The 110,483-nt window shown below is 59.7% G+C and carries 112 protein-coding genes, 2 tRNA genes and 3 pseudogenes (3 of these 117 running past the window's edge); 84 read left to right on the plus strand and 33 right to left on the minus strand.

Annotated elements, in window-relative coordinates:
• Window positions 1-48, minus strand: partial view of an SOS response-associated peptidase family protein gene (locus tag CFter6_RS26785; RefSeq protein WP_335340320.1) — the beginning only. Its footprint begins 435 nt before the window's first position; the window shows 48 of its 483 coding nt (coding positions 1-48); its start codon is at window positions 46-48; its stop codon lies beyond the left edge, outside the window.
• Window positions 1-329 carry the 5' portion of a hypothetical protein gene (locus CFter6_RS10335; protein WP_061539849.1) on the minus strand. Its footprint begins 13 nt before the window's first position, so 329 of the gene's 342 nt are visible here — the first part of the coding sequence; its start codon is at window positions 327-329; its stop codon lies beyond the left edge, outside the window. Before CFter6_RS10335 ends, CFter6_RS26785 begins: the two co-directional genes overlap by 61 nt.
• 88 nt (window positions 330-417) lie before the next feature.
• On the minus strand, window positions 418-726 hold the full coding sequence (locus CFter6_RS10340; RefSeq protein WP_150118701.1) for a DUF2471 family protein: 309 nt from the start codon (window positions 724-726) through the stop codon (window positions 418-420).
• Between the two features lie 269 nt (window positions 727-995).
• On the opposite strand from CFter6_RS10340, the gene CFter6_RS10345 reads away from it, so the two are divergent.
• The 4 genes and pseudogenes from CFter6_RS10345 to CFter6_RS25050 form a co-directional block, all read left to right on the plus strand.
• A complete protein-coding gene (locus CFter6_RS10345; protein ID WP_061539851.1) occupies window positions 996-3,623 on the plus strand; it encodes a type VI secretion system Vgr family protein in 2,628 nt (875 codons plus the stop codon).
• Complete coding sequence (locus CFter6_RS10350; protein ID WP_150118702.1) at window positions 3,620-4,399, plus strand: hypothetical protein; 780 nt, start codon at window positions 3,620-3,622, stop codon at window positions 4,397-4,399. The genes CFter6_RS10345 and CFter6_RS10350 overlap by 4 nt, the downstream gene beginning before the upstream one ends.
• Window positions 4,400-5,025: 626 nt before the next feature.
• Entirely contained in the window at window positions 5,026-7,083 is a 2,058-nt protein-coding gene (locus tag CFter6_RS10355; protein WP_150118703.1) for a hypothetical protein, read from the plus strand.
• A 70-nt stretch (window positions 7,084-7,153) separates the two neighbouring features.
• Window positions 7,154-7,354, plus strand: a pseudogene (locus CFter6_RS25050) (tyrosine-type recombinase/integrase); the annotation flags it as partial.
• A gap of 50 nt (window positions 7,355-7,404) precedes the next feature.
• Here the strand turns inward: CFter6_RS25050 and CFter6_RS10360 are convergent.
• Window positions 7,405-7,481: transfer RNA gene (locus CFter6_RS10360), tRNA-Arg, on the minus strand.
• A 291-nt stretch (window positions 7,482-7,772) separates the two neighbouring features.
• Here CFter6_RS10360 and CFter6_RS10365 point away from each other — a divergent pair.
• The 5 genes from CFter6_RS10365 to CFter6_RS10385 all read left to right on the plus strand — a co-directional run bounded on the left by CFter6_RS10365 (window position 7,773) and on the right by CFter6_RS10385 (window position 12,230).
• Window positions 7,773-8,315, plus strand: coding sequence for an iron transporter (locus tag CFter6_RS10365; RefSeq protein ID WP_061539854.1), 543 nt, complete (start codon window positions 7,773-7,775; stop codon window positions 8,313-8,315).
• Between the two features lie 47 nt (window positions 8,316-8,362).
• On the plus strand, window positions 8,363-8,698 hold the full coding sequence (locus CFter6_RS10370) for a cupredoxin domain-containing protein (RefSeq protein ID WP_041743201.1): 336 nt from the start codon (window positions 8,363-8,365) through the stop codon (window positions 8,696-8,698).
• 76 nt (window positions 8,699-8,774) lie between these two features.
• A complete protein-coding gene (locus CFter6_RS10375) occupies window positions 8,775-9,617 on the plus strand; it encodes an FTR1 family iron permease (protein ID WP_061539855.1) in 843 nt (280 codons plus the stop codon).
• Window positions 9,618-9,678: 61 nt separating this feature from the next.
• Window positions 9,679-11,031 (plus strand): 4Fe-4S binding protein, encoded by a 1,353-nt coding sequence (locus CFter6_RS10380; protein ID WP_061539856.1) that lies wholly within the window; start codon window positions 9,679-9,681, stop codon window positions 11,029-11,031.
• Between the two features lie 179 nt (window positions 11,032-11,210).
• Window positions 11,211-12,230, plus strand: coding sequence for a bile acid:sodium symporter family protein (locus CFter6_RS10385; RefSeq protein WP_061539857.1), 1,020 nt, complete (start codon window positions 11,211-11,213; stop codon window positions 12,228-12,230).
• Between the two features lie 12 nt (window positions 12,231-12,242).
• On the opposite strand, the gene CFter6_RS10390 is transcribed toward CFter6_RS10385, so the two are convergent.
• The 3 genes from CFter6_RS10390 to CFter6_RS10400 all read right to left on the minus strand — a co-directional run bounded on the left by CFter6_RS10390 (window position 12,243) and on the right by CFter6_RS10400 (window position 16,455).
• Entirely contained in the window at window positions 12,243-13,292 is a 1,050-nt protein-coding gene (locus CFter6_RS10390; RefSeq protein WP_061539858.1) for an NADP(H)-dependent aldo-keto reductase, read from the minus strand.
• A gap of 184 nt (window positions 13,293-13,476) precedes the next feature.
• Window positions 13,477-14,769 carry an MFS transporter gene (locus tag CFter6_RS10395; RefSeq protein WP_061539859.1) on the minus strand — a complete coding sequence of 431 codons (1,293 nt, stop codon included), beginning with the start codon at window positions 14,767-14,769 and terminating at the stop codon, window positions 13,477-13,479.
• A 90-nt stretch (window positions 14,770-14,859) separates the two neighbouring features.
• Window positions 14,860-16,455: an ABC transporter substrate-binding protein gene (locus tag CFter6_RS10400; RefSeq protein WP_061539860.1), complete on the minus strand. Its 1,596-nt coding sequence runs from the start codon at window positions 16,453-16,455 to the stop codon at window positions 14,860-14,862.
• 362 nt (window positions 16,456-16,817) lie between these two features.
• Between CFter6_RS10400 and CFter6_RS10405 the strand changes: the two genes are divergently transcribed.
• The 11 genes from CFter6_RS10405 (at window position 16,818) to CFter6_RS10455 (ending at window position 28,464) form a co-directional block, all read left to right on the plus strand.
• On the plus strand, window positions 16,818-17,021 hold the full coding sequence (locus CFter6_RS10405) for a cold-shock protein (protein WP_061539861.1): 204 nt from the start codon (window positions 16,818-16,820) through the stop codon (window positions 17,019-17,021).
• Between the two features lie 320 nt (window positions 17,022-17,341).
• Window positions 17,342-18,499: an ABC transporter substrate-binding protein gene (locus tag CFter6_RS10410; RefSeq protein ID WP_061539862.1), complete on the plus strand. Its 1,158-nt coding sequence runs from the start codon at window positions 17,342-17,344 to the stop codon at window positions 18,497-18,499.
• 167 nt (window positions 18,500-18,666) lie between these two features.
• The gene (locus CFter6_RS10415; protein WP_061539863.1) at window positions 18,667-19,557 is read left to right on the plus strand and encodes a branched-chain amino acid ABC transporter permease; all 891 of its coding nucleotides are present in this window, start codon (window positions 18,667-18,669) and stop codon (window positions 19,555-19,557) included.
• Window positions 19,558-19,559: 2 nt separating this feature from the next.
• Entirely contained in the window at window positions 19,560-21,542 is a 1,983-nt protein-coding gene (locus tag CFter6_RS10420) for a branched-chain amino acid ABC transporter ATP-binding protein/permease (RefSeq protein ID WP_061539864.1), read from the plus strand.
• 1 nt (window position 21,543) lies between these two features.
• Entirely contained in the window at window positions 21,544-22,269 is a 726-nt protein-coding gene (locus CFter6_RS10425; RefSeq protein ID WP_061539865.1) for an ABC transporter ATP-binding protein, read from the plus strand.
• Window positions 22,270-22,473: 204 nt separating this feature from the next.
• On the plus strand, window positions 22,474-23,265 hold the full coding sequence (locus CFter6_RS10430; protein WP_061539866.1) for an N-acyl amino acid synthase FeeM domain-containing protein: 792 nt from the start codon (window positions 22,474-22,476) through the stop codon (window positions 23,263-23,265).
• 280 nt (window positions 23,266-23,545) lie between these two features.
• The gene (locus tag CFter6_RS10435; RefSeq protein WP_236904609.1) at window positions 23,546-26,521 is read left to right on the plus strand and encodes a putative bifunctional diguanylate cyclase/phosphodiesterase; all 2,976 of its coding nucleotides are present in this window, start codon (window positions 23,546-23,548) and stop codon (window positions 26,519-26,521) included.
• Between the two features lie 54 nt (window positions 26,522-26,575).
• Window positions 26,576-27,175 (plus strand): LysE/ArgO family amino acid transporter, encoded by a 600-nt coding sequence (locus CFter6_RS10440; RefSeq protein ID WP_061539868.1) that lies wholly within the window; start codon window positions 26,576-26,578, stop codon window positions 27,173-27,175.
• An 89-nt stretch (window positions 27,176-27,264) separates the two neighbouring features.
• A complete protein-coding gene (locus tag CFter6_RS10445) occupies window positions 27,265-27,576 on the plus strand; it encodes a Dabb family protein (RefSeq protein WP_061539869.1) in 312 nt (103 codons plus the stop codon).
• A gap of 8 nt (window positions 27,577-27,584) precedes the next feature.
• Window positions 27,585-28,013 carry a PaaI family thioesterase gene (locus CFter6_RS10450; protein ID WP_014005799.1) on the plus strand — a complete coding sequence of 143 codons (429 nt, stop codon included), beginning with the start codon at window positions 27,585-27,587 and terminating at the stop codon, window positions 28,011-28,013.
• Between the two features lie 25 nt (window positions 28,014-28,038).
• Window positions 28,039-28,464 carry a GNAT family N-acetyltransferase gene (locus CFter6_RS10455; RefSeq protein ID WP_061542303.1) on the plus strand — a complete coding sequence of 142 codons (426 nt, stop codon included), beginning with the start codon at window positions 28,039-28,041 and terminating at the stop codon, window positions 28,462-28,464.
• Between the two features lie 4 nt (window positions 28,465-28,468).
• On the opposite strand, the pseudogene CFter6_RS10460 reads toward CFter6_RS10455, so the two are convergent.
• The 4 genes and pseudogenes from CFter6_RS10460 to ygfZ all read right to left on the minus strand — a co-directional run bounded on the left by CFter6_RS10460 (window position 28,469) and on the right by ygfZ (window position 31,981).
• Window positions 28,469-29,800: pseudogene (locus CFter6_RS10460) on the minus strand (CoA transferase).
• Between the two features lie 57 nt (window positions 29,801-29,857).
• Window positions 29,858-30,649: an NRDE family protein gene (locus CFter6_RS10465; RefSeq protein ID WP_061539870.1), complete on the minus strand. Its 792-nt coding sequence runs from the start codon at window positions 30,647-30,649 to the stop codon at window positions 29,858-29,860.
• Complete coding sequence (locus CFter6_RS10470) at window positions 30,640-30,969, minus strand: DUF4936 family protein (protein WP_236904611.1); 330 nt, start codon at window positions 30,967-30,969, stop codon at window positions 30,640-30,642. Before CFter6_RS10470 ends, CFter6_RS10465 begins: the two co-directional genes overlap by 10 nt.
• Window positions 30,941-31,981 carry a CAF17-like 4Fe-4S cluster assembly/insertion protein YgfZ gene (gene ygfZ / locus CFter6_RS10475; protein WP_061539872.1) on the minus strand — a complete coding sequence of 347 codons (1,041 nt, stop codon included), beginning with the start codon at window positions 31,979-31,981 and terminating at the stop codon, window positions 30,941-30,943. Before ygfZ ends, CFter6_RS10470 begins: the two co-directional genes overlap by 29 nt.
• A gap of 96 nt (window positions 31,982-32,077) precedes the next feature.
• On the opposite strand from ygfZ, the gene mltG reads away from it, so the two are divergent.
• The 10 genes and pseudogenes from mltG to CFter6_RS10520 all read left to right on the plus strand — a co-directional run bounded on the left by mltG (window position 32,078) and on the right by CFter6_RS10520 (window position 39,483).
• Entirely contained in the window at window positions 32,078-33,085 is a 1,008-nt protein-coding gene (gene mltG / locus CFter6_RS10480) for an endolytic transglycosylase MltG (RefSeq protein WP_061539873.1), read from the plus strand.
• 41 nt (window positions 33,086-33,126) lie between these two features.
• On the plus strand, window positions 33,127-33,753 hold the full coding sequence (tmk, locus tag CFter6_RS10485; RefSeq protein ID WP_061539874.1) for a dTMP kinase: 627 nt from the start codon (window positions 33,127-33,129) through the stop codon (window positions 33,751-33,753).
• A pseudogene (locus CFter6_RS10490) lies at window positions 33,750-34,798 on the plus strand (DNA polymerase III subunit delta'). Before tmk ends, CFter6_RS10490 begins: the two are co-directional and overlap by 4 nt.
• 27 nt (window positions 34,799-34,825) lie before the next feature.
• Window positions 34,826-35,218 (plus strand): PilZ domain-containing protein, encoded by a 393-nt coding sequence (locus CFter6_RS10495; RefSeq protein ID WP_061542304.1) that lies wholly within the window; start codon window positions 34,826-34,828, stop codon window positions 35,216-35,218.
• Between the two features lie 47 nt (window positions 35,219-35,265).
• Window positions 35,266-35,787: a GNAT family N-acetyltransferase gene (locus CFter6_RS10500; protein WP_061539875.1), complete on the plus strand. Its 522-nt coding sequence runs from the start codon at window positions 35,266-35,268 to the stop codon at window positions 35,785-35,787.
• A gap of 80 nt (window positions 35,788-35,867) precedes the next feature.
• A complete protein-coding gene (gene rdgB, locus CFter6_RS10505) occupies window positions 35,868-36,452 on the plus strand; it encodes an RdgB/HAM1 family non-canonical purine NTP pyrophosphatase (protein ID WP_061539876.1) in 585 nt (194 codons plus the stop codon).
• Window positions 36,449-37,717: a radical SAM family heme chaperone HemW gene (hemW, locus tag CFter6_RS10510; protein ID WP_061539877.1), complete on the plus strand. Its 1,269-nt coding sequence runs from the start codon at window positions 36,449-36,451 to the stop codon at window positions 37,715-37,717. The genes rdgB and hemW overlap by 4 nt, the downstream gene beginning before the upstream one ends.
• Before the next feature lie 92 nt (window positions 37,718-37,809).
• Window positions 37,810-37,899 (plus strand) — tRNA-Ser (locus CFter6_RS10515).
• Window positions 37,900-38,384: 485 nt separating this feature from the next.
• Window positions 38,385-38,741, plus strand: coding sequence for an energy transducer TonB (locus tag CFter6_RS25055; RefSeq protein ID WP_082814692.1), 357 nt, complete (start codon window positions 38,385-38,387; stop codon window positions 38,739-38,741).
• A 163-nt stretch (window positions 38,742-38,904) separates the two neighbouring features.
• The gene (locus CFter6_RS10520) at window positions 38,905-39,483 is read left to right on the plus strand and encodes a hypothetical protein (protein ID WP_061539878.1); all 579 of its coding nucleotides are present in this window, start codon (window positions 38,905-38,907) and stop codon (window positions 39,481-39,483) included.
• Window positions 39,484-39,531: 48 nt separating this feature from the next.
• On the opposite strand, the gene CFter6_RS10525 is transcribed toward CFter6_RS10520, so the two are convergent.
• Window positions 39,532-39,993, minus strand: coding sequence for a MarR family winged helix-turn-helix transcriptional regulator (locus tag CFter6_RS10525; RefSeq protein ID WP_061539879.1), 462 nt, complete (start codon window positions 39,991-39,993; stop codon window positions 39,532-39,534).
• A 189-nt stretch (window positions 39,994-40,182) separates the two neighbouring features.
• Between CFter6_RS10525 and CFter6_RS10530 the strand changes: the two genes are divergently transcribed.
• Genes CFter6_RS10530 through CFter6_RS10550 form a run of 5 tightly spaced genes read left to right on the plus strand, consistent with a single transcriptional unit; the run spans window position 40,183 to window position 45,353 of the window.
• Window positions 40,183-40,617 (plus strand): MarR family winged helix-turn-helix transcriptional regulator, encoded by a 435-nt coding sequence (locus tag CFter6_RS10530; RefSeq protein WP_061542305.1) that lies wholly within the window; start codon window positions 40,183-40,185, stop codon window positions 40,615-40,617.
• Window positions 40,614-42,179 (plus strand): DHA2 family efflux MFS transporter permease subunit, encoded by a 1,566-nt coding sequence (locus CFter6_RS10535; RefSeq protein WP_061539880.1) that lies wholly within the window; start codon window positions 40,614-40,616, stop codon window positions 42,177-42,179. The genes CFter6_RS10530 and CFter6_RS10535 overlap by 4 nt, the downstream gene beginning before the upstream one ends.
• A gap of 4 nt (window positions 42,180-42,183) precedes the next feature.
• Window positions 42,184-43,692: an efflux transporter outer membrane subunit gene (locus tag CFter6_RS10540; protein ID WP_082814693.1), complete on the plus strand. Its 1,509-nt coding sequence runs from the start codon at window positions 42,184-42,186 to the stop codon at window positions 43,690-43,692.
• Window positions 43,693-43,707: 15 nt separating this feature from the next.
• Window positions 43,708-44,865 carry an HlyD/EmrA/EmrK family protein gene (locus CFter6_RS10545; protein ID WP_061539881.1) on the plus strand — a complete coding sequence of 386 codons (1,158 nt, stop codon included), beginning with the start codon at window positions 43,708-43,710 and terminating at the stop codon, window positions 44,863-44,865.
• Window positions 44,866-44,909: 44 nt separating this feature from the next.
• The gene (locus tag CFter6_RS10550; RefSeq protein WP_061539882.1) at window positions 44,910-45,353 is read left to right on the plus strand and encodes a hypothetical protein; all 444 of its coding nucleotides are present in this window, start codon (window positions 44,910-44,912) and stop codon (window positions 45,351-45,353) included.
• 361 nt (window positions 45,354-45,714) lie between these two features.
• On the opposite strand, the gene CFter6_RS25580 is transcribed toward CFter6_RS10550, so the two are convergent.
• The gene (locus CFter6_RS25580; RefSeq protein WP_150118706.1) at window positions 45,715-45,909 is read right to left on the minus strand and encodes a hypothetical protein; all 195 of its coding nucleotides are present in this window, start codon (window positions 45,907-45,909) and stop codon (window positions 45,715-45,717) included.
• Window positions 45,910-46,227: 318 nt separating this feature from the next.
• Here CFter6_RS25580 and CFter6_RS10555 point away from each other — a divergent pair, with 318 nt between their 5' ends.
• Together CFter6_RS10555 and CFter6_RS10560 are read left to right on the plus strand one after the other, a co-directional pair.
• On the plus strand, window positions 46,228-46,854 hold the full coding sequence (locus tag CFter6_RS10555) for a hypothetical protein (RefSeq protein WP_150118707.1): 627 nt from the start codon (window positions 46,228-46,230) through the stop codon (window positions 46,852-46,854).
• Window positions 46,855-47,082: 228 nt separating this feature from the next.
• On the plus strand, window positions 47,083-48,585 hold the full coding sequence (locus tag CFter6_RS10560; protein ID WP_236904613.1) for an arabinofuranosidase catalytic domain-containing protein: 1,503 nt from the start codon (window positions 47,083-47,085) through the stop codon (window positions 48,583-48,585).
• Window positions 48,586-48,706: 121 nt separating this feature from the next.
• Here CFter6_RS10560 and CFter6_RS10565 read toward each other — a convergent pair whose 3' ends face one another.
• On the minus strand, window positions 48,707-49,225 hold the full coding sequence (locus CFter6_RS10565; protein WP_082814694.1) for a thermonuclease family protein: 519 nt from the start codon (window positions 49,223-49,225) through the stop codon (window positions 48,707-48,709).
• 65 nt (window positions 49,226-49,290) lie between these two features.
• Here CFter6_RS10565 and CFter6_RS10570 point away from each other — a divergent pair, with 65 nt between their 5' ends.
• Window positions 49,291-49,980: a haloacid dehalogenase type II gene (locus CFter6_RS10570; protein WP_061539886.1), complete on the plus strand. Its 690-nt coding sequence runs from the start codon at window positions 49,291-49,293 to the stop codon at window positions 49,978-49,980.
• A 6-nt stretch (window positions 49,981-49,986) separates the two neighbouring features.
• On the opposite strand, the gene CFter6_RS10575 is transcribed toward CFter6_RS10570, so the two are convergent.
• A complete protein-coding gene (locus tag CFter6_RS10575) occupies window positions 49,987-51,741 on the minus strand; it encodes a chloride channel protein (protein WP_061539887.1) in 1,755 nt (584 codons plus the stop codon).
• 9 nt (window positions 51,742-51,750) lie between these two features.
• Entirely contained in the window at window positions 51,751-52,158 is a 408-nt protein-coding gene (locus CFter6_RS10580) for a MarR family winged helix-turn-helix transcriptional regulator (RefSeq protein WP_061539888.1), read from the minus strand.
• Window positions 52,159-52,301: 143 nt separating this feature from the next.
• On the opposite strand from CFter6_RS10580, the gene CFter6_RS10585 reads away from it, so the two are divergent.
• Window positions 52,302-52,895 carry a YdeI/OmpD-associated family protein gene (locus CFter6_RS10585; RefSeq protein WP_061539889.1) on the plus strand — a complete coding sequence of 198 codons (594 nt, stop codon included), beginning with the start codon at window positions 52,302-52,304 and terminating at the stop codon, window positions 52,893-52,895.
• 24 nt (window positions 52,896-52,919) lie between these two features.
• On the opposite strand, the gene CFter6_RS10590 is transcribed toward CFter6_RS10585, so the two are convergent.
• Both CFter6_RS10590 and CFter6_RS10595 read right to left on the minus strand, forming a co-directional pair.
• Window positions 52,920-53,285 (minus strand): cupredoxin domain-containing protein, encoded by a 366-nt coding sequence (locus CFter6_RS10590; protein ID WP_236904615.1) that lies wholly within the window; start codon window positions 53,283-53,285, stop codon window positions 52,920-52,922.
• Between the two features lie 2 nt (window positions 53,286-53,287).
• Complete coding sequence (locus tag CFter6_RS10595) at window positions 53,288-54,190, minus strand: metallophosphoesterase family protein (protein ID WP_061539891.1); 903 nt, start codon at window positions 54,188-54,190, stop codon at window positions 53,288-53,290.
• Window positions 54,191-54,347: 157 nt separating this feature from the next.
• Here CFter6_RS10595 and CFter6_RS10600 point away from each other — a divergent pair, with 157 nt between their 5' ends.
• The 4 genes from CFter6_RS10600 to CFter6_RS10615 all read left to right on the plus strand — a co-directional run bounded on the left by CFter6_RS10600 (window position 54,348) and on the right by CFter6_RS10615 (window position 56,992).
• Entirely contained in the window at window positions 54,348-54,896 is a 549-nt protein-coding gene (locus tag CFter6_RS10600) for a sigma-70 family RNA polymerase sigma factor (protein ID WP_061539892.1), read from the plus strand.
• Window positions 54,893-55,648 carry an anti-sigma factor family protein gene (locus CFter6_RS10605; protein WP_082814696.1) on the plus strand — a complete coding sequence of 252 codons (756 nt, stop codon included), beginning with the start codon at window positions 54,893-54,895 and terminating at the stop codon, window positions 55,646-55,648. The genes CFter6_RS10600 and CFter6_RS10605 overlap by 4 nt, the downstream gene beginning before the upstream one ends.
• A 415-nt stretch (window positions 55,649-56,063) precedes the next feature.
• Window positions 56,064-56,249, plus strand: a complete 186-nt coding sequence (locus CFter6_RS10610) for a hypothetical protein (RefSeq protein WP_014005830.1) — start codon at window positions 56,064-56,066, stop codon at window positions 56,247-56,249.
• A 131-nt stretch (window positions 56,250-56,380) separates the two neighbouring features.
• On the plus strand, window positions 56,381-56,992 hold the full coding sequence (locus tag CFter6_RS10615; protein ID WP_061539894.1) for a glutathione S-transferase: 612 nt from the start codon (window positions 56,381-56,383) through the stop codon (window positions 56,990-56,992).
• A 39-nt stretch (window positions 56,993-57,031) separates the two neighbouring features.
• Here the strand turns inward: CFter6_RS10615 and CFter6_RS25990 are convergent, their stop codons facing one another.
• The 3 genes from CFter6_RS25990 to CFter6_RS10625 form a co-directional block, all read right to left on the minus strand.
• Entirely contained in the window at window positions 57,032-57,175 is a 144-nt protein-coding gene (locus CFter6_RS25990) for a hypothetical protein (RefSeq protein WP_167351375.1), read from the minus strand.
• 22 nt (window positions 57,176-57,197) lie between these two features.
• Window positions 57,198-57,557 carry a hypothetical protein gene (locus CFter6_RS10620; RefSeq protein WP_061539895.1) on the minus strand — a complete coding sequence of 120 codons (360 nt, stop codon included), beginning with the start codon at window positions 57,555-57,557 and terminating at the stop codon, window positions 57,198-57,200.
• 163 nt (window positions 57,558-57,720) lie between these two features.
• The gene (locus tag CFter6_RS10625) at window positions 57,721-59,112 is read right to left on the minus strand and encodes an MFS transporter (RefSeq protein ID WP_061539896.1); all 1,392 of its coding nucleotides are present in this window, start codon (window positions 59,110-59,112) and stop codon (window positions 57,721-57,723) included.
• 146 nt (window positions 59,113-59,258) lie between these two features.
• Between CFter6_RS10625 and CFter6_RS10630 the strand changes: the two genes are divergently transcribed.
• Window positions 59,259-60,125, plus strand: a complete 867-nt coding sequence (locus CFter6_RS10630; RefSeq protein WP_061539897.1) for a LysR family transcriptional regulator — start codon at window positions 59,259-59,261, stop codon at window positions 60,123-60,125.
• A 22-nt stretch (window positions 60,126-60,147) separates the two neighbouring features.
• Here the strand turns inward: CFter6_RS10630 and CFter6_RS10635 are convergent, their stop codons facing one another.
• Genes CFter6_RS10635 through CFter6_RS10645 form a run of 3 tightly spaced genes read right to left on the minus strand, consistent with a single transcriptional unit; the run spans window position 60,148 to window position 64,516 of the window.
• Window positions 60,148-61,230 carry a lipocalin-like domain-containing protein gene (locus tag CFter6_RS10635; protein WP_061539898.1) on the minus strand — a complete coding sequence of 361 codons (1,083 nt, stop codon included), beginning with the start codon at window positions 61,228-61,230 and terminating at the stop codon, window positions 60,148-60,150.
• The gene (locus CFter6_RS10640) at window positions 61,230-63,809 is read right to left on the minus strand and encodes an ABC transporter permease (RefSeq protein WP_061539899.1); all 2,580 of its coding nucleotides are present in this window, start codon (window positions 63,807-63,809) and stop codon (window positions 61,230-61,232) included. The genes CFter6_RS10635 and CFter6_RS10640 overlap by 1 nt, the downstream gene beginning before the upstream one ends.
• Window positions 63,806-64,516 (minus strand): ABC transporter ATP-binding protein, encoded by a 711-nt coding sequence (locus tag CFter6_RS10645; protein ID WP_061542307.1) that lies wholly within the window; start codon window positions 64,514-64,516, stop codon window positions 63,806-63,808. The genes CFter6_RS10640 and CFter6_RS10645 overlap by 4 nt, the downstream gene beginning before the upstream one ends.
• Before the next feature lie 170 nt (window positions 64,517-64,686).
• Between CFter6_RS10645 and CFter6_RS10650 the strand changes: the two genes are divergently transcribed.
• The 4 genes from CFter6_RS10650 (at window position 64,687) to CFter6_RS10665 (ending at window position 68,166) form a co-directional block, all read left to right on the plus strand.
• On the plus strand, window positions 64,687-64,899 hold the full coding sequence (locus CFter6_RS10650; protein WP_061539900.1) for a DUF3820 family protein: 213 nt from the start codon (window positions 64,687-64,689) through the stop codon (window positions 64,897-64,899).
• Window positions 64,900-64,961: 62 nt separating this feature from the next.
• A complete protein-coding gene (locus CFter6_RS10655) occupies window positions 64,962-66,320 on the plus strand; it encodes a TAXI family TRAP transporter solute-binding subunit (protein WP_061539901.1) in 1,359 nt (452 codons plus the stop codon).
• Window positions 66,321-66,474: 154 nt separating this feature from the next.
• On the plus strand, window positions 66,475-66,939 hold the full coding sequence (locus CFter6_RS10660; protein ID WP_082814697.1) for a DUF2844 domain-containing protein: 465 nt from the start codon (window positions 66,475-66,477) through the stop codon (window positions 66,937-66,939).
• Window positions 66,940-66,951: 12 nt separating this feature from the next.
• The gene (locus CFter6_RS10665; protein WP_061539903.1) at window positions 66,952-68,166 is read left to right on the plus strand and encodes a DUF3443 domain-containing protein; all 1,215 of its coding nucleotides are present in this window, start codon (window positions 66,952-66,954) and stop codon (window positions 68,164-68,166) included.
• Window positions 68,167-68,219: 53 nt separating this feature from the next.
• Here CFter6_RS10665 and CFter6_RS10670 read toward each other — a convergent pair whose 3' ends face one another.
• A complete protein-coding gene (locus tag CFter6_RS10670) occupies window positions 68,220-68,960 on the minus strand; it encodes a peptidoglycan DD-metalloendopeptidase family protein (RefSeq protein ID WP_236904617.1) in 741 nt (246 codons plus the stop codon).
• A 480-nt stretch (window positions 68,961-69,440) separates the two neighbouring features.
• Here CFter6_RS10670 and CFter6_RS10675 point away from each other — a divergent pair, with 480 nt between their 5' ends.
• Together CFter6_RS10675 and CFter6_RS10680 are read left to right on the plus strand one after the other, a co-directional pair.
• Window positions 69,441-71,096: a collagen-like triple helix repeat-containing protein gene (locus tag CFter6_RS10675; protein ID WP_082814699.1), complete on the plus strand. Its 1,656-nt coding sequence runs from the start codon at window positions 69,441-69,443 to the stop codon at window positions 71,094-71,096.
• Window positions 71,097-71,188: 92 nt separating this feature from the next.
• Window positions 71,189-71,383 (plus strand): hypothetical protein, encoded by a 195-nt coding sequence (locus CFter6_RS10680; RefSeq protein ID WP_014005844.1) that lies wholly within the window; start codon window positions 71,189-71,191, stop codon window positions 71,381-71,383.
• Window position 71,384: 1 nt separating this feature from the next.
• Here the strand turns inward: CFter6_RS10680 and CFter6_RS10685 are convergent, their stop codons facing one another.
• From CFter6_RS10685 to CFter6_RS10710, 6 genes are all read right to left on the minus strand, one after another.
• Window positions 71,385-72,950 (minus strand): sensor domain-containing diguanylate cyclase, encoded by a 1,566-nt coding sequence (locus CFter6_RS10685; RefSeq protein ID WP_082814700.1) that lies wholly within the window; start codon window positions 72,948-72,950, stop codon window positions 71,385-71,387.
• Between the two features lie 34 nt (window positions 72,951-72,984).
• On the minus strand, window positions 72,985-73,221 hold the full coding sequence (locus CFter6_RS26420; RefSeq protein WP_061539904.1) for a helix-turn-helix domain-containing protein: 237 nt from the start codon (window positions 73,219-73,221) through the stop codon (window positions 72,985-72,987).
• Complete coding sequence (locus tag CFter6_RS10695) at window positions 73,218-74,006, minus strand: AraC family transcriptional regulator (RefSeq protein ID WP_236904626.1); 789 nt, start codon at window positions 74,004-74,006, stop codon at window positions 73,218-73,220. Before CFter6_RS10695 ends, CFter6_RS26420 begins: the two co-directional genes overlap by 4 nt.
• 296 nt (window positions 74,007-74,302) lie before the next feature.
• On the minus strand, window positions 74,303-74,596 hold the full coding sequence (locus CFter6_RS10700) for a transposase (protein ID WP_061539906.1): 294 nt from the start codon (window positions 74,594-74,596) through the stop codon (window positions 74,303-74,305).
• A 22-nt stretch (window positions 74,597-74,618) separates the two neighbouring features.
• Entirely contained in the window at window positions 74,619-75,482 is an 864-nt protein-coding gene (locus tag CFter6_RS10705) for a hypothetical protein (protein ID WP_061539907.1), read from the minus strand.
• A 97-nt stretch (window positions 75,483-75,579) separates the two neighbouring features.
• Entirely contained in the window at window positions 75,580-75,924 is a 345-nt protein-coding gene (locus CFter6_RS10710; protein WP_050808535.1) for a hypothetical protein, read from the minus strand.
• A gap of 425 nt (window positions 75,925-76,349) precedes the next feature.
• Here CFter6_RS10710 and CFter6_RS25585 point away from each other — a divergent pair, with 425 nt between their 5' ends.
• The 20 genes from CFter6_RS25585 (at window position 76,350) to CFter6_RS10795 (ending at window position 96,379) form a co-directional block, all read left to right on the plus strand.
• Complete coding sequence (locus CFter6_RS25585) at window positions 76,350-76,559, plus strand: hypothetical protein (RefSeq protein ID WP_150118709.1); 210 nt, start codon at window positions 76,350-76,352, stop codon at window positions 76,557-76,559.
• Between the two features lie 90 nt (window positions 76,560-76,649).
• The gene (locus tag CFter6_RS10715; protein WP_061539908.1) at window positions 76,650-77,534 is read left to right on the plus strand and encodes a DMT family transporter; all 885 of its coding nucleotides are present in this window, start codon (window positions 76,650-76,652) and stop codon (window positions 77,532-77,534) included.
• 201 nt (window positions 77,535-77,735) lie between these two features.
• Window positions 77,736-79,136, plus strand: coding sequence for a 3-isopropylmalate dehydratase large subunit (leuC, locus tag CFter6_RS10720; protein ID WP_061539909.1), 1,401 nt, complete (start codon window positions 77,736-77,738; stop codon window positions 79,134-79,136).
• A 20-nt stretch (window positions 79,137-79,156) separates the two neighbouring features.
• Window positions 79,157-79,279: an entericidin A/B family lipoprotein gene (locus CFter6_RS10725; RefSeq protein ID WP_061539910.1), complete on the plus strand. Its 123-nt coding sequence runs from the start codon at window positions 79,157-79,159 to the stop codon at window positions 79,277-79,279.
• Between the two features lie 62 nt (window positions 79,280-79,341).
• Window positions 79,342-79,989, plus strand: a complete 648-nt coding sequence (leuD, locus tag CFter6_RS10730; protein WP_061539911.1) for a 3-isopropylmalate dehydratase small subunit — start codon at window positions 79,342-79,344, stop codon at window positions 79,987-79,989.
• 104 nt (window positions 79,990-80,093) lie between these two features.
• Entirely contained in the window at window positions 80,094-81,164 is a 1,071-nt protein-coding gene (gene leuB / locus CFter6_RS10735) for a 3-isopropylmalate dehydrogenase (RefSeq protein ID WP_061539912.1), read from the plus strand.
• Window positions 81,165-81,235: 71 nt separating this feature from the next.
• Window positions 81,236-82,369, plus strand: coding sequence for an aspartate-semialdehyde dehydrogenase (asd, locus tag CFter6_RS10740; RefSeq protein WP_061542311.1), 1,134 nt, complete (start codon window positions 81,236-81,238; stop codon window positions 82,367-82,369).
• A 261-nt stretch (window positions 82,370-82,630) separates the two neighbouring features.
• Window positions 82,631-85,603: a motility hub landmark protein FimV gene (locus CFter6_RS10745; protein WP_061539913.1), complete on the plus strand. Its 2,973-nt coding sequence runs from the start codon at window positions 82,631-82,633 to the stop codon at window positions 85,601-85,603.
• Window positions 85,604-85,695: 92 nt separating this feature from the next.
• On the plus strand, window positions 85,696-86,511 hold the full coding sequence (gene truA, locus CFter6_RS10750; protein ID WP_236904627.1) for a tRNA pseudouridine(38-40) synthase TruA: 816 nt from the start codon (window positions 85,696-85,698) through the stop codon (window positions 86,509-86,511).
• Between the two features lie 120 nt (window positions 86,512-86,631).
• Window positions 86,632-87,306 (plus strand): phosphoribosylanthranilate isomerase, encoded by a 675-nt coding sequence (locus tag CFter6_RS10755; RefSeq protein ID WP_061539915.1) that lies wholly within the window; start codon window positions 86,632-86,634, stop codon window positions 87,304-87,306.
• Between the two features lie 71 nt (window positions 87,307-87,377).
• Window positions 87,378-88,640, plus strand: coding sequence for a tryptophan synthase subunit beta (gene trpB / locus CFter6_RS10760; RefSeq protein ID WP_061539916.1), 1,263 nt, complete (start codon window positions 87,378-87,380; stop codon window positions 88,638-88,640).
• Window positions 88,641-88,704: 64 nt separating this feature from the next.
• Entirely contained in the window at window positions 88,705-89,502 is a 798-nt protein-coding gene (gene trpA, locus CFter6_RS10765) for a tryptophan synthase subunit alpha (RefSeq protein WP_061539917.1), read from the plus strand.
• A gap of 113 nt (window positions 89,503-89,615) precedes the next feature.
• Window positions 89,616-90,488, plus strand: coding sequence for an acetyl-CoA carboxylase, carboxyltransferase subunit beta (gene accD, locus CFter6_RS10770; protein WP_061539918.1), 873 nt, complete (start codon window positions 89,616-89,618; stop codon window positions 90,486-90,488).
• A 67-nt stretch (window positions 90,489-90,555) separates the two neighbouring features.
• Window positions 90,556-91,866 (plus strand): bifunctional tetrahydrofolate synthase/dihydrofolate synthase, encoded by a 1,311-nt coding sequence (folC, locus tag CFter6_RS10775; protein ID WP_061539919.1) that lies wholly within the window; start codon window positions 90,556-90,558, stop codon window positions 91,864-91,866.
• Between the two features lie 55 nt (window positions 91,867-91,921).
• Window positions 91,922-92,146, plus strand: coding sequence for a hypothetical protein (locus CFter6_RS26790; protein WP_335340321.1), 225 nt, complete (start codon window positions 91,922-91,924; stop codon window positions 92,144-92,146).
• Window positions 92,134-92,715 (plus strand): hypothetical protein, encoded by a 582-nt coding sequence (locus tag CFter6_RS26795; RefSeq protein ID WP_335340322.1) that lies wholly within the window; start codon window positions 92,134-92,136, stop codon window positions 92,713-92,715. The genes CFter6_RS26790 and CFter6_RS26795 overlap by 13 nt, the downstream gene beginning before the upstream one ends.
• The gene (locus tag CFter6_RS26800) at window positions 92,655-92,873 is read left to right on the plus strand and encodes an SPOR domain-containing protein (protein ID WP_335340323.1); all 219 of its coding nucleotides are present in this window, start codon (window positions 92,655-92,657) and stop codon (window positions 92,871-92,873) included. The genes CFter6_RS26795 and CFter6_RS26800 overlap by 61 nt, the downstream gene beginning before the upstream one ends.
• A 79-nt stretch (window positions 92,874-92,952) precedes the next feature.
• Window positions 92,953-93,441 carry a CvpA family protein gene (locus CFter6_RS10785; RefSeq protein WP_061539920.1) on the plus strand — a complete coding sequence of 163 codons (489 nt, stop codon included), beginning with the start codon at window positions 92,953-92,955 and terminating at the stop codon, window positions 93,439-93,441.
• A gap of 85 nt (window positions 93,442-93,526) precedes the next feature.
• Window positions 93,527-95,044: an amidophosphoribosyltransferase gene (purF, locus tag CFter6_RS10790; protein ID WP_061539921.1), complete on the plus strand. Its 1,518-nt coding sequence runs from the start codon at window positions 93,527-93,529 to the stop codon at window positions 95,042-95,044.
• Between the two features lie 99 nt (window positions 95,045-95,143).
• On the plus strand, window positions 95,144-96,379 hold the full coding sequence (locus CFter6_RS10795) for a cystathionine gamma-synthase family protein (RefSeq protein ID WP_061539922.1): 1,236 nt from the start codon (window positions 95,144-95,146) through the stop codon (window positions 96,377-96,379).
• 55 nt (window positions 96,380-96,434) lie between these two features.
• Here CFter6_RS10795 and CFter6_RS10800 read toward each other — a convergent pair whose 3' ends face one another.
• Both CFter6_RS10800 and CFter6_RS10805 read right to left on the minus strand, forming a co-directional pair.
• Window positions 96,435-97,016, minus strand: coding sequence for an LOG family protein (locus CFter6_RS10800; RefSeq protein WP_061542312.1), 582 nt, complete (start codon window positions 97,014-97,016; stop codon window positions 96,435-96,437).
• 64 nt (window positions 97,017-97,080) lie between these two features.
• Window positions 97,081-97,746: a TetR/AcrR family transcriptional regulator gene (locus tag CFter6_RS10805; RefSeq protein ID WP_041741656.1), complete on the minus strand. Its 666-nt coding sequence runs from the start codon at window positions 97,744-97,746 to the stop codon at window positions 97,081-97,083.
• A gap of 259 nt (window positions 97,747-98,005) precedes the next feature.
• On the opposite strand from CFter6_RS10805, the gene CFter6_RS10810 reads away from it, so the two are divergent.
• From CFter6_RS10810 to CFter6_RS10875, 14 genes are all read left to right on the plus strand, one after another.
• Window positions 98,006-98,197 (plus strand): DUF1289 domain-containing protein, encoded by a 192-nt coding sequence (locus CFter6_RS10810; protein ID WP_061539923.1) that lies wholly within the window; start codon window positions 98,006-98,008, stop codon window positions 98,195-98,197.
• 550 nt (window positions 98,198-98,747) lie between these two features.
• Window positions 98,748-99,386, plus strand: a complete 639-nt coding sequence (locus CFter6_RS10815) for a beta-ketoacyl synthase chain length factor (protein ID WP_236904639.1) — start codon at window positions 98,748-98,750, stop codon at window positions 99,384-99,386.
• On the plus strand, window positions 99,352-100,158 hold the full coding sequence (locus CFter6_RS10820) for a lysophospholipid acyltransferase family protein (RefSeq protein ID WP_061539924.1): 807 nt from the start codon (window positions 99,352-99,354) through the stop codon (window positions 100,156-100,158). Before CFter6_RS10815 ends, CFter6_RS10820 begins: the two co-directional genes overlap by 35 nt.
• Window positions 100,145-100,405: a phosphopantetheine-binding protein gene (locus tag CFter6_RS10825; protein ID WP_038489570.1), complete on the plus strand. Its 261-nt coding sequence runs from the start codon at window positions 100,145-100,147 to the stop codon at window positions 100,403-100,405. Before CFter6_RS10820 ends, CFter6_RS10825 begins: the two co-directional genes overlap by 14 nt.
• Window positions 100,406-100,414: 9 nt before the next feature.
• Entirely contained in the window at window positions 100,415-100,699 is a 285-nt protein-coding gene (locus tag CFter6_RS10830; RefSeq protein ID WP_236904641.1) for an acyl carrier protein, read from the plus strand.
• A 16-nt stretch (window positions 100,700-100,715) separates the two neighbouring features.
• Entirely contained in the window at window positions 100,716-101,345 is a 630-nt protein-coding gene (locus CFter6_RS10835; RefSeq protein ID WP_061539925.1) for a COG4648 family protein, read from the plus strand.
• Window positions 101,338-103,101 carry an ApeI family dehydratase gene (locus tag CFter6_RS10840; protein WP_061542316.1) on the plus strand — a complete coding sequence of 588 codons (1,764 nt, stop codon included), beginning with the start codon at window positions 101,338-101,340 and terminating at the stop codon, window positions 103,099-103,101. The genes CFter6_RS10835 and CFter6_RS10840 overlap by 8 nt, the downstream gene beginning before the upstream one ends.
• Entirely contained in the window at window positions 103,088-103,870 is a 783-nt protein-coding gene (locus CFter6_RS10845; RefSeq protein ID WP_061539926.1) for a glycosyltransferase family 2 protein, read from the plus strand. The genes CFter6_RS10840 and CFter6_RS10845 overlap by 14 nt, the downstream gene beginning before the upstream one ends.
• Window positions 103,867-104,829 carry an LpxL/LpxP family acyltransferase gene (locus CFter6_RS10850; protein WP_061539927.1) on the plus strand — a complete coding sequence of 321 codons (963 nt, stop codon included), beginning with the start codon at window positions 103,867-103,869 and terminating at the stop codon, window positions 104,827-104,829. The genes CFter6_RS10845 and CFter6_RS10850 overlap by 4 nt, the downstream gene beginning before the upstream one ends.
• Complete coding sequence (locus CFter6_RS10855) at window positions 104,816-106,399, plus strand: HAL/PAL/TAL family ammonia-lyase (protein WP_082814702.1); 1,584 nt, start codon at window positions 104,816-104,818, stop codon at window positions 106,397-106,399. The genes CFter6_RS10850 and CFter6_RS10855 overlap by 14 nt, the downstream gene beginning before the upstream one ends.
• 3 nt (window positions 106,400-106,402) lie before the next feature.
• Window positions 106,403-106,834: an acyl-CoA thioesterase gene (locus CFter6_RS10860; RefSeq protein WP_061539928.1), complete on the plus strand. Its 432-nt coding sequence runs from the start codon at window positions 106,403-106,405 to the stop codon at window positions 106,832-106,834.
• Window positions 106,831-107,448 carry a LolA family protein gene (locus CFter6_RS10865; RefSeq protein WP_061539929.1) on the plus strand — a complete coding sequence of 206 codons (618 nt, stop codon included), beginning with the start codon at window positions 106,831-106,833 and terminating at the stop codon, window positions 107,446-107,448. Before CFter6_RS10860 ends, CFter6_RS10865 begins: the two co-directional genes overlap by 4 nt.
• Complete coding sequence (locus CFter6_RS10870; protein ID WP_061539930.1) at window positions 107,441-109,876, plus strand: MMPL family transporter; 2,436 nt, start codon at window positions 107,441-107,443, stop codon at window positions 109,874-109,876. Before CFter6_RS10865 ends, CFter6_RS10870 begins: the two co-directional genes overlap by 8 nt.
• Window positions 109,860-110,483: the 5' portion of an NAD(P)/FAD-dependent oxidoreductase gene (locus CFter6_RS10875; RefSeq protein WP_061539931.1), read on the plus strand. It continues 621 nt past the right edge of the window; the window shows 624 of its 1,245 coding nt (coding positions 1-624); its start codon is at window positions 109,860-109,862; its stop codon lies beyond the right edge, outside the window. The genes CFter6_RS10870 and CFter6_RS10875 overlap by 17 nt, the downstream gene beginning before the upstream one ends.

The raw sequence follows: 110,483 nt of genomic DNA on the forward strand, positions 1-110,483 counted from the left end.
GCGGCGACCTTTTGTTGCGTTGTCAGCTCCAATATCTCCACTCGCCAACTTTGCACGAACGTCTGCTGCAGCACTTCATCTTTCTGAAGGCCGACTATCAACATGTGGTCCTTGGCAATTCCGACGACCACGGCATCCTGAAGCGGTGGCATTGAATCAAATCCCCCATTTACGAGCCGTGCTACCTGGCTTGTACGCTCTGCCAGGTAGTCGCTCTGTTGACGTTGCAGGCGCAACTCTCCGCACAGGCAATTCATTTTGCGCTTAGCAAGAACTTTAGTGTCAATCGGGCGCCCCTCATCCCAAAGACATTCCACTCTGACAAACATCTTTGCCTCCAATATTTGATGTATAGAAATATGGAAAAATTGACCTTGCCGCAGTCAACTGCGCAGATTCGACAATGCGTCGAGCGAATCAGTGGACCCTGTGGAATGCATCGTAGATCATCGAGAACGCACAAGCGATTGCACTGGATTTACCAAAATCCACCTGGTCGTCGTTCACCGGATAATTGAAAACGCCAGAGTGCTTAATCAGGTTGATATAGGCTGGCTGCAGATCTTTCGAACGATTCAGTTCGGTCAAAACTTCACTTTCAATTGAATGAATTAGTCGCCACGTGAGAGGCCGCCCCTCCGTGCGGTGGCGTGCGACTACTGTCTGGATAATTGGCTTGGCTCGGGCAATGACTGCATCAAATTCGTTCATGTCGGTAAGGCGCATGGTGATCTCCAAAGTGCAAATATACTGTATGTACGTACAGTATAAACGCTTATCGTTTTTTTGCTGCCCGGGTTGGGGCGTCTGGCTGTCGCAGAATGCCAACAAGAGTGTGAACTCTTGCAAAATTCTCTATCCCTTAGTATTTCCACTTGGTAACTAAAGGCATTGGCAGTTATGATTTAGTGAAATATTTATCAAGTAAAATACCAATAGCATGCATTGCCAAAAAAACATCCTAAAGTTATCGGTTCAATCTTGAGGAACCCCGCATGAGCAGTGTGTTCAAGTCATTGATAATGGGCCGCCAGCATGGCCGCATATTGCGGCTCTCTTTCCCGCACGACGATGGCCCGCAAGCCCAACTCCTGGTTAATAAACTCGATGCAGTAGAAAGCCTGTCCCGCGATTTCGAATTCAATGTCGAATTGCTGTCAGATGATCCGGCACTGGCGCTCAAGGACCTGCAAGGCAAGTTGTTCAGCGTAGAGCTGGTGAGGGCCGATGGCAGCCTTCGATATTTCAGCGGTTTTTGTTTCGAGTTCCGTTTGACCAGGACCGACGGCGCCATCACGTTCTACCAGGCCAAGCTGGGTCCGTGGCTGCAGTATCTGCGGCTGCGCAAAGACAATTACATTTTTCACGGCAAGACGCTGCGCGAGCAGACGGAAAACATTTTCAGCGACTACGGCACCCATCCCGACTGGGATTTTCAAGTGCGTGGCGAAGATGCTGTAATGACTGACGCTTGCCAGTTCGACGAGAGCGACCACAATTATTTGCATCGTCGCTGGGAGGCCGCCGGCTGGTCGTACTGGTACGAACATACCGAAAAGGGTCACAAGCTGATCCTGACCGACGATACCACACGGGCCGCGGCTATCGACAATGGTCCCGATATCCGTTTCCAGCGCCACGGCGGCGCAACTGAAGAAGACGGCATAGGCGACTGGTCGCCGGTGCGGCAGATCGTGCCAGGCAATGTCACGCTGGCGGGATTCAATTTCAAAAGGCCCGTTCCGGTTAGCGCGGGCGTGCCGACACTGAACAAGCAAGGCAATGTCCTCGACATCGAATCTTATGAATATACCGGTGCCTACGGCGTCAAGGATGCCGGGGATGCGGATACATTGGCCCGGCTGCGCATGGAAGAAATCGAAGCGGCCGGCAAGCACTTCGAGGCAGCAGGCAATAACCGTTCGGTCCTTCCCGGGCGTTATTTTCGTCTGACGAATCACTTTGCCTTCAATCCCTTTGGCGGCAATGAAGAGGCTGGCAAGAGCGAGTTCCTGATCTTGTCGGTCCATCACGTTGCCATCAATAATTACCTGCAACAGGCCGACGAAAAAGCAAACTACGACAACCGCCTGACCTGCATCCGCAAAGCGATTCCATGGCGGCCTGGTCGCGGTTTCAATAGTGCCGCGACAAAAATCCTGGGGCCGCAAACCGCCACGGTAGTCGGCCCATCAAGGCCGGACAGCATCCACACCGATGAATACGGCAGGATCCGTGTGCAGTTCCATTGGGACCGTATCGGCAACAACGACGAAAAGAGTTCGGCCTGGGTGCGTGTCGCCAGTTCGTGGGCCGGCAGCCAGCTCGGCGCGAAAGCGATTCCCCGGGTTGGAGCCGAAGTGATCGTGATGTGGCTGGACGGTAATCCGGACCGCCCGCTGGTGACTGGCGCTGTCTATAACCAGCGCAATATGCCGCCATGGAAACTGGCGACGCAACAGGCGCTGATGGGATTGCGCAGCCGGGAGCTGACGCCCAACGGTGGCAACGTTGCCGGCGGCCGCAGCAATCACTTAATCCTGGATGACACGAACGCCAAGATCCAGGCGCAGCTCAAGAGCGACCATCAGCACAGCCAGCTGAGCCTGGGACATATCACGCGCATCGAGGACAACGCCGGCCGCAAGGATGCGCGGGGCGAGGGCTGGGAGCTGCGCACCGACGGCCATGGCGTGGTACGTTCAGCGAAGGGCATGCTGATCACCACCGAAGGCCGGGGCAACGCAGCGTCGCACATGAAAGACATGGGCGAGACGGTGCAAAGGCTGACCTCGGCGCGCGACCAGCATGAAACACTGGCCGATATGGCGCAGCAGGCCGGAGCACAGGAAAAACAAGGGCAGCAAACCGATATTACCAAGATCCTGAAAGCGCAAAATGATGCGATCAAGGGTAGTGGCGCCAGTAGCGACGGCAGTTTTCCGGAACTGGCGGAACCTCACCTGGTATTGGCTAGTCCAGCTGGAATTGAAACCACGACAGCGCAATCGACTCACATAGCAAGTGGCGAACACACCGCGGTCACAACCGGCAAGAGCCTCTCCATAGCTAGCGGTGACAGTCTGTTTGCCAGCATCCGCCAGACATTCCGATTGTTTGTTCAAAAAGCGGGCATAAAGATGGTCGCTGCAGCTGGCGAGGTTGAAGTACAGGCATTGACCGACAGCATCAACCTCCTGGCAAAACTCAACATCACCCAAACAGCCAACCGCATCACGATCACTGCCAAGGAAGAGGTGATGATCAACGGCGGCGGCAGCTATGTTAAGTACAATGCCGCCGGGATCGAACACGGGACAAATGGCAACTATGTTGCGCATGGCGCGACGCATAGTTTGCCAGGGGCGAAAAATTTGCCAATAGAGCCAACGCATTTCCCTCAGATAAATGCATTATCCGCTCCAAAATATGATGAGCAATTTTTGTTGAAAGATGAAGAGGGAAACATACTGACAGAGATGCCTTATACCGTGAAGTTACTTTCCGGAGAGCTTAAACACGGGGTGACGGACCAGGAAGGTAGAACGGAGCGATTCTATGCTGACGAGGCCGGGAAAATAGAGTTTTATCTAGGTCATATCGAAGAACAAGGACAAGCATGAATCAGCCACTTGCAACCGCACAGTACAACACGACCCCAGGCAGCCATCATGAGGCCATTGCAACAACACGTTATACCAAAGCTATAGACACGACGGGATGGCTGCGAGTCAAATTAGAACCATCCGGTGCAAATGCGTATCTTTGCGAATTCGTTAAAGTCATAATTACCAAGGAAGATGCAAGAACTCACTTCATGATTATGGAGGGGCCGGATAAAGGCAAGATGGCCAGTTTGGCTAAGGAAAATGCCGCTAAATGTTTAGTATCTGTAACCCGGGGTACTGGTGCAAAAATTGTCGCCAAAATCATTGGCCGGAAAGGGATGATCTCGGTTCCCAGAGGTGATAACAAAGTACTTAATCAGTTGCAGGCAACGCTGACATTTAATGGCCAGACAGCTACGATTACTTTGGATTCAGATGTTCAGTATCAGGAGAGCAATCCGGTAAGCCCACAGTTCCGGCAGGTACTTCATTCTAAGCCTCTGCCAAAGGGTACATATAAAATTCTGGCACCTGAAAATCCTAAAGACAAAAATATGACGGCGTTTTATGCAACCAATCCCGGCGGCTATCCCGATTTAAAGTACGATACCGTTTGGTTCCCAATCGAAAATCCCGCCACCCATAACAGCAATTTTGTCCACGTAGGAAATTTATCTGAAGGTTGCGTTACGATGTACGAGCTTAAGATGTGGAATCCCCTCTATCTTTATTTGATCTCTAACCGAATGGACAAGGATGGGAAATATGTCGGTACAGTCACGATTGAATAACAGTGTCAAATTGTTGTTCCTCTCGATCTCGTTTTTTTCGGCCTCTTGTATCTCCCAAACCGTCTATCAGGGCATTGATGACGACCGCACTACTGTTACCAAGCATGGCCTATATGAAATTCGAGAAGAGGCGAGAAAGTTCGTCGAACATGAAAATGTGAGAAATCACACTAAGTGGGAAATACTTGATCCAAACTTAAAAATTGTGGTCTCTAGATGTGTGGTTCCCCTCAAAACAAAATGGGTGCCAAAAGATCGCGGATTATCTAGTAAAAGTGTTTGGGTAATTTGCGAAAAAACGATAAACAAGAATGAAAAAAAATGGGAAGTGTCTGTTCCTGTTGCTTTGCCTCGTCTTACAAATAAGGTGCAGTAGTTACGACACAATTTTACGTACATTATTTCCACTATATAGCTACTTGAGAATGCCGTCATAAGGTATTTTTTGCAGAAAATATTTTCTGAAAACAATAACCATATTTTCGGATCAAGCGGACGATAGGATTCTCTTTCGTGAATGAATTCTCCGTCAATGGAGGTTGTCTGCCAATTTAAAATTAAAAAGGCGAATTCACGCGAGTTATTTCGAAGCGGTTCTTTTGCGCCATACGTACCAAGAATTTAATTTGAACGAAGGACTTCAATTGGGGAAATTTACTAAATCCGTTCAGGATGGGGAAATACCTGGGCCGCTTCGTACTGAATTCAAGGTCAAACAGTGGCGCGCCAAATATGCCCTCCTTGACGAGGGGGATGACGATGATCGCAGCTTGTTCGATGCTGGTTTGATGATTCACGATAAGGCTGATCACATTCGATCGAATCTAAAGGTAACTTTCTCAGAGAATTTTCGCGCGACAACAAAAATTCGGGCATTTGCTGCCCTTGCAAACTACAACTACTGTAGGCTTATCGAACTCACACACGAAGCATTCTCCAACGCGGCGGCTAAGCAGCGGGAGCTAGATCCCGACGCACCTATAATGATGCACGAACTTGTCGCACTCAAGCTAAAGCTCGCGGTTGGAGCCGAATTCGGGCCGGATGAAATCGTCCAGGCTATGGTGGACGGTATGGAGGTCCCTCTCAAACGGATTCTCGAGAAAAATCCCAATTTGTCCGGTAATCCAGAGTTTGCAAAGCTGGACTGGGACGATATGTCGCTTGATTTTAACTTGGGCAATCTGTGGGCTCATATCGAAGGACTGTGGGACGATTGTCTATGGAATAAATATATTCCAACGCAAAAAGGTCGGGCAACAAAATTTGCCCCGAAGGAGGATATTTGGCAGCTTCGCTATGTTGTAAGTAGAGTCCGGTTCAATAGCTTAGCTCGTGAGTTTGCTATGTATTCTCTTAAATTTCAAAAGAATCTGATTTACAGGGGCGTACTAAAGTTGCTCGCGCCAATGAATGTTAAAGCGCTTTCGAAAGATGGGCGGCGCCAGGTGATTCAAATGTCTGCCTTTGATCCTGGATCAAGCGATATAGACTGGTTGCTGACGATGCGAGCGTACGCAAGTGAACCTTATTACAAAGAGCTTTTGCAGGAACCTCAAGCGAAACTTTTCGGCGCAACTCTCGATCATGTGTTGGTGGCTTGGGGCGTTGTGAGTCGAGCATCTTCTGTTCTTCGAAAAGGTCTGGCCCTACGCAAGGTGGAAATTGGGGAAGAAGCAGAGACTTGGTTACCTACCTATGCTTCGGTACTACAAGTTCCAGCATTAGTTCGAGCTGTCTCTATCGCTTGTGGTATTGACCTTTCTCGAAGTAAAGCGCTCATCGATTTCTTCATGTTTCACGGAAAATCCGATCAAGAGCTTTGGGCACAACCTTTACTTCCCGTCAGCAAGGATGCCGTGATCCCCATATTCGCCACGACTTCTTCACCCAACTTGCGACGCCTCGTCGATGTCTGGATGAAACAGCTTGGTGTGGATCTAAGCCTGCGTGGACCTGCATTCGAAGAACACATTAGAGCAACTATCCGCACAAACATTGCGCAATCACCAATGTTAAGTGCATCTAAATGCCTAGAGCGTGGTGTCAAGTTTACTGCACCGAATGAGCGTGAAGAGGAGATCGACTTCGTCGCAATGATAGGGAATATAGTAATTGTTGGGGAGGTTAAGTGTTTTCTGGATCCTGCAGAGGCCAAGCAAACGGCCATGCATCGAATGAAAGTCATTGATGCGGTAACGCAGGTTCGCAGAAAGGCCGATACTGTTCGCGAGCATAAGGAAGCTTTTCGTGTACGTGCTTTTCAACTTGGACTGGAGCTCCCAGTCCAATTCGACGTTTTGCCAATTGTTGTGCTGAACTCAGCAATCCATTGTGGTTTTGCGGTTGACGGTGTTCCAATTGTGGATGAGCACATTCTCGGGGTTTTTTTTCGAGGGGAATTGGTTGAGATGGCCATCAGTGGATCTGACGGCGAATTGACAACTGTCAAGAAACGCGTGCTTTACAGTTCAATTACGGAAGCAGCAGAGTCTGCTGCTAACTATTTTTCCTTCCCACCTCAAATGGAGATGCTTCTGGCCGGGGTCGGAAAACGTTGGGTGCCCATACCAGCAGTCGGCGAAGCCGATTGGGACGCACAATTTTTGGCGTTAGAATGCGTTCCAAAGCTGCCGCCATCATACAGAGAAGAGGCTACGCTTGCTGGTCTGAATGTCAACTAAGTGTTCGACGCATGCATTGCGACGGGTCTTCAGATAGAAGACCGTGTTGGGCTCGCCACCCGTATCGCTAAACTTTCGTTGGCATGATTTGCGACACACTTGGGCAAGTTGGCACGTTCAGCGTGGGACGCCGCTGCATGTATTAAAAGAACTAGGGGGATGGGAAACGATGGAAATGGTACAGCGATACGCGCATCTGTCAGCTGATCATCTGGCGCAATGGGTGCAGTCTGTTAGCAATGATGGCTGTAATTTGGCTGTAGTAGGGTGATGTAAACCAGAAAGGGGTTGCAAGATTTCTCTTGCAACCCCTTGAATTACTGGTGCGGCTGGCAGGAATCGAACCCACGACCCCTTGGTTCGTAGCCAAGTACTCTATCCAGCTGAGCTACAGCCGCGAAAAACAAAATTATATATTAGCTTTGTTAATTTTGGAAGAGGAAAATATCGTAAAACCTGATATTTCTTCTCGCTCACAGAGGTAAAACACTTTTTCTGCTTGCTCTCAACCAAGTCCGCTACTATGCCATAGGTATTGCATATTGGGAAGCTTTATTTGTGTTCTGATTGTGTTTAAGCTCAGACTATTTTGCTCTCCCTTATCCCGATGTCATAGGGAGCAGCGCATTTCATCGGATGATATAATCAAACAATAATCATTATCATTTATAGTTCGAAAGGTTGATTGCATGAATGTGAAATTGCTTACGGCTGCCGTGCTTGTTTCTTTTGGGGTTGCCGGCGCCGCAATGGCCGCCGAATATCCGATCGGCAAGCAGCAGATCATGAACGGCCTCGAAGTCGCAGCGGTTTACCTGCAGCCGATCAAGATGGAGCCGGAAGGCATGATGCGCAAGGCAGAGCTGTCGGACATCCACGTCGAAGCCGATATCCATGCCGTGAAAGACAATCCTAACGGTTTCGCCGAGGGCGACTGGATGCCGAACCTGGTCATCTCTTACGAATTCAGCAAAGCCGGTTCGACCCAGGTCATCAAGGGCGACATGATGCCGATGGTGGCCAGCGACGGTCCGCACTACGGTGACAACGTCAAGCTGGCAGGGCCGGGAAAATACACGCTGAAGATGATCATTTCGCCGCCGTCGGCTAATGTCGGCGCGCATTTTGGCCGCCATGTCGACAAGGAAACCGGTGTCGGCGCCTGGTTCAAGCCGTTCACGGTGGTCAATGAGTTCACCTTTGCCGGAGTCGGTAAAAAAGGCGGATATTGATGCAGCAGAAACGCACGCCCATGAAATTCTCATCGCAGACCATGGCCATGGCAGCCGGCAAAGTGCGCGGCATATTTGCTGCCGGCGCGATGCTGGCGGCGACGGTTTCGATGGCCGCCGATTTGCCGACCTTCAAGCTGGAAATGAAGGACGGCGTACTCAATCCGGCGCGGATCATGGTTCCTGCCGGCCAGAAAATAAAAATCGAGGTCCACAACACCGGGCAATCGGCGGTTGAATTTGAAAGCGTCCAGCTGCGCAAGGAAAAAGTGTTGGCGCCGGGCGCGCAGTCGTTTGTGGTGATCGCGCCGCTGCAGCCGGGCGAATACAAGTTTTTCGATGATTTTCATGCGCAGGCGCAGGGTGTGATTGTCGCTAAATAAGAGGCTGCCGCCGGCTGTTGCAATTGCTATTGTTATTGCCGGCGGCCCTTGTCATGGTTTGATGGAGTAACAAAAGATGGGTCAGGTTTTGTTCATAGTCTGGCGCGAGAGCGTCGAGGCGTTGCTGGTAGTCGGCATTTTGCACGCGTGGCTGAGGAACGGCGGCGAAGCTGCGCGGCGCGGCTTGCCTTATCTGTGGAGCGGTGTTGGCGTCGGCATCCTGGGCGCGATCGGCCTCGGTGCGGCGCTGCTGGGTTTCAGCGAGCTGCTGTCGGGCGATGCCCAGGATTATTTCCAGATCGTGATGGTGATACTGGCTGCAATATTGATCGTGCAGATGGTGTTCTGGATGCGCAAGCACGGCCGCACGCTCAAGCGCGAAATGGAAACCTCGCTCAGCGCCAACCTGCAAAGCGCCAACTGGTGGGGCGTATTTGCGCTGGCGGCATTGGCGATCGCACGCGAAGGCAGCGAAACCGTGATCTTTCTTTACGGGCTGGGCCTGGCGGACAAGGGCGACTCGGCCGGCGCGATGGTGCTGGCAGCGGCGCTCGGTTTTGCGCTGGCGTTCCTGACTTTCTATCTGCTGCAGCTCGGCGGCAAGATTTTTTCCTGGCGCCGCTTTTTCCAGGTCACCGAAATCATCTTGCTGTTCCTCGCCGCGGGATTGCTGCTGACCGGTATCGAACGCCTGATGTCGCTGGATCTCATCCCGACGCTGGTCGATCCGGTCTGGGACAGTTCACGCCTGCTCGACGACACGACTTCATTCGGCAACCTGGTTTCCACCCTGACCGGCTATCGTGCGCAACCTGCACTGATGAGCTTGCTGGTGTATGTGGCATATTGGGTAAGTGTATTGTTATTCCTCAAACGAGCCAGGCCGCAGCCGCAGTCAGTCACAGCCCCAGCCAAATAAACCAATGAATACTTGTGCAATTCCTCAAAAGCAAACGCGACTTTCCCGCACGGCTGACTGGATGCGGGACCATGCGAAGCTGATCCGCTGGGTGCAGTGGGGGATTGTGCTGGTGTACGGCTTCCTGATCCTGGTGCCGATCTTCCTGCCGCTGCCGGACGAGACTACGCACATCTGGTCGAACCTGACCCTGATCGCGCAATTCGCTTTCTGGGGGATCTGGTGGCCGTTCGTGCTGATCAGCATGGTGCTGATGGGGCGGGTCTGGTGCGGCGTGCTGTGCCCGGAGGGCGCGCTGACCGAGTTCGCCAGCCGCCACGGGCTCGGCAAAGCCATTCCGCACTGGATGCGCTGGGGCGGCTGGCCGTTCGTGGCGTTTGCGCTGACCACCATCTACGGCCAGATGGTCAGCGTCTATCAATACCCTAAAGCGGTGCTGCTGGTGCTGGGCGGTTCTACCGCCGGCGCCATCGTGGTCGGTTACCTGTATGGCCGCGACAAGCGTGTCTGGTGCAAATACCTGTGCCCGGTGAATGGCGTGTTCGGCTTGCTGGCCAAGCTGGCGCCGTTCCACTATAAAGTCAATGAAACTGCCTGGCGCGCTTCCTATGGCACCCACAGCCATACGCAAGGGCGTACCGTGATTCCCGTCAATTGCGCGCCGCTGGTGCCGCTGCGGGCCATGAAGGGTGCCGCCGATTGCCATATGTGCGGACGCTGCAGCGGCCATCGCGACGCCATCGAACTGAGCTGGCGCGCGCCGACCGAGGAAATCGTCCAGCATGGCGAGCAGCACAACAACCTGTGGGAAAGCGCGCTGGCCTTGTACGGCCTGATGGGGATCGCCATCGGCGCCTTCCACTGGTCGGCCAGCCCCTGGTTCGTGCAGGTCAAGCAAGCGATCGCGACCTGGCTGATCGACCGCGACATCATGTGGCCCTTCGATACGCATGCGCCGTGGTGGGTGTTCACCAATTATCCGGCGCAGAACGATGTCTTCAGCTGGCTCGACGGCAGCCTGGTGATCGCCTACATCCTGATCACCGGGCTGGTGCTCGGCACCGCGCTGACGTTGCTGTTCGCATTGAGCAGCCGCATGCTCGGAGGCTGGGACCGCAAGCGTTTCAACCACCTGGTGCAATCCACCATCCCGCTAGCCGGCTGCGGCGTGTTTGTCGGCTTGTCGGCCACCACCATCAGCCTGCTGCGCGGCGAACATCTGCCGGTATTCTGGGCCAACGACTTGCGCGCCATCCTGCTGATTGCGACCACCTTGTGGAGCGTGTGGCTGGCCTGGCGTGTCACCGGCCGTTATACCAGCTCGCCGGCGCGCCGCCTGCTGAGCATGGCGCCGGTGATTGCCGGCCTGGCGCTGGTCAACTTTGCCTGGCTGCTGATGTTCTGGTTGTGGTGAATTTCCATCATTTGCCGGAATTTTGTCGCAGTTCTGTCAACTTCTGGTCGATACCCCGGGCGTTAGTGCGTAAAATGAGGGTTGTTATCCCGTCTATATTTGTCTTGTCGCCTTCTGTCGAAATGGGGCGGTGACGGCGGCGGGGAAGCCTTCTCCAACTCTAGCCTACGTTTCCTATCATGGTCCGCCCACGCTTTTTGCCCGACAACTTCACGTTGTTGCTGGTCACCACGGTTCTGGTCGCCAGCCTGTTCCCGGCCAAAGGCCAGGTCGCGGTCTCTTTCAACCTGATCACCACGCTGGCCATCGGCCTGCTGTTTTTCCTGCATGGCGCCAAGCTGTCGCGCGAGGCGGTGGTGCAGGGCGCGCTGCACTGGCGCCTGCACCTGACGGTGCTGCTGGCCACGTTCGCCCTGTTCCCGCTGCTGGGCCTGGTATTCAAGCCGCTGCTGCTGCCGCTGGTGACGCCTGACCTGTACCTCGGCATCCTGTTCCTGTGCACCTTGCCGTCCACCGTGCAATCCTCGATCGCGTTTACTTCGGTGGCGCGCGGCAACGTGCCTGCCGCGGTGTGCAGTGCATCGGCGTCCAACTTGCTTGGCATCTTCCTGACGCCGGTGCTGGTCGGGCTGGTGGTGGTGACGCATGCCCAGGGCAAGGGTTCTTTCGATTCCATCCTGAATATCGTGATGCAGCTGCTGCTGCCTTTTGTCGCCGGCCAGATCGCCCGCCGCTGGATCTGCAAGTGGCTGGACAAGCACAAGATCATCCTGAAGATGGTGGACCAGGGCTCGATCCTGCTGGTGGTCTACACCGCATTCAGCGAAGCCGTGGTGCAGGGCTTGTGGCAGGAACTGCCGCCGTTGTCGCTGGTCGGCCTGATTGTGGTGGTGGCGCTGCTGCTGTTCGCGATGCTGAGCATCGCCACCTGGGTCAGCCGCCGCCTGGGCTTCAGCAAGGAAGATGAAATCACGATTGTGTTTTGCGGCTCGAAGAAGAGCCTGGCGAGCGGCGTGCCGATGGCGAAAGTCTTGTTTGCCGGGCACACCGTCGGCATGATCGTTTTGCCCCTGATGCTGTTCCACCAGATCCAGCTGATGGTTTGCGCAGTGCTGGCAAAACGTTATGCCGCGCGTCCGGTCGAGATCGTCGCCGGCGGTCCGGCGCCGGTCTGGTCTGACGTCAGCCCAGAGGACTGAGGCTGCGTCTGTTCAGGGAGCCGGATTGGGCTGGCGCAGGTGGATCGCTTCGATCTCGCTCAAGATATCGTCGTTCAGCGTGAGGTTGACGCTGTCGAGATTGCTTTGCAATTGTCCTAGCGTGGTGGCGCCGATGATATTGCTGGTCAGGAAACCGCGGCTGTTGACGAAAGCCAGCGCCATCTGCGCCGGATCCAGCCCGTGTTTTTTTGCCAGCGCCACGTAATCGCCAATTACCCGGTTGACCTGCGGATTGGTATAGCGGCTGAAACGTTCAAACAAGGTCAGGCGGCCGCCTGCCGGCCGCGCGCCATCCAGGTATTTCCCCGAAAGCACGCCGAAAGCCAGCGGCGAATATGCCAGCAGCCCGACCTGTTCGCGGAATGCAAATTCCGAGTGGCCGATTTCAAAAGTGCGGTTGAGCAGGCTGTACGGATTCTGGATGCTGACCACGCGCGGCAAATCGAATTTCTCCGAAGCACGCAAGAATTCCGAGATGCCCCATGGCGTTTCGTTGGAAATCCCGATGTGGCGCACCTTGCCGGCCTTGATGAAGTCCGCCAGGATGGACAGTGTCTCTTCGATCGGCACCGTGTCTTCATCAGGGATATGGCTGTAGTTCAGCGTGCCGAAACAATTGACGCTGCGGTCCGGCCAATGCAGCTGGTAGAGGTCGACGTAATCCGTCTGCAGGCGTTCCAGGCTGCCGTGCAAGGCTTCGGTCAGGCCTTTGCGGTCGAAATTGTTGATGCCGCCGCGCACGTGGCGCGGATTGTGAGGCTTGCGCGCCGGGCCGGTGGCCTTGGTGGCGATCATGACTTCGCCGCGCTTGCCGGATTTTTTCAGCCAGCTGCCGATGTAGCGTTCGGTCGAGCCCTGGGTCTCGGCGCGCGGCGGCACCGGATACATTTCAGCGGTGTCGATCAGGTTGACGCCATGGGCCAGCGCCAGGTCGATCTGCGCATGCGCTTCTGCTTCCGTATTCTGTTCGCCCCAGGTCATGGTGCCGAGCGTAATCAGGCTGACCTTGAGCTTGCTGTGTCCGAGTTCACGATATTGCATTGTCGCTTCCTTTGCGGCGGGCGCTAAAAAATGGTGGTGACGATTTGACGACCTGAGCGCCGTGCGCGGCAGCAGGCAACTGCTCCCGGAATGCAGGACGATTGCCGGCGGCTGCCGAGGGCTAAGAGTATAGCCGGATCGCTGTTTTGCTGCAGGGCCGAGGCCACTCGCCGGGCGCTTGCATTCAGGTGGCTGTTGGGGTTGCCGGCGACGGCGGCTGGGCTGGCGGATTTGGCGCGGCCGCCGGATTGACCAGTTTGTCGAGGCCGAACAGGGTAGGGAACAGGCGTATCCACAGCAGCACCACGACCACCGTGCCGACCCCGCCCAGCAGCACTGCCGGCACCGGCCCCAGCCAGGCAGCGGTGACGCCGGATTCAAATTCCCCTAGCTGGTTGGAGGTGCCAATGAACACTGAGTTGACGGCGCTGACGCGGCCGCGCATGTGGTCCGGCGTTTCCAGTTGCACGAAGGAAGAGCGCACCACCACGCTGATCATGTCGGAGGCGCCAAGCACCACCAGTGTCGCCAGCGACAACACAAACGAACGAGACAAGGCGAACACGATAGTGGCCACGCCAAACACCGCAACCGCAATGAACATGCTGCGGCCGACGCGCCGGCTCAATGGTCGCCGCGCCAGGAAAATCGCCGTCGACAAGGCGCCCACCGCCGGCGCCGAGCGCAGCAGGCCGAGGCCGAGCGGGCCGGTGGCAAGGATGTCGTGCGCGTAGATCGGCAGCAGCGCCGTGGCGCCGCCCAGCAGCACCGCGAACAAGTCGAGCGATATGGCGCCGAGGATCGCCGGCCGGCTCTTGATGAAGGCAATCCCCGCCAGCAGGGAGCTGAGGGTAGCCGGCTCGCGCCGCGGCAGCACGCTTTCGATGCGGATCAGCGACACCAGCAGGCTGGCGCCGACGAACAGCACGCTGCTGCTGGTATATACCGCGCTTGGCCCCAGCACGTAAATGAAACCGCCCAATGCAGGGCCGATGATCACCGCGGTCTGCGTGGCCGATGCCGACCAGGCCACGGCGCGCGGCAGCAGGCGCGCCGGCACCAGGCCGGGCACCAGCGCCTGCAGTGTCGGCGATTCGAAGGCGTGGGTGGCGCCGATCACAAACACGATGGCGAAGATGGCTTGCTTGTCGAGCCAGCCGTAAATGCTGCCGATGGCCAGAGCCGCGGCTGCCAGGCCCTTGATGAACAGGCAGATGCGGGCGATCTTGCGGCGGTCGTAGCGGTCGGCCACATGGCCGACCAGCAGGGCCAGGAATAGGGCCGGCAGGAATTGCACCAGGCCCACCATGCCGAGGTCGAAAGCGCTATGCGTGAGTTGATAAACTTGCCAGCCAACGGCGACGATCTGCATCTGGTTGGCGATGGTGGAAGCTACCCGTGCGCCCCAGAACAAGGTGAACGGACGATGGCTCAGGACGGATTCGGATTCGGGACTGGCAGAGGCGGGGGTGGTCATGTGGCACAGGAAAATCGGGGCAAGGCCATAGAATATGCTTTTCCCATGAAAAAAGCCGCTAACTTCAGCGGCTTTTTGTATCGATGTGGCTTATTCGGGATGGAACTGGTGGGCGAAAGTAAATTCGTCGGTGCGCGGCGTGTACTTCAGGCCTTTGCGCAGCGCCCAGGTCGCGTACTGATGATACAGCGGGATCAGCGCGTAATCGTTGAGCGCCACCACGGCGCCTTGGCGGGCGAAATCCTCACGCTGTTTCTGGTCGACCGAACCAAGCGACGACTGCACCAGCTGGTCCAGTTTCGGATTGGTGTATTTGCCCCAGTTCCACGAACCCCAGCCGGTATCCGGGTTGGTGGTGCCGAGCAGGGTGCGCAAACCGAAATCGCCGGCCAGCGTGCCCCAGCCCAGCAGCGCTGCGCTATATTCGCCGGCGCGCGCCTTGCCGAAATAAACCGCCAGCGGCAGCGTCTCGACCTTGGCCTGGATCCCGACCCGGTTCAAGAACTGGGCGACGGTCTGCACCACGCGTTCATCATTGATGTAGCGGTTGTTCGGGCCATGCAGCGTAATGCCGAAGCCGTTGGGATAACCAGCCGCCGCCAGCAGTTTCTTGGCGCCTTCCGGATCGTATTTCTCTACTTTCAGCGTATCGGCATAACCCAGTATGCCAGGAGCGATGATGTTCGACGCCGGCACCGCCAGCCCTTCCAGGGTGCGGTCAACCAGCGCCTGGCGGTTGATGGCCTTGGAAATCGCCTGGCGCACGCGCACGTCTTTCAAGGGATTCTTGTCTAGCGGCTTGCCGGCCTTGTCGGTAATGTCCGGCGACTTGTCGCGCGACTGGTCCAGGGTCCAGAAGATGGTGCGCCAGGAAATTTTCTGCGCCAGCTTGAATTGCGGATTTGTCTTCAGCTTGGCGAGGTCGGCCGGCGGCACGTTTTCGATGGCGTCGACTTCGCCGGCCAGCAAGGCTGCCAGGCGGGCGCCGTCGGAAGTCAGGATGCGGAAGGTGACTTTGTCCCAGGCCGCTTTCTCGCCCCAGTAAGCATCGTTGCGCACCAGTTCGATACGGTCGCCGCGCTTGAAGCTGGCGAACTTGAAGGGGCCGGTGCCGACCAGCGCCTTGCCGCTGTTGAAGTCCTCGGTAGTGGCGTTTTGCGCTGCTTTCTTGGAAACGATGAAGATGGTGCTGACATCCAGCGCCAGCGGTCCATATGGCGTGGCGGTTTTCAGGCGCACGGTATACGGATCGACCACCTGCTTGCTGACGATCTGCTTGGTGTAGCTGGTGAACGGGCCCGGGCTGTTGGTCAGCGTGGCGGGGCGATCCAGCGAAAATACAACATCTTCCGCGGTCAGTTCGGAGCCGTCGCTGAATTTCACGCCGTGCCGCAGCTTGAATTCCCAGGTGAGCGGATCAATTGCCGTCCAGGAAGTAGCCAGGCCCGGAATCAGGCGGCCGTTCGGATCGACATTGACCAGTGCGTCGAACAGGTGCGAGGACAGCGAAATGTTCGGCGCAATATTATTGAAATGAGGATCCAGCGTGGAGACATCGGCAAACAGGCCGATTTTCAGGTCCGCGGCATGGCTGGGGCCGGGCAAGGCGCTCAGCGTCACCGTCGCCAAGGCGCTCAGGCCGGCAAAAGCCAGGCTCAGTATTTTCTTTCTGGAAAGCTGGAACATGCAATCTCCCAATCGTGATGAACAAGGTAAAGGCCAATTCTATGGGTGCTCATATAATTATCAAAACACAATAATTTCTTTTTGTTATGTGTTTTAGTTATATAGGCTAAGGTAGGGTAAGAGTAGGGTAAAATGCGTGCCTGGAACAGCAAGCGGCAGAACGGCAGATTGCGCAGTCAAAAACGCAACTCTTTCTCTCGGCGCAACTTTATTTTCGCACCCGGTGTTTTAAATAAAATTATCGGTTATAATGCGACATCGTTTAAGATTCGAGCTAGTAGTGCAGTATTAGTCTGTCATTTCTTTCTTGCTTCAAACGATCTAACGGGCGACAGCCCAACTTAACTGAAATAGGAAATGTAATGGCAACTGGTATCGTAAAGTGGTTCAATGATTCGAAGGGTTTTGGTTTTATTACTCCTGACGAAGGTGGTGAAGATCTGTTCGCGCACTTCTCCGCAATCAACTCGACAGGCTTCAAATCCCTGGCTGAGAACCAACGTGTTTCTTTCGAAGTTACTGCTGGCCCAAAGGGTAAGCAAGCTTCGAACATTCAGCCTATCTAATTAGATAGCTGATCCGGTTGAAATAAACCGGACACCGCAAAAATCCCTGGCTTGCCGGGGATTTTTTTCGTCTGTAGCAAACGCAGCCGCCACGCGCAGCTGTCAAGTTCAATTGTCAAGCTCAGTTACCAAGCTCGGTTGCCAAGATATAAGAGCGGAAAGATGGAGTTGTCAGGAAGCTGTAAGGGTGGCCTGAAATGCTGGGGTCGTCTGCATGCCAGATGGCGGATATTGCAGTATGCTGGATCACGTTTTACGCTAAGACAGCGCATTGGCATCCATGCCGGTGCCCATCAATATAAAAACACGGAGGAGACGACATGAACACAATAATCAAAACATGCGTGGCAACGGCGTTGGTCGGCTGGTCGCTGGCGGCAGGGGCGGCAGAGCCGATCAAGATCGGCGTCACGGGGCCATTTACCGGCGGTTCCGCGCCGATGGGCGTGTCGATGCGCGACGGCGTCAAGCTGGCGGTGGCGGACATCAACGCCAAGGGTGGCGTGCTGGGTCGCCAGCTGCAGCTGGTCGAACGCGACGACGAAGCCAAGAATGAACGCGGGGTCCAGGTTGCGCAGGAACTGATCAACAAGGAAAAAGTGGTCGGCACGGTCGGCTTCATCAACACCGGCGTCGCCCTGGCTTCGCAGCGCTTCTACCAGGAAGCCAAGATCCCGGTCATGAACAACGTCGCCACCGGCAGCATCGTCACCAAGCAGTTCGTCGGACCGGAAAACAAGGACAACTACGTGTTCCGCAATGCGGCCAACGACACCATCCAGTCGGCCATGATCGTCGACGAAGCGGTGGTGCGGCAGAAGCATACCAAGGTCGCGATCCTGGCCGATTCGACCAACTATGGCCAGCTCGGCCGCGAAGACCTGGAGCGCACCTTGGCTGCCAGGGGCATCAAGCCGGTCGCGGTTGAAAAATACAACCTGAAAGACGTCGACATGACGGCGCAGCTGCTGAAAGCCAAGCAGGGCGGCGCCGAAGTGGTGCTGACCTACGGCATCGGCCCGGAACTGGCGCAGATCGCCAACGGCATGGAAAAACTCAACTGGAAAGTGCCTATCATCGGCAGCTGGACTTTGTCGATGGGGAATTTCATCGATAACGCCGGCAAGAACGGCGACGGCGCGCGCATGCCGCAAACCTTCATCCAGGACGCCACTACAGCCAAGCGCAAGGCCTTCATAGAAGCCTACCAGAAAGCTTACAAGATCGACCGCATGCCATCCGCCGTTTCAGCGGCCCAGGGTTATGACTCGGTCTACCTGCTGGCGGCGGCAATCAAGCAGGCTGGCAGCACCGACGGCGTGAAAGTGCGCGAAGCGCTGGAAAACCTGAACGGCACCGTGGAAGGAGTAGTCACCACCTACACCAAGCCGTACAGCCACGACGACCACGAAGCGATCAAGCCGAACATGGTGGTGATCGGCGAAGTCAAGAATGGCCGTGTGGTATTAGCCAAGTGATAGGTGGCTGGTGCGCGGTAATACTGCGCGCCGGCCAAACATCCGTTTGAGCGACATCGGTCCAGCCTGCGCAGGTATACAGGCTGGATTTGTTTCGTCAGACGGCCGTGTTGTTTTGCCAAACCGTGGCTATCGCAGTCTCTTGCTCAGTTGCTTGGATATATATCATGGAAATTCTGCTGCAACTCGTCTTCAGCGGCATCGCGCTAGGCATGATCTACGCGGTGATCGCTTTCGGTTATCAACTCACGTTCGCCACTTCCGGCACCCTCAATTTCGGCCAGGGCGAGGCATTGATGCTGGGTGCGCTGGTGGGCCTCAGCCTGGTCGGCAATATCCATGGCGGTCCTTACCTGAACTACTGGCTGATGATTCCGCTGGTGATCGTGTTCGGTGCGCTGCAAGGCGCCGTGGTGGAATGGATAGGGGTGCGCCCGGCGCTCAAGATCAAGTCGGAATTCGGCTGGATCATGTCGACCATCGCGCTGGCGATCATCTTCAAGAACGTCGCGGAAAACATCTGGGGCAAGGATGACCTGACTTTCCCTTCGCCCTTGCCGTCGACCCCGTTCCAGGTATTCGGCGCCAATGTCCAGCCGATGCAGGTGGTGGTGGTGCTGGGCGCACTGGCGATGATGCTGGCAGTCGAATTTTTCAACCGCAAATCGATTTACGGCAAGGCAGTGGTGGCGACCTCGAACGATCGCGACGCCGCCGGCCTGATGGGCATCAACACCAGCATGGTGATCACTTTCTCTTACGCCTTGTCGTCCGCCACCGCGGCGTTTGCCGGAGTCCTGGTGGCGCCGCTGACCCTGACCGGCGCCACCATGGGCGCGGCGCTGGGCCTGAAAGCCTTCGCGGTGGCGATTATCGGCGGCCTGACTTCGGGCATGGGAGCGGTGGTCGGCGGCCTGATCCTGGGTATCGCCGAGACTCTGACCGGATTTTACATCTCCACCGGTTACAAGGAAGTGCCCGGCCTGGTGCTGCTGCTGCTGGTGCTGGCCATCAAGCCGGCGGGCCTGTTCGGCAAGACAGCCATCAAGAAGGTGTGAACATGAATAAAAAACTGTTTGCGCTGGCGGTGGCCGGCATCCTGGTGCTGCTGGCGTTTCCGCAGGTTTTCCCGAATCCGTATTACATCCACCTGGCCGAAACCATCCTGATCTACGCCATCCTGCTGTTCGGCCTCGACATCGTGGTCGGCTACACCGGCCAGGTCTCGCTGGGCCACGCCGGCTTGTTCGGCATCGGCTCCTACACCACCGGCGTGCTGGTATTCAAGCTCGGCTGGCCGTTCCTGATTGCGGCCCCGGCCAGCCTGGCGGTGACCGCCATCTTCGGCGCTATCCTGGCGCTGCCTGCGCTGCGGGTGACCGGGCCTTACCTGGCCATGGTCACGCTGGCGTTCGGCACCATCATCCAGATCCTGATCAATGAAATGAGCTTCCTGACCGAAGGACCGATGGGCATCAAGCTGAACAAGCCGAGTTTCTTCGGCCATCGCCTCGACGAGGTGGAGTATTTCTACCTGGTTGCGGCGCTGATGGTGTTGTCGCTGATCGTCGTCCACCGGATCGTCAAGTCGCACCTGGGGCGCGCTTTCCAGGCGCTGCGCGATAGCCCCATCGCTTCCGATTGCATGGGCGTCTCGGTGTATCGCTACAAAGTGTATGCGTTTGTGATCAGCGCTGCGCTGGCGGGCCTGGCGGGGAGCTTGTATGCGTATTCGGAAGAATACATTTCGCCGAATACCTATAATTTCGAGCTGACCATCCTGTTCCTGCTGGCGGTCATCATGGGCGGCCGCAAGAGCCGCACCGGCTCGCTGATCGGCGCCTTGATCGTAGTCATGCTGCCGAGCCTGCTGGCAGACATTGAACTGTTCCGCCAGATCGCCACGGTTGCTGCCGTGATCGCGGTGCTGGCGACCGCCTTCCTGTTGTGGAAAAAACGCAAGACCCTGCGCGAAGTGGCGGTGCCGGTGGTGGCGACGGTCGGCATGGCGGTGTTTTCCTACAAGCTGGAAAATATCACCGACTGGCGTCTGACGGTATTCGGATTGATGACGCTGTTCGTGGTGTATTACCTGCAGGACGGCATCGTCGGATTCGCCCGCAGCCTGCTGGGCCAGAGAATGCCTGCCCGCAGCGAACCTGCAAGCGTCGCCGCCAGCCCTGAACATGCATGGGCTGCGGCTGGCGGCAGCGTTGCAGCCGGCGCCACCTTGTTGAGCGGGCAGAAGATATTGATGCAGTTTGGCGGCCTCAAGGCGCTCAACGAAGTCAACCTGGATATCGTCAAAGGCAGCGTGCATGGCCTGATCGGCCCGAACGGGTCCGGCAAGAGCACCATGATGAACGTGCTTACCGGCATCTACAAGCCGACCGGGGGCAAGGTCGAGTTCAACGGCAAGACCATTTCCGGTTCGACGCCGGCGGCGATTGCCCTGGGCGGCGTGGCCCGCACTTTCCAGAACGTGCAGTTGTTTGGCGAAATGACCGCCACTGAAAACGTGCTGGTCGGCCTGCATCACACCTTCCGCAGCAATGTGCTGGACGTGATCTTCCATACCCCGCGCTACCGGCGCGAGGAATTGGCGGCACGGGCGCGCGCTGCCAGCATCCTGCAGTTTGTCGGGCTGAGCGGACTGGCGGCTGAAGAGGCGCGCAACCTGCCTTACGGCAAGCAGCGCCTGCTGGAAATCGGCCGTGCGCTCGGGCTGAATCCGGAACTGCTGCTGCTGGACGAGCCGGCGGCGGGCCTGACTGCGCCCGACATCAAGGAACTGATCGCGATCATCCACAAGATCCGGCAGCACGGCATCACGATCATCCTGATCGAACATCACATGGATGTCGTCATGTCGATTTCCGATACCGTGACGGTGCTGGATTTCGGCCAGAAAATCGCCGAAGGCAAACCGGCCGCGGTGCAAAGCGATCCCAAGGTGATCGAGGCCTATCTCGGCGGCACTGCCGGCGAGGCCGTCGACAATAGCGACGGTGCGCCGTCCACTTCCAACGCAGCGGGGTCATAAGATGCTCTCGATTTCCAATTTGCATGCAGCGTATGGCAAGGTTGAAGTACTGCACGGTATTTCGCTGGAGGTGCCGAAGGGCAAAGTGGTGACGCTGATCGGCTCCAACGGCGCCGGCAAGACCACCACCATGCGCGCCATCTCCGGCATGATCAAGGCCAAGTCGGGCAGCGTCACCCTGGCCGGGGTCGACGTCACCGGCCAGGCTTCGCACAAGATCGCGCGCGCCGGGTTGGCGCATTCGCCGGAAGGACGGCGCGTGTTCGCCACCATGAGCGTGGTCGACAACCTGCTGCTGGGCGCATTTCCACGGTTTACCCGTTCGCGTCCGCGCGGCGACGTCAAGTACGACCTGGAGCAGGCGCTGGAACTGTTTCCGCGCCTGAAGGAACGCCGCAGCCAGCTGGCCGGCACGCTGTCCGGCGGCGAGCAGCAGATGCTGGCGATGGCGCGCGCGGTCATGCTCAATCCTGAAGTGATCCTGCTGGACGAGCCGTCGATGGGGCTGGCGCCGATCCTGGTGGAGGAAGTATTCCGCATCATTTCCCGGCTCAAGGAACAGGGCGTGACGATGCTGCTGGTCGAGCAGTTCGCCGCTGCGGCGCTGAATGTCGCTGATTACGGTTATGTGCTGGAGAACGGGCGGATCTCGGTGCACGGGCCGGCGCAGAAGCTGAAAAACGACCCGGCGGTCAAGGCGGCGTATCTGGGTGGCGGACAGCACTGATTTGTGCTTGTTTGTTGATTTTTGGAAATTATTTGTTGCAATAAATCGCTTAACTACAATTAATAATCATCAAATTGGCGCAAAAAATGGGGTTGGCGTCAGGGTTTAGTTTTCTACTGTGTTCCGAACGTGAGAATCTGGCAATACCGTGATGCAGAGCATGCATAAAGCGGTCAACCATGTTTTCCACTTCGGAGCACTCAAATGAAACAAGACCACACAATCAGCACTTCCAGCCGGGCCGCCGGAGGGAAATTCCTTCTCTCGTCGCTGCCGGCAACCATGCCGGCGGTTGCGCTGCCTGAACAGCGCCTGCCATTCACCGTCAGGATAGTCAGCGACGAACAGGCTTTGCAGAAGGCGGTGGGAATCCGCCATGCAGCATACAGCCGGCACCTGCCTGAACTCGCGCAAAACCTGCTTCGGTTCGAGCAGGCCGATCTGGCGCAAGATACCATCGTGCTGCTGGCGGAGTCGAAGCTGGACGGTTCGTCGCTGGGCACCATGCGTATCCAGACCAATCGTTTCCAGCCCTTGGGGCTGGAGCAGTCGGTGACATTGCCGGACTGGCTGCAGGGTTGCAGCCTGGCGGAGGCGACGCGGCTGGGCGTCACTTCCAGCCAGATCGGCAAGATCGTCAAGACTTTGCTGTTCAAGGCTTATTTTTTATATTGCGTCGAGAATGGCATCGACTGGATGGTGATTACGGCACGCTCGCCATTGGACCGGCAATATGACGCCTTGCTGTTCCAGGATGTCTTTGCGGGACCGGAGTTCATCCCGATGCTGCATGTCGGCAATTTGCCGCATCGTGTCATGGCGTTTGAAGTTGCAACCGCCCGCGAACGTTGGGCCGCCGCCGGCCATCCTCTGTTCGGGCTGATGTTCGAGATGCAGCATCCTGACCTGATTCTCGAGCAGCCGCCCAATGTGCTGGCGGATCAATTCGAACCCCGCGACAGCCAGGCAGGAGAGCGAAAGGTCCCGCTGAAATAGGCGTTTAATCCGGTGTTGCCGAAACTAGTGGACTGTAACAGCCGAATCGAGAATGAAGGGCGCTACCCGGCGTGCGGGGCAAGGCGCGCAGCGGAGCAATAGCGAGACTATTGCGAGCATGTGCAACGCCGCCATGCGCGTCGGGTACGCGACAGGCGCTCTTGATTTGGCTGTTACAGTCCACTAGATAATGAGAGGGTGTTATTGTTTGTTGTTAAAAGGAATATTGTGTCTTTTTTACAGTACAGTAGAACCCTCTCACTCTACGGATGCGATGTCTATGTGGCTATTTCATGCCGATACGTCGAAAAGCTTTAATCACAACCTGAAGCCTCAAGACTGGGCGGTGTTTTATTTTTCGGTCGTATTGGTGCCAGTGCTGGTGATCGTGTTTACGATCGTCGCTTTCGCTACGCTCAACAGCCGCTTCGGCCATAGCGATCCGAGCCCGTCGCCGTTCCAGGTATTGAGCGATCCCGAGCAGCGCTTGCTGCCGGCGCAGGCGTTCCAGGCGCTGGCGGCAACGCCTCTGCTTACCTATAGCAGCACGCAATTGCAGGAAACCCCGTTCTGGTTTTCTTTTTTGGTGCCGGCAGCTGCGGATCCGGGATTGACGGAGGTTGAGCTGCCTTCGCGCCACGCGCAGCAGGTCAGCTGCTGGGCGGGCGCCGGCGAGCGCCTGCTTGGCACGGCCAGCCGCGATGGGGTCGAAGGCCAGATGAAAGCTGAAAAAACCGGTTTCATCTTGTCGCTGCCGGCTGCCGCCTTGCCGCAGAGCGTGCTATGCAAGGGCGTTTTTTCCGGTCCGGCGCGCATCTCGGTACGGCAATGGACGCGTCCCGATTTTGTGCAGTCGCAAAAGGAATTTTATCGCGGCATAGGCTTGATGGAAGGCGGGCTGCTGACGCTGACCTTGTTCGTGCTGGTGGCGGCTTTGATCAACCGCGAATGGATGTACGTATTGTTTGCAGTGTGGCTGCTGGGGAATTTGCGCCTTGGCGCCAATGCCATGGGCTGGGATGTGCACTGGCTGATATGGACCATTCCGAATCAATGGCTGCCCTGGGTGCGCAAGCTCACCTTCGCCACCTACTACATCGTTACCTTCACCTTGTTCGGCCGCCTGTTCCAGAATGAACTGAAGCAGATCGGTTTCGTTTTCCTGCAAAACGTATTGCGCTGGATGGGGCTGGTCCTGCTGGTCGCCGCCATGCTGCTGTCGTACCAGCACTTTCTTCCGGTCCTGTGGTGCTGGACCGTGGTCGGCATTGTTATCCTGGTGTTCCTGCTGGCGCGCATCGTCTGGAAAGCGCGCACCCGTGCGGTGCTGTGGTATTGCGCGTCGATGTTCGTGGTGCTGTTTACGCGGATCGATGAGGTCGTCGCCGCTGCGTTCGGCATCAAGACCCTGGATGAAGTGCCGAATAACGTCATCGTGGCTTTGCTGTCGAGCCTGATGGCGTCGTTTGCCTTTGCTGAACAGATGCGTGCCGGCAAGCGCGAACTGGCGATGGTCCAGGCCGAATTGCGGACTACCTACGAAGTCACGCCGGTGGGCCTGTTTACCCTGGCCGCCGACGGCAGTTTCGTGCGCACCAATCCCGCTTTGGAAAAAATCCTGGGGCATGATCCGAGCGCCGAGTCGGTGAAGAAATTTGACGATTATTTCGAAACCGGCGCGCGCGAAAAACTGCTGCGCATCGGTTCCGGAAGCAGCGGCAACGAAGCGGAACTGCGCGGCGTGGTCGACGCCAGCGGCCGCAGCAATTTTTACCTGGTGACGGCGACTTTCGCCAACGGCCGCATCGAAGGCTCTTTGCAAGACATTACCGACCGTTCCCAGGCGATCGAGCGTCTACGGTTTTTTGCCGAGCACGATCCGCTGACCGGGGTCCTCAACCGGCGCGGCATCGAAATCATGCTGGAGCAGGCGATCGAGCGCCAGGCTGGCGACAGGCCGCTGGCACTGGCCTATCTCGACCTCGACCGCTTCAAGCTGATCAATGACCTGTTCGGCCACCAGTCCGGCGACGAAGTGCTGAAGCAGCTGTGTTTCCGGGTGCAGCAGTCGCTCGGCCGCGATTGCCATATCGGCCGCATCGGCGGCGACGAATTCATCCTGCTGTTCCAGGATGTCGAGATTGGCGCGGCGACGGCCATCTGCAGCAACATCATCCAGAAAATCAGCTATCAGTCGTACAACATCGGCGCCCGCGCATTCCAGGTGAAAGGCTCGATAGGGCTGATTGAAGTCGATGCCGGCATGCGCGTGCAGGATGCCATCTCTGCCGCCGACCGCGCTTGCCGGGAAGCCAAGAGAGCGCACAATGAACATATCGTGGTGTATCAGAAGAATGCGCCGGTATTCCGCGAGCGGCTGGAAGAGCTGAGCCTGATCGAGAGGTTGGGCGGCGAGTTCCTGCCGACCGGCCTGTTTGTCGAAATGCAGCCGATCATGTCGCTGCGCGAACCGGAAGCTTCGCTCAATTTTGAAGTGCTGCTGCGGCTGCGCGACGCCGACAACAAGGTGGTGCCGGCAACCAAGGTAATCGCGGCGGCGGAAGAAAACGGCAACATCGCCGTGATCGACCGCTGGGTCATGAGTACAGTGCTGGAATGGCTGGCGCAGCACCAGGCGCAACTGCCGCTGACAAAATTCGTCTGCGTGAATTTGAGCGGAGCTTCGCTCAACGATGAAAAATTCATCCAGGATATTTTCGTGATCCTGGGCCGCCATCCGCAAGTGGTGCCGATGTTATGCATTGAAATCACCGAAAGCGTGGCGTTGCACGACCTCGAACATACCAGCCGCATCATCCAGCGCTTGCAGGCCCTGGGAGCCAAGATCGCGCTGGACGACTTCGGCGCCGGTTATACCTCGTTTACCTACCTGAAGAGCTTGTCGGCAGACGCCTTGAAAATAGACGGAGCGTTCATTCAAAGCATGAACAAGCATCCTGCCAACGAGGCGATCGTCGAAGCCATCGTCGAACTGGCGCGCAACCTGGGCATGAAGAGCATCGCCGAATGGGTGGAGGATTGCGCCATGATCGAAGCGCTGGCGAAACTGGGAGTCGACTACGTGCAGGGTTATATCGTGGCTAAGCCGCAGTCGCCGCAGGCGATACTGGAGGCCAGTTCCGCCGCCAGCTTCATCACCGATCCGGCCCTGGCGCGTTTTGTGGCGAGCCGGCGCGTCGATGGCCGCGCTTGGGTCGGAGCAGGTGACGACTTGCCGCCGGCAGGATTGCATTAAGGCCCCGTTTGCTCTGTGGAAGCGATGGTATGATTTCGATTTCATGACGCATTTATGAACGCTGCAATTTCCGGTTTTTCCCTCGGTCTTTCGCTTATCCTCGCAATCGGCGCACAAAATGCCTTTGTCCTTAAACAGGGACTCAAGCGCGAACACGTTTTCCTGGTCTGCCTGACTTGCGCCGCTTCCGACGCCATCCTGATCTTGCTGGGCGTAATGGGACTGGGTGTCATCATCGAGCAGGCGCCATGGCTGATGCCCGTCATGCGCTACGGCGGCGCGGCTTTCCTGCTGGTGTATGGGGCCAGGAGCTTCATCACCGCCTGGCGTTCATCCGACGTGCTGCTGCAGGCCGAACATGTCAAAGGCGCTTTGCTGCCAACCCTGCTGACCTGCGCCGCGCTGACCTGGCTTAATCCGCACGTCTACCTGGATACGGTGCTGCTGATCGGCTCGATTTCGACCCAGTTTCCCGGCCAGGAGGGTTGGTTCGCCACCGGTGCGATGCTGTCTTCGTTTGTCTTCTTTTTCTCGCTGGGTTATGCCGCTGCCTGGCTCAGGCCGATCTTTGCCAAGCCGGTCTCGTGGCGCGTGCTGGAAGTGGTGGTCGGCATCACGATGTGGGCAATCGCCTATAAGCTGCTGAGTGAATAAGGCGTACAGCCGGCTTGCTCGGCCGGGAGGGTAAAATAGCGGCTGGCGCCGAGATTGCGCCGTTTATTCATTAGCGGACCGAGAATATCATGAGCGCGACACTGAAACACATCGTATTCTGGAAACTGAAAGAACATGCCGAAGGCGCCGACAAGGCCAGCAACGCGCTGCAGCTGAAAGCCTTGCTGGACAGCTGCGCCGGTATCGTGCCAGGCATGCTCAGGTTCGAAACCGCGATTGCCCAGCCGGGGCTGGAGGCGACTTACGACGTCGTGCTGAATTCGGAATTCGCCTCGGCGGCGGCACTGGAGGCTTACCAGAACCACCCGGCGCACGTGGCGATCAAGCCGTTTTTCGGCGCGGTGCGGGAGTCGCGCCAATGCATGGATTACCTTAGCTGACGGCGGCCATGTTTCCTTCGCATATTTTCCCTATCGATAACCCCTTCCTGACCTACCTCGGCGTCGAGTTCGTCGAGATGGGCGAGGGCGCGGCCGAGCTGGCTTTGACTTTGCAGCCGCATCATATGAACAGCTGGCAAGTCACCCATGGCGGAGTATCGATGACGATGCTGGACGTAGTCATGGCGCTGGCCGGCCGTTCGCTCTATCCGCAGGCCGAAGCGGCGGTTACGGTGGAAATGAAAACCAGTTTCCTGCAGCCGGCCGGGCAAACCGGCGCACGCATCGTCGCCAAAGGCCGCGCCTTCCATCGTTCCACCACCATGTGTTTCTGCGACGCCGAACTGTGGCACGGCGATCATCTGGTGGCCAAGGCAATGGGCACATTCAAATATCTCAGGCATCATCGGGCCGCGCTGAAAATCAAGCCGGGCTGAAGCAGCAGACATGGACCAGAAAAACATGAAATTTCACCTGACGGTAGACAACTGGGCGGCGCAGAAAACCGACGCCCGCGCAGTGCGTTTCGACGTATTCGTGATCGAGCAGAAAATCCCGGTCGAGCTGGAGTGGGACGATATGGATGAACACTGCCTGCACGCCGTTGCCTATAACGAAGCCGGTTATGCGATAGGCACCGGCCGCCTGCTGCCGGATGGTCATATCGGCCGCATGGCGGTGCGTGCCGCCGGGCGCGGCCAGGGCGTGGGCGCAGCCATCCTGCAGGCCTTGATGGCGCAGGCGCGGCAACGCGGCGATGGCGAGGTGGTGCTGAACGCACAGGCCCAGGCCGAGGCGTTTTACGGACGCTACGGTTTCAGCCGCGACGGCGAAGAATATTACGAAGCCGGGATTGCGCACATCTGCATGCGCCACGTATTTGCCTAGGCAGTCACCAGCTCGGAGCGTCGTTACCTAAGGGTACGGATGGCCGGCTCCAGCGCGCCGGCGTCAGCGACAATTTTCCTGCATGACTCACTGCGGTCAGCCGGCCGAAACCGGATTCGCTGTGTTCAAGCAGATCCTGGATCTGTTCGAATTCAACCTCAGCCGCCGCCAGGCCATTCTCGACCCTTCCGAGCTGGCGCCGTCATGGCGCCGGCCGCCATCAGGTAGCCGGCGGCATGGTCCAGCACCTGCATCGGCAGCGGTTTCGGCTTGTCGCTGTGTGCAGCCTGCGCTTCGGCATGGTTGAAGCCGCTGGCGGTCTGCACCAGCGAATCGAAGCCGCGGCGCTCGGCCCACGGCCCGACATGGCCGTACGCCGATAACGACACGTACACGATGCCAGGATGTTTTTTTGCCGCCGCTTCCGGACCGAATCCGAGTGCATCGAGGCCGCCCGGGCGGTAGCCTTGTACGAAGATGTCCGTGTCATGCAGCAAGCGGCTCAGCGTCCGATGGTCGTCGGCTTGCCGCAAGTCGAGCTGGCATGAGCGTTTGCCGCGCCCGGTGTCGATCACCAGCGGCCCGATCGCCGGCAGTTGCGGCGCCGTCACCAGCAAGACGTCGCGCCGTGCGCCGCCAGCGTGCGGCCGCAGACCGGCCCGGCGATGATGCGGGTCAGGTCGAGCACCCGTACCCCATCCAGCGGCCGCTGTTCTATCGCAGCGGGCAAGGCGCGCGGCGCGGCATCGCCGATTTTTTCTATGGTCAGCAGCGGCAGCGCTTGCACTGCCTGACCCTGTGGATGACGGTCCCATTCCTCGAATGAACGCATGGCGGTGACTACCAGGCGGGTAGCGGCGGCGGCTTCCTCGAAATCCTCGGCAGTCCAGCTTTGCAGGGCCTGCTGCACGCTCTCAACCGTATGTTCGCATTGCAGCAAGCGCAGCACGCCGTCTCGATGGTGCGGAAAATTGGTGTGCAGGCGCAGCCATTTGCCGTCGCCGCAACGGTAAGTGCCGGCGATCTTGTCCCAGATTTCGTCGCTGCGGGCGCCGTCGACCCGGAAGTAGCGCTCGCTGCGGAACTCGGCCGCAGCGTGGCGCATGTCGACGCTTACCTGTTGCTGTTGCTGGCTGCGCAACTGCCACAGCTGCGCAGCCGACAGGGCCGCCGCCGCAATGCTGGACTGGGCCGCGGCGCCAACCGCGAACGAGGACGGCAAGACCGGGTCGCCGCCGCTCAGCGACAGCTGCGCCAGCGCGCCATCCGGCTGACCGAGGGTACGCCACAACTGCTGCATGATATTGGATGGAGACAACGCGGACGGCAGCAACATGTTCTGCTCCTTGAATATAGGGCGGCGAGCGGCGCCGCCGTTGTCACGGCATAGGCATCAGCGCGAACAGCGCGATTCGGATGGCGATGCCGGATGGGTGTGTATCGGCGAAGAAGGGCAAAACGGCGGCGCCACCCGTTCATGCAGCATGGCGCTGCCGTTGGCTTTGATCCGAACCAGGGTAGAGGCGCGCGTGCCGTAGTCGGGCGACTGGATGAATACCGCCGACAGCACACGCTCCAGTTCGACGCCGACGCCGGTCGACGGCAGCCTGCAATCGCCGGCGCGGGTAGTGTCGCTCAGCATGTCGAAGAAGCAGGCGTCGGGCGCGCCCTGGCACAGCAGGCTGGCGAACTGCGCCTTGGTGCGCACCACCTTGGGCCAGCAGCCGTCCAGCGAGGCGTTCGACAGGCCATAGATGCCGGCAGGCAGCGGCTGGCCGTTGCGAGCGTCATCCAGGTGCTTGTTCGAATACCAGATCAGGTCCTTGCCGTCGCCGACCAGCAGGTTGAAGCCGTTATATTTCGCGGCGTCGCCGGAAATTTCCGCAACGTATTCGGCCGCCGTCTTTTGGCTGCCGAGGAAATCCGACACCAGTGTGCCGCGGGTGGGCGCATCGGTGCGCCGTTCCGCCGGCGCTCGCACGTTGGTGATGGCGGCAAAGCGCCCGCCGCGGGTGATGCCGATCCAGGTGCCGCCATCCTGCAGGTCGCGCCCGGCGTAGATGCCGGGACGGTCTTCCCACCAGCCGGCCGGCGCGGTTGGGCGCGCATAGAATTCATCGCGGTTGGCGGCGGCTATCAAAGGGGAGCCAGGAATCACTTGCCACGCAAAAACGATCAAGCACATGATGAAATATTCACAAAAAATTCAGTACGACGGGGACCATCGATCAAGGCCGCGAGGCCGTGTTCGGCAACCGCCTGATCGATTATTTTCGTAAAATCCGGCGGCACCGAAGAATACACCTCCATCCAGGTGTGATGTTCATCCTTGATTTCGGGACTGCGTTTGAGGGCGGTGGCGATCTGGTATTGCAGCGACAGCCCGGCTAGCATTTTTGCCGCCGCCTGGTCGAACTGCTGGGCGTTGCCGGCAGCCACACGGTAATAGATGTAGAGATCGGAGCTCATCTTGCGCTTACGCCGACAATTCGGCGTCGGTGACATCGACGATGGAATAGGGCAGTGCCTGGAACTGCAGTTGCGGACCGGCGGTCGAACCCAGGTGCACCGTGCCGCTCTCCAGGGCGGCCAGCTTGATTTCCAGCAGGCAGCGGCTGCTGCCTGCGCTGTCGGCTTCGGCATTGACGATCATGCCGCAGGGCTGGTCCGGATCGGCGCTGGAAAAGACTTCGGCGCCGGCAGCGATACCGGTGGCGGCAACGCTGGCCAGCACCGCACGGCGCTTGAGCTTGCCCAGGTACTGGCTGCGCGCGACGATTTCCTGCCCCGGATAACAGCCTTTCTTGAAATTGACGCCGCCGATCACTTCAAAATTGATCATTTGCGGCACAAACTGTTCTTGCGTCGGCAAGGTGATTTGCGGCACGCCGGCCAGGATGTCGTCCAGGCGCCAGGCGGACGCCGCGACCGGCTGCAGGCTCTTGCTCAGTTGCGGCCAGGCGGCGATGGCAATCTCGGGGCTGGCGATCCATTGATAACGCGGTGCAGAACCTGCATTGGCGACGCGGATCAGGGTGCCATGTTCGTTATCGACCTTGGCATAGGGTTCAGCCGGCAAGGCCGGGAACCAGGGCGCCAGCGTAGCGCCGGCGGCATTGCCCGCCAAGCCGAGGATGACTTGTGCATCGGAGACGTCGGCCGGCTTGGCTTTGGCGCGCATGACAAACATTTGCAGGCGCTTCTGGATCGCCGCCTGCAAGCTGCGCGGCAATTGGAGCAGGATGCTGTCGCCGCTCTTCCATATCAGGAAGGTCGCCAGCAAGCGTCCTTTCGGCGAGCAGTAGCCGGCCAGCCGGGCTTGTCCGGCAGCCAGGTTCTGGACATCGTTGGTAAGCTGGGTATGCAGGAAACTGGCGGCATCTTCGCCGGTGAACGCGATCAGGCCGAGATCGGTCAGCGGCGCAACAAAAGACGCGCCAGCAGCGGCCGTCGCGGGCAGCGCGTCGAACGATTGCTGTTGTGCAAAATCCAGCCAGGTACTTGTCATTTCATTCATAAATTGTAGGCATTCCCGAAACAGCGATTATCATATTGGGTTGATTATAGAGATGTCGCAAAAAAAGCGTTGGAGTCGGCCGTTTTTGCGGGATGCATGGAAACCAATCGGAGCGGACCGGTCTTGTTTAAAAAACTATTGTTGAGCGTGATCTTGTTGGGCGGTGCGGCCGCCGGCGGCGTGGCTTACTGGGCGCAGCAGCCGATTTTCGAGTCCGGTCCGGTGCGGCCGTTTACGATCAAGCCAGGCAGCACTTTGGCCAGTTCGGCGCAGCAGATTGAGGAAGCCGGGGTCGGCGTCAATCCCCAGTTGCTGGAATTGCTGGCGCGGGTGACCGACAAGGGCAGCAAGCTGAAAGCCGGCAGCTATGAACTGAAGCCGGGCGCCACGCCGCTGCGTTTGCTGACGCAACTGGTGCGCGGCGAGTTTGCGCAGGAATCGCTGACCGTGATTGAAGGCTGGACTTTCCGCCAGATGCGCCAGGCGGTGGCGGCGCAGCCGGCGCTGAAACACGATACTGCGGCGCTGTCTGACGTCGAACTGCTGGCAAAAATCACGCCCGATTACACCATGCCGGAAGGTTTGTTCTTCCCGGATACCTATCTGTTTGCCAAAGGATCGAGCGACCTGCAGGTATACAAGCAGGCGCACAGCCTGCTGATCAAGCGCCTCACCCAGGGTTGGGAGGGGCGCGACACCTCGTTGCCGTACAAGACGCCGTATGAAGCCCTGATCATGGCCTCGATCGTGGAAAAAGAGACCGGCAAGCGCGCCGACCGCAGCACGATTGCCGGCGTGTTCATCAACCGCCTCAAGATCGGCATGCTGCTGCAGACCGACCCGACCGTGATCTACGGCATGGGCGATCAATACCAAGGCACTATCCGCAAACGCGACCTGACCACCGACACACCTTACAACACCTATACCCGTGCCGGCCTGCCGCCGACGCCGATCGCCTTGCCGGGCGCGGAATCGATCAGCGCCGCCATGCATCCGGCGCAGACCGACGCCCTGTATTTTGTCGCGCGCGGCGACGGCAGCAGCCATTTCTCCAATAACCTGGGTGAACATAACCAGGCGGTCAATCAATATCAGCGATAATTGGCATATTCGGGACATTCGGCAACCCAACAGATAAGGCAATGGCAAAATTCATCACATTTGAAGGCATAGACGGCGCCGGCAAGTCGACCCACATCGCTTTTGTCGCCGACTTGCTGCGTGCACAGGGCCAGCAGGTCGTCACCACCCGCGAACCGGGCGGCACGACGCTGGGCGAAGCGCTGCGCGAAGTATTGCTGCACCAGAAAATGCACCTGGAAACCGAGGCGATGCTGATGTTCGCCGCCCGCCGCGAACACCTGGCGCAGGTGATAGAACCGGCGCTGGCGCGCGGCGACTGGGTCATCTCGGACCGCTTCACCGACGCCACCTTCGCCTACCAGGGCGGCGGCCGGCAACTGCCGCTGGCCAAGCTGGAAGCTTTGGAGCAATGGGTGCACCCGCATTTGCAGCCGGACCTGACCCTGTTGTTCGACGTGCCGCTGGAAGTGGCGCGCACGCGCCTGGATGCGACTCGCACGCTGGACAAGTTCGAACAGGAAAAGGCGGATTTTTTCGCCGCCACGCGCGCCGAATACTTGCGCCGTGCTGCGCAGTTTCCTGAACGTTTCCGCGTCATCGATGCGACCCGGACGATCGCCGAAGTCCAACAAGAGCTGACGCAAATCATTTCAAGCCTGCCAAGCCAGTCCGGCGGCAAGCAATGAGCAACTCCTTGTTCCCGTGGCAGGACGGCGTCTGGCAGCAGCTGCAGCAGATGCGCGCGCGCCTGCCGCACGCGATTCTGTTCCATGGCGCCGAAGGCATAGGCAAGACCGTGTTCGCCGAGCAGTTTGCGCAATCGCTGCTGTGCGAACAGCCGCAGGCGGACGGCCATGCCTGCGGTGTGTGCGGTTCCTGCGGCTGGTTCATGCAATACAACCATCCGGACTACCGGCGTGTACGGCCTGAGATTCTGGACGGCGAGGATGCTGCCGAGGGCGATGGCGCGGAGGATGGCGACAGCAAGGGGAGTACAAAGTCAGCTGCCAAGTCGGCCAAGGCGCCGTCCAAGGAAATCAAGATCGATCAGATCCGCGCCTTGTCCGGCTTCATGAATATCTCGACCCACAGGCAAGGACAGCGGGTGGTCCTGCTGTATCCGGCCGAAGCGCTGAATACCGCTGCCGCCAACGCCTTGCTCAAGACACTCGAAGAACCGCCGCCGAACACGGTGTTCCTGCTCAGTTCAAACAGCCTGGACCGGCTGCTGCCGACTATCTTGTCGCGCTGTCGCAAATTTGCCATGCCGTTGCCGTCGCAGGAGCAGGCCATGGCCTGGCTGCGCCAGCAAGAGGTCAAGGATGCCGATCTCTGGCTGGCCGAACAGGGCGGGGCGCCGCTGACTGCTTATGCGCAGTCGCAAAGCGAAGGACGCGAGCTGATCGACGAGTTTTTGCAGCATCTGGCCAAGCCCGGCATAGACGGCGCCCTGAAATGCGCCGAACATTTGCAGAAAACCCGGTCGCCGAGCTGGTGGGCTGGCAGCAGCGCTGGCTGTACGATCTGTTTTCCTTTAAATTAAGCGGCACAATCCGGTATTATCCTCGTTATGAAAAAGTGTTTGCAGGATTGGCTGCCAAAGTTGAAACCGGCGCCTTGCTGCGGGCCCTGAAAAGCAGCAACGAGCGCCGTGCAGTCGCAGAACACCCCTTGTCGGCGCGACTCTTCATCGAAGAGATGCTGCTCGATTACGCCGCAATGTTTGCTTGAGTTCTGAGCTTGAGTTTGAGGATGAAGATGGCAGAAAACACTACAATTAGCACCACAATCCCGGCTGAACCGGTCAAACTGTCCCGGCCTTCGGTCTTGTCGCTGGTGATCAAGGAAAAATCGGCCCTGTACGCTGCGTACATGCCGTTCCTGACCAATGGCGGCATCTTTGTGCCGACCAACAAGAGCTATCATCTGGGCGATGAAATCTACCTGATCCTGAGCTTGATGGACGACGGTACCAAATATCCGATCGCCGCCAAGGTGGCGTGGATTACGCCGAAGAACGCCAATAACAACAAGGCGCAGGGAGTCGGCGTGCATTTCCCGGACGACGACAGCGGCCAGCGCCTGCGCAAGCGGATCGAAGAAGTGCTCGGCTCAGCTTTGGGTTCGGCGCGTCCCACTCATACTTATTAAATTATTAAAGCTGGTTAATTAATGCTGGTTGAGCCAGCAACATCTCGATGAATCAAACCAACTACAGTTTCAGGATCGCCGGCCAGCAGGATTTGCCGGCTATCGTCGCTATCTATAACAGCACCGTTGCCTCGCGCGAGGTGACCGCCGATACCGAACCGGTCTCGGTGGCGTCGCGCCAGGCCTGGTTTGATCATCACAACGCCGAACGCCGGCCGCTGTGGGTGGTGGAACAGCAGGGCGCGGACGGCCAGCCGGCCATCCTGGGCTGGCTGTCGTATTCCGATTTTTATGGCCGCCCGGCCTATGCCGGCACCGCCGAACTGTCGATCTACATCCATGAAGACGCGCGCGGCAAGGGCATGGGCCGTTATTTGCTGGGAGTGGCGATCGAGCGTGCTCCGAGCTTCGGCGTGCATACCTTGCTGGGTTTCGTGTTCGGCCATAACCAGCCGAGCCTGAAATTGTTCGACGCCTTCGGTTTCGAGCGCTGGGCCAACATGCCGCGCGTCGCCACGCTGGACGGCATCGAGCGCGATCTGGTGATCCTGGGCAAGCGCGTAGCTTAATTCGTTTTAGCAGCTGGTCCGACGTCAATTTCTACCGGTGCTAAAGTACCGGCTTTCTCCTATTTTGTTTCGAGTTGCTCATGTCACGCACCCTGGTCCTGGCCTCCAATAACGCCGGTAAGTTAAAAGAATTCAGCTCTTTGCTGGCGCAGATCGACTTTGAGGTCCGCCCGCAAGGCGAATTCAATGTTCCGGAAGCGGAAGAGCCGTACCTGACGTTTGTCGAAAACGCCCTTGCCAAGGCGCGCCACGCTGCGCGCCTGACCGGCTTGCCGGCGCTGGCCGACGATTCCGGCGTTTGCGTCAACGCCCTGAGCGGCGCGCCCGGCGTACTGTCGGCGCGTTACGCCGGCGAACCGAAATCCGATGCGGAAAACAACCGCAAGCTGGTCGCCGACCTGGCGCCGCACGCCGACAAATCGGCCTATTATTATTGTGTGCTGGTATTCGTGCGCCATGCCGACGATCCGCAGCCGGTGATCGCCGACGGCCGCTGGAACGGCGTCATCATCGATGAGCCGCGCGGCGCCGGCGGTTTCGGCTACGACCCGTATTTCCTGCTGCCGGAGCAGGGCAAGACCGCGGCTGAATTCAGCGCCGCCGAAAAGAACGCCATTTCGCACCGTGGCCAGGCGCTGCGTGCCTTGGTTGAAAAACTGCGATGATCCCGATCAAACCGATAGGCATGCCGGGGCAAGCTAAAAGCCAGGCTGCCGGTTCTGCCAACAAAGCACCGTCCGCCGCCGCCCAGGCCGCGCTGGCGTATCTGCAACCGGGCGCGCTCAACCTGAGCGCCTTGCCGCCGCTGTCGCTGTATATCCATTTCCCGTGGTGCGTGAAAAAATGCCCATACTGCGATTTCAATTCGCATGAAGCCAAGGGCGGTTTTCCGGAAGAAGAGTACCTGGCGGCTTTGCGCCTCGACCTGGAAGCGTCGCTGCCGCTGATCTGGGGCCGCAAGATCTATACGATCTTTATCGGCGGCGGCACGCCCAGCCTGATGTCGGCGGCCGGGCTGGATCGCCTGATGTCGGATGTGCGTTCCCTGCTGCCGCTGGACGGCGCCGCCGAAATCACGATGGAAGCCAATCCCGGCACTTTCGAGGTTGAGAAATTCAAGTCCTACCGCAACAGCGGCATCAATCGCCTGTCGATCGGCATCCAGAGCTTCAACGGCCGCCACCTGCAGGCGCTGGGCCGCATCCACGACGACGGCGAAGCGCGCCGCGCGGTCGAGATCGCCCATGCGACTTTCGACAATTTCAACCTCGACCTGATGTATGCCTTGCCGTCGCAAACGCTGGAAGAGGCGCGGCAGGACGTGGCCACCGCCATCGGCTTTGCGCCGCCGCACCTGTCGCTATACCACCTGACGCTGGAGCCGAACACCTATTTCGCCAAGTATCCGCCGGTAGTACCGGACGACGACGCCAGCGCTGAAATGCAGGACATGATCAGCGCCCAGACCAGCGCCGCCGGCTACGGTCATTACGAAGTGTCGGCCTACGCCCAGGCCGGTCGCCAGGCGCGCCACAACCTGAACTACTGGCAGTTCGGCGACTACCTCGGCATCGGCGCCGGCGCCCATTCCAAGCTGTCGTTCCCGCACCGCGTGATCCGCCAGATGCGCTACAAGCAGCCCAAGGCTTACCTGGAGCACAGCCGCCTGGGTAATGTAGTGCAGGAAGAAACCGAAATCGGCCGCGACGACCTGGGTTTTGAATTCATGCTCAATGCGCTGCGCCTGAACAACGGCTTTGAAGTGAACCTGTTCAGCGAACGCACCGGACTGACCCTCAATACGATAGAAAAATCCTTGAACCAGGCTGAAGCCAAAGGCTTGCTGTACCGCGATCACAAGATCATCCGGCCGACCGAACTGGGCCGGCGCTTCCTGAACGACCTGCAGCAGGTGTTTCTGCTGGATTGAGCTGTTTTCCTGCTCAATCTAGGTGAATTCGAGGAAAAAGCGCGTCAGGTATCGTTAATTTTCTGCAAAATTGGTATAATTGCGGCCTCCTAGGAAGTGTGGCCGAGTGGTTGAAGGCACTAGTCTTGAAAACTAGCGACGGTTTATCCCGTTCGTGAGTTCGAATCTCACCGCTTCCGCCAGAATTCATTGGTAAGTCATTGGTTTATAAGAGGTGTTTTTGTGACTTCAATGACTTACCCATTTTTTTACCCGTCAATGAATTGTTGGTCTTCAATCCATCAAGTCTGTAGCAAATCCATTTAGCTCTTTAAGCTCCATCTTGTGTATCTTTCTCCTGACCTCATTGGCTTGGGAAACTCCGACCTGCTCTTTAGCCAAAGCCAGCAAGTCGAAACGCCAATCCCTGGAATATCTGATACTTGCTATACGCGAAGCAGTAAGTATTTTACTAGCTCAAATGCACTGTATTTATAGACAGTATATTTGATTTGCAAAATCTGCCTTGGGCAATAAAAATACATCAGAGTCAGTTTCGCAAGGTTGATCTGTGGCAAGCTTACTCAGTTATTTCTACGGATCAATTGGCATCAAATAAGCCTATGGTGAGCAATTGTGCAATCGAAAATTATACAAAACCTGATGTTTGCCTTTGCCTGAAAATTTTATGCGTCTGAAAACAATCACGATTTCCATCGCTGTAAGTTTGCTCACTGCGGCTTGTATTACGCCATTGAACAACGTAGTAATAACAAAAGCCAAGACCAAGCCATCTACCTGTGGACGCCCCCGCTATCCGCGAGCCTCTTTGGTTGCCAATGAAACCGGAGTTGTAGACGTGAGCCTGCATGTCTCCAAAGAAGGGCGGGTTATAGAAACAAAAATCGTGAGTTCTAGTGGATATAAAAGGTTGGATTCAACAGCTGCTGACGCAATGAGAGCGTGCGAATTTGTATCTGCCACAGAGAATGGGGTGGCGGTTGATTCGTGGGTGACGATGAGATGGATATGGAACACTAAATAAAAACGGTGAATGCCGATACTGTCTACTTGATTGACGTGGATTGCAGACATCATCAGTCAACTAGGTCCTCCCGGCCAGCTTATTGACCTGAACGCTGGCGTGAAATATCCCTGTCACATCTTTCGGCTATCGTCGACGTTTAATCCACTCTGGATAACTTCGTATGACAGCGTCGCGAGCTCATTTATTGTCCGCAGTTTTTACCAAGACTGCAAAAGGCCGTGAGGAAATTGCGCAGCGCACATTTGGTTTATCGGCCCGCCAGCGTAGCATTCTCATCGTGATGGATGGAACGAAGAATCTGGATGCGCTGAAGGGAGTAATGCCGCAGAATGAATTGGACGATATCGTTTCTGTCCTGTCAACACATCTTTTTATCACTTTGTCAGGGGCAGAGCTCAAAGAGGTGCAAGAGATTTCTGTTGGAAAATCTTTCGGATATGCTCCGTTTTCCGCGCAAGAATCAATCGGCGTTACGCCGCGACGAGCAGAAAATACGCTGACTCAAGATGATGCCAAAATCAGAGAAATCAAAGATTTCATGACCACGACGGCGCACACGTATCTCGGTTTACTTGCGGCTGATCTCATACAACAGATTGAACGCGCTAAAACATCTACCTCATTGAGGACAGTCGTTGGGCAATGGCACATGGCCTTACGCGGCTCCAAGCACGGGAATCGGTTTGCTGGTCCGTATCTTGACCAAGTCTCCGCAGCTCTGGCTGCGAATGAAGAGTAACTTCGTCTGGATTGCTTACTCAATAAGACGAATCAAGTCGTACGAAAATCAAGGTTTGGCATCGGAAGCGACGGCTTCCGCAACCGCTTGCAAATGTTCCAGCAACTTGATGGCCGCCGACAGCTGCTGCTTGTCTACATCGGCCAGCAGCTCTTTGCGGAAAGCATCCGCTTCCGCTTTCACCTTGCCGTATAACTGCTGGCCAGCCTTGGTCAGCACCACCAGCTTGACGCGCCGGTCGTGCGGCGACGGCTCGCGCACCACCAATTCCAGCTTCACCAGGCGGTCAATCGTCGCTACCATCGAAGCCGCTTCGATGCCGACCCGGTTCGCCAGCTCGATCTGCGACAGCGGTTCGCCGGCCTTGGCCGCGACCGCGACGGCAGTCCAGCTGGCCTGGCTCAATCCCAGGTATTTAAGGCGCCGGTCGACAGCCAGCTTCCAGGCGCGCGCCGTGTTATGCAGGGCGCTGGAGAAGTGTTCTTCTAGCGTATTCGAATTCGAAGCCATCTAATTTCTGGTTGCCTGTTTAATTGCACAGTCTAGCAGAATGCGCCGGCGCGCCGCCCCCTGATCATGTCCGGCGGCCTTGCCTCGATTCACGAAAAGAAATCTTAAAAGGCTTGTTTTCCATAAAAAAGCACACTACAATTTTAGTTAGATAACTAATGATTAGTTGTATTATTATTAGGATTGAAATTGTTGACCTTGGAAGAACGTTTCACGGCAGCGCTGCATAATGCGGCCCGCTGCTGGCGCCAGGCACTGGATCGTCACCTCAAATCCCTGGGTGTAGGGCAGGCCGGCTGGATGGCGATTGCCATGATTGCCAAGGCCGGGCAGCCGCAGTCGCAAACCGAGTTGGCGAACAAGCTCGGGGTTGAAGATCCGACCATGATGTCGATGATAGACCGGCTGGTGAAAGCAGGATTGGTGGTGCGCCAGCCGTCGGCAACCGACCGCCGCGTCAAGCTGGCGGTGCTGACCGCGGACGGCCTCGCGCTTTACCGCAGGGTGAAAACCGAGGCGGACGCGTTCCGCATCAAGTTCCTGGCGGAGGTCGACAAGGAAACATTGCGCAGCGCCACCGAAATGCTGGAAGCGCTGGATGCGGCGGCGGAGGAAAAGCCATGAGCGGCACGGCGGCCGTAGCCGGGCCTGAAGCCTCCGGAGATCCAATCAATCGCCGCATGATTACGATTTTCATCATGCTGGCGACCATCATCCAGGCGCTGGACGGCACCATCGCCAACGTCGCCTTGCCGCACATGCAAGGCAGCTTGTCGGCATCGCAGGACCAGATTACCTGGGTGCTGACTTCCTACATCGTGGCAGCGGCGATTACCACGCCGCTCACCGGCTGGCTGTGCGACCGTTTCGGCCAGAAGAATATTTTCCTGGTTTCCATTGCCGGCTTTACCGTCGCTTCGATGGCGTGCGGCGTCTCGATGTCGCTGGCGCAGATTGTCGCCGCGCGTTTGCTGCAGGGCGTGTTCGGCGCGGCGCTGGTGCCGCTGTCGCAGGCGGTGCTGCTGGATATCAATCCGCGTGAAAAACATGGTTCAGCGATGGCGGTATGGGGCATGGGCGTGATGATAGGCCCTATCCTCGGTCCGACCCTGGGCGGCTGGCTGACCGACAGCTACAACTGGCGCTGGGTGTTTTTCATCAACGTGCCGATCGGCTCGCTGGCCTTTTACGGCATCTTGAAATACATACGCGCTACCACTGCGGCGCGCCGCATGAGTTTCGACATGTTCGGTTTCGCTACGCTTAGCATCGCCATCGGCGCTTTGCAGATGCTGCTTGACCGCGGCGAGCAGAACGACTGGTTCGCCGCCCGCGAGACCTGGATCGAAGCGATTGTGCTGACGATGAGTTTTTGTTATTTCCTGGCGCATACCGCACTGCGGCCTGCCGGCAAGTCCTTTTTTGATTACCGGTTGCTGAAGAACTCCAATTACGTGACCGGCTTGCTGTTCATCTTCATCGTCGGCCTGGTGCTGTTCGCCACCCGTGCGCTGACGCCGGCTATGCTGCAGGCCCTGATGGGCTATCCGGCGAAAGTCGCCGGCCTGGTGACCGCGCCGAGCGGCTTCGGCACCATGCTGGCGATGCTGGTGGTGGGGCGGCTGGTGGGCAAGGTGGATTTCCGGGTGCTGCTGGCGATCGGCTTTTCCGTCACGGCGTTCTCGCTGTGGCAGATGTCGCGTTACACGCTGGTGCTGTCGCCCAGCGACATCGTCTGGCCGGGCGTGATCCAGGGAATCGGCCTGGGCCTGGTGTTCGTGCCGCTGAGCGCGGCGACGTTTGCCACGCTGACGCCGGAAATGCGCGCCGAAGGCACTGCTATCTACAGCCTGATCCGCAATATCGGCAGCAGTATCGGGATCGCGCTGGTGCAGACTTTGTTGGTGCGCAATACCCAAGTCGCGCACTCGTCGCTGGTGGAGAAAATATCCGGCGCCAGTCCTGCCTACCAGGATGCGATGGTGGCCTCGACCTACAACCTGGCGACGCCAAGCGGCCTGGCGGTGATCAACGACGAGGTCACCCGGCAAGCGTCGATGATCGCCTATGTCAACGATTTCTGGCTGATGCTGATCATGACTTTGCTGGTGATCCCGTTGCTGCTGCTGATCCGTCCGCCAAAAACCAGCATGCCGGTGGCAATGGACCACGCGGCGATGGAGTAAGCGCATGCGCCCACCGTTAACCAAAACCATTCTTCAATTCGGAGAAAAACTCGCTGTGCATATATCGACATTAAAACCGCTTGTCCTGTCGTTGGCGATTGCGCTGGCGGTTGCTGCCTGCGCTACCGTCCCGCCTGACCGCAATACCTATCCGCAGCAGGACCTGGCCAAAGTGCAGCTGGCGTCGGACATCAAGCTGGCCAGCGAAGGCTGGCCGGATAAACAATGGTGGACCCGCTACGGCGATCCGCAGCTCAATCGCCTGGTGACGCAAGCGCTGGCTGCCAGCCCGACGCTGGAAATCGCCGCCGCCCGCATCGACTCGGCGCGCACCACACTGGCGTTCAACCGCGCCGACAAGGGCGCTAACGTCAATCTGAATGTAGAAGGAACTCGCCAGCGCTATTCCAGCAACGGCCTGTTTCCGGCGCCGATAGGCGGCGCTTATTACACTGAAGCGATAGTGCAGGTGCAAGCCAGTTATGACTTCGACTGGTGGGGCAAACACCGGGCACAGATCGCCGCCGCGCTGGGCGAGGTGAATGCGCAGCGGGCCGACTATGCGCAGGCGGAACAGTTGCTGGCCGCCGCTACTGCGCAAAGCTACTTCAGCCTGCAAGGCGGCTGGGCCCGGCTGGCAAACCTGCGTCAGACAATCGTCACCCAAACCGACATCGTTGCCGATACTGCCAGGCGCGTTGCGCACGGGTTGGTGGCGATAGACCAGCAGCGCATGGCGGAGAGCGAACTCGGCACCCTGAACAAGCAGGCCGCGCAACTCGAGGCGCAGACAGCTGCCGAGCGTGAAGCGCTGCGCGCACTGGTGGCCGGCGACAGTAATGCACTGGCCGACCTCAAGCCGCAGCAGCTGACCGGAATCCGACACGCGCTGCCGGCCCGGCTGGGCATGGAACTGCTGGCGCGCCGGCCGGACTTGCAGGCAGCACACTGGCGGGTGGAAGCATCGCTGAGCCGGATCGAAGCAACCCAGGCGGCGTTTTACCCCGACATCAACCTGAGCGCTTCGGCCGGGCTGGATTCGATTTCCATGGGTAATTTGCTGAGTGCGGCCAGCCGCACCCTGTTCCTGGGTCCGACCTTGTCGCTGCCGCTGTTTGACAGCAAGCGCCTGGATGCGCGCATCGAGTCTTCCCGTTCCGAGCGCAACGGACTGATCGCTGACTATAACCAGAGCGTGCTGAACGCGGTGCGCGACGTGGCGCAGCAGGCCATCAGCGTGCGCGGCCTGGAGAGCCAGATCGGCCGCCAGGACGAGGTGATGCGGGCCAGCCGCGACCTGCTGCAAACCGCGCAGGCAAAGTTCAGGCAGGGGCTGGCCGATCGCAACGCGGTGCTGAACGCCGGTTTGTCCTTGTCGCGGCAAGAAGATGAAAACCTGCAGCTGCACAGCCAGCAGTTGCTGGCGGAGGTGTCGCTGATCAAGGCCCTGGGCGGCGGTTACCGCATCGACAGCGCTGCCCATGACGCGGCACTTACTCGGATCTCAAAATAAAACGGAACATTCGCAATGACCACAGTTACTCAAGACTTACCCAATTCCCGCAAACGCAAGCTCGTATTGCTGGGCATGACCCTGGTGTTCATCCTGATCGGGATCGCTTACGCCATCTATTACGTGCTGGTGTTGTCGAAAGAGATGGATACCGACAACGCTTACGTCGGCGGCAACCTGGTCAACCTGACTTCGCAGGTGTCGGGCAACGTGCAGGAAATCCGCGCCGATGAAACCCAGATGGTGCAAGCCGGTGCGGAACTGATCAAGCTTGATCCTATCGATGCCGACGTCGCGTTGAGCCAGGCCGATGCGCGCCTCGGCACGACAGTGCGGCAGTTGCGCGAACGCTACTCGAATGTGGCGCAGTACGATGCCACCATAGAGCAGCGCAAGCTGGTCCTGCAGGATGCCGGCGACGACCTGGCGCGCCGCCTGCCGCTGGCGGCAGATCACACCGTGTCCGGCGAAGACGTCGCCCATGCGCGGCAAGCCGTAGCCAACGCCAAGGCCTCGCTTGAGGTGGCGATCAAGCAGGCGGATGCGAATCGCGCCGGGATAGCCGGCGTCAGCCTCGAACAGCATCCCGGCATATTGGCGGCCAAGGCCGATTTTGTGCAGGCCTGGCTTGCCGTGCGGCGCAACGCGATATTGGCGCCGGTGGCGGGTTATGTGGCAAAACGCAGTGTGCAGGTCGGCAACCGGGTCACGCCAGGCACTGCCATGATGTCGATCGTGCCGCTGGACCAGTTATGGGTGGATGCCAATTTCAAGGAATCCGAACTCAGGGACATCCGCGTCGGCCAGAGCGCCAGCATAGAAGCCGATGTGTATGGCGGCAAAGTGGTTTACCACGGCAAGGTGCTGGGCTTGTCGGCCGGCACCGGCAGCGCCTTCTCGCTGCTGCCGGCGCAGAATGCGACCGGCAACTGGATCAAGGTGGTGCAACGGGTGCCGGTGCGGATTTCGCTGGATGCCGGTGAGCTGGAAAAACACCCGTTACGGGTGGGGCTGTCGACTGTCGTCACGGTCGACGTCAGTCGTACGGATGGCCCGATGCTGGGAATGGCCATGCCAGCAGCGCCTGTGTATTCCACAAAGACGCTGAGCCAACCGGTGCCGGAGGCGGAAGCCGCGGCGGATGCAATCGTCAAGAAAAACCTGGCCAGGTAAGGCCGGCCGCAGCGGCGCCGATGGCCCAATTAATTCAAGGAGGAATGAAAATGAATCCTCAACATCAATCCAAGCTGGCAGGCGATCTGCCGCAAATCGCCGATGAAGCGCTTCTGTATCCGGAAGAAAAGATCGGCGTCAGCAAAATCGAGGTGAAGCAGGCAAGCATGCAGTTGACGGCCATTCTCGGCGGTTTTGTCGAGGTAGATCGGCTACTGCTGGCCTGGGGCGCAAAAACCGACGAGCCGATTGCCTGCGCATTCGAGGTGACCTTCCTGGATGGCTATAAATTGGAAGGAGTCTATGAATACTGCTGTAAAACCGCCAAACGGCTGTCTCTCAGCAATTTCATCCGCTCTTGCCTGTTGAAGCCGCAACTTGAAAACGCAGCTGATCGCAAACAAAAATTCAAACGTGTGGTGGACCGCGCCGGAGAGATAGCCGGCGTATCTGTGCTCGATCATTATGAAATCGAGCGTACCGGGTGACGACGATGCAATGCTACGGACTGCTCAGGGCTGCTACCTGTAATTAATTCGCTGATCCCGTTTGGCGAGTTTCAGCAACCGTACGCCTTGCGTCCGTTAAGCCACCGATAACGTCCGCCGCGCGGCCCGGTATGGCAAGTTGCGTCTTGGGAGGTGCGGCGCCGGAACTGCCAGGGTGCCACTGGATGCGGGGCGGACCATAATCCTCTCCTGCTGTCGCGCGCCATTGAACTGCGTAAGCATGGTGTTTTGTTTTCCCATCCAGTGTACGGTCCGTCTGGCTACGGCGTGACTTGGAATCGTTCAATGAGCGTCTTTCGGCGCGGTCCTCCACTTGCCTGGTCAGCGTCGGCCGCAACTATTATTCGTTGCCGTGCGGTCGGTGCGCCACCAGTTGCCATCGGCCCTTGCCCGCTGCAGTAACTGACCCTGCGGGCATCGCCTGGCAGCCCCACTCCGGACGAACCTGGAAAATAAAGTTGTAGACAATCGAGTTTGAAGACCCGCTGCCCAAGCCTTTGTGCAACGCGGTGATGTTACCGGCGATCAGATTCATGCGATACCGGTGCAGGCTAAACCTTAAGTCTAACAAGCGCTTTGTTCTTTGATGAGTACATCTCGCTCTGGTTTACCGATCCGTTTAAGGATCATAGAAGACACTACCGATAAGAAAATGGATATCAATCCGATGCAACATGTGATTGGCTTCCTGAAAAGATGATTGCTAATATTGCCCAAGAGCAATCGACTGGAGCGATGGCGATAGTCGGGCTTTTGTGGAGGTTGATTCTGGCACCCGAACTGAATGCGTCTCCAGCGGTAATTGTTCGGTGTAAATGGTCACTGGAAGCTCAGCAAAGAAAGAAAACAAGAAATGTCTGTTGCTCAAAAAGTATTCTCGGGATTTTGCATGATTGCCGCGGCGTGCCTGTGCTTTTACCTGCTGACAGCCGCTGATCAACCAGACAGCGCCGAACTCACGCTGACAAGCGCCCGGCAATCGGACGGCGCCATGCCATTGCCGCAGTCCGATGCCAAGTTCCAGTCAACGGCGGATTCTTCAGATGAAGGCAACCTGCGTTGCGCCGACATGGCGCTGAGCAACCCATACGGGCGGGGCGCCTCGAACTGTTTGAATGATCCCGAACCGTCGGTCCCTGCCGCGGATGGAGACGCGAAGATCTTGCGCGCCAAACTGGATCTGGTATGGCCATGCCAGGGAATCCAGCAACCGAGCGCGGCATCGTCTGAATGCACCAAGATCAACGCCGACGCGGCAAGTCTGGTCAGGCAGCTCGAAACGCTGGCAGAGCGGGGCGACAGCCAAGCTCGCACCGATCTGTCGAATCTGGTGCAGAGCCGGAAAAAAAGCGCTACCGGTGAATATTTAGATGCGCTTGCCCATGCAGAAGCCCGGATCTCGCACGGGTCGATCAGTGGCGGAATCGAAGCGGAGAAACAGATTTCTCGGCCGCCCCCGGCTTCCGCCGACGGTGCATGACTCGTGGACGACACAAGGGTATTTCGCTTACCTGAGACCAAGCTGACGCGGTCCGCTCAAACCGAGGTATGGCGGGTTTGCCGGCATCGGCTCACTTCATCGACGTTCACATTATTAGGCACTCAACACAATACGTTTTTGCTGCAATGGATTTTACGGGGAAGTAATGGCCTGTGGAATGGAGTGTCGAGAGACATGGTATCGAAGTAAATAACTATGGAGACTGAAATGAGAAATCATTGCGTGCAGTTGGGGTTGAATGGGCACCGTTCGTTGAGTAGGCATGCCGTAGGTACAATAAATCGCTTTTTAGTGCTTTTGGCGGTCATGGTATTTTTCAGCGTGGGTATGTTGCCAAAGGCTTCGGCCGCCACAAGTACTTGTGATATTTACGCTACGGGAGGTACGCCGTGCTCTGCGGCCCACAGCACAGTGCGCGCCTTGTTTGGGGCGTATAACGGCAAGCTGTATCAGGTCAAGCGCGCATCTGATGGGGCCACCATGGATATTGGCACATTAACGGCCGGCGGTATTGCCAATGCTGCCGCACAGGATACTTTCTGTGCTGGTTCTGTATGCACCATCGCAACGATCTATGACCAGACCGCAAATGGAAACCACTTGACCGTTGCGCCGGCCGGGGGAAACGGTAGCGCAGACATCACGGGCAGTGCCACCGCATTGAAGGTGACGATTGGCGGAAAGTCTGCTTATGCGGTCTATATCTCCGCGGGCGTCGGGTATCGGCGTAACAACACCACAGGCATTGCAACCGGCAGCGCATCAGAAGGCGCATATATGGTTACGAGTGCTACCCATGTGAATAATGGATGCTGCTTTGATTATGGTAATGCCGAAACAAATAACAATGATACTGGCAATGGGCACATGAATGCGGTCTACTTTGGCACTCTGTGCTGGTTCGCATGTACCGGATCTGGTCCCTGGGTCATGGCAGACCTTGAGAATGGTCTATTCCTGGGCGGCAACGGAAGCAATACGAATAATACTGGCCGCAATACCACTTTTGTCACGGCCATGATTAAACAAGACGCCACGACATATTCCATCAGGGATGGCGATGCCCAAACTGGCGCGTTAAAAACCGATTATGCGGGGCCGCTGCCTACTACGTCAGGGTATGTGCCTTTCCACAAAGAAGGTGCCATTATTTTGGGTATCGGCGGCGACAACAGCAAGGGGGCAGTCGGCAATTTCTATGAAGGCGCAATGACAGCAGGCAAGCCTTCTGATGCAACCGAAAATGCCGTGCAGGCCAATATCGTTGCAGCGGGTTACAGCGGCAATGCCCTGAGTTCTTATAAAAAACTCGTCAACCAAAATAGCAGCAAGTGCGTGGACGTTCAGCAACCCAACACCAGTGCGGGTAGCAATGTCGACCTCTACGGGTGCAATGGATTTGCCTGGCAGAATTGGCAAATGGTGGACTTGGGCAACGGATACTCCAGTATTTATAGCGAGAACAGTGGCATGTGCCTGGATGTCAGCGGATCTTCCACAGCCAATGGCGGCAACGTGATCCAAAATACCTGCGGCAGCAGCACCAGTCAGCAATGGCAGGTAACAACGACCGCCGCTCCCTGGTTCCGCCTGACCTCGCGCAATAGCGGAAAGGTGTTGGATGTTGCCAACTGTGGCACGGCCGACACGACCAATATCCAGCAATGGGACTGGCTCAATAATGCTTGCCAACAATGGAAGTTGCAATAACTATTCTTTTATGAAGAATGGATTCGACTAATATCCGGTTGAACTAAACCAAGACGCGGTGGCTGGTCCTCATGGGCCGCCACCGCTTTTTATTAACCCTCCGATCCCGTTTCGGCAGGTTTCAGCAACCGTACGCCTTGCGTCCGTTAAGCCACTGATAGCGTCCGCCGCGCGGCCCGGTATGGCAAGTTGCGTCTTGGGAGGTCCGGCGCCGGAATTGCCAGGGCGCCACCGGATGCTGGGCGGACCATAAGCCGCGCCTGCTGTTGCGTGCCATTGTTTCGAGCGCCTTCAATGTACCGTCGTTGCGTGCGGAAACCCAGGCCATGCCGCGCTCCACCTGCGTCCGTCCGGCATCGATGCCGTTGCAGCGCACCGTGGCGACTGTGCGGCCGAAGCGGTCGATGGCGATGGCGTCGTATTGCGCATCCTGGCCGGAGCATAGCTGGCGCAGCGATCGCCTGGCCTGGCGGCCGAACGCCTGTTTTATTTCCGGGGCATCGATGCCAGCCAGGCGAAGCTTGAGCCGGTTGCGTCCGACCTGCACAGTCATGCTGTCGCCATCGGCCACGCTGATGACCTTGTGCGCGTGTGCCGCCAGCGGCGCGATCAGCAGAAAAGCGGCAAGCAATATTCTCATTTACACTGAAGCATGGGAAGCAGGAATGACACACGACTGATCCGACAGCTTACAGAGGAACGGCAATGAAGAATATAAGAGGTATCGTATTCGATCTCTACGGCACGCTATACGACGTGCATTCGGTGGCGGCCGCCTGCGACGCCTGTCATCCGGGCCGGGGGCGCGAAATCAGCGCGGTCTGGCGGCAGAAGCAGCTTGAATACACCTGGCTGCGCAGCCTGATGGGCGACTATGTCGATTTCGAGCAGCTTACCCGCGACGCCCTGGTGTTTACCTCCGGGCAGCTGCGGCTGCCGCTGGACGATGCGGCGCTTGCGGCGCTCTGCGCGGAATACCTCAGGATTGCGCCATACCCCGAAGTGCCGGCCGCGCTGGCAAGGCTGCAGGCAATGGGATTGCCGCTGGCGATCCTGTCCAACGGCTCGACCAATTCGATTCACAGCGTGGTAACGGCATCCGGACTGGAGCAGCGCTTCGCGCATCTGATCAGCGCCGACACTGTGCGTATCTTCAAGCCGCATGACAAGGTGTACCTGCTGGCCGAACAGCAGATGCACTGCGATCGTTCGGAACTGCTATTCGTCTCCTCAAATGCATGGGATGCGTCCGGTGCGCTGCATTTCGGTTATCCCGTTTGCTGGATCAACCGGATCGGCAACACGTTTGACGAGCTGGGGCAATCGCCCGACCATATCGTGCAAGGACTGGACCAGCTGGCGGACTGGCTGCAAACACGGCAGCCTGCCGCTTGACCGTATTTAGCTCAACAGCCTTTCACGTTTCTGCTCTTCGTCGAAAAACAGTCGCGACGGCTTGATCAGGTCGCTGCGGCTGATGATGCCGACCAGGCGCCGGCTTTGCAGGTCGCTGACCACCGGCAGCCGTTCCAGGTGGTGGGTCGCCATGCGCGCAGCCGCGATGCGGCAGGTCTCCGACGGCAGCGCAACCAGGGCGGCGGACTGTTCCAGGTAGGCCGGATTGAACAGAGTCGTCAGAGGATTGCTGCCGTCGGCTTGCGGGCTGAAGCTGCTGCGTTCGACCATGCCCATCAAACCTTGGTTGATGTCGACCACCGGGTAACAGCGGTGCATCTGCTGTGCGCTGAAATGGCGCTCCAGCGTTTCAGCGATAGTGAGGCTGGCAGGAATCGCCGTTACCGCATGCGTCATCACTTCATCCACATGCTGCCGTTCCAGCGGATCGACGCCGTATTCGCGATAGATGTGGTAACCGCGCCGGGCGATCTTTTCAGTCATGATCGAGCGTCGCATGGTCAGCACGGTGAAACCGTAGGCGACGCCGGTGGTGAGCAGCAGCGGCAGCAGGGCATTGGTGTCGTGGGTCAGGCCGAAGGCGAACACAGCGGCGGTGAGCGGCGCGCCCAGCACGCCGGCCAGCACCGCGGCCATGCACACCAGCGGCCACAGGTGCGCATCGCCGCCTGGCAGCCACGGCGCCAGCACCGTGCCCAGGCCGGCGCCGATAATCAGCAGCGGCGCCAGCACGCCGCCGGAAGTGCCGGAGCCGAGCGCAATCACCCAGATCACGGCTTTCACCAGCAGCAGGCTGAGCGCCAGCTGCAAGGCCAGGTTGCCGTTGAGCAGGTCGCCGATCACATCGTAGCCGACGCCCAGCGCCCGCGGCTCGAAATAACCGCCTATGCCGACCGCGATGCCGCCCAGCGCCGGCCACCACATCCAGTGCAGCGGCAGTTTGCCGAACAGGTCTTCGACCCGGTACAAGGCAGTCGACATCAGCGCCGACAGGGCGCCGCCCAGGATGCCGGCGACGACGCAGGAGAACAGGGCGCTGAGACCGATTTCGTGCGTCTGCAAGGGGAACAGCGGGCCGGCGTCGAGCAGCAGCGGCCGCGTGAATCCGGCTACCGCGCAGGCGACGATCACCGGCAGCAAGCTGCGCGGGCGCAATTCGAACAGCAGCAGTTCCACCGCCAGCAGCACCGCTGCCACCGGCGTGCCGAACACCGCGGTCATGCCGGCAGTTGCGCCGGCCACCAGCAAGGTCTTGCGCTCGGCCGCGGTCAGGTGGAAATGCTGGGCGATCAGCGAGCCGATGGCGCCGCCGGTCATGATGATCGGGCCTTCGGCGCCAAACGGGCCGCCGCTGCCGATTACGATACCGGACGACAGCGGCTTGAGGATGGCCACCTTTGCCGACATCTTGCTTTTACCGAACAGGATCGCTTCGATCGCTTCCGGGATCCCGTGGCCGCGGATTTTTTCCGAACCGAAGCGCGCAATCAGGCCGACGATCAGGCCGCCGACGACAGGCAGCACGATCACCCAGGCGCCAAGATGATGGTCGGCGGGCGAGCGGTTGGCGAAAGACAGCGTCTGGTAGAAGAACAGATTGGTGAACAGCCGGATCAGATTCAGCAGGGCATAAGCCGCCAGGGTGCCGAAGCCGCCGATGAGCACCGCGATCAGGGAAATCCTGAGCAGTCGCGTGTCGGATGCGAAATCGCGTTTGTGGGAATGCTGTTTCGAGGACATGGTGGATTCTCAGGTGTTGATGGTCGGGACGCGGAAGATGTCGGCCAGGGTGTTCAGCTCGGCATGGTGCAGTTCGGCCAGCTTGGCGAGGCAGCGTTCGCCGGCCGGCAGCAGGTGGATGTTCACCTGGCGGCGGTCGACCTCGCTGTTGCGGCGCTGCACCAGCTTGAGTTTTTCGCAGCGCGACACCAACGCCACTACGCTGTGATGCTGCGACTGCAGGCGTTCGGCCAGTTCGCCGACGCTGGCCCAGTCGCGGCCGGGAGTACCTTTCACATGCAGCAGCAGCAGGTATTGCTGGGGAGTGACGCCTTCGCCTTGGGCGGCTTCTTCGCTGAAGCGCAGGAATTTGCGCAGCTGGTAGCGGAATGTCGACAAGGCTTCAAAGTCTTGCTTGGATAGTGCGTGGGATGGCATCTTGCGACCGCTTCTTCGGGTGACTGGATTCTTGAGACCGCAAATATATCACAATACGATATATATTTACCCGCTGCCCGCATCGGCCTTTGGAATAGGAAAATAGTAATAAAATGCAACTTCCATCAACGCAGGAAGAGCAGATGAATCCGGATCGCAGCAAGGTTGCAGAGTTGCCGACAGAACTTTTCGGTCAGCAAAAGGACTGGACCGCATGGCTGAAAAAGAACCACGGCAAGTCACCCGGAATCTGGTTGCGGCTGGCGAAGAAAAATGCGGAACAGGCCTCGGTGTCCTACCAGGAGGCGCTGGAATCGGCGCTGTGCTACGGCTGGATCGATGGCCTGAAAAGGGCTGAGGATGCAGATTACTGGCTGCAGAAATTCACGCCGCGTTCAGCCAGAAGCATCTGGTCCAAGATCAATCGCGACAAAGCCTTGCTGCTGATCGAGAGTGGCCGGATGGCGCCGGCCGGACTCAAGGAAGTCGAACGCGCCAAAAGCGATGGCCGCTGGGATGCTGCCTACGACTCGGCCAGCAAGGCGACCGTGCCGGCTGACTTCCAGGCGGCGCTGGACGCCAGCCCGCAGGCGCGGGCTTTTTTTACTACCCTCGACAGCGGTAATCGATACGCGCTCCTGTTCAGGATCCAGACCGCCAAGAAAGCAGAGACTCGTGCCAAGCGGATTCAGGATTTCACCCTGATGCTCGAAAGACACGAGAAATTCCATTCTTGAATCCTTGCTTCCTGCTGCCCCGGTTCAGGTAACGATAACGGTGCCGGTCATGCTTTCATGGCCGGAGCCGCAAAAAATATCGCAGTGAAAAGGGAATTGCCCGGCCTTGTCCGGCGTGAAGCGGATCCTTGCGGTAGTTCCTGGCAAGATGTCGGTACGCACGCCAAAGTCGGGCAGGGCGAATCCCATCACCACATCCAGCGTGGTGAATTCAAGGGTCACCGGCTGGTTCTTTTTCAGGCGGATTTCACCGGGCGTGAAATCGAATTTCTTTGCCACCACCTTGATGACGCGCTCCTGGTTCTGGGCGGTCACCGCCGCGGCGGATAACGCCAGGCCGCCTGCGCCGACCCCAGCCAGCAGCAGGCGACGCTTATGGTTGATAGTCATGGTCATCCTTTCTGCACCGGCAATTCAACGATCTTGAAATCCGTCTTTGGCGCCGCTTCCGCTTCGATTTCGCGATAACCGAGGCCGCGATAGGGATAAGCATCGTCCCAGGCCAGCGGCGTGCGCTTCGGTTGCGAACCGGGCGCCGGCAGCGGGAAGATCAGAGACTTGGCGGCGTGATGCGCGATATGCCCCGTCATGTGGTGATGTGCCTGGTGGATATGGCCGTAGAACACGGTCACGTTGGCATGCGGCATCAGCAGTTCCACCGCCTTGGCGCCGTCGCGGGTGGCCCAGTCCCATTGCGGATACAGGTCGAACAAGGGGCGGTGCGTGAACACCACGATGTTGGCGTCTGCCGGCAACGGCTGCAGTTCGGCGGCGAGCCATGCCAATTGCTGCTCGCCTATGCTGCCGGCCGGGTCGGAGACATTGTCGAGCACGATGAAAAACACGCCTTTGTGCTCGAAACTGTAGTGGGTTTTGCCGAAAAACTCCTGGTAGGCGGCGCCATTGTCGAGTGAAGCATCGTGCTCGCCTGGCATGAAGCGGACATCCTTGACCTTGAGCTCTGCGACGATTTCCTTGAATTCGCGCAGCCTCTTGCGGCGTTCCAGCGGATCGTCCGTGGTGTGTGTCAGGTCGCCGGTGAAGACGATGAAATCCGGCTGCTGCTCAAGGCTGTTGACGGCCTGGACCGCTTTTTTCAGCGTGCCGCGGGCATCCGGATTGGGCGCTCCTTCGAAACCCCAGTGGGTATCGGACAGCTGGACGAAAAAAAAGTCCTGGTAGGCATTGCCGGCTTTGGCGGCGGCGCTGGCCCAGCCGCTCAGGCCGGAAACGTAGATAGCGCCGCCCAGTCCGGCCAGCTTGAGGAAACTGCGCCGTTTGATGGCTTGGTCCATGATATCTCCCGTGGTTACCGTGGTTATTGCGATCACTTGATCGACAAAACCCTATACCGGTGTACCCTGTGATTTATTCCCGCATAAATCATTTTTTTTCGGGAATAAATTCTTCACATCAGCGGTCTTGTGTCTCATGAACCCTGGAAACGCGTGAATGCTAGTCCCGACCAAAAAACAGCGATTCCAAGCAAACGTGCTGCCGCACTTGAACTCCGCGTTCAACCTGGCGTGCTGGCTCACGCGCAGCCGCCAGGATGCGGAGGACGTGGTGCAGGAGGCCTACCTGCGTGCCTTCAAGTTCTTCGACGGTTTTCACGGCGACGACAGCCGCGCCTGGCTGCTGACGATCGTGCGCAATACTTTCTACACCTGGTACCAGGAGCAGCAGAAGCAGCGGCAGGAGACGGCATTCGACGAGGAGATGCATGATTTCGGCGCCGTCGACGTGGCAGGCATGGCATTCGCCGACAACAATCCGGAGACGCTGCTGATGCAGAAGGACAGCGAGCGCCAGCTGCAGCAGGCGCTGCAGGCCTTGCCCCTGGAATTTCGCGAAGTGATGGTGATGCGCGAGCTGGAAGAACTGTCCTACAAGCAGATTGCCGCCATCGTCGGCATTCCCATCGGTACCGTAATGTCGCGCCTGGGGCGCGGCCGTAAATTGCTGGCGGCAATCCTTGCGCCGGCCAGGCAGGAGGCATGATGGATCATCAGGAAACACTGGAGCTGTTGCCGGCTTTTGCGGACCAGGAGCTCGGCATAGTCGAAACGCAAGAGGTGCAGCGCCATCTTGACAGCTGCCCCGATTGCCAGCGCGAGTATGCGGCGCAGCGTATCGTCAGCGCCCGCTTCAAGAAGGATGCAATATATTTCAATGCGCCGCCGCATCTGGCGCAGCGCATCGGCAATGCCTTGCCGCCGGAACCGGCACGCGCCGGCTCCCGGCGTTTCAGCTGGATCAGCCTGGGCGGCGCCTTGGCCGCCGGGCTGGCCCTGGTCTTGGGCCTGGGTTTGTATCTCAACCTGCCATCGGACCAGGAACGGCTGACTGACGAGGTGGTCGCCAGCCACGTGCGTTCGCTGCAGGTCGATCACCTGTCGGATGTGGTTTCAAGCGACCAGCATACGGTAAAGCCCTGGTTCAACGGCAAGCTGGATTTTTCTCCGCCGGTGGTCGACCTGGCGCCGCAAGGCTTCCCGCTGGTCGGCGGCCGCCTCGACTATCTGGCCGGGCGGCCGGTGGCCGCGCTGGTTTATCGGCGCGCCAAGCATCCGATCAATTTATACATCTGGCCGAGCAACGAGCGCGACGCCGCGCCGCAGTTGCAAAATCATCAAGGTTATCACCTGGTGCGCTGGACCTGGGACGGCATGAACTACTGGACAATATCCGACCTGGCCGCAAATGAACTGCAAAATTTCGTAGGGCTGGTGCGTTCCACGGTGCGCCAATAGCGGGGCATTCAGGTTCGATAAAAATATTGATTTCGCAACATGTTGCCCTGTCATCGCCTTTCTTTTACGCTGGCCGACAAAGTCATAACATTTTCTTGTTTGACAGATGCCTGTCCGTGGATAACAGTGAATAGGTCTCGAATCGCAATCACGCCTGCCTGATGAGGGCGTCGCCGCGAATTTTGCAGGAATATGCAATTAACTGCCACTATTGACAGTTCAAGAAGGATCACCAAAAGCGTACTATCAAGGGGATGGAGCGGGCTTTATGCCCGGTGCGCCGCTATTGCGGCGGAGCCGGGTATTCGCTATTTTTCCTGCACGATCGGCAATACCCTTTCCGCCGCAACGGGAAGCCGTGATTTTGCCAGGCAGGATGTTCTTTGTCTTTCGACATTAGGCTAAGGAGATTGCAATGGTTAGGCTGAATGAAGCTACCGTCATTTTTAAAGGGCTGGCTTACGAATTCGACAGCACCGCGGAGGCGGCGGAATTCAAGAAGCGCCTGGAAGCCGGCGGCGATCCGAAACGTTATGCAGATGCATTCAAATGTATTGACATCTATTCAAGCCCGGCAAAGCGCGAGGTGGAAGAAGCCTGAAGTAAACGGCCTTTGCCGGCGCCGGCAAGCGGCGATTGCATCGGCTTGATGTGTGCTAGGATTTCCCTCCGATAAATTCAACGCGCCGGCTGTCTGCCTGCCGCAGCGCTGAACCATCAACAGGAGAACCTATGCAGCTCATCGGCATGCTCGACTCGCCCTACGTCCGTCGCGCCTCGATTTCCCTGCAATTGCTTGGCATCCCATTCGAACACCAGTCGGTCTCGGTGTTCAGCACCTTCGAACAATTCCGCCAAATCAATCCGGTCGTCAAAGCGCCGTCGCTGGTGTGCGACGACGGCCAGGTGCTGATGGATTCCAGCCTGATCCTGGATTATGCAGAAGCACTGGCCGCGCCGCGCAGCCTGATGCCGGCCGCCATCGGCGAGCGCCAGCATGCGTTGCGGGTGATCGGGCTGGCATTGGCGGCTTGCGAAAAAACCATACAGATTGTCTACGAGCGCAATTTGCGGCCGCCGGAAAAACAGCACGAACCGTGGGTGGCCCGAGTCCAGGGCCAGCTGTTTGCGGCTTACCAGGCGCTGGAGATCGAACTGCGCAACAAGCCGCTGGCAGTGAGCAGCAAGACCATCAACCAGGCCGGGGTGAGCACGGCCGTTGCCTGGTCGTTCACGCAGATGATGCTGCCTGAAATTGTCGTCGCGGCCGATTATCCTGCGCTGCAGGCATATTCCGAACAGGCCGAAAACCTGGCCGAGTTCATCGCCGCGCCGCCGCTATAAAATCCAGGGCGCCGCAACTGGTCCCGAGCCCGGCGTCTTCTATTGCTGATGTTTAGCGTTGTGAGCAGCGCCCGTGTCGTCGCACCAGGACGGGCGGGCGTCGGGATCGTCGCATTTCAGGTTCGGATAGGCACAGCCGGCCAGCAGTGAAATCAAGACAAGTATTCCTAGTGCTGTTTTCATGAGAACCGCCCGTGGCCTGGATTTAATTCATCATGCGGCACTGCCGCTGTTCACATTTGTAGAGCTGCTGCTGGCCGTCCTGGCAGCTGACCTGGTAGGTCTCGATGGCGCCGGTCTTGGCGATCAGCGTTGCACCGGGCTGGGCTGGAAGACAAGCGCTCTTGCGCGCCATGCGCTCCACTGTGTCAGATAATTCGCCGCCTTTCCGGCCGGACGACTGTTGCGGCACGTCGATCACTTGCTCGGACGGGCTCAGCGATTCCGACAGCGATACCGGCGCCGGCGCGCTGCTGCGCGGCGGCGTGTAGCTGCGCACGTTGGGTTGCAATGCGCTGCAGCCGGCAAGGAGGATAGCGGCGAGAAATAGAAATGGATTTTTCATGCGTCTCCCAATAAAAATGCATCAAATTGGTGCTGGAACCACCTGTGTCAAATGTATCATCTTTTGGGTATGCATAGCTTGGTTTTAAGTGTATCCCGGGATGACGGAAAAAGGAAACCGCAAGCCGATGCCTGCGGTCCCGGGCAGTTAAACTGTCCGCTTGTCAGTCTGTGCCAGGGCTCTTGATGAAACGCCAGACCAGCAGCGCCGCGCCGCCGTAGGCCATGGCGATCGCGCCGAAAGCCAAGGGGATGCGCAAATCCCAGGCTGGCGCAGCGTGCAGGATACTGCCGATAATGGCGACCCCGACCAGGGCGCCGACCTGGCGGTTGGCGTTCAAGGCTGCGGCGGCGCTGTTCGCATGGCTGCGTCCGGCGACCTGCATGACGGTAGTGGTCATGGCCGGCACCGCAATGCCGACTCCCCAATTGGCGATGGCGACTGCCGTTGCGAACAGCAGATAGGAAGTATGCGGCCGCATGGTTGTCAGCAGCAAGGCCAGCAAAGCTGCCAGCAGCAAGCCGCCCAGCATGGGTAGACGAGCGCCCCAGCGCGCCGTGATGCGGCCCGACAGCAGGTTCCCGACGGAAAATACCGCCATCACCGGCAGCAGCTGCAGGCCGGTGTGCAAGGCGTCGGCGCCGCGCGCCTGCTGCAAGAACAGGCTGAGCAGGAACAACTGGCCGAAGGCGCCGAAATTGATCAGGAAGCCGATCGCATTGGCGGCGGCAAAGCGTGGCGTGGTGAACAATGCGCGCGGCAGCAGCGGTTCCGCACCACGCCGCTCGCGCCGCACCAGCAGCGCCAGGGTAATCACCACCAGCGCCGCGGTCGCCAGGATAGGCGCGGAAGTCCAGCCGTATACCGGCCCCTCGATCAGGGTAAAACACAGGCTGGCCAGTCCCGTGATGCCAAGCGCATGGCTGGCGGCGGGCAGCGGCCGCCAGTGCCTGGGCGCCGCCGGAATCACGGTCTGCGCCAGCACCAGGCCCAGCAGGCCGACCGGGACATTGATCAGGAATACGCTGCGCCAGCCGAAACTGTGGACCAGCACGCCGCCGACCAGCGGACCCATGGCCGCCGCCACTGCCACGATCGCCGACCAGGTGCCCAGCATGCGGGCGCGGACGCGGTCGTCTTCGTAAGCATGGGTCAGCAAGCTGAGCGAGCTAGGCATGAACAGAGCCGAGCCGACACCTTGCAGCATGCGTGCGGCGATCAGGGTATTGCCATCGGGCGCGGCGCCGCACAGCAGCGAGCCGAGCATGAACACCACCAGCCCGCTCAGGTAGATAGCCTTGGCGCCGTAACGGTCGGCCAGCGCGCCACCCACCAGCAGCAAGGCGGCAAAGGTCAGCGTGTAGCCGTCCACTACCCACACCAGGCCGCTCAGCGGCACCGACAGATTGTGCGAGATATCGGACAAGGCGACGTTGACGGCGGTGACGTCCAGCATCGCCATCACAAAGCCGATGGCCAGCGTCAGCAGCGGCAGCAAACCGCTGGGCGCCGTGCGGGCGGCGTTGGCGATGGGGGTGGGACATTGGGCTGACATGGTCGGTTTCTCCTTTTGTGCCGCTGCATCTGCGGGCAAGGCTCTATGGTAGTCCGCTCTGGTGATGTAATAAATCAGTATAATTTCATCAGTCTGATGCAAAAATGCATCATCTAGATTTATCGGATGTCTGGATTGGAGGATTTATGGACTGGGACAGCGCCCGGATTTTCCTCGGCATATACCGCGCCGGCACGCTGCGCGGCGCCGCTGCATTGCTGCAGGTGGATCAGGCCACTGCCGGCCGCCGCCTGAACGGCATGGAGCAGGCGCTGGGCGCGCGTTTGTTCTTGCGCACTCCCACCGGCTACGTACCGACGCCTGCGGGTGAGCTGGCGTTTGCCGCGGCGGAACGGATGGAGCATGCGGCCGACCAGCTGCAACGGCAGATGCAGGGCATCGACGATCGTTTGTGCGGCGTGGTGCGGCTGGCCGCGACCGACACCATGGGCAAGCATTTCCTGATGGTGGCCATGCAGCGCCTGCATGCGGTGCATCCGGATATCCGGGTAGTGCTGAGCACTTCCACCCAGGTCTCGAACCTGACCCGGCGCGAAGCGGACCTGGCGGTGCGCACCATACGTCCCAGTAGCCCGGACCTGATTTCGCGCCACCTGACGCGTCGCGAAGTCGGCCTGTATGCGGCAAAAAACTACCTGAAACTGCGCGGCGAGCCGCAACCCGATACGGCACTGGCCGGCCATGACCTTGTAATCTACCAGCGCAGCATTTCACCCTCCCAAGGCGTGGCCTTGTGCGGCGAAGCCGTCGGCAATGCCCGGGTGGCGATGGAAGTCAACTCCGGGCTGATGATGATCGAAGCGGTGCGCGCCGGTCTCGGCATCGGCGAGCTGCCGACCCACATGGCTGACAGCGATCCGCTGCTGGCGCGGATCTGGCCGCAGCGCGCCGAAGCCTACGATGTCTGGCTGGTGCTGCACGGCGACTTGAACCGCACGGCGCGGGTGCGTGCGGTGGCGGATGCGATTGTCGAAGTGTGCAGCGAAATGTGATGGCGCCCGAAAAAACAGGCTCCTAGAATTTCAATGCGTTGAGATAGCCAGTCAGCTCCAGGTAGCCGCGCCCGACGCGCTGGCCGTTGCGATTGACGGTCACTGCGCCTTCCCAATACACCGATCCGGTCGACAGCCGCGAGTCGAGTTCCTGGTCGTCCTGCAACGGCGCCAGCGACCATTCGACAGCGCCGGCATGCAGCAGCTGCTGCACCGGATAACTGGCGTCGGTACGCGGCGAACGCCAGCTGCGCTGCGGCTGGAAGCTGACCTGCTCGGGCGCGAACTGGGTGACTTTGCCGCCGGCGTCGCGCAAGGCAGCGTGCGCCCACAGCTTGCTGCCGTCGCGGCTGCGGATCTGGAACGCCATCAAGGCTGAACCGTCGTCCAGGTTGGCGCCCAGCCAGTCCCAGCCGACGGCGTCGGCGTCCAGCACGCTGGTCGACCATTCGTGATCGAGCCAGGCGCTGCCGCTGACATCTTGCGCGCGGCCGGCGCGCACCAGCTTGCCGCTGACCTGCAGCTGCGGTTCGCTATAGTAATAGCTGGCTTGCGCCGCTTGCGGCCCCTTGCGCGAATAGCCATGCTGGCCTTGCAACATGGGCGGCTGGCTCGGTTTGAGTTTCAACTGCAAGGTGAATCCGTCGGCGGCGACGCTGGCCTGGTAGCTGCCGTCGGCATTGCGCAGCAAACGCCAGTCGTCCAGCGCGACATCGGTATTGCCCTCCTTGGCGTAGGCCAGCCCGAAGCCGGCGCGCGCGCTTTTTTGCGCATGCAGGAGTTTGCCCAGGCTGGGATCGGACAGCGCGGCATGGGCGATGATCAGCTGGTCGGGCGCGAAGGCGCTCGGATTGGCGCGGTCGTGTTCGGTGGCGGAACGGAAGAAGGTGACCTGGAAACCGATAGGCTTGCCGTCGGGCGTCGCCAGCCAGCCGGTGGCGTACCACCATTCGGTACGGAAATCTGGATGGGCGCCGCTGTCTTGCGGCAATGTCAGCGGCCGCTCCGGCGTTACCTGCGCGAAGCGCGGCGGTGCGGCAAATTGCGGCGGCGCCGCCAGCAGCAAGGCGCTCAGCAGCCAAAACCGGCAGCAGCGGAAAAACATCACCAATCCTCCCGTACCGAATGCAGCACATCGACAGACACCGCACGCAATCCCGCCAGCAAGGCCGTGGCGCCGGCCGACAGCAGCAGCAACAGCGCCACCGCCGCCAGTTCCTGCCACGGCATGTGCAATTCCATGGTCCAGTGAAACGATTGCGGATTGACGATGAACACCAGAATCAGGCTGATGGCCCAGCCCAGCAGGAAACCGACCAGCATGCCGAGCGCGGTCAGCAGGCCGCCTTCCAGCGCCAGCATGGACAGGATCTGGCGGCGCGTGACGCCGACATGGCGCAGCATGCCGAACTCGCGTGCGCGCGCCAGGGTCTGGGCGGAAAAGGTGGCGGCTACGCCAAACAGGCCGATTACGATGGCGACGATTTCCAGCAGGTAGGTGACGGCAAAGCTGCGGTCGAAAATCTTCAGCGTCTGCGCGCGGATTTCCCCTGGCTGGGAGATTTCCAGCGCTGCGCCGAACGGCAGTTTGCGCAAGGCCGTTATTACCGCGCCGGGGTCGGCGTCGCGCTGTAGCCTGAGCGCGGCGTCGGTGACTTCAGTATCGCCGCTCAAGCGCTGGTAGTCTGCCAGCCGCAGCTGGATGGCGCCCGATTGCCGCGCATAATCGCGCCAGATGCCGGCTACCGTGAAGCGATAGGGATGGCTCGCCAGCGGCAGCGTGACTTGCTGCCCGAGGTGGTAGCCGTAGAGGTCGACCATGGCTTCCGAGACCCAGATCGGCAAGCTGCCGGCGGCAATCGCGCTGGCCGGCAGCAGCGGGCCGACCAGCGGCAGCGTACGTGCCGGATCGGCGGCGTCGATGCCGCGTGCAATCAGTATCACCGGCGGCCGCGCCGGGTCCAGCGTGAGCGTCGAGGTGCGCAGGAAATCGGCGCGCGCCACGCCGGGAACCGCCGCCAGCAAGCGCTGCTCGGCAGGCTGCATGGCGCCGGTTTCGCCGCTGCTGGCGGAGCGCGCATACAGGTCCGCCGACAGCAGCTGCTGCATCCAGTCGTCCACCGATATGCGGAAACTGGCGACCATGATTGCCATCGCCACGATCAAGCTGAAGCTGGACAGCACGCCGCCCAGCGCAATCGAAGCTTGCCCCGGTACGTTGGCCAGGCGCGCCAGCACCAGGGTCGCGATGAGGCCGCGGCGGCCTTCCGGGCAGAACCCCAGGCTGAATCTTTGCAGTGCAGAGAATACCAGCGCCGCCGCCCGCGGCATCAGCGTGATGCCGCCGACCAGCAGCAGCGCCACCGCGATATAACCGAAGATGGGCAGGCCGAACAGCGGCGGCAGTTGCGTCAGCAGCGCGCCCAGCAGCAGGCAGGCCAGCGCCGGCCAGGGTGTCGCCAGCCGTGCCAGCGGGGTTTCTTCGCTGCCGGACTTGAGTGCGGCAGCCGGCTGCGCGCGCGCTGCTTCCAATGCCGGCGCCAGGCTGCCGAGCAGGGCGATGCCGCTGCCGAGCGCGAAAAAAACCAGCGCCGCTGGCAGGTCGAACTGTACGCTGGCCTGCACGCCGCCAAAATAGCCGCCGCCCAGGTCGCCGCCAAAAAAATGCAAGGCGGCGGCTGCCAATGCATATCCCAGCGCCAGTCCAAGCAGCGCTCCCAGGCATCCCAGCAGGGCGCCTTCCAGCAATACCTGGCGCAGCAACTGGCTGCGCCGCCATCCGAGTACGCGCAGCAGGGCAAACTGCGAGCGGCGCCGGATCACCGACAGCGCCTGGGTCGAGAACACCAGGAACGCGCCGGTAAACAACGCCACCAGCGCCAACACATTCAGGTTGATGCGATAGGCGCGCGACATGTTGTCGTTGCTGCTTTCCTGGTCCTGGCTGGCGGTGACCTGCAAGCGTTGCGGCCACTCGCCTTGCAGCGTGCGCCTGAAGGCTTCCCGGTTGACGCCCGGCTGCAGCTTGAGGTCGATGCGCGACAGCTTGCCGATGCGGTCGAAGCGCCATTGGGCGGCGCCGATATCCATCACGGCAATGCGCTGCCCGGCCCGGGCCCGCAGCAGGCCGCCCGCCACCCGCAGCTTGACGATGGCGGTGCCGTTGCGCAGCGCCAGCGTTTGCCCGGGCCGGACTTGCAGCCATTGCTGAGCCGCCGGCGACAGGAAGATGGCGTCGTCGGCCAGGGTGTCGAACGGGCGGGCGGGATCGGCTACGCCGGTCAGGTCGGGCGTGATGTGGACGGCGCGGAAGGTGTCGACGCCCAGCACTTTCAGCGCGCTGGCCTGGCCCGGCACGGTGACGTTGAGTTCCAGCACCGGGCTGGCGACCGCCACGCCCTGGCGTTTTGCCAGCTGCGGATAGATGGCCTCGTCGAACAGGCTCTGCATGCCGCGCAGCTGCAGATCGGACTGGCCCGACAAGCTCCTGGTGGCGGCCGAGAATTCGTTGAACGCGGCGCCGTTGATCAGGTCTACCGCATAACCGAGGGCGACGCCGAGCGCGATGGCGGCAATCGCCACCAGCGCCCGCACCGGATGCGCGCGCCATTCGCCCAGCAGCAGCCAGCGCGCCAGCGCCGGAGACCGCTGCAGAGGATTGCCGGTAGCGGCAGGCGAAGTCATTGCGGCTGCAGGCCGTCGGCGCTCATGACCAGGATGCGGTCGGCGCTGGCGGCCGCGGCGGCGGAATGGGTGACCACGATGGCCGAGGCGCCGTTGGCCTTGATTTCCTGGCGCAGCAAAGCCAGCACTTCATGCGCGGTATCGGGATCCAGGTTGCCGGTCGGTTCGTCGGCCAGGATCAGCTTGGGGCGGTGCACCAGCGCGCGCGCAATCGCCACCCTTTGCATTTCGCCGCCCGACAGCTGGCGCGGGAAATCGTTGCCGCGGCCGGCCAGGCCGACCGCCGCCAGCAGTTCCAGCGCGCGTTCCTGTGGCGCGCCGTTGAGCAGCAGGGGCAGGGCGACGTTCTGCTGCAAGGTCAGGTGCGGCAGTACATGGAAGGCCTGGAAAATGAAACCGAGTTTCTGCCGGCGCAGCAGGGTAGCGGCATCGTCGTCCAGGCTCGACATGTTGACGCCGTCGATCAGTATCGAGCCGCTGTTGGCGCTGTCGAGGCCGGCGATCAGGTTGAGCAAGGTCGATTTGCCGACCCCGGAATCGCCCATGATGGCGACATATTCTCCGGCCGCCAGCGAGAAGTCGAGATGCGCCAGCACCACCCGGCCGTGGGCATAGGACTTGCGCAAGCCGCAGCATTCCAGCGCGGGCACGCCGACGGAGACTATGCCGGGGATTACATTGGTTGTCGTTTCGGTTGAGGTGCACATGCAGGCTGGTCGCTTGAACAAGATGGTGGCCAACAGTGTAGAGGAATTGTGCAATGACCGTGTTTTACGTCCATCCGTTGAATTTATAATAGGCACGGTTCGTGCGAAAACCGCATGGCCGCATTATTTTTGGCACAATACGCGCCTCTATCGATTCTTTGCGTGCCTCCATGAACCCGGAACACCTGCAGTTGCTGGTCACCCGCCAGATGCCTTACGGGAAATACAAGGGGCGCCTGATCGCCGACCTGCCGGGCGATTACCTGGCCTGGTTTGCGCGCGAAGGATTTCCCGCGGGCGAACTGGGCGGACTGATCGCCTTGATGTATGAACTGGATCATAACGCGCTGGCACATCTGCTTGAGCCTTTGCGCCGGCGCTGAAGCAACGAACTGAAGAAATAAAGTTAGCTGGTCCCTTTCCTTTCAGCGATAGAATCCGTCTCATGGCTACTCCACTCAATCCTTCCGAACTGAAACAATCCGCCAGGAATATCAAGGCGCGTTTCGTCTCCATTTCCTGGCGCGACCTGGCGATCAGCTTCGGCCCGATCGCCTTGCTGGTGGTGGTCGCCATCTGGCTGGCGATCTGGTTCATCCATCCGGCGCCGCCGAACACCATCACCATGATTACCGGCCCGGAACACAGCAATTTCTGGAACACGGCGCAGAAGTACCAGAAGATTTTGGCGCGCAACGGCATCAAGCTGAAGATCGTGACTTCGGAGGGCTCGCTGGATAACCTGAAGAAGCTGAACGATCCGAATTCCGGCATCGATGTCGGTTTTGTCCAGGGCGGCGTGGCGGGCGACCTGCCGATCGACCAGCTGGTGTCGCTGGGCAGCGTCTCTTATGTGCCGGTATCGGTGTTTTACCGCGGCAAGGAAAGGCTCAACCGCCTGTCGGAACTGGAGGGCAAGCGGGTCGCCATCGGCATGCAGGGCAGCGGTTCGCGGGTGCTGGCCTTGACGCTGCTGAAAGCGAACGGCATCGAAGTCGGCGGCAAGACCGAGCTGCTCGACATGGGCGGCGACGAAGCCGCGCAGGCGCTGACCGACAGCAAGATCGACGCCGCTTTCCTGATGGGCGATTCGGCTTCGCCGCCGACCATGGGCAGGCTGCTGCATACGCCCGGCATCCGTCTCCTTGATTTTGCCCAGGCCGGTGCTTACGCGCGCCGCTTCAGCTACCTGAACGAATTGAATATTCCGAAGGGGGTGTTCGACCTGGGCCAGAACATTCCCAGCCGCGACATTCGCCTGATTGCGCCGACCGCCGAACTGATCGCCCGCGAAGACTTGCATCCGGCGCTTTCCGACCTGCTGATCGACGCCGCCAAGGAAGTGCACAGCGGCCCCAATGTGCTGCAGCGCGCGGGCGAGTTCCCGGCGCCGCTGGCGCATGAGTTCCGCATCAGCGACGACGCTACGCGCTACTATAAATCGGGCAAAGGATTTTTCTACCGCACCTTGCCGTTCTGGCTGGCCAGCCTGGTGGATCGTACCTTGGTGGTGCTGCTGCCGATCATCCTGCTGCTGATCCCGGGTTTCAAGCTGGTGCCGCTGCTGTACGGCTGGCGCATCAAGTCGCGCATCTATCGCTGGTACGGCATCTTGATCGCGCTGGAACGCGCCGCCGTGGTCGATACCGATACGCCGGAGCAGCAGGCGCAGTTGCTGAAGAAACTGGACCATATCGAAGATTCGGTCAACCGGATGAAAATGCCGCTGGCTTTTGCCGATCAGTTTTATGTGCTGCGCGAGCATATCGGTTTCGTGCGCAGCCGCCTGCTCAATCGCAGCTGAGTTGCTCAGTTGCATTGATTCGTTGCAGGCGGCCGGTTTATCTAGCACATTAAGAATGGCAATAACAGGTGTGAACGTTAAAACATCTTTTCAAATTGCCACGCAGCATCGGTTATGATTTCGCAGATATTTGTCAATCGAGCAGAGGTGAGCCATGAGATTCCCCGTTTCTGTTATGTGCGCGTTGCTGTTTGCGCAATCCACGCCGGTGTTTGCGGCGCTCGGTGCGGCTGCCGGTCCGGCCGCCGGCACGCCCCAGGCCCAGACTGACGCCGCGCGCGCCAAGGCCAGCGCCCGCGTGACCAGCTACAGCGGTTATACGGTCAGTGAAGTGGTGGAGCCTTCGGGCACCACGGTGCGGGAATATATCGGCACGGACAACGTCGTGTTTGCCGTCAGCTGGCAGGGGCCGAGCATGCCGAACCTGCAGCAATTGCTGGGCAGTTATGCCGATCAATACGTGGCAGCCGCCAGTGAGCCGCATCCAGGCCGGCGTGCTGTTGCGATCCAGTCGGACCAGCTGGTGCTACGTTCCGGCGGCCACATGCGTTCCTTTGCCGGCAACGCCTATGTGCCTGCCTTGCTGCCGCAAGGCGTGACCCCTGACAACATTCGCTGACCGGAGACCACCATGCGCTTTCTGACGTATCTGCTTTGCCTGTTCAGCACACTGTTCCTGTTCGCCTGCGGCGGCGGTGGCGGCGGTTCCGACAGCGGCCCGACGCCGCCGACGCCGCAGCCGGTCCAGAATGTCCAGGCCCTGGTGATCGATAACGGTCCCGCGGCTGCTTCCGGCTCGGTCAACGCGCCCTATGTCTCGCTGACCATCTGCCAGCCTGGCAGCACCACGCAATGCCAGACCATCGACCATATCCTGGTCGACACCGGTTCGAGCGGCCTGCGCATCATGTCTTCGGTCCTGGCCTCCAATCTGGCGCTGCCGTCGGTAGCCAGCGCCAACGGCAGTCCGTTGGCCGAATGCGCACGTTTTGCCGACGGTTACAGCTGGGGTTCGGTGAAGCAGGCTGACTTGCGCATCGCCGGCGAGGTCGCCAGCGGCATTTCGGTGCACATCATCGGCGATAGCGCATTCCCTTCGGTGCCGAGCGGCTGCTCCGGCAGCCTGGTGGCGGAAAACACGGTGGCGGCGTTCCATGCCAACGGCGTACTCGGCATCAGCACCTTTATCCAGGATTGCGGATCGGCCTGCGCCAGCCAGGCGCTGGAAGGCTGGTACTACTCCTGCCCGAGCAGCAATAACTGCACGGCAACCACGCTGGCGGTGAACCGGCAAGTGGGCAATCCGGTAGCGGTTTTCCCGCAGGATAACAACGGTACGGTGATACAGCTGCCATCGGTCGGCGCCAACGGCGCCTCCGGCGTCACCGGTTCACTGATTTTCGGCATCGGCACGCAAGCCAATAATGCGCTGGGCAGCGCCAGCATCTATACCTTGAACAGTTCCGGCAACCTGAGCGCCTTGTACCAGGGGCAGGTGATGCAGGCGTTTTTCGACAGCGGTTCGAACGGGCTGTTTTTCGCCGATTCGAGCATCCCTAACTGCACCAATAGCAAGGGGTTTTACTGTCCGTCGTCGACGCTTAGCCGGAGTGTAGTGAACACCGGCCTGAACGGCCGCAACAGCACCGTCAATTTCAACATTGTGAATGCCGATGCGCTGTTCCAGGCCAATCCGAACAACACGGCCTTCAACAACATTGGCGGCGGCGCGGCCTTCGCGTCGTTTTTCGACTGGGGACTGCCGTTCTACTTCGGACGTTCGGTCTACACCGCGCTTGAAGGAGTCTCGGCCGGCGGCACGACCGGGCCTTACATAGCCTATTGATCGATCCGGTCCGGGAACCTTAAAAAGGGGCGCTTGATGCGCCCCTTTTTTACCTAGCGGCTAGGCAGATAGCGCGACGGGTCCACCGGTTTTCCCTGGCGGCGGATCTCGAAATACAGCTTGACCGCGCTGCTGTCGGATTTGCCCATCTCGGCGATCTTCTGACCTTTGCTGACCATTTGACCTTCCTTGACGACGATCGTCTTGTTGTGGGCATAGACCGACAGCAGGCTGCTGTTGTGCTTGATGATGACCAGGTTGCCGTAGCCGCGGATGCCGCTGCCGGAATACATGACCTTGCCGGCGGCCGCGGCCATCACCGGCTGGCCCAGCTGGCCGAAAATGTCTATCCCCTTTTTGCCTTGGCCGAGGCCGCTGCTGGACTGGCCGCTGGCCGGCCAGGCCCAGTCCACCGAATCCTTGTCGTCGCTGGCAGCGGATGCTGCGTCGTCGCTCTCAGTACTGCGCGGTTTGACTGTGCTGCCCGAGGCTGCTGCGGCGCCTTGCGGCAAGACTCGCAATACCTGGTCCACCTTGATGTCGTTAGGATCCGACAGCCGGTTCCAGGCGATGATGTCGCTATTGCTGCGCCGGAATTTGCGCGCGATGCTGGACAAGGTGTCGCCTTTTTGCACGGTGTAGTAGCCGGGGCCGCTCGGTTGCGCCGGGCCGGAGCCGGACGGCGTGCCACAGGCGGCGAGGGTGGCCAGCAGGACCAGCGCAAGGCTGGCGTTCCTGATTCTGTTGCGTTTTTTCGGGCTGGATGCTTCGGTATTCTGGACCAACAATGACATTCCTCTGATCAATCGATCTCACTTTAGTTAGGTTGTGGCCGGCACCGTCGGGCCAGCGCCGCATCTTCTGACCTTGTCCTGCTTAACTAGTTGCGTGTTTCGCATTCATGGGCCGGTGTTGCCGTTTTTTCCAGAGGCTTGAGGATATCCCAATTGTGCCGGCGGGGTAAAGGCAGCAATCCGGCTCTTGAGAAGCCCCTGTTTTAGTATCAATAAGGTAATTGATTGTACCCGTTTCGTGTCCGCTGTTACGTTACATGTAACGTATCAATTGGGGTCTGGCGGCGCCAGCCAGGGATGAGCGCGGTTTTGCTGAAAATTCTCTTAGCCTTTGATTTATAAGGATTTATTTCTTGTAATAATAGAAAACATCGATGTGAATTTTTCATTTATCCAAAGCTTTTCCGGTTGGCATGTTCTTTGCGGAATAGACAAGCAGGAACAACCGGTTCGGACTTTCAATAAAAGGGGAAACACATCATGAAAACATCAAAGGGTGGTTTGATTGTCGCGTCGCTGTTATTGACCAGTTTGCTGGCCGGTTGCGCCAGCGGAGGCACCATCGGCAAATCGTTGGGATCGGGCAGCGGCACTGGCCAGGGAGCTGGCGGCGGTGCGGGCGGCGGCACGGGTGACGGTGGCGGAGCAGGTGGCGGCGGTACGGGTGATGGTGGCGGCACAGGCGGCGGCACAGGTGGCGGCGGAACAGGTGGTGGCGGCACAGGTGGCGGCGGCACAGGTGGCGGCGGAACAGGCGGCGGCGGAACAGGCGGTGGCGGAACAGGCGGCGGCGGAACAGGCGGCGGCGGAACAGGCGGCGGCGGAACAGGCGGCGGCGGAACAGGCGGCGGCGGAACAGGCGGTGGCGGCACAGGCGGTGGCGGTACAGGTGGCGGCGGTACAGGTGCTTCGGCCAACTTCCTCTCCAACGTCGGCACTACCGTATCCGGCACCGGCGCTGCACTGGGTGCGATAGGCAATACCGTGATCAATAACGTGCCGCTGCTGTCGACCGAGGCCAAAGGCGGCCTGGCCGGCGTGGTTAACAACGGCACCGGCATCGTCTCTACTTTGGGCGCCGGCATTACCAACGGCCTGGGCCAGCTTGGCACCAATCCGAACGCGCTTGGCACCACCATCGGCAGCACCGGTGGCGTCGTTACGCAAGTGGGGAATACAGTACAGAGCGCCGGGCAGCTGGTGAGCGGCCTGGGCAGCGGACCGCTGGCGCCGCTGGCCGTGGTGACCACGCCGCTGGGCGGCCTGGTGACCCAGGTCGGCGCCGCAGTCTCCGGACTGGGAGCACCGTTGACTGCCGCCTTGACTACCGGTCCGGTGCAGCAGATCACCCAGACTGTGACCCAGGCAATCGTACCGCTGACCAGCACAGTGACGACCTTGACGCAGACAGTCGGCAATGCAACCGGGCTCAACCAGCCTGTGAACACCTTGCTGGTGACGGCCGGCGGCGGCGTTTCCAGCCTGGGCGGTGCACTGACTGCGGCTAACGTGCCTGTAGTCAGCAGCCTGGGCGGCGTAGTGAGCAATGTCGGCGCCACGGTGGCAGGCCTTGGCACCAACGCTTTGGTCGGCACCGGCCAGCCTCTGCTGGGCAACAAGACCGGCGGTTTGCTGCAGCCTTTGAATAATGTGCTGACCGGCGTGGTAGGCGGAATCGGCGGCGTAGGCGGCGGTAGCGGCGGTCCATTGGCGCCGGTTACCGGTTTGCTGAGCGGTTTGACCGGTGCTGTCGGCGGTGCAACCGGCTCAGCCGGCGGCCCGCTGGCTCCTGTTACTGGTTTGTTGAGCGGCTTGACTGGCGCGTTGGGCGGCGCCACGGGTTCAGCTGGCGGGCCATTAGCTCCTGTCACCGGCTTGTTGGGCGGCCTGACCGGCGCAGTTGGCGGAACCGGCGCAGGCACCAATCCCCTGGCTCCAGTGACCAACCTGGTGGCCGGCTTGACTGGCGCGCTCGGCGGCGCAACAGGATCGACTGCCGCCAGTCCTTTGGCTCCAGTCACCAACTTGGTGGCGGGCCTGACCGGCGGCAAGCCAGCGACGGGCACCACCAACGATCCGCTGGCCCCGGTGACAGGCTTGCTTAACGGCCTGCTGGGAGGAGCTGCTAAGAAATAACAGCCGGTAGGGCAGTAGTCCAGGGAAGCGCTGGCGGCGCCAGGCTTCCTTGCCCCTAGGCTGGATGCTTAGCAACTTTCTGAGGTGGGATCATGAGAGCCGAACAAATAGTCGATCTGATCGCTTGCGCCAGCCCACAAGCGCAGGTACCGGGCAACGATCTGCTGATCGGAATGCTGGCTCGCGAGATTGCGGCGCTGTCGTACAAGCTGACCGAGCAGGAGCTTTATCGTCTGATAGCCGTAGGCTCGCTGGTATATGAACGCGGGCGGCGCGGCAGGGTGTGATTTAATGCGGATCGGCGCTGGAGCAGACACGGTTGCGGCCGGCTGACTTTGCTGCATACAGCGCCCTATCTGCTGCCTGGATCAACTCAAATGGAATATTGCCGTCCCGGACCGGGACGAAGGCGTCGACGCCAGCGCTGATAGTGACCAGGCCGACATTACTGCATGGATGTTCAATGTGCAGATTGCAGATGGCAACGCGAATTTTTTCCGCCACCGCAACCGCTCCCGCCAGGTTGGTATCGGGCAGCAGCACCACCAGCTCTTCGCCGCCGTAACGGGCAGCCAGGTCGCCCGGGCGGTTCTTGCTGGCCTTCACGATTTCACTGATCTGCCGCAGGCATTCGTCGCCGGCCAAATGTCCGTAGATGTCGTTGTATTGCTTGAAATAGTCGACATCGATCATCACCAGCGCCAGCGAATTCTCGGTGCGCATGGCGCGGCTGAATTCATCGCGCAGCGCGTGATCGAACTGGCGGCGATTGGCGAGGCCGGTCAAGCTGTCTTGCAGGGCCAGCTGCTCCAGGTGCCGGTTGAGCGTCCGCAGCGATTCCTGGACGCACAGCAGGTCGCTTTCCGCCAGCAGGCGCAACCTGATCTGATGGATCAGGCGCCAGCCGAGCAGGCCCAGGGCCAGCGTCAGCAGCATGGCCCCGAACAGGTGCAGATAGGAATCGGCACGCCACTCGGCCAGCACTTCATCCTTGGAACGGGCGACCGTGACGAACAGCGGGTATTGCTCCAGGTGGCGATAAGCGATCAGCCGCTCGACGCCATCCTGGCCCGATTTCATGATGGCGGTGCCGACCGCGCTCCTCGATGCGTAATCGCGGTAGATAGGATAGTTGGACAGGTTCTTGCCGATGGTGTCGTCCATCATCGGCCGCCTTACCAGCATGGTGCCGTCATTCAGGCTGAGGAAAATCGAGCCGGCGCGGCCGATATCGAAACTGTCGTAATACTTCTTGAAGTAATCGATGTTGATGGTGCCCAGGACCAGGCCGGCGAAGCTGCCGTCGGCATGGTTGAAGCGGCGCGAGACGGTCACTATCCAGGCGCCGGTGGAGCGGCTGCGCACCGGCGGTCCGATATACGGTCCGCGCCCGGGATGGCTGCGGTGATAGCGGAAGTACTGGCGGTCGGCGTTGTTGACCACCTGGATCGGTCCGTTGCGGGCATTGGCCAGCCATAAGCCGGTTTCGTCGTAGATCGACAGGTCGTTCAGCTGCGACAATTCGGCGATGTGCTGGATCAGCAGTTTATGCAGCCGTTCCAGCGAGGCGCTGCCGGCGCCGTCCACTTCCAGCCGTTCAACCAGGCCCACCAGCACGGTGTCGGCTTCCTTGATCGTGTCGTCGGCATGCTGCGACAAGGCGCGCGCCAGGTTGGAGGTGGCGATTTCGGTTTCATGCAGCTCGATGTTGCGGGCATTCCAGCTGCGCCACACTTCGGCGGACATCAGCGAGACGCACACCAGCACCACGAAGACGGTCGCGAGATAAGTGATCGGCAGTGACTTGAGGGCAGGGCGCGCTGGCCGGGGCGCTATAGCGATGGGGATGGTCATCGTTTGTCCAGTAGCGCAGGCCCTGGCCTCAGTTTCAGGTTGGTCGTATTCCCTTGCGATATTCGGTGGGTGAAGTCCACATGTGCTTGCGGAACAGCTTGGCGACGTGCTCGCCGCTGAACAGGCCGCAGCGCCGTGCTATCTTGTCCACCGGCAGGTCGGTCTCGGTCAGTTGCTGGCGCACCGCTTCCAGGCGCAGGTTGAGCAAGAAGTCATGCGGCGTCTGGCCGGTTTCGCGCTTGAACTGCCGCACAAAATTGCGCTCGCTCATGGAGACAAAATTGGCGGCGTCGACCACGCTGATGGAATCTGCCAGATGCTCGACAAACCATAACGAGGCGCGGTGGATCTTGCTGGTCTTGACCGGATCGCTTGCCGTCGAAGCCTGGTTGGCGGGCGGGTGTCGCGGCGGCGCTGGCAGACCACCAGGCTTTGCGCCACGCGCCGTGCAACTGCTGGACCGAGATCGCTTTCCAGCAGGCGCAGCGCCAGGTCGGTGGCCATGCCGACATCGCAAGACGTGAAGATTCCATCGTCTTCGCTGATCTGCGCTTCACGGTCGATTTTGATTAAGGGGAATTCGCGCGCCAGTTTGTCCAGCAGCGCCCAGTGCGTGGTAGCGCGCCGGTTGTTCAGGAAGCCGGCGGCGCCGATCACGAATACGCCGGTGCAGATGGCTGCGATGCGGCGCACGCTGCTGCGCATCTGCTGCAGCCAGGCGATCAGGTCGGGATCCCGGTAGGCGTCGAAGTTTCCGGTGCCGCTGGCTATGAGCAGGGTATCGAACTGGTGCCTGCCGAACGACGCCAGCGATGAAGTCATGATCTGCACCGAGGCCGAGGACATGATCATGCCGCCGGAGATCGAGAGAACCGAGACGGCGTAACGCGTGGTGCCAGGGAATACCGTGGAAATCAGTTTGTCGCCGATGCCGAAAACATCTGCTGCGCCGACTACGTCAGCCAGCACGACTCCTTCAAAAACGATGATCCCTATATGCCTGGTTGAGCTGCTATTGTCTATCACCTCAAGTGTCTTTGCGCACTCGATATCCATGTGATTCTCCCCGCTAGCGATTTACCTTTGTGCATTGCCGGAACGCAATTTTTTATTGGTAAATTACTATTCCCCATTCTGCTACAAAATTAGATTTTGTCCAGAAAATGATTGTTAAATATAGTCATTTATGTGGCGCGTTTACACTAGTTTTTTGCGGCAACAAAAAATCTTCATTCTGGAACCGGGCATGTCCGTCAATGTTAATTTCTGTCGGGCATTTAATTAAAATTCTGCGAATGTTTTATACGATTTATCTGGCGCTTCCGCCGTTTCTTTTGCGCGTGATGCCGTGTTCAATTGGATGAACTGTAGTGCTCATGCTTGCTTTTCTTGTCGTCCAGCGCATCTTGCAAACGCGAATTTTCCAGCGTCAGTTCAGCCACGATCTGCTTCAGCTTGGCGTTCTCTTCCTGCAGGCATTTCAAGTCGTGCGGATACGCTTGCAGGCCGCCGTACTGTTTCTTCCAGTTGAGGAAGGTGCGTTCGGTAATCCCGGCTTGCCGGATTACATCGACCAGCGGCATGCCGAGCTCCTCCTGCTTGAGAGCGGCGGCAATCTGGTCGCTTGAGAACGGAATACGCTTCATGGCATCCCCCTCGCGTCTCTTTTTAATGGTCTTTTAATGCCGACAGTTCAGGCAGTTTGTCCAGGCCGAGCCGCGCGCGTATTACCGGATCCTTGTACTGGTCGCCGATGTTGTTGATGCTGTTCTGGCCGATGATGCCGGTTGAAGCTGCGGTAGGAGGCACCGGTGCGGCAGGCACGCCGGCTCTTTCCATGCCGGGGCAGGAGCGTCCGGTAGATTCGACTGCCTTGCGGTTGGCTTCGCTTTGGCACAGCAAGGCAAGCGCAACATCGTTCAGGCCCATGGCGCGGAATTCCCTGGAATCGAGGCGGCGTACGCAAGCCTGATCAACCATAGTGGTGCCGCCGGTGGCGCCGAAGCCGGTGAAGGACAGGCCGAACGAGGCCGAGCCCATGCAGGTGTCCGACAAGGTGGTGGTCAGCGAAGGCGCGACGATGTTCGGCACTGTCTTGACGGTGTAAGTGCCGCCGTATTCGACCGTGGCCTTGGTATTGTTGGGGCTGCTGCCAGGTTCGCCGGCCGCTGCGCTGCTGGCGGTGGCTCCGCTGCCGGTGGCCGATGCCGATTCGGTCGGCAAGGTCACCGATACGTTGACGTTGGAATTGCCGCCCGCCGATGTCGAGCGCGAATTGCCGCCGGTCGAGGTCGAGCGCGATGAGCCGCCGCCGATCGCCGTCGAGTTCGAGCCGCTGGTGGAGCCGCTCGATGAATTGCTGTTGGTGCCGATGTTGTTGTTGCTTGAGCCGGCGCCCTGTGAAGTCGAGGTTGAAGTCGAGCCCGATGTCGAACCAGAGTCCGATGTGGAACCCGAGATGATATCCGCTTGCGCCAGATTCGCCGCCGAGAGAGCGATCAAGAGCGCCGTTGCTTTAATTGCGCATTTCATTTTTTTCTCCTAGCGGGGCTACTCGGAACTTGCGTTCCTTTCGCCCCTTACGAACGGTTGGCCTGGAGCTAAGACTGGATAGTCGTCAGCACTGGTCTCAAGGGAAAAAGTGGAAATTCCACATGCTGCTTTGTGTGCCGGCACCAGCTGTTGCGCCGGTAGTCGATCCCGAAGTGCCGCCAGCACCCGATGCACCGTTGCCAAAGCCGCCTGCAGCGCTGGTGTTGGTGGATGTCGAGCCGGTATTCGAAGCTGTGGCGACGCCTGATGGGCCGAACACGGCAGCAGAGTTGGCTCCGCCGACGCTGGTGTTGGTAGTTGTTGCTGCATGGTAGCCGTTGCCGATGCTGACTGCACCGGAAACGCCGCCGGAAGTCGAGCCGGACGAAGATGTAGCGCCGGCGCTGCCCGACGTTTGACTGCCACCTACGGCACCGGCCATTGCAGCATAACCACAGAGAACGGAAGCCAAAACTACAAGGGTTGTCTTGCGTAACATTTTGATTCTCCTTAAGGTAGGGGCGTCATTCACCGTGTTGTCTCGTCTATATACGCCCCGATCAATAGACAAGAATTGCGAAAACTTTTCCTGCTCGACGCCAACCGGCGCTGTCTCTTTTCGACAAGCCTGCGTGTGATCAAAAAAGTGCGTGCATCGCTTTGATCAACGCGCCGGTGAGAGGTGATGCTGGTTTGCGTTGATCTGATAATAGGAGTGCAAGTCGAAGTCGTTATGACAAAACCTTGTCAGCTTCGGACAGCGAAGATGGCCGATATGGCTATTGTTTTTCCATGCTGCATCATGTGAGCGCTAACAAAAAATGCTAAAAAAATCAGCCCATTCACAGGCACAGCAAAGGCCTCGCGTTGATTAATGACGTACGGAAAATAAAGTGCCGGCACCTGATGTCCGTTTTTGACAAGACTGAAAATATCTTGTTGTTGCGCGGCGCATCGGCCGGCGATGGCGAGTCCCTGGTTGCCGGCGGAAGTTTCGGGCAGGCAGGATTGCGCATCGATTTCATGCTCGTTTTTTTTGAAATTTTCCGGCCGGCGCAGCGAGAAGTTTTTACGTGAGCGCCGTTAATCGGATATATTGCCGCATGTTAATTTGTGTGCGGGAACCTGCGTTGTCCTTGCCGCCTAATCCAATGCGAAGAATCCATCATGAACATCGCTGAATTGTTTTTGCTCGCCGCCATCTGGGGCGCGTCGTTTCTTTTCATGCGCGTCGGCACGCCGGAATTCGGTCCGGTGCCGCTGATTTTCCTGCGGGTGGGCATCGCCGCGCTGGTGCTGCTGCCGGTGCTGCGTTCGGCCGCGGCGCGCAGCCACTTGCGCAGCAAGGCCTGGCCGATGCTGGTGGTCGGCGTCTTCAATTCAGCCATACCGTTTTCACTGTTTGCGTATTCCACCTTGTATGTCAATGCCGGTTTCGACGCCGTGCTGAACGCCACCGTGCCGCTCTGGACCGGCCTGATTGCTTTCGTATGGCTGAAAGCGCCGATGAGCCGGGCGCAGGTGATCGGCATGCTGGTGGGCATGGCGGGAGTGGTGGTCCTGGTGTGGGACAAGATAGGCGAAGGCCAGGCCGGCGTCTGGCTGGCGACGGCGGCGGTCCTGCTGGCCACCTTGTGCTACGGTTTCGCCATCAATTATTCGAAAACCCGCCTGGCCGGCGTGCCGCCTTTCGTGGTTGCAGGCGGCAGCCAGCTGGCGGCGACCCTGGTGCTGCTGCCGCTGGCGTTCTGGTATTGGCCCGCCGCAACGGTTTCCGCCACCGCCTGGTACGCGGTGCTGGCGCTGGGAGTGGTCTGCACCGGCCTCGCTTATGCGATTTTCTATCGCCTGCTGGATCGCGTGGGTTCTGCCTACGCCGCTTCGGTGACCTTCCTGATTCCGATATTCGGCGTGATCTGGGGCGCCATTTTCCTCAAGGAAGAGGTGACGCCCGGCATGGTGCTAGGCTGCCTGATCATCCTGTTGGGCACGGCCCTGGCGACCGGCAAGCTCAATTTGTCGGCGTATTTGCGCGATAAAGCAGCTAAATGAGCAGCTAAATGAGTAGTTAAACAATCAGCTAAATGATTTTGGCTTTGCGGCGGCGGGAACGGGCGTTGCCAGTGAATATATGCAACACCACAGGCCGAGTATGTGGTTTTCGGGGCGTACAAGCGTATTAGTGGCCTGCTTCTATGGCATAATCAAGAGCTAAATTCACTGTTTAGCGCAGCCTCGAAGCTGCCCCGGATCATGCTTAAAACGCTCTACGATAAACTTTGGGAATCCCACGTCGTCCATACCGAACAGGACGGCACGGCGATTCTGTATATTGATCGACATCTTTTGCATGAGGTCACCAGTCCTCAGGCTTTCGAAGGGCTGAAGCTGGCCGGCCGCAAGCCATGGCGGCAGGCCGCCAACCTGATGGTGGCCGACCACAACGTGCCGACCACCGGCCGCGCCAACGGCATCGCCGATCCGATTTCGCGCCTGCAGGTGGAAACCCTGGACGCCAACGCCAAGAGCTACGACCTGACCTATTTCGGCATGAACGACCACCGCCAGGGCATCGTCCACGTGATCGGCCCTGAGCAGGGCGCGACCCTGCCTGGCATGACCGTGGTCTGCGGCGATTCGCACACCTCGACCCACGGCGCTTTCGGCTGCCTGGCGCACGGCATCGGCACCTCCGAAGTGGAGCATGTGCTGGCTACGCAAACCTTGCTGACCAAAAAATCGAAATCGATGCTGGTGCAGGTCGACGGCGCGATACCTGCCGGCGTCACCGCCAAGGACATCGTGCTGGCCGTGATCGGCCGCATCGGCACCGCCGGCGGCACCGGTTATGCGATCGAATTCGCCGGCTCGGCGATCCGCGCCTTGTCGATGGAAGGCCGCATGACAGTCTGCAACATGGCGATCGAAGCGGGCGCGCGCGCCGGCATGATCGCCGTCGACGACACCACGCTCAACTACGTCAAGGGCCGGCCGTTCTCGCCGGCCGGGCCGCATTGGGAACGCGCCGTGACCTACTGGCGCACCCTGCATTCCGACCAGGGCGCCAAATTCGACATGGTGGTGACCCTGAGCGCGGCCGAGATCAAGCCGCAAGTTACCTGGGGTACTTCTCCCGAGATGGTGGTAGCCGTGGATGGTCGCGTGCCCGATCCGGACAAGGAAAAAGACGCCACCAAGCGCGACGGCATGGAAAAGGCGCTGGCTTACATGGCGCTGAAACCGAACACCGCGATTGAAGACATCCGTATCGACAAGGTATTCATCGGCTCCTGCACCAATTCGCGGATCGAAGATCTGCGCGCGGCGGCGGCAGTGGTGCGCGGCAAGTTCCGCGCTTCCAACGTCAAGCTGGCGATGGTGGTGCCGGGTTCCGGGCTGGTCAAGGAACAAGCCGAGCGCGAAGGCCTGGACAAGATTTTCAAGGACGCCGGTTTCGAATGGCGTGAACCGGGCTGCTCGATGTGCCTGGCGATGAACGCCGACCGGCTGGAGCCGGGCGAACGCTGCGCGTCCACTTCGAACCGCAATTTCGAAGGCCGGCAGGGCGCGGGCGGACGCACGCACCTGGTCAGCCCGGCGATGGCCGCCGCCGCAGGTATCGCGGGCCATTTCGTGGATATTCGTTCCTTATAAATTGATACCGAAGGATAAAGATGAAAAAAATAGTCACCCTGTGCGTCTTGCTGGTTAGCGCTTATACGCTCAGCGCCTGCAATACTTTCCACGGCTTTGGCAAGGACGTGGAACACGTCGGCGAAAAAATCCAAGGCAAGTGACCGGCTCGCCGAGGCGAGCAGTAGATTGAAATAATGCGTGAAATAATGCGTGGAATAATGTGATGAATAAATTTACTGTAGTGGATGGCTTGGTGGCGCCGCTGGACCGCGCCAATGTGGATACCGATGCGATTATCCCGAAGCAGTTCCTGAAGTCTATCCAGCGGACCGGTTTCGGCCCGAACCTGTTTGACGAATGGCGTTACCTGGACCATGGCGAGCCTGGCATGGACAATTCGCGGCGTCCGCTGAACCCGGATTTCGTGCTGAACCAGCAGCGTTACCAGGGTGCTTCGATTCTATTGACCCGCAAGAATTTCGGCTGCGGCTCGTCGCGCGAGCACGCGCCATGGGCGCTGGACCAGTACGGTTTCCGTGCGGTCATCGCCCCCAGCTTTGCCGATATCTTCTTCAACAACTGCTTCAAGAACGGCTTGCTGCCGCTGGTGCTGCCTGAAGCGCAGATCGACCGCCTGTTCGATGAAGTCAAGGCTTTCCCGGGTTACCGCCTGCAGATCGACCTCGACAAGCAACTGGTCAGCACCGCCAACGGCAATCTCGCGTTCCCGTTCGAAGTGGGCGAGTTCCGCAAATACTGCCTGCTGAACGGCCTTGACGACATTGGCCTGACTTTGCGGCAGTCGGACAAGATCCGCGATTTTGAAGAACGCCATCTGTTTGCCCAGCCTTGGTTGAGCAATACAATTTGACTTATTGCGGGACAGAGCTGCACGGGAAGTGTTTAAGAGCCGCCGGAGCGCGGCGAATTACCCGGCCAGGGCGGCTCTGTCCTCAACTGACTAGACAGGAAAAAATGAAAATAGCAATTCTGCCAGGTGATGGCATCGGTCCGGAAATCGTTGAGCAAGCGGTCAATGTGCTGCAGGCGCTGGGCGAAAAATTTGAACTGGAAACGGCGCCTGTAGGCGGCGCCGGTTACGCAGCGCACGGTCATCCGCTGCCGGACGGCACCCTGAAGCTGGCCAAGGAAGCTGACGCCGTGCTGTTCGGCGCGGTCGGCGACTACCAGTACGACAGCCTGGAGCGTTCGCTGCGCCCGGAGCAGGCGATCCTCGGCCTGCGCAAAAACCTCGGCCTGTTCGCCAACCTGCGTCCGGCGATCCTGTATCCGGAACTGGCCGGCGCTTCGACCCTGAAGCCGGAAGTGGTGTCCGGACTGGATATCCTGATCATCCGCGAACTCACCGGCGACATCTATTTCGGCCAGCCGCGCGGCGTGCGCATCGCGCCGGACGGCGCTTTCAAGGGCGAACGCGAAGGTTTCGACACCATGCGCTACGCCGAGTCGGAAATCCGCCGCATCGCCCACGTGGCGTTCCAGGCCGCGCAAAAGCGCGACAAGCGCCTGACCAGCGTCGACAAGGCCAATGTGCTGGAGACTTTCCAGTTCTGGAAAGATATCGTGACCGAGGTGCACAAGGATTATCCGGATGTCGCGCTGGAGCACATGTATGTCGACAACGCCGCGATGCAGCTGGTGCGCGCGCCGAAAAAATTCGACGTGATCGTCACCGGCAACATGTTCGGCGACATCCTGTCCGACGCCGCCGCCATGCTGACCGGTTCGATCGGCATGCTGCCGTCGGCTTCGCTGGACGCCAACAACAAAGGCCTGTACGAACCGTCGCACGGTTCGGCGCCGGACATCGCCGGCAAGGGCATCGCCAATCCGCTGGCGACCATCCTGTCGGCCGCCATGATGCTGCGCTTCTCGCTGGACAAGGCGGAGCAGGCGGAGCGTATCGAAAATGCGGTCAAGAAGGTGCTGGCGCAAGGTTTGCGCACCGCCGATATCTACGAAGCGGGCACCACCAAGGTCGGCACCAAGGAAATGGGCGCGGCGGTGGTGAAGGCATTGGGCTAAAAGAATTAGGCAGATGGGTCTGCCGTAATATGGAGTGCGGGGCTTTTCCCGTTCATTGTTAGGGAATCATGATGAAACTGGTTGGTTTGGTCGGTTGGCGTGGCATGGTGGGTTCGGTCTTGTTGCAGCGTATGCAGGAAGAGGGCGATTTCGCCCATATCGAACCGGTATTCTTTTCAACTTCAAATGCCGGCGGCAAAGCCCCGGCGCTGGCGAAAAACGAAACAACGTTAAAAGACGCCACCGATATTGAAGCCTTGAAAAAATGCGACATCATTATTACCTGCCAGGGCGGCGACTACACCAGCGAGATTTTCCCGCAGCTGCGCGCCGCCGGCTGGAACGGCTACTGGATCGACGCCGCTTCGACCCTGCGCATGAAGGATGACGCCATCATCGTGCTGGATCCGGTCAACCTGGATGTCATCAAGGACGGTTTGCAGCGCGGCGTCAAGAACTACATCGGCGGCAACTGCACGGTCTCCTGCATGATGATGGGCCTGGGCGGCCTGTTCGAGCAAGACCTGATCGAGTGGATGACCTCCATGACTTACCAGGCAGCCTCGGGCGGCGGCGCGCAGCACATGCGCGAACTGCTGACACAGTTCGGCTCCATCAACGCCGAAGTCAAGGCGCTGCTGGACGATCCGAAAGCGGCGATCCTGGAAATCGACCGCAAGGTGCTGGGCAAGCAGCATTCCATGTCGGCCGATGAAACCAGGCAGTTCGGCGTGCCGCTGGGCGGCAACCTGATTCCCTGGATCGACAAGGACCTGGGCGAAGGCTTGTCAAAAGAAGAATGGAAAGCCGGCGCCGAGACCAACAAGATCCTCGGCCGCGGCGAAGGTTTCAGCAATGGCGGCAAGGTCATCCCGGTGGACGGCCTTTGCATCCGCATCGGCGCCATGCGCTGCCATTCGCAGGCATTGACCATCAAATTGAAAAAAGATGTGCCGCTGGATGAAATCAATGACATCATCGCCGGTAATAACCAGTGGGTGAAAGTAGTGCCTAATGACAAAGAGTCATCAATGCGCGACCTGACCCCGGCGGCAGTGACCGGCAGCCTGACAATTCCTGTCGGTCGTTTGCGCAAACTGCAGATGGGTGGCGATTATTTGTCAGCCTTTACCGTAGGTGACCAATTATTGTGGGGTGCGGCAGAACCGTTGCGCCGCATGCTGCGGATTGTGCTGGATACCTGACTTGTTGCGGTAGTTGTGATATTGTTGCCGACTTGCAATATAGCCCGCTAAGTATTTTCTTGAAGAAAGTCTTAGCGGGCTTGGCGTATCTGTTTGTATTTATAGAATGTTGTTACGCTAGCCAGCAAGTGCTTCATAAATGGGATCGCATTTGCGAAGCGCCAGACTAATGTCAATCTGGATATTGATTTTTAAAAAAACTGGGTACAGTATTTGCTTTCAGCAAGATTTGTTTCCTTATACGTCAACGGACAGTCCTTCATGCCACACAACATGCACCTGAATTCTTCGAATAAATTTATTTCCACCGGTTTAAAGACCCTTACTGCAGCCGTGGTTTCCACTCTGCTGATGGTGTCTAATGTCGACGCTGCCGGACTGGGTAAATTAACCGTGCTGTCCTCGCTGGGACAACCGTTACGTGCAGAAATTGAGCTTACTTCGGTAAGCGCGGACGAAGCCGGCGCGCTGGTGGCGAAACTGGCCAGTCCGGAAACTTATCAGCAAGCCAACATCGATTTCAACCCGGCCCTGATGTCTTTGCAATTTGCCATCGACCAGCGCAACGGCCGCCGTTTTGTGCGAGTGACTTCGACCCAGCCCATCAATGAACCGTTTGTCGACATGCTGATGGAACTGGGCGGCACCAAGGCGCGCCTGGTGCGCGAATACACCTTGCTGCTCGATCCTGCCGGCCAGCGCCAGGCGCAGCCGGCCCAGATCGCCGCCGCGCCTGCAGCGCCGCGCGCCACGACAGGAGCGCTTGCCGTTCCGCGTTCGGCCCCGGCCCAGACCGGTCAAGTACAGTCGCAAGGCGGCGTCGCCTCGACCATTACCGATGCTACCCGTGCCGCAGCCGCCAGGGCAGTCGCCGGCGGTGCGACGGCTCCGGCCAGCACCGCAAGCAAGTCGGTAGCTTCGACCTCGGCTGCCGGCGGCAGCCCGGCCAAGTCTTCCGCTGCAGCTGCACCTGCCAGCGGCGATTACCAAGTCAAGAAGGGCGATACGCTGGCCCGCATCGCCAGCGAAAACCTGCCAGCCGGCATTTCGCTGGACCAGATGCTGGTGGCGCTGTACCGCAGCAACGAAGGCGCGTTTGTCGGCAAGAACATGAATCGCCTGCGCTCGGGCCAGATCCTGTCGATTCCGGATGCCGACAGCGCGCGCAGCGTCAGCAAGTCGGAAGCCCGCAACGTGGTGCTGGCGCAATCGAATGATTTCAAGAGCTATCGCAACAAGCTGGCCGGCATGGTTGAATCGGCCGCGCCAAATGCGGCGGCTGAATCCAGGCAAAGCAGCGGCGGCAAGATTACCGCCAAGGTGGAAGAACAGGCCACTCCGGCCAGCGAATCCAAGGACAAGCTGAAACTGTCGCGCGGCACGGCTGCGTCCGGCGCTGCCGACGCCAAGGCCGCTGCAGCGGCTACCGCGGCTACGGAAGAGAAGATCGCCCGGGAAAAAGCGGCTGCCGAAGCGGCGGCACGCGTCAAGGAACTGGAAAAAAATGTCAGCGATCTGCAAAAGACGCTGGAATTGAAGAACAAGAACCTGGCTGACCTGCAGAACCAGGCTGCCAATGTGAAACCTGCGGCCCCGGCAACCCCTGTGGCGGCAGCGCCGGCCGCTGCGGTACCGGTCACGCCGCCGGCAGCAGCGCCTGCGGCAGCAGTTCCTATAGTGGCGCCCGCGCCGGCGGCTGCCGCACCTGCAGCGGCTGAACCGGCCGCTGCCAGCTCGGCTCCTGCCGCTATTGTCGATACAGGCGTCGCCAGCGCTGCGCCGATCGCGGCAGCACCGGTTGCAGCCGCGCCAGCTCCTGCGCCGGCCAAGCCAAAGGCAGTTGCGCCGCCGCCAGAACCGAGCTTCATCGAAAGCATTACCGAAAATCCATTGCTGCTGCCGGTTGGCGGCGTCCTGGTGGCGTTGCTGGCCGGGCTTGGCCTGTTCCGCTATCGCCGCAATCGTGCGCGCCAGCAGGCTTTCCTGGACAGCAGCGGAGCGCCGATGACAAATACGGGCCTGAAGGGTAATTCCCTGTTCGGCTCGACTGGCGGACAAAGCGTCGACACCAAGAACAGCATCTTCAATTCGAATTTCGTGCCGTCGGTCAGCCACCTGGACACCAATGTCGACCCGGTCGCGGAAGCCGATGTATATATCGCTTACGGACGCGATGCGCAAGCCGAGGAAATCCTGAAAGAAGCCCTGCGCAACCAGCCAAGCCGCAACGCGATCCGCGTCAAGCTGCTGGAAATCTACGCCAACCGCAAGGATCCGCGTTCGTTTGAAATCCTGGCCAGCGAGCTTTACAGCCTTACCCGCGGCGAAGGCGAAGATTGGCAACAGGCCGCCGCGCTGGGCCTGAATGTCGATCCGGCCAATCCTTTGTACGGCGGCGGCAAGTTGCAAGACCAGGTGATCGCCAAGGCGGATGCGATTACCGCGCCGACCCAGCCGATGGACGGCCTCGATTTCAATTCCCTGACAGCGCCGACCGAACCGCACGCTGTGGCGCCGATTCCTGAGCTGGTGCACCCGGCCGCGCCGACCCAGCTGCTGGCGCCATTGACCGCAACGGAACTGGGCAAGCACAGCAGCGCAGCAGCCGCGACGCCAGCGGCTGACATGGATTTCGACCTGGAAGAACTCGGCAGCGAAACTTCTGCCAACCAGAACACCGTGTTGCTGTCGGCTTCCCATGACGCCGGCAAATCGATGCTCGACGCTCTCGATTTCGAATTGGATCACAAGCCTGCTGCCGCGCCTGCTGCAGCCGCGCCGAAAGCCGTGGAAAAGAGCTCGGTGGCAGCAGCGGCAATGGCGTTCAGCTCGCTGGAACTGCCGGCAGGCGGCCAGCCTTCGAACTACGAACCGGCCCATGCCCATATCGATATTCCGACAGAAACCAAGCCAGCCAGAGCGCCGGCGGCGCCTTCGTATGCCCAGCATGCGGAACCCATGGTGGCGCCGCTGGAGTTCAACCTGGCCGGCATGAACCTGGACCTGGACAGTGCGATCCATGCACATGCGCCAGCCGCCAGCGCAGCTCCGGCAGCGGTTGAGACCGCCATATCCTCGACGGCTAATCCTGAAATGGCGACCAAGCTGGACCTGGCCGTCGCATACAAGGAAATCGGCGACAAGGAAGGCGCACGCGAACTGCTGGAAGAAGTCTTGAAGGGCGGCAGCGCGGAGCAGGTCGATGCGGCCAAGTCCTTGCTGACCAAGCTGTGATGTAACTAGTACAATAGCTTCAGCATTTTTGCTTTTGACGGGCGCGGCGTTATGCTGGCGCCCGTTTGTTTTTTTCAAGATTGGAACCGGATTTGAATCCGAATTTGAACCGTATTGTTCTCGGCGTGCAGTACGACGGCACGCCTTGGCAAGGATGGCAGACCCAGCCCAGCGGCAAGACCGTGCAGGACAGGCTGGAAGCCGCCTTGCAGAAATTCACGCAGGGCGCAATCGACACCACTTGCGCCGGCCGTACCGATTCCGGCGTGCATGCGCTGGAACAGGTGGTGCATTTCGATACTGCGTTGTCGCGCGAAACATTTTCCTGGGTGCGCGGCCTGAATGCTTTCCTGCCGCCGTCGATCGCGGTGCGCTGGGCGCATGAAGTGCCTGCTCCTGCCGAAGGCGAAGATCAATTCCATGCACGTTTCAGCGCCACCGCCAGGACCTATCACTACCTTTTGTACAACAACCCGGTCCGTTCGCCGTTGTTGGAAGGCAAGGCCGGCTGGGTGTTCCGGCCGCTGGAGCTCGAGCTGATGCGCCAGGCCGCGGCGCACTTGGTCGGCACCCATGATTTTTCCGCCTTCCGCGCAGTGGAGTGCCAGGCCAAGTCGCCGGTACGCACCATGGAAGAGATCCGCATCGAGCGGCGCGGCGACCTGATCGTGTTCAGCTTGCGCGCCAATGCCTTCCTGCATCATATGGTGCGCAATATCGTCGGCTCGCTGGTCTACGCCGGCAACGCCAGCAAGCCGCCGGAATGGCTGGCCGAGTTGCTGGCCCAGCGTGACCGCGGCCGCGCGGCGCCGACTTTCATGCCGGACGGCCTGTACCTGGCGCAAGTGGCTTATGATCCTAAGTGGCGTTTGCCGCAGCAGCCGGCAGGGATTTTGCCTTGGCTGTAGGCTGGGTGCTCCGTACCCACGCGTGACCTGAATAGGCGTCGCAGGATTTTGCTGTCAATTCGACATGCTTCAAGATGATATATTGCGCTTCCTGATGTTTTTCTGACCAGATTGAATTCCATGAGCCACCGCACCCGAATCAAGATCTGCGGCCTGACCCGCGAGCAGGATGTGCAAGCCGCCGTTGCGGCGGGCGCCGACGCCCTGGGTTTTGTGTTCTATCCGAAAAGCCCGCGCTACGTCACGCCGCAGCAGGCCGCCGGCCTGATCGCCAAGGCGCCGCCGTTCGTCACCACGGTTGGCCTGTTTGTCAACATCGAGCCGGCGCAGTTGCAGGAAATCGTGGCGCAGGCGCCAGTATCGCTGCTGCAGTTCCATGGCGACGAGAGCGTCGAGCAGTGCACGGCGCTGGCGCAGGCGGTAAACCGGCCGTTTATCCGGGCCATGCGCATCGGCAGTGCTACAACCGCCGCCGATTTGCTAGAATACGCTCAGGCATATCGCAGCAGCAGCCATTTGTTTGCCGGATTGCTGCTGGATACCCTGGTTGAAGCTTATGGCGGTAGTGGAAAGGTATTTGATTGGTCTCTCATCCCAAAAGAACTCGCGCCTCAGGTCGTTTTAAGTGGTGGCTTGAGCGTGCACAATGCGACTGACGCGGTAAAGCGCGTACGTCCCTTTGCGGTCGACATCAGCAGTGGCGTCGAGCAAGACAAGGGCATCAAGGACGCCGCCAAGATTCGCGCATTCATTGCCGCGGTACGGCAGGCGGACGCCGATCCAGCCGGACTTTAGTTTAGCAACAGTTCCCAGGTCCGGCCGGCAGGCTCAGCAACGAATACAGAGAGATACCGGAAAGATACGCCATGAAAGAATTCACACCCCTCGAGCAGTACGCCGAGCGTCAGCCGCTCGCCAATACCACCTTGCGCCAGAGCGCTCAATACAACCTGCCTGACGCCAAGGGTCACTTCGGCATGTACGGCGGCAGCTTCGTGTCGGAAACCTTGACCCTGGCGCTGAGCGAACTGCAGCAGGCTTACGCCAAATATCAAAACGAACCGCAGTTCCTGGCCGAATTCCACAGCGAACTGAAACACTACGTCGGCCGTCCCAGTCCGATCTACCACGCCAAGCGCTGGTCGGAGCAGATGGGCGGCGCGCAGATCTATTTCAAACGCGAGGATTTGAACCACACCGGCGCCCACAAGATCAACAACGTCATCGGCCAGGCCCTGCTGGCCAAGCGCATGGGCAAGCCGCGCGTGATCGCCGAAACCGGCGCCGGCCAGCACGGCGTGGCGACCGCTACCATCTGCGCCCGCTTCGGCCTTGAATGCGTGGTGTACATGGGCAGCGAAGACGTCAAGCGCCAGATGCAGAACGTGTACCGCATGAACCTGCTGGGGGCCAAGGTGGTGCCGGTCGAATCCGGCTCCAAGACCTTGAAGGATGCGCTTAACGAAGCCATGCGCGATTGGGTCACCAACGTCGAGGACACTTTCTACATCATCGGCACGGTCGCCGGCCCGCATCCGTATCCGATGATGGTGCGCGATTTCCAGTCGGTGATCGGCAATGAGTGCCTGGTGCAGATGCCGGAGATGACCGGGCGCCAGCCGGATCACGTGATCGCCTGCATCGGCGGCGGCTCGAATGCGATGGGGATTTTTTATCCCTATATCGATCATCACGACGTCGCCCTGGTCGGGGTCGAAGCTGCGGGCGAGGGCCTTGCCAGCGGCAAGCACGCGGCATCGCTGACACTCGGCTCGCCCGGCGTGCTGCATGGCAACCGCACCTACCTGCTGCAAGACGCCAACGGCCAGATCATCGAGACCCATTCGATTTCCGCCGGCCTCGATTATCCGGGCGTGGGTCCGGAACACGCTTGGCTCAAGGATTGCGGCCGCGCTACTTACGAAACCGTGACCGACGACGAGGCGCTGGCGGCGTTCCATACCTGTTGCCGCATCGAGGGCATCATCCCGGCGCTGGAATCGAGCCACGCGCTGGCGTATGCGGCCAAACTGGCGGCAACCTTGCCCAAGGATAAGATTGTCCTGGCCAATCTGTCGGGCCGCGGCGACAAGGACATGCATACCGTTGCCGAGCGCCTGAAGCTCTAAAGCAAGCCAAGAGCAGGGCGGCGATCCCGCCCTGCAGTCCTGATCACCTCATCCAATAGATACCATGTCCCGAATCCAGACTACCTTGGCAGCGCTCGCTGCAAACAATAAAAAGGGCTTGATCCCTTTTATCACCGCCGGCGATCCGGCGCCGGAACTGACCGTGCCGCTGATGCATGCGCTGGTCAGGGGTGGCGCCGATATCATAGAGCTGGGCGTGCCGTTTTCCGACCCGATGGCGGAAGGCCCGGTGATCCAGCGCGCTTGCGAACGGGCGCTGAAATTCGGCGTCAGCCTGCATGACGTGCTGGGTTATGTGCGCGAATTTCGGCAGAGCAACAACAGCACGCCGGTGGTGCTGATGGGTTATGCCAATCCGCTGGAGCGGATGGGCGTTGATGTTTTTATTGCCGCTGCGAAAGAGGCCGGGGTCGACGGCAGCATCGTGGTCGACTATCCGCCAGAAGAATGCGAAGAGTTTGCCGAGAAGATGCAGGCCAACGGCATGGATCCGATTTTCCTGCTGGCGCCGACCTCGACCGAACAGCGGATCATGCAGGTGGCCAAGGTCGGCAGCGGATTCACGTATTATGTGTCCTTGAAGGGCGTGACCGGCGCCGCCAACATCGATACCGGCGAAGTCGCCGCCCGGGTGGAGGCGATCCGCAAACATGTCAAATTGCCAATCGGCGTCGGTTTCGGCATCCGCGATGCGGCCACTGCCAAGGCCGTGGCGCAGGTGTCGGATGCGGTGGTAATCGGCAGCCGGATCATCCAGGAACTGGAGAATACGCCGCGCGAACAGGCGGTAGCTGCTGTGGAAAGCTTCTTGTCGGGGATCAGGAAGGCGCTGGACGAGTGATTTTGTATCAAAATGACAAATATTTCCTGGGCCGGCCGGCTTGAATAGCTATTTCGCCGATTTGGGGATGAAGGTACAATTCGGCAGGAAAAAAATCTGAAGGAGGTCGCTCTATGAGTTGGCTAGAAAAATTATTACCCCCACGTATTCAGCGCAGCGACTCGGCAACCCGTAAATCGATCCCCGAGGGATTGTGGGTCAAATGCCCGTCATGCGAAGCGGTTTTGTATCGCACCGACCTGGAGTCGAACATCCATGTTTGCCCGAAGTGCGACCATCACATGCGGATACGCGCACGCGAACGCCTGGACGCCTTGCTGGACGCCGGCGGCCGCTACGAGATCGGCCAGGAAACCCTGCCGATCGATACCCTCAAATTCAAAGACAGCAAAAAATACCCCGACCGCCTGAAAGCCGCGATGGACGCCACCGGCGAAACCGATGCGCTGATCGTGCTGGGCGGTTCCATCATGACGCTGCCGGTAGTGGTGGCGGCATTCGAGTTTGAATTCATGGGCGGTTCCATGGGTTCGGTGGTGGGCGAGCGTTTTGTGCGCGGCGCCCAGGTGGCGCTGGAGCAGAAGGTGCCGTTCATCTGCATCACCGCCACTGGCGGTGCACGCATGCAGGAAGGCTTGCTGTCGCTGATGCAGATGGCCAAGACCACCTCGATGCTGACCAAGCTGTCGGAGAAGAAGCTGCCGTTCATCAGCGTCCTGACCGACCCGACCATGGGCGGCGTTTCCGCTTCGTTCGCCTTCATGGGCGACGTCGTGATCGCCGAACCGAAAGCGCTGATCGGTTTTGCCGGCCCGCGCGTGATCGAGAACACTGTGCGTGAGAAGCTGCCGGAAGGTTTCCAGCGCGCTGAATTCCTGGTCACCAAGGGAGCCGTCGACATGATTGTCGACCGGCGCAAGATGCGTGAAGAAATCGCACGTTTGTTGGCGTTGCTGCAAGACCAGCCAGTCGAATCCATCGCTTGATGTGAATTTCGCCCCCAGGGCCTGAACTGTTGCGGTTCAGGCCTTTTGTTTTTAGTTGGATGTCAAAATGTCAAATATCCCCGCCAAGCCCGTGACGCTGGCCGACTGGCTCTCTCTGCTGGAATCGCGCCATTTCAAAACCATAGACATGGGCCTGGACCGGGTGGTGCAGGTGAAGGAACGGCTGCAGCTGCAATTCGATTGTCCGGTGATCATGGTGGCGGGCACCAACGGCAAGGGCTCGACCTGCGCCATGCTGGAATCCATCCTGCTGCGCGCCGGCTACAAGGTCGGCCTGTATATCAAGCCGCATTTCCTCGATTTCAACGAACGCGCCCGCATCGGCGGCGAATCGGCCTCGGATGCGGCCCTGATCGCCAGTTTCGAAGCGGTCGAAGCGCAGCGCGGCGACATTTCCCTGACTTATTTCGAATTCACCACGCTGGCCATCATGCACTTGCTGGCAGAGGCCAAGCTCGACGTGGTAATCCTTGAAGTCGGCCTGGGCGGGCGCCTGGATGCGGTCAATATCGTCGATGCCGACGTTGCCATCGTCACCAGCGTCGATATCGACCACGTCGAATACCTGGGCGACACCCGCGAGAAAATCGGCTTTGAAAAGGCCGGCATCTTCCGCGCCGGCAAAACCGCGGTGTGCAGCGATCCGGTGCCGCCGCAATCCCTGATCGACCACGCCAACGCCATCGGCGCCGACCTCTGGCTGCTGGGCCGCGATTTCAACTATACCGGCGACAAGCAGCAGTGGAATTACGGCGGCCGCGGCCAGCGCCGCAATGCGCTCGGCTACCCCAGCCTGCGCGGCGCCAACCAGCTGCTGAATGCGTCGGCGGCGCTGGCGGCGCTGGAAGCCTTGCGCGACCGCCTGCCGGTCAGTGCGCAGGAAGTGCGCAGCGGTTTCGTCATGATGGATTTGCCGGGCCGCTTCCAGGTCTTGCCGGGACAGCCGCTGGTGATCCTGGACGTCGCCCACAACCCGCATGCGGCCGCCACCCTGGCGCAGAACCTCGACAACATGGGTTTCCACCCCTACACCTATGCCGTGTTCGGCGCCATGCTGGACAAGGATATCGAAGGCATCGTCGCGCAGCTGAAGACACGCATCGACCACTGGTGCCTGACCGCCTTGCCGCTGCCGCGCGCGGCCAGCGGCGAACAGTTGAAAGAACGTTTGCTGGAAGCGGGTGTCCATGCAGAGCAGGGGCCGGATGCGCAAAGCAGCATCCTTTCCTTCGATTCTCCCGAGCTGGCCTATGCAAATGCATTAAGCAGGGCAGGCGAGAATGATAGAATTGTGGTTTTCGGATCGTTCCTGACCGTGGCTGGCGTGATGGCAGCCAGGAAGTCTGGATTTCACTGACGATTGATCAGCCTGCGCCGATGGCGCCGGCTCACTAGCTAGCTAAAAATATCGCATGGGTTTGTTCTCTTTTCTTCGCAAAAACAAGCAGCAAACCGACCCTGACCAGGGTGTTTATCGTTCCAAGGCCGATACCTTCGGTCCCGGCGCCGAGCAGGCCGAACTGCCGCTGCGCAGCCGCAAGGCCAAGGCGGGCAAGGGCGGCAACCAGTCGAATGAAGCAGTGGATCCGGTCCTGCCGGAAAAAAAGCGCGCCGGCGCCGCCTGGTGGGCGCGGTAGCCCTGGTGCTGGCAGTCGTCATCATATTGCCGATGATCCTCGATTCAGAGCCGAAACCGCTGGCTGACGATATTGCGATCCAGATTCCTTCGCGCGATAAACCTGGTACCGGCGCCAGCGCCTCGGCCAGCGCGGCGGCACCGGTCAGCAATAGCAGCGGCCTCGACCAGCAGGAAGAAATAGTCGATCCGGCCAGCACCCCGGCCATGCCAGCTACGCCGGCCGCGCCGCCGGCAGCCGTCGCCAGCAAACCGGCCGTCACCCCCGCGCCGCCGCCTAAGGTGGCGGCAATTGTACCGCCTGAAGCTGCGCCGAAGCCGGAAACTAAGCCGGAACCCAAGCCTGAGCCAAAACCGAAGCCGGAAGCCAAGCCGGCAGCCGCGCCAAAACCGGAGTCAAAGCCGGCCCGGTCGCGGAAAAGCATGACGATGCAGCGCGCGCGCAAGCGATCCTGGAAGGGCGCGCCGACGCCGCGCCGGCCGCCGCCGACAAGAAACCGGCGAAATTCGTGCTGCAGGTCGCCGCGCTGGCGTCGCAGGACAAGGTCGATGAACTGCAGGGCAAGCTGAAAGAAGCCGGCATCCGCTCCTACACGCAAAAAGTCCCGACTCAGGCGGGTGAGCGCATCCGTATCCGCGTCGGCCCGTTCAGCAGCAAGGAAGAGGCTGAAAAGACCCGCGCCAAGCTGGGCAAGCTGGGGCTGAACGGCAGCCTGATCCCGGGTTGACCGTGGGCGACTTGATTCGGCGGCCTTTGGCGCCATATAGACCACTGACCAAAGGTGGGCAAACTGCGATGCAGGCAGCGTGACAATTTTCGACTATCTGGTGTTTTTCGTACTGATCTGCTCGGTCGTGATCAGTACCCTGCGCGGCCTGGTAAAGGAAATCCTGTCATTGGCGAGTTGGGTCATAGCCTTGGTGGTGGCCAACGCGTATGGTGAAAATCTGGCAAAATTGCTCCCCGACGCGATTCCCGGGAATGTAACGCGCTTAATCGTGGCTTTCCTAGCCCTGTTTATTGGCGTAAGGTTATTAATGATGTTGTTGAGTTCGGCGCTCGATGCCGTGGTCAAGGCCAGCGGCCTGGGGGCGGTGGACCATGGGCTGGGCGTGCTGTTCGGGCTGGCGCGTGGCCTGGTGCTGGTGCTGGCGGCGGTCCTGGTGTGTGGCGCTACGGCGATTCCGCAACAGCCTTTCTGGCGCGATGCGATGCTGAGCCCGCTGGCGGAAGCTGCCGCGCAAACTGTGATTCCCTATTTGCCGGGACAGTTCGCCAGCCACCTGAAGTTTTGAATTTGTTTGACCGGACCTGCGCAAAGCTCGTAGCAAAATCGCAAGTCCCTCGAGTACCGGATTGTTTATCGTTTAGGAGTCCACCATGTGTGGCATAGTCGGCATCGCTTCCCATAACCCCGCCAATCAGCTCATCTATGACGCCTTGTTGCTTTTGCAGCATCGCGGCCAGGATGCAGCGGGGATCGCAACCAACCACGGCAACGGATTTTTCATGCACAAGGCCAACGGCCTGGTGCGCGACGTTTTCCGTACCCGCAACATGCGTTCACTGCCAGGCAACTACGGCATCGGCCAGGTGCGTTATCCAACCGCAGGCACTGCCAGCGCGGAAGAGGCGCAACCGTTTTACGTCAATGCGCCGTTCGGCATCATCCTGGCGCACAACGGCAACCTGACCAACGCCGAGCAGCTGAAGATCGAGATGTTCAAGAACGATCGCCGCCATATCAACACCGATTCCGATACCGAAGTGCTGCTCAACGTACTGGCGCACGAGATCCAGCAAGAGACGCGCGGTTATTCGCTCGATCCGGGCGTGCTGTTCAAGGCCGTGGCCAATGTCCACAAGCGGGTGCGCGGCTCTTACGCCGTGGTGGCGCAGATTGCTGGCCACGGTTTGCTGGCTTTCCGCGATCCGTACGGCATCCGGCCGCTGTGCATCGGCCTCAACGAAACCGACAAGGGCACCGAATACGTCATCGCCAGCGAATCGGTCGCGCTGGAAGGCCTGGGCTTCCGCTTCCTGCGCGATGTGACGCCGGGCGAAGCGATTTTCATCGACATCGACGGCCAGATGTACAACCAGCAATGCGCCGACAATCCGACCCTGAATCCTTGCGCCTTTGAATTCGTCTACCTGGCCCGTCCCGATTCGATCATCGACGGCGCCTCGGTGTACGCCACGCGCCTGAAAATGGGCGAGTACCTGGCCGACAAGATCAAGCGCGAATTCTCCAGCGGCGACATCGACGTCGTCATGCCGATTCCCGATTCGTCGCGTCCGGCCGCGATCCAGCTGGCGCTCAAGCTGAATATCGAATACCGCGAAGGTTTCATCAAGAACCGTTACATCGGCCGCACCTTCCTGATGCCGGGACAGGCGATCCGCAAGAAATCGGTGCGCCAGAAACTCAATGCGATCGGTTCCGAATTCAAGGGCAAGACCGTGCTGCTGGTCGACGATTCGATCGTGCGCGGCACCACCAGCCGCGAGATCGTGCAGATGGCGCGCGATTCCGGCGCCAAGCGCGTGATTTTCGCTTCGGCCGCGCCGCCGGTGAAATTCCCTAACGTCTACGGCATCGACATGCCGACCCGCGGCGAGCTGATCGCCTACGGCCGCAGCGATGAAGAAGTGTGCCGCGAAATTACCGCCGATGCGCTGGTGTACCAGGATATCGACGCCCTCAAGCGTTCGATTTCCGACGTCAATCCATTGCTGAGGAATTTCGAAGCTTCCTGCTTCGACGGCAACTACATCACCGGCGATATTTCGCGCGACTACCTCGACCGCATCGAGTTCGCGCGCAACAATCCCAAGCCTGAAAGCGAAGACGCGGTGCGTTCGCAGCTGAACCTGAGCCTGGCGCAAGTCGACTAGTGGGGTGGGCACATCGTGCCCACCATTTACCAAGGCAAGCACGGTAGCGAGGTCACGCGTGGGCACGATGTGCCCACCCTACTCAAGCAACGATCAAACATGACTCAAAAATACGGCTTCACCACCACCATCCTGCATAGCGACCGCCAGAAAGCCATCGAGCACGGCGCCCCGCACAAGCCTATCCACACCTCGGTGACCTGGGGCTACGGCGATGCGCGCCAGCTGGCCGATGTATTCCAGGGCAAGCAGTCAGGTTATCGCTACGGCCGCCAGGGTAATCCGACCGTCGCCGCGCTGGAGGACAAGGTCACCAAGATGGAGGGCGGCCTGGCTACCATCTGCTTCGCTTCCGGCATGGCGGCGATCGGCGCGGTGATACAAGGCTTGCTGCGCGAAGGCGACCACGTGGTGTCGTCGGCATTCCTGTTCGGGAATACCGCCAGCATGTGGCAAACCTACGGCGGCCAGGGCGGCAAGGTGACCATGGTCGACGCCACCGACGTGGCGCAGGTGGAAGCGGCATTGACGCCGGCTACCCGTGTCGTGTTCGTTGAAACCATCGCCAACCCGCGTACCCAGGTCGCCGACCTCAGGCGTATCGGCGAGCTGTGCCAGGCGCGCGGCATCCTGTTCGTGGTCGACAACACCATGACTTCGCCTTACCTGTTCCAGCCCAGGCTGGTGGGTGCTGGCCTGGTGATCAATTCCCTGACCAAGTCCATCGGCGGCCATGGCAATGCCCTGGGCGGCGCAGTTACGGACACCGGCTTGTTTGACTGGAGCCGCTTTCCCAACATCCTCGATGCCTACAAGCGCAATCCGCAGCCGCAATGGGGCCTGGCGCAAATGCGCGCCAAGAGCTTGCGCGATTTCGGCGCTTCGCTCGGACCCGAGGCGGCGCATCATATCGCGGTAGGCGCTGAAACCATCGCGTTGCGCATGGAGCGCAGCAGCGCCAGTGCGCTGGCGGTGGCGCAGATGCTGGAAGCGGATCCGCGGGTGGCGGCGGTGCATTACCCGGGACTGGCTTCGCATCCGCAACATGCTTTGGCAGCCGACCTGTTTCGCTCAAACGGCTATCTGTTCAGTTTTGAATTGAAGCAGAATATCGATTGTTTCGATTACCTGAACCGGCTGAAACTGGCGATCTCCGGCACCCACCTGGGCGACAACCGGACCCTGGTGATCGCAGTTGCGCATACCATTTTCTACGAGATGGGAGCAGAGCGCCGCGCCGCCATGGGCATTAGCGAATCGTTGATCCGGGTATCGGTCGGAATTGAAGATACGGCAGACCTGGTGGAGGATTTCAGGCAAGCGCTGCAAGCTTAAGCCGGCACAGTCGTGGTTATCGTGCGGGGTGGACATGGTCCGCCCCGTTTGCATTTCAGATGGTGTTGCGGTCCAGCCATTTCGGCACCAGGTGCGGCACAAACGACTTGAACCGTTGCAGCAGGGCGCCGCCGTGCGCTTCCGCGATCAGGATTTCCGCCTGCTCGCCTTTCAGGAAGCGCTGCGACACCATATGCTGGATGAACTGCAGCAAGCCGTCGTAAAAGCCGTCGACATTCAGCAAGCCGATCGGCTTCTGGTGGAAGCCCAACTGGGCCCAGGTGAATACTTCGAACAATTCTTCCAGCGTGCCTACGCCGCCCGGCATCGCAATGAAGCCATCCGACAGGTCCGCCATCATTGCCTTGCGCTCGTGCATGTCCTTGACGATATGCAGCTGCGTCAGGCCCTTGTGGCCCAGTTCTTTTTGCAGCAGGGCCTGGGGAATCACGCCGGTGGCCTGGCCGCCCAGGCGCAGCATTTCATCCGCAATGATGCCCATCAGGCCGACGTTGCCGCCGCCGTACACCAGGGCGATGTCCTGTTCGACCATGGCTTGCGCCAGCCCGCGTGCCGCTTCCGCATAAACCGGGGTAGCGCCGGGAGAAGAACCGCAATAAACGCAGAGAGATTTGATTTCTTGCATATATAGAAAATGTGGAAGGTGATGTGACTGCAGCGGCAGGGCGCCGCTGCACCGGTCAGGCGTTGGTTTGCAGGTATTTTGTTTTCAGCTGCTCGAAATGCAGCAGGGTTTCGCCGCGCAGGTACGGATGCATGAGCGAGAGCACCTGGTAGCAGCCGCTCGCCAATGCGTGCTCGACTACCGCCTGTTCGGTGTACTGGCGCGGATTCAGGACGTACTGGTAAGACAGCCAGTAGCTGGCTACCACTACCATGTTGGACGACAGGGCATCGATCTCGGCCGGGCTGGCCTGCAGCGTCTGGTCTTCATGCAAGCCCTGGCACAGTTCTTTGACTACCGCTATCTTGTGGCCGAAGATTTCCTTGAAGTGCAGCTCCAGGGTGCGGTTGCGCGACAGCAGGTCGTTGAGGTCGCGATAGAAGAAACGATAACGCCAGATCAGCTGGAACATGTGATGCAGATAGTGCCAGACGTCGTGCATGGTAGGACGCTGCCCTTGCGTCATCGCCAGCATGCGGCTGATTTCTTCTTCGAAGGTGACGAAGATCGAATTGACGATGTCGTCCTTGTTCCGGAAATGGTAATACAGGTTGCCAGGCGAGATCTTCATCTCGTCGGCGATGATGGTGGTGGTGATGTTGGGTTCGCCGAACTCGTTGAAGAGCCGTAACGACAGATCCATTATTTTTTCGCGGGTACGACGCGGCGCCTTTTGCTCCATGACTTTGTTTTCTTTCTGCTATTCAGTGCGCAATGCTGTTTTACCAATTGGTAAAGTTGCTCAGTAAGATTGTATATTGCTTCGCGCCTATCGTCGTAAATTGTATTGCTGAAATGATAGTAATTGCATTTCCCGCCAGTGCTGCCTGCCTGCGCATGGCGGCGGCCATCCTGCCGCTGTTATAAAATGGGGGACCGGCGCCTGTCCTCGACTCGCCTGGTCTCAACCGCAGCAACGCTTCACATCTTAAAAGGTCAGCATGTCAGAGTCTCCTCCGCAACGTCCCGACACGCCCTGCGTGGCAGTCTGCTCCACCACTTTCGACGATGTCTGCCGCGGTTGCGGCCGCACCGTCAATGAGGTGGCGCACTGGGTCTTCATGACCGAGGAAGAGAAAACCAAAGTCTGGGAACGGATCACCGCCGAGGGTTATCCGCGCCGCCAAGGATGACAGGCAAGCGGCATTTGCCCGCCGCTCCGTAGTCGGTGTCCGGCGCGGCGGAATGCTTTTTCGACAGCTACGCCGCGCAGACATCGAAACCAATATGGCCAGCACCGCCGGTCGCCAGGATAGTGTTGTTTTTGGTCGTCAAAGCGAATGTAATTTATTGAAATCAATCGGTTTTGGGCCGCATTTTATGTATTTTAGTGCTAAAACAGACTGTAACTTACTGTATATTCCCGCGTAAAAACCGCCATGCCGTGAGACATTGTGGGCAAAGGTTAAAGATGGTGATACAGAGTGATTAAGTAAGTTTCTCTGCGGCATATACTTTATAATTCGGCCCAAAATGCAAGAAATGCCGTCGGCTCAACTCCCTAGATTGCTGGCAGAAAATAAAATCGATATAACGGGCGTTGGAGAATGGTGAGATGAAACTCGGGGAGTTAGGTTTTCAATAGTATCTGATGCAGCATGGGCGCCAGGATTGGATACGGCCGCCGCATGGCTGGCCTGGGCACGGCAGCCATATGCCATCACAGGCAGTGGCGATGCGGCCGTGTCCGCCATGCCTGCCATGCTGCGTCGGCGTGCCGGCGCCATGGGTAAAATGGCGCTGGAAACGGCTTATCGCTGCCTCGACGGCAAGGTCGGCGTGCCGACCGTGTTTTGTTCCCGTCACGGCGAGTGCACACGTTCGGTAGAGCTGCTGGCCGACCTGGTCCAGGGCCAACCCTTATCTCCCACGTCTTTCAGTTTGTCGGTTCATAACGCCGCCGCCGGCCTGTTTTCGGTCGCGCGCCGGGACCAGGCCAGCCACTCCGCCATGGCGGCCGGGCGCAGCGGCGTCGAACATGCGGTGATTGAAGCCTGCGGCCTGCTGGCGGACGGCGCCGCTGAAGTACTGCTGGTGGTGTATGACGGCGTGTTGCCGGAAGTGTTTTTCGAGTACCAGGATTGCCAGGAGCAGCCGTTTGCCTGGGCCTGGCTGATGCGGGCAGAAAGCGCAGATGCCGGCAACCTGATCGGGTTGTCCTGGAGCGGCGAGGCTGGCGCTGAAACCAATGCCGCGCCGCTGGAATCCAACGGCAGCCGGCAGCCTGGCGGCCTGGAGGTGCTGGCGTTCTACCTGCGCCAGGATCGCCAGCTGGTGCGCAAGGCCGATGGGCGCAACTGGTGCTGGAGCCGTCTTGTTTAAGCGCCTGGAGCGCTGCTGGCGCGTGCTGGCGACCGGCTTCAGTTTTGTGCTGTTTGCCGTCGGCGGCTTGCTGTTGCGGATTTTGGTGTTTCCGGTGTTGAATTTGCTGGTCTGGGAGCGGCAGTTGCGGGTGCTGGTGGCGCGCCAGATAATACGCCTGGTATTTCGCTGTTTTGTCGGCTGCATGCGCCGGCTCGGCGTGCTGGACTACGATATCAGCGGACTGGAGCGGCTGGAGCGGCAAGGCTTGCTGATCCTGGCGAATCATCCGACCTTGATCGATACGGTGTTCCTGATGGCGTTCGTCAAGCGCGCCGACTGTATTGTCAAGGGGCGGCTGTGGGACAACCCGTTTACGCGCGGGCCGGTGCGGGCTGCCGGCTACATCAGCAACGAATACGGCGGCGGCCTGGTCGAGGATTGCATCCGTTCATTACGCGGCGGCGGCAACCTGATCATTTTTCCCGAGGGCACTCGCACCGCTTGCGACGGTCAGATCAGTTTAAAGCGCGGCGCCGCCAATATCGCCGTGCGCAGCTTGTCGAATGTGACGCCGGTAGTAATCCGCTGCCTGCCGCCGACCTTGGGCAAAGGCGTTAAATGGTGGCAGGTGCCGCCGGTGGCGGCGCATTTCAGCATTGAAGTAAAAGAAGATATAGATGTCCACGAGTTTCTAGCAAAAGCCGGTAGCGAAGTGTTGGCAGCCAGGCATTTAACCGCCTACCTGCAAGATTATTTTAGGAAAGAAAGCCAGGGTCATGCAGCAGCTTGAAGAAGAAGTGAAGCAGGTCATCATCGATGTCCTGCAACTGGAAGACATAACTCCCGCCGATATCGTCAGCGACGCGCCGCTGTTCGTCGACGGCCTCGGGCTGGACTCGATCGACGCGCTGGAGCTGGGCGTGGCGATCCAGAAGCGCTACGGCATTTCGTTGTCGGCGGACTCGGCCGAGACGCGCAACCATTTTGCTTCGGTGCGCACGCTGGCCGCGATGATTGCCAGCAACAGAAAGAAATGACGGTGTGACATGAAACTGACCAACTCAGTGACCAATTCAATGAGCAAGCAAGAGATCTACCTGTGGCTGGTGAACGTGCTGCACGAAATGTTCGAGATCGACAAGGAGCAGGTAACGCCGCAAGCCAACCTGTATACCGACCTGGATATCGATAGCATCGACGCGGTCGACCTGGTGGTCAAGCTCAAGCAGCTCACCGGCAAGCGCCTGCAGCCGGATGTCTTCAAGGCGGTGCGCACGGTGCAGGACGTGGTCGACGCCCTGGCGGCCTTGCTGGCCGAGGACGAAAAGTAAGGCGCCCAAGGATCCCGTGCTGAATTTTACCCGCTATATCAGGCGCTTTTTACCCACGGTAGTGAGCCTGCTGCTCACTTTGCTCTATCCGCTCGCGATCTGGCTCGGGCACGGGCGGGTCGAGCCGCGCCTGCTGGCCCTGCTGCTGGTGCTGGCCGCGGCCAGCCGCCTGCCGTCCCTGAAACTGAAGTTAAAACTGAACGGCGCCAGCCGCTGGTGGCTGGCCGGCGCCTTGCTGTTGGCGGCGCTGGCGATATGGAATAACGCCTTGCTGCCTTTGAAGCTGTATCCGGTGCTGGTCAATCTCGGCATGCTGGCGGTGTTTGGCTACAGCCTGCATGTTCCGCCATCGGTCATCGAGCGCATGGCGCGCTTGAGCGATCCGGCGCTGCCCGCTTATGCGGTTGCCTACACGCGCCGCGTGACCCAGGTATGGTGCGGTTTTTTTGTCGTCAACGGCACGTTGGCCTTGCTGACTGCGATCTGGGCATCCGCTGCGGTCTGGTCGCTCTATAACGGCGTGCTGGCTTACATATTGATGGGTTGCCTGTTCGCCGGCGAACACCTGGTGCGGATCGTCGTCAGGCGCCGCCACCGCCTGCTGGAACAGCAAACCGGGCAGCAAGCGGATGGGCGGCATGTCTGATCCGCTCAACCTGCTGGCGTTGATGAGCCAGCTGCCGGGGTACGGGCAGCGGCCATTCGCGTGGCGCGACGGCAAACCGCTGGGCTACGCCTATTTGCTTGCCCAGGCTGCTGCATGGCAGCGTTTGCTGTCGCGCCAGGCGGGATCGCGTTTTGCCTTGTATTGCAGCGACAGCGCCGCCTTCGCCTGCATCTTGCTGGGCGCATGGCAGGCCGGCAAGACAGTCTATCTGCCGGGCGACGTGCTGCCCGCCACCTGCGCCAGCCTGGGCGCGCTGGTCGACGGTTACCTGGGCGATTTCCCGCCGCAGTATGCGCCACTGGCCATGGCCGATAACGAGGATGCCGAGGATGCCGAGGATGCGATACCCGCATTCAAAACCTTGCCGCCGGATTTCCCCGGGCTGGTGATTTTTACCTCAGGCAGCACCGGCGAGCCGCAAGCGGTGCCGAAAATCATGGCGCAGCTGGCTGCCGAAGTGGCGTCCCTGGAGCTTTTGTTTGGGGCCAGGATAGGCGACGCCGATATCCTGGCGACGGTGTCGCACCAGCATATCTACGGCTTGCTGTTCAAGGTGCTGTGGCCATTGGCTGCCGGCCGCGCAATGCACGCGCGGCAGCTCGACTACCTGGGCGAGTTCCGGCCGCAGCCCGGCAAAGCGGTTGCCCTGGTCTCCAGCCCGGCTCACCTGAAACGCTTGCCGGCCACATTTTCGCCGGAGCAGGTAGCCGCGGTACGCGTCATATTTTCGTCCGGCGGTGCGCTGCCGCCGGAAGTTGCCGCCGCCGCCGGCCAGGCGCTGGGAGCGGTGCCGATCGAAGTCTACGGCAGTTCCGAAACCGGCGGCGTGGCCTGGCGCCAGCGGCTTGCCGGCGCAGACGACAGCTGGCAAGCGATGCCGGCGGTCGTCTGGCGTGTCGGCGCCGACGATGAAGTGCTTGAAATCCGCTCGCCCCATTTGCCCGACGGGAGCTGGTTCGCGCTGGCGGACCAGGTGCAGGCAATCAGCCAGCAGCGGTTCCGCTTGAAAGGACGTGTCGACCGTATCGTCAAGGTTGAAGAAAAACGCGTTTCCCTGGATGCCCTGGAGCGGCAGCTGCGGGCGATGGTCCAGGTGGCGGATGCGCGCGTATTGCTGGTGGAGCAGGCGCAATTGGAACAGCGGCAGCAGCGGCAACGGATTGCCGCTTTTGTCGTGTTGTCGGCTGAAGGTGAGCGGATTCTGGCGGCGCACGGCAAGCTGGCCCTGAACCGCCTGCTGCGCGACGGCATGGCGCATGCAGTGGAAGCGGTTGCGCTGCCGCGCAGCTGGCGCTACCTGAAGGCGCTGCCGGTGAATGCGCAAGGCAAGACCACGCGCGCCAATCTACTGGCGCTGCTGGAGCCGCCGGCCGAAGCGCCGCGCCAGCCTGGCGAGCGCTTGCTGGAACAGGATTCCCATCGGGTATTGCTGGAGTTGACGGTACCCAGCGATCTCCTGTATTTCAATGGCCATTTCGAAGGGGCGCCGATTTTGCCCGGTGTGGTGCAGCTCGACTGGGCGATCAGTTATGGCCGCCGCTACTTTGCATTGGCGCCGCAATTCCTCGGCATGCGCGGCTTGAAATTCCAGCGCGCGATTACGCCGGGCATGGTGGTGCAGCTGGAGCTGCTGCATGACGTGCCGAAAAGCAGCCTGGCGTTCCGCATGGTCTCGGCGGCAGGGCAGCACGCCAGCGGCCGCATCACCTTTGGAGCCGGCCATGCTGCCAGCTGAGCCATTCAAGCCGTGCGCGGTGATCCCGGTCTATAACCATGAACACGCCATCGGCATAGTGCTGGCTGCGGTGCTGGCGCACGACTTGCCATGCGTGCTGGTCGACGACGCCAGTTCGCCTGCGTGCGCGGCAGTGCTTGACGAGCTGGCAGCCGCTTATCCCGGACAGGTCTTCCTGTTGCGCCATGCCGTCAACCGCGGCAAGGGCGGGGCGGTGTTGAGCGGCATCCGGCATGCAGCCGCAGCCGGCTACAGCCATGCCTTGCAGATCGACGCCGACGGTCAGCACTGCACCGACGATATCCCCCGTTTTCTGCAGCAGGCGGCAGCCCAGCCGCGCAGCCTGATTGTCGGCTGCCCGCAATACGACGACAGCGTGCCGTCGCTGCGTTTCTACGCACGTTACCTGACGCATGTCTGGGTCTGGATCAATACCTTGTCGCTGGATATCAAGGATTCCATGTGCGGATTCCGGGTTTATCCCTTGCCGCCGCTGGTGCGTCTGATGCAACGCAAGAAACTGGGCGAGCGCATGGATTTCGATACCGAAGTGCTGGTGCGTCTGTATTGGGATGGCATAGCTGTCGTCAACCTGCCGACCCGGGTTACCTATCCGATGGATGGCGTCTCGCATTTTCGTGTCGGCCTCGACAACTTGCTGATATCGCGTCTCCATGCCACTTTGTTCTTCGGCATGCTGTGGCGCGCGCCGCGCCTGCTCGGGCGTCGGTTACGGTTGATGCTGCAGCCGGCGCGAGGCCAGTCTTGAGCGCCAACCGGCGCCACTGGGCGCAGATCAACGAAGCCAGCTTCGTGGGCGGCATGCGGCTGCTGTTCGCGATATACCGGTTTGCCGGCCGCTGGCCTTTCAGGTTCGCCTTGTATCCGGTGCTGGGCTGGTATTTGCTGAGCAAGCCGGCCGCGCGGCGGGCTTCCATGGATTACTTGCAGCGGCTATGCGCTTTTGATCCCGCGGTAGCCAGGCTTAACCGGATTCAGCCAGGCTGGCGCGGCGTGTTCCGGCATCTGGCCGCGTTCGCTGAAAACATCCTCGACAAGATGCTGCTGTGGGGCGGTTTGTTCAAGACAGCGGACGTACTGTCTTTCGGGCGCGAACAGATGCTGGAAAACACCCAGGCGCGGCGCGGCGGCCTGCTGATTTGCGCGCACCTGGGCAATCTTGAATTGTGCCGGGTGCTGTCGCGCCAGCACCGCGAGCTGCGGATTACGGTGCTGGTGCATACCAAGCACGCCCAGGCGTTCAACCGCCTGCTGGCCAAGCTTGATCCGGACAGCCAGCTGAACCTGATGCAGGTCAGCGAAATGACGCCGGCTACCGCGATGCTGCTGGCCGAGAAGGTAGGGCGCGGCGAATTTGTCGCCATCGCCGGCGACCGTATTCCGGTATCGCCCGTGCCGCGCGTGGCGCAGGCATCGTTCCTGGGCCAGGCTGCAGCCTTCCCGGTCGGTCCTTATGTGCTGGCAAGCGTGCTGGAATGTCCGGTCTACCTGCTGTTTTCAATCACGAAAAACGGTCACTCTGAATGCCATTTCGAGCTGTTCCGAGAGTCGATTCACTTGCCGCGCAAGAGCCGCGACCAAGTCCTGCATGAACTGGCTGCCGCTTACGCGGCAAGGCTGGAGTTCTTTTGCCTGAAAGCTCCGCTGCAATGGTTCAATTTTTACGATTTCTGGCATTTATCCGGATACCAAGATGCATCTCGCTGAACTGAAAAACCTGTCGGCCGCCGCGCCGAGCGCGCCGCTGCAACGCACGGTCTGTTTTGACCAGGGCCGCCTGACGATCGAAGATATTGTCGACATTGCATCGGGCGCGGCTCAGGCCAGCTTGTCCGAAGCACCGGCCTTTCGCGCGGCGATCACGCGCGGCGCCGATTTCCTCGACCGTCTGCTGCGCGAAGACGGCACCATCTACGGCGTCACCACAGGCTACGGCGATTCCTGCACCGTCAACGTGCCGGCCGAACTGATCGCTGAGCTGCCGCACCATCTGTACACCTACCACGGCTGCGGCCTGGGCGAGCTGTTCAGCCCGGCGCAGACGCGCGCCATCATGGCGGTGCGCCTGGCCTCGCTCAGCAAGGGTTATTCCGGCGTCAGCGTCGGCCTGCTGGAACAGATCGCGCTTCTGCTGCAAGAAGATCTGCTGCCCTTGATCCCGTCCGAGGGCTCGGTCGGCGCCAGCGGCGACCTGACGCCGTTGTCCTACCTGGCTGCCGTACTGTGCGGCGAGCGCGAAGTCTGGCGCGACGGTATCAAGGTCAGCGCCGCCGAAGCGCTGCTCGGCGCCGGCATTACGCCGCTGCGGTTGCGGCCGAAAGAAGGGCTGGCGATCATGAACGGCACTGCGGTGATGACAGCCCTGGCTTGCCTGGCTTACGACCGCGCGCAGTACCTGGTGCGTATCGCCACCCGCATCACGGCCATGGCCAGTTTTGCCCTGGACGGCAACGCCCATCATTTCGACGCCGAATTGTTTGCAGTCAAGCCGCACGTGGGCCAGCAGCAGGTGGCTGCCTGGCTGCGCCAGGATTTGCCGGTGACCGATGCACCGCGCAACCAGCAGCGTTTGCAGGACCGTTATTCCATCCGCTGTGCGCCGCATGTGATTGGCGTGCTGGCCGACGCCTTGCCATGGATGCGAGAGTCGATTGAAAACGAATTGAACAGCGCCAACGATAATCCGATCATCGATGCCGAAAATGAACGGGTGTTGCACGGCGGCCATTTCTACGGTGGCCACATCGCGTTCGCGATGGACAGCATGAAAAATGCGGTCGCCAATGTCGCCGACCTGCTCGACCGGCAGATGGCTTTGCTGGTCGATAGCCGTTACAACCATGGTTTGCCGGCCAACCTGTCGGGCGCGGAAGGTCCGCGCGCCAGCATCAACCACGGCCTGAAGGCCTTGCAGATCAGCGCTTCGGCCTGGACCGCCGAAGCGCTCAAGCAGACCATGCCGGCTTCGGTGTTTTCGCGCTCTACCGAATGCCACAACCAGGACAAGGTGAGCATGGGCACCATCGCCGCCCGCGATTGCCTGCGCGTGCTGCAGCTGACCGAACAGGTGGTGGCGGCCTTGCTGGTCAGCGTGCGGCAGGGCGTCTGGCTGCGCTGCAGGGTGGACGGCGGCGCGCAGCCGCAACACAACCTGCAGCAGATGCTGGAACTGCTGGCGGCCGATATTGCCGTAATACAGGAAGACCGCATGCTGGAACCCGATTTACGCCGCCTGCTGGAACGCATACGCCTTCAGCATTGGTCTTTGTACGAGTAGGCCATGGCAAATTTACATAAGCACCGCTGGTCGGCGGAACTGGAATTGCAAGTGCAGTTCTACGATCTCGATCCGATGCAGATCGTCTGGCACGGCAATTACGTCAAATACCTGGAAATGGCGCGCTGCGCGCTGCTCGACAAACTGGACTACAACTATCCGGCGATGCAGGCATCCGGTTATACCTGGCCGATCATCGATCTGCACCTGCGTTACGCGCATCCGGCGACATTCGGCCAGCGCGTCAAGGTACGCGCCAGCGTCATCGAATGGGAAAACCGGCTGCGCATCGAATACCTCATCACCGACAGCGCCAGCGGCCAGCGCCTTACCCGCGGCACCACCACGCAGGTGGCGGTGGCGATTGCGACCGGCGAAATGTGTTTTGCATCGCCGCCCGTGTTATTTCAGAAACTAGGAATCGAGCAAACATGAAACGCAGCCTTGTCGTTGTTCTCGCCGCCATATTTTTAGCCTGCAGCGCCTGGTCGGCATTGGCTGCCGCGCCGGTAGACAAAATACAGGCGATGCTGGCGCGGCCGCCGGTCTTGTGCGGCCGTTTCGATCAAAGCAAGCAATTGGTCGGCATCAGGAAACCGTTATTGTCGAACGGCCGTTTTTGCGTGGTGAACGGCAAAGGCGTCTTGTGGCGCACCTTGCAGCCGTTCCCCAATACGCTGCGCCTGAAGCGCGACGAAATCGTGCAGATGCAGGGCGACCGGATTGCGATGCGGATGGACGCCAAGCAGGAGCCGGTGGTGAGGATGATCAATAGCGTGCTGTTTTCATTGCTGGCAGGCGATCTCAGCCAGCTGGAAAACCTGTTTGAACTGGATGGCAGCGTGCAGGGCAATAGCTGGAAAGTAGGACTGAAAGCGCGCGAACCGGCGCTGGCCAAGGCGATCGGCACGCTGGCCCTTACCGGCGGGGCGTATGTCAAGACGGTGACCATCAGCGAAGCCAGCGGCGACCGCACCGAAATCAGCTTTTCCGGGCTGCAAAGCGGCAGCAGCGCCATGACCGCTGAAGAAGGGGCCGCATTTGAGTGACTCCGGCCAAGCCAGCAAGGCAACCGGCGGCTGGGCCAGGCGCGCGGCGCTGGCGTGGGCCCTGGCGGTTGCCTTGCTGCTGGCGCATAACGGCTACCTGTGGCTGGTCAAGGGCGTGGTGCCGGATACCGACATCATGGCCTTGCTGCCGGTCGAGCAGCGCGATCCGGTGCTGCAGCAGGCGTTCACGCATATGGTCGACGCTGCCCAGCAACGGCTGATCGTGCTGGTCGGCGCCGACGACTGGGACCATGCGCGCGCAGCCGCCGATGCCTACAGCGCAGTGCTGGCCAGGCAGCCGGCGCTGCTGCGAAGTTCAGTGCAGCTGTCGGCGCAGAATCAGCAAGACTGGCTGGCGCCGTCGCAGCAGATGCGGCTCAGCCTGTTGACGCCGGCGCAACAGGATGCGCTGCGCCGGCAACCGGCCAAATATTGGGTCGACACTGCCTTGCAACAGCTGTACAGCCCATTCTCCGGTCCCAAGCTAGGCGCCTGGCAAGACGATCCATTCGGCCTGTTCAGCGGCTGGGTGCAGGCGCGCGCGCAAGAAACGCCGGTGCGTCCGCGCGACGGTTACCTGTTTGTCGAAGACCACGGCCGTCCTTACATCCTGCTGCTGATGAACTTGCAGCAGCCGGCATTTTCGATGGCGACCCAGCAGGCGCTGTTGCCGCTGCTGGAACAGGCAGGCGCTGCCGCCCGCAAGGCCGTCCCGGCGGTGGAACTGGTCAGCGCCGGCGTGGTGCTGCATGCGGGAGCCGGCAGCGCCCAAGCCAGCCGGGAAATGTCGACCATCGGCATCGGTTCGCTGCTGGGCGTGATCCTGCTGATGTGGCTGACTTTTCGTTCCCTGCGGCCGATCGCGCTGATCATGCTGTCGATAGGCATCGGCTGCCTGGCCTCGTTTTCCCTGTGTTGGATGATTTTCGGACAAGTGCATTTGCTGACGCTGGTGTTCGGCGCCAGCCTGATCGGCGTGGCCCAGGATTACGGGATCTATTTCCTCTGCAGCCGGGTCGCCGCCGACCGCTCGCTAGGCTCGCGGCAATTGCTGCGGCGCCTGATGCCGGGCCTGGCGCTGACCCTGGCTGCCGCCGCGATCGGTTACATCGGCTTGGCGCTGACGCCGTTTCCAGGTTTGCGGCAGATGGCCGTGTTCTCGGTGCTGGGCCTGGTGTTCGCCTGGCTGACGGTGATTTGCTGGTTCCCGGCTTTGTTAACCGCGCATACCTTGAAGAGTTCGGCCTTTGCCGGCTGGTTTGGCCAGACCCGGGGCCATTGGCCGCTATTGCGCTGGAATCACGCCTCGGCCCTGGCGCTGCTGCTGTTCGGCATTTTTGCCGTAGCCGGCATAACGCGCCTGACGGTGAACGACGACATACGCTCCTTGCAGACGCCGCCGAAAGCGTTGCTGGCGGACCAGATCAAGCTGGGCAAACTGCTGGACGCGCCGACCCCGGTGCAGTTCTACCTGGTGCGCGGCGCCAGCGCGGAACAGGTGCTGCAGCGTGAGGAAGCATTAAAGCAGCGCCTGGAGCCTCTGATCGCCAGGCATGTCATCAGCGGTTACCAGGCGATGTCCAACTGGACGCCGTCGCTGCGGGAACAAGCAGCGAACCGGACCCTGGTCACGCAGGCCTTGCTTGCCGCCGACGGTCCGTTGCTGTCGTTAGCCGCGCAACTGGGCGAAGACGAAAACTGGATTGCGCAAATGCGCAGCCGGGCGCTGGCCGCGGCCGCCAGCGCCAACGGCGGCCGCGGCCTGACTCCTGCCGAATTCCTGAAGAGCGCAGCCAGCGAGCCGTCGCGCCATCTCTGGCTGGGAGAAGTGACCGGCGCGCAAGGGCGGGTTTATGCCAGCATCGTTGCCCTGCGCGGATTGAACAATTACGGCGACTTGCCGGTCTTGAAACAGGCAGCCGGACAGCTGGAAGGCGTGTCCTGGGTCGACAAGGTCAGTGAAATATCTGCGGTGCTGGGGCACTACCGGCAATACATGGGGTGGGTGCTGCTGGGCGCTTATGCGGCAATCGGCCTGTTGTTGTTCAGCCGCTACCGGACCTCGGCCTGGCGCGTGCTGATGCCGCCCGCGGTCGCCAGCATCGCTACCCTGGCCACCTTGGGCTTGCTGGGACAGCCGTTGCAACTGTTTCACGTGCTGGCGCTGATGCTGATTCTCGGCCTGGGCGTCGACTACGGGATTTTCTTGCAGGAGCAAAGCATGCAGCGCGACCGCTTCGCCTGGCTTACGGTTGGCCTGTCCGCCGCCAGCGCCTTGCTGTCGTTCGGCTTGCTGGCCTTGTCCGCCACGCCGCCGCTGCATGCATTCGGATTCACGATGTTGATCGGGATTGCAGTCGTCTGGCTGGTCGCCCCTTGTTTTAGCCAGGATTCACCACAGGAAAAAGAAAATGCAAACAAGAGTTGAGCAATGTGACGTTCTGGTGATCGGCGCCGGCCCGGCAGGTTCGGTGGCGGCGGCATTGCTGCAGCAGCAGGGACGGCAGGTGCTGGTGCTGGAGCGGGAACAGTTCCCGCGTTTCAGCATAGGCGAAAGCCTGCTGCCGCAAAGCATGGAATACTTGCAGCAGGCCGGCATGCTGCAAGCCGTGGTGGAAGCAGGATTCCAGTACAAGAACGGCGCTGCCTTCGTGCGCGGCGACCGTTATACCGACTTCGACTTCCGCGACAAGCATTCGGCAGGCTGGGGCACCACTTACCAGGTGCAGCGCGCCCAGTTCGACCAGCTATTGGCCAATGAGGCCGAGCGCCAAGGTGCGCAAGTGCGCTATCGGCATAACGTCACCGCGTTTGATTCCGATGGGGAAAAGTCGCGGGTTACGGTGCATGACATGGATGATTCGTCGGACGGCTCGGAATATATCGTGGAAGCTGGTTTTGTGCTGGACGCCAGCGGCTTCGGGCGCGTGCTGTCGCGCCTGCTGCAGCTGGAGTCGCCGTCGAATTTCCCGGTGCGCGGCGCCATTTTCACTCACATCGAAGATGGCATAACCGCAGCTGGTTTCGATCGCAAC

This window comes from Collimonas fungivorans (assembly GCF_001584145.1).
In the GTDB taxonomy this organism is placed as follows: domain Bacteria; phylum Pseudomonadota; class Gammaproteobacteria; order Burkholderiales; family Burkholderiaceae_D; genus Collimonas; species Collimonas fungivorans.

What these genes read in the sequence shown, in the direction of transcription:
- CFter6_RS25055 (WP_082814692.1), top strand. Translation starts at nt 38,385, where the DNA reads ATGCGTCTGAAAACAATCACGATTTCCATCGCTGTAAGTTTGCTCACT.
- CFter6_RS10840 (WP_061542316.1), top strand. Translation starts at nt 101,338, where the DNA reads ATGTCTGATCCGCTCAACCTGCTGGCGTTGATGAGCCAGCTGCCGGGG.
- CFter6_RS10665 (WP_061539903.1), top strand. Translation starts at nt 66,952, where the DNA reads ATGCGCTTTCTGACGTATCTGCTTTGCCTGTTCAGCACACTGTTCCTG.
- rdgB (WP_061539876.1), top strand. Translation starts at nt 35,868, where the DNA reads ATGTCACGCACCCTGGTCCTGGCCTCCAATAACGCCGGTAAGTTAAAA.
- CFter6_RS10650 (WP_061539900.1), top strand. Translation starts at nt 64,687, where the DNA reads ATGAACCCGGAACACCTGCAGTTGCTGGTCACCCGCCAGATGCCTTAC.
- CFter6_RS10660 (WP_082814697.1), top strand. Translation starts at nt 66,475, where the DNA reads ATGAGATTCCCCGTTTCTGTTATGTGCGCGTTGCTGTTTGCGCAATCC.
- CFter6_RS10465 (WP_061539870.1), bottom strand. Translation starts at nt 30,649, where the DNA reads ATGTGCTTGATCGTTTTTGCGTGGCAAGTGATTCCTGGCTCCCCTTTG.
- CFter6_RS10440 (WP_061539868.1), top strand. Translation starts at nt 26,576, where the DNA reads ATGAACGCTGCAATTTCCGGTTTTTCCCTCGGTCTTTCGCTTATCCTC.
- CFter6_RS10590 (WP_236904615.1), bottom strand. Translation starts at nt 53,285, where the DNA reads ATGACTATCAACCATAAGCGTCGCCTGCTGCTGGCTGGGGTCGGCGCA.
- CFter6_RS10745 (WP_061539913.1), top strand. Translation starts at nt 82,631, where the DNA reads ATGCCACACAACATGCACCTGAATTCTTCGAATAAATTTATTTCCACC.
- CFter6_RS10685 (WP_082814700.1), bottom strand. Translation starts at nt 72,950, where the DNA reads ATGACCATCCCCATCGCTATAGCGCCCCGGCCAGCGCGCCCTGCCCTC.
- CFter6_RS10445 (WP_061539869.1), top strand. Translation starts at nt 27,265, where the DNA reads ATGAGCGCGACACTGAAACACATCGTATTCTGGAAACTGAAAGAACAT.
- CFter6_RS10550 (WP_061539882.1), top strand. Translation starts at nt 44,910, where the DNA reads ATGAAAATGAATCCTCAACATCAATCCAAGCTGGCAGGCGATCTGCCG.
- trpA (WP_061539917.1), top strand. Translation starts at nt 88,705, where the DNA reads ATGTCCCGAATCCAGACTACCTTGGCAGCGCTCGCTGCAAACAATAAA.
- CFter6_RS10435 (WP_236904609.1), top strand. Translation starts at nt 23,546, where the DNA reads ATGTGGCTATTTCATGCCGATACGTCGAAAAGCTTTAATCACAACCTG.
- CFter6_RS10625 (WP_061539896.1), bottom strand. Translation starts at nt 59,112, where the DNA reads ATGTCAGCCCAATGTCCCACCCCCATCGCCAACGCCGCCCGCACGGCG.
- CFter6_RS26420 (WP_061539904.1), bottom strand. Translation starts at nt 73,221, where the DNA reads ATGAGCGAGCGCAATTTTGTGCGGCAGTTCAAGCGCGAAACCGGCCAG.
- CFter6_RS10595 (WP_061539891.1), bottom strand. Translation starts at nt 54,190, where the DNA reads ATGGACCAAGCCATCAAACGGCGCAGTTTCCTCAAGCTGGCCGGACTG.
- CFter6_RS10620 (WP_061539895.1), bottom strand. Translation starts at nt 57,557, where the DNA reads ATGAAAAATCCATTTCTATTTCTCGCCGCTATCCTCCTTGCCGGCTGC.
- CFter6_RS10605 (WP_082814696.1), top strand. Translation starts at nt 54,893, where the DNA reads ATGATGGATCATCAGGAAACACTGGAGCTGTTGCCGGCTTTTGCGGAC.
- CFter6_RS10370 (WP_041743201.1), top strand. Translation starts at nt 8,363, where the DNA reads ATGGCAGCCGGCAAAGTGCGCGGCATATTTGCTGCCGGCGCGATGCTG.
- leuC (WP_061539909.1), top strand. Translation starts at nt 77,736, where the DNA reads ATGCTTAAAACGCTCTACGATAAACTTTGGGAATCCCACGTCGTCCAT.
- CFter6_RS10555 (WP_150118707.1), top strand. Translation starts at nt 46,228, where the DNA reads ATGTCTGTTGCTCAAAAAGTATTCTCGGGATTTTGCATGATTGCCGCG.
- CFter6_RS10675 (WP_082814699.1), top strand. Translation starts at nt 69,441, where the DNA reads ATGAAAACATCAAAGGGTGGTTTGATTGTCGCGTCGCTGTTATTGACC.
- CFter6_RS10570 (WP_061539886.1), top strand. Translation starts at nt 49,291, where the DNA reads ATGAAGAATATAAGAGGTATCGTATTCGATCTCTACGGCACGCTATAC.
- CFter6_RS10375 (WP_061539855.1), top strand. Translation starts at nt 8,775, where the DNA reads ATGGGTCAGGTTTTGTTCATAGTCTGGCGCGAGAGCGTCGAGGCGTTG.
- CFter6_RS10380 (WP_061539856.1), top strand. Translation starts at nt 9,679, where the DNA reads ATGCGGGACCATGCGAAGCTGATCCGCTGGGTGCAGTGGGGGATTGTG.
- CFter6_RS10520 (WP_061539878.1), top strand. Translation starts at nt 38,905, where the DNA reads ATGACAGCGTCGCGAGCTCATTTATTGTCCGCAGTTTTTACCAAGACT.
- CFter6_RS10610 (WP_014005830.1), top strand. Translation starts at nt 56,064, where the DNA reads ATGGTTAGGCTGAATGAAGCTACCGTCATTTTTAAAGGGCTGGCTTAC.
- CFter6_RS10535 (WP_061539880.1), top strand. Translation starts at nt 40,614, where the DNA reads ATGAGCGGCACGGCGGCCGTAGCCGGGCCTGAAGCCTCCGGAGATCCA.
- ygfZ (WP_061539872.1), bottom strand. Translation starts at nt 31,981, where the DNA reads ATGAATGAAATGACAAGTACCTGGCTGGATTTTGCACAACAGCAATCG.
- CFter6_RS10410 (WP_061539862.1), top strand. Translation starts at nt 17,342, where the DNA reads ATGAACACAATAATCAAAACATGCGTGGCAACGGCGTTGGTCGGCTGG.
- CFter6_RS10615 (WP_061539894.1), top strand. Translation starts at nt 56,381, where the DNA reads ATGCAGCTCATCGGCATGCTCGACTCGCCCTACGTCCGTCGCGCCTCG.
- CFter6_RS10395 (WP_061539859.1), bottom strand. Translation starts at nt 14,769, where the DNA reads ATGACCACCCCCGCCTCTGCCAGTCCCGAATCCGAATCCGTCCTGAGC.
- CFter6_RS10345 (WP_061539851.1), top strand. Translation starts at nt 996, where the DNA reads ATGAGCAGTGTGTTCAAGTCATTGATAATGGGCCGCCAGCATGGCCGC.
- asd (WP_061542311.1), top strand. Translation starts at nt 81,236, where the DNA reads ATGAAACTGGTTGGTTTGGTCGGTTGGCGTGGCATGGTGGGTTCGGTC.
- CFter6_RS26790 (WP_335340321.1), top strand. Translation starts at nt 91,922, where the DNA reads ATGGGTTTGTTCTCTTTTCTTCGCAAAAACAAGCAGCAAACCGACCCT.
- CFter6_RS10340 (WP_150118701.1), bottom strand. Translation starts at nt 726, where the DNA reads ATGCGCCTTACCGACATGAACGAATTTGATGCAGTCATTGCCCGAGCC.
- CFter6_RS10470 (WP_236904611.1), bottom strand. Translation starts at nt 30,969, where the DNA reads ATGTCACCGACGCCGAATTGTCGGCGTAAGCGCAAGATGAGCTCCGAT.
- CFter6_RS10415 (WP_061539863.1), top strand. Translation starts at nt 18,667, where the DNA reads ATGGAAATTCTGCTGCAACTCGTCTTCAGCGGCATCGCGCTAGGCATG.
- CFter6_RS10860 (WP_061539928.1), top strand. Translation starts at nt 106,403, where the DNA reads ATGGCAAATTTACATAAGCACCGCTGGTCGGCGGAACTGGAATTGCAA.
- CFter6_RS10400 (WP_061539860.1), bottom strand. Translation starts at nt 16,455, where the DNA reads ATGTTCCAGCTTTCCAGAAAGAAAATACTGAGCCTGGCTTTTGCCGGC.
- CFter6_RS10560 (WP_236904613.1), top strand. Translation starts at nt 47,083, where the DNA reads ATGAGAAATCATTGCGTGCAGTTGGGGTTGAATGGGCACCGTTCGTTG.
- CFter6_RS10705 (WP_061539907.1), bottom strand. Translation starts at nt 75,482, where the DNA reads ATGAAATGCGCAATTAAAGCAACGGCGCTCTTGATCGCTCTCTCGGCG.
- CFter6_RS10540 (WP_082814693.1), top strand. Translation starts at nt 42,184, where the DNA reads ATGCGCCCACCGTTAACCAAAACCATTCTTCAATTCGGAGAAAAACTC.
- CFter6_RS10795 (WP_061539922.1), top strand. Translation starts at nt 95,144, where the DNA reads ATGACTCAAAAATACGGCTTCACCACCACCATCCTGCATAGCGACCGC.
- CFter6_RS10680 (WP_014005844.1), top strand. Translation starts at nt 71,189, where the DNA reads ATGAGAGCCGAACAAATAGTCGATCTGATCGCTTGCGCCAGCCCACAA.
- CFter6_RS10640 (WP_061539899.1), bottom strand. Translation starts at nt 63,809, where the DNA reads ATGACTTCGCCTGCCGCTACCGGCAATCCTCTGCAGCGGTCTCCGGCG.
- CFter6_RS10390 (WP_061539858.1), bottom strand. Translation starts at nt 13,292, where the DNA reads ATGCAATATCGTGAACTCGGACACAGCAAGCTCAAGGTCAGCCTGATT.
- CFter6_RS10585 (WP_061539889.1), top strand. Translation starts at nt 52,302, where the DNA reads ATGAATCCGGATCGCAGCAAGGTTGCAGAGTTGCCGACAGAACTTTTC.
- CFter6_RS25990 (WP_167351375.1), bottom strand. Translation starts at nt 57,175, where the DNA reads ATGAAAACAGCACTAGGAATACTTGTCTTGATTTCACTGCTGGCCGGC.
- CFter6_RS10820 (WP_061539924.1), top strand. Translation starts at nt 99,352, where the DNA reads ATGGGCGCAACTGGTGCTGGAGCCGTCTTGTTTAAGCGCCTGGAGCGC.
- CFter6_RS10420 (WP_061539864.1), top strand. Translation starts at nt 19,560, where the DNA reads ATGAATAAAAAACTGTTTGCGCTGGCGGTGGCCGGCATCCTGGTGCTG.
- CFter6_RS10525 (WP_061539879.1), bottom strand. Translation starts at nt 39,993, where the DNA reads ATGGCTTCGAATTCGAATACGCTAGAAGAACACTTCTCCAGCGCCCTG.
- CFter6_RS10715 (WP_061539908.1), top strand. Translation starts at nt 76,650, where the DNA reads ATGAACATCGCTGAATTGTTTTTGCTCGCCGCCATCTGGGGCGCGTCG.
- CFter6_RS10600 (WP_061539892.1), top strand. Translation starts at nt 54,348, where the DNA reads ATGCTAGTCCCGACCAAAAAACAGCGATTCCAAGCAAACGTGCTGCCG.
- folC (WP_061539919.1), top strand. Translation starts at nt 90,556, where the DNA reads ATGTCAAATATCCCCGCCAAGCCCGTGACGCTGGCCGACTGGCTCTCT.
- CFter6_RS10500 (WP_061539875.1), top strand. Translation starts at nt 35,266, where the DNA reads ATGAATCAAACCAACTACAGTTTCAGGATCGCCGGCCAGCAGGATTTG.
- CFter6_RS10845 (WP_061539926.1), top strand. Translation starts at nt 103,088, where the DNA reads ATGCTGCCAGCTGAGCCATTCAAGCCGTGCGCGGTGATCCCGGTCTAT.
- CFter6_RS10825 (WP_038489570.1), top strand. Translation starts at nt 100,145, where the DNA reads ATGCAGCAGCTTGAAGAAGAAGTGAAGCAGGTCATCATCGATGTCCTG.
- CFter6_RS10565 (WP_082814694.1), bottom strand. Translation starts at nt 49,225, where the DNA reads ATGAGAATATTGCTTGCCGCTTTTCTGCTGATCGCGCCGCTGGCGGCA.
- CFter6_RS10830 (WP_236904641.1), top strand. Translation starts at nt 100,415, where the DNA reads ATGAAACTGACCAACTCAGTGACCAATTCAATGAGCAAGCAAGAGATC.
- CFter6_RS10865 (WP_061539929.1), top strand. Translation starts at nt 106,831, where the DNA reads ATGAAACGCAGCCTTGTCGTTGTTCTCGCCGCCATATTTTTAGCCTGC.
- accD (WP_061539918.1), top strand. Translation starts at nt 89,616, where the DNA reads ATGAGTTGGCTAGAAAAATTATTACCCCCACGTATTCAGCGCAGCGAC.
- CFter6_RS10580 (WP_061539888.1), bottom strand. Translation starts at nt 52,158, where the DNA reads ATGCCATCCCACGCACTATCCAAGCAAGACTTTGAAGCCTTGTCGACA.
- CFter6_RS10805 (WP_041741656.1), bottom strand. Translation starts at nt 97,746, where the DNA reads ATGGAGCAAAAGGCGCCGCGTCGTACCCGCGAAAAAATAATGGATCTG.
- tmk (WP_061539874.1), top strand. Translation starts at nt 33,127, where the DNA reads ATGGCAAAATTCATCACATTTGAAGGCATAGACGGCGCCGGCAAGTCG.
- CFter6_RS10630 (WP_061539897.1), top strand. Translation starts at nt 59,259, where the DNA reads ATGGACTGGGACAGCGCCCGGATTTTCCTCGGCATATACCGCGCCGGC.
- CFter6_RS10545 (WP_061539881.1), top strand. Translation starts at nt 43,708, where the DNA reads ATGACCACAGTTACTCAAGACTTACCCAATTCCCGCAAACGCAAGCTC.
- CFter6_RS10700 (WP_061539906.1), bottom strand. Translation starts at nt 74,596, where the DNA reads ATGAAGCGTATTCCGTTCTCAAGCGACCAGATTGCCGCCGCTCTCAAG.
- CFter6_RS10365 (WP_061539854.1), top strand. Translation starts at nt 7,773, where the DNA reads ATGAATGTGAAATTGCTTACGGCTGCCGTGCTTGTTTCTTTTGGGGTT.
- CFter6_RS10430 (WP_061539866.1), top strand. Translation starts at nt 22,474, where the DNA reads ATGAAACAAGACCACACAATCAGCACTTCCAGCCGGGCCGCCGGAGGG.
- CFter6_RS25580 (WP_150118706.1), bottom strand. Translation starts at nt 45,909, where the DNA reads ATGAATCTGATCGCCGGTAACATCACCGCGTTGCACAAAGGCTTGGGC.
- CFter6_RS10645 (WP_061542307.1), bottom strand. Translation starts at nt 64,516, where the DNA reads ATGTGCACCTCAACCGAAACGACAACCAATGTAATCCCCGGCATAGTC.
- hemW (WP_061539877.1), top strand. Translation starts at nt 36,449, where the DNA reads ATGATCCCGATCAAACCGATAGGCATGCCGGGGCAAGCTAAAAGCCAG.
- CFter6_RS10655 (WP_061539901.1), top strand. Translation starts at nt 64,962, where the DNA reads ATGGCTACTCCACTCAATCCTTCCGAACTGAAACAATCCGCCAGGAAT.
- CFter6_RS10425 (WP_061539865.1), top strand. Translation starts at nt 21,544, where the DNA reads ATGCTCTCGATTTCCAATTTGCATGCAGCGTATGGCAAGGTTGAAGTA.
- CFter6_RS10710 (WP_050808535.1), bottom strand. Translation starts at nt 75,924, where the DNA reads ATGGCCGGTGCCGTAGGTGGCAGTCAAACGTCGGGCAGCGCCGGCGCT.
- CFter6_RS10635 (WP_061539898.1), bottom strand. Translation starts at nt 61,230, where the DNA reads ATGTTTTTCCGCTGCTGCCGGTTTTGGCTGCTGAGCGCCTTGCTGCTG.
- CFter6_RS10575 (WP_061539887.1), bottom strand. Translation starts at nt 51,741, where the DNA reads ATGTCCTCGAAACAGCATTCCCACAAACGCGATTTCGCATCCGACACG.
- mltG (WP_061539873.1), top strand. Translation starts at nt 32,078, where the DNA reads ATGGAAACCAATCGGAGCGGACCGGTCTTGTTTAAAAAACTATTGTTG.
- leuB (WP_061539912.1), top strand. Translation starts at nt 80,094, where the DNA reads ATGAAAATAGCAATTCTGCCAGGTGATGGCATCGGTCCGGAAATCGTT.
- CFter6_RS10450 (WP_014005799.1), top strand. Translation starts at nt 27,585, where the DNA reads ATGTTTCCTTCGCATATTTTCCCTATCGATAACCCCTTCCTGACCTAC.
- CFter6_RS10350 (WP_150118702.1), top strand. Translation starts at nt 3,620, where the DNA reads ATGAATCAGCCACTTGCAACCGCACAGTACAACACGACCCCAGGCAGC.
- CFter6_RS10385 (WP_061539857.1), top strand. Translation starts at nt 11,211, where the DNA reads ATGGTCCGCCCACGCTTTTTGCCCGACAACTTCACGTTGTTGCTGGTC.
- CFter6_RS10755 (WP_061539915.1), top strand. Translation starts at nt 86,632, where the DNA reads ATGAGCCACCGCACCCGAATCAAGATCTGCGGCCTGACCCGCGAGCAG.
- CFter6_RS10855 (WP_082814702.1), top strand. Translation starts at nt 104,816, where the DNA reads ATGCATCTCGCTGAACTGAAAAACCTGTCGGCCGCCGCGCCGAGCGCG.
- trpB (WP_061539916.1), top strand. Translation starts at nt 87,378, where the DNA reads ATGAAAGAATTCACACCCCTCGAGCAGTACGCCGAGCGTCAGCCGCTC.
- CFter6_RS10810 (WP_061539923.1), top strand. Translation starts at nt 98,006, where the DNA reads ATGTCAGAGTCTCCTCCGCAACGTCCCGACACGCCCTGCGTGGCAGTC.
- CFter6_RS10405 (WP_061539861.1), top strand. Translation starts at nt 16,818, where the DNA reads ATGGCAACTGGTATCGTAAAGTGGTTCAATGATTCGAAGGGTTTTGGT.
- CFter6_RS10495 (WP_061542304.1), top strand. Translation starts at nt 34,826, where the DNA reads ATGGCAGAAAACACTACAATTAGCACCACAATCCCGGCTGAACCGGTC.
- purF (WP_061539921.1), top strand. Translation starts at nt 93,527, where the DNA reads ATGTGTGGCATAGTCGGCATCGCTTCCCATAACCCCGCCAATCAGCTC.
- CFter6_RS10725 (WP_061539910.1), top strand. Translation starts at nt 79,157, where the DNA reads ATGAAAAAAATAGTCACCCTGTGCGTCTTGCTGGTTAGCGCTTATACG.
- leuD (WP_061539911.1), top strand. Translation starts at nt 79,342, where the DNA reads ATGAATAAATTTACTGTAGTGGATGGCTTGGTGGCGCCGCTGGACCGC.
- CFter6_RS10670 (WP_236904617.1), bottom strand. Translation starts at nt 68,960, where the DNA reads ATGTCATTGTTGGTCCAGAATACCGAAGCATCCAGCCCGAAAAAACGC.
- CFter6_RS10695 (WP_236904626.1), bottom strand. Translation starts at nt 74,006, where the DNA reads ATGGATATCGAGTGCGCAAAGACACTTGAGGTGATAGACAATAGCAGC.
- CFter6_RS10455 (WP_061542303.1), top strand. Translation starts at nt 28,039, where the DNA reads ATGAAATTTCACCTGACGGTAGACAACTGGGCGGCGCAGAAAACCGAC.